This is a genomic window from Primorskyibacter sp. S187A (assembly GCF_049800955.1).
Taxonomy (GTDB): Bacteria; Pseudomonadota; Alphaproteobacteria; order Rhodobacterales; family Rhodobacteraceae; genus JAKVBH01.
This window is the reverse complement of record NZ_JBNAGA010000001.1, coordinates 1405901-1518308: the sequence shown is the minus strand read 5'-3', so window position 1 is coordinate 1518308 and position 112408 is coordinate 1405901. Positions and strand designations below refer to the sequence as shown.

107 protein-coding genes, 1 tRNA gene, 1 other RNA gene and 1 pseudogene (2 of these 110 cut by a window edge) are annotated in these 112408 nt (G+C 59.4%); 63 read left to right on the top strand and 47 right to left on the bottom strand.

What is annotated here, in order from left to right:
- Positions 1-569 carry the 5' end (the start) of an Ig-like domain-containing protein gene (locus tag ACP15S_RS07630; RefSeq protein ID WP_425038972.1) on the bottom strand. Its footprint begins 5335 nt before the window's first position, so 569 of the gene's 5904 nt are visible here — the first part of the coding sequence; the start codon lies at positions 567-569; the stop codon falls past the left edge of the window.
- A 742-nt stretch (positions 570-1311) separates the two neighbouring features.
- A tRNA-Leu gene (locus ACP15S_RS07625) sits at positions 1312-1397 on the bottom strand.
- A 149-nt stretch (positions 1398-1546) separates the two neighbouring features.
- Between ACP15S_RS07625 and ACP15S_RS07620 the strand changes: the two genes are divergently transcribed.
- Positions 1547-2161 (top strand): exopolysaccharide biosynthesis protein, encoded by a 615-nt coding sequence (locus ACP15S_RS07620; protein WP_425038971.1) that lies wholly within the window; start codon positions 1547-1549, stop codon positions 2159-2161.
- Between the two features lie 94 nt (positions 2162-2255).
- The gene (locus tag ACP15S_RS07615; protein WP_425038970.1) at positions 2256-2723 is read left to right on the top strand and encodes a disulfide bond formation protein B; all 468 of its coding nucleotides are present in this window, start codon (positions 2256-2258) and stop codon (positions 2721-2723) included.
- Here ACP15S_RS07615 and ACP15S_RS07610 read toward each other — a convergent pair.
- A complete protein-coding gene (locus ACP15S_RS07610) occupies positions 2720-3079 on the bottom strand; it encodes a Lin0512 family protein (RefSeq protein WP_425038969.1) in 360 nt (119 codons plus the stop codon). The two genes, ACP15S_RS07615 and ACP15S_RS07610, sit on opposite strands and share 4 nt — an antisense overlap.
- Positions 3076-3423, bottom strand: coding sequence for a Lin0512 family protein (locus tag ACP15S_RS07605; protein WP_425038968.1), 348 nt, complete (start codon positions 3421-3423; stop codon positions 3076-3078). Before ACP15S_RS07605 ends, ACP15S_RS07610 begins: the two co-directional genes overlap by 4 nt.
- A 48-nt stretch (positions 3424-3471) precedes the next feature.
- Between ACP15S_RS07605 and guaA the strand changes: the two genes are divergently transcribed.
- From guaA to ACP15S_RS07550, 11 genes are all read left to right on the top strand, one after another.
- The gene (gene guaA / locus ACP15S_RS07600; protein ID WP_425038967.1) at positions 3472-5034 is read left to right on the top strand and encodes a glutamine-hydrolyzing GMP synthase; all 1563 of its coding nucleotides are present in this window, start codon (positions 3472-3474) and stop codon (positions 5032-5034) included.
- 6 nt (positions 5035-5040) lie between these two features.
- The gene (locus ACP15S_RS07595) at positions 5041-5712 is read left to right on the top strand and encodes a YrbL family protein (protein ID WP_425038966.1); all 672 of its coding nucleotides are present in this window, start codon (positions 5041-5043) and stop codon (positions 5710-5712) included.
- Positions 5709-6584, top strand: coding sequence for a DMT family transporter (locus tag ACP15S_RS07590; protein WP_425038965.1), 876 nt, complete (start codon positions 5709-5711; stop codon positions 6582-6584). The genes ACP15S_RS07595 and ACP15S_RS07590 overlap by 4 nt, the downstream gene beginning before the upstream one ends.
- Positions 6585-6687: 103 nt before the next feature.
- Positions 6688-7929, top strand: coding sequence for an OmpP1/FadL family transporter (locus tag ACP15S_RS07585; RefSeq protein WP_425038964.1), 1242 nt, complete (start codon positions 6688-6690; stop codon positions 7927-7929).
- A gap of 120 nt (positions 7930-8049) precedes the next feature.
- A complete protein-coding gene (locus tag ACP15S_RS07580; RefSeq protein ID WP_425038963.1) occupies positions 8050-8955 on the top strand; it encodes a DMT family transporter in 906 nt (301 codons plus the stop codon).
- A gap of 36 nt (positions 8956-8991) precedes the next feature.
- Positions 8992-9864: an ATPase gene (locus ACP15S_RS07575; RefSeq protein ID WP_425038962.1), complete on the top strand. Its 873-nt coding sequence runs from the start codon at positions 8992-8994 to the stop codon at positions 9862-9864.
- A 44-nt stretch (positions 9865-9908) separates the two neighbouring features.
- Positions 9909-10835, top strand: a complete 927-nt coding sequence (metA, locus tag ACP15S_RS07570) for a homoserine O-acetyltransferase MetA (RefSeq protein ID WP_425038961.1) — start codon at positions 9909-9911, stop codon at positions 10833-10835.
- A gap of 66 nt (positions 10836-10901) precedes the next feature.
- On the top strand, positions 10902-11891 hold the full coding sequence (locus tag ACP15S_RS07565; protein ID WP_425038960.1) for an alpha/beta fold hydrolase: 990 nt from the start codon (positions 10902-10904) through the stop codon (positions 11889-11891).
- Positions 11892-11944: 53 nt separating this feature from the next.
- Positions 11945-12829: a polyphosphate kinase 2 gene (gene ppk2, locus ACP15S_RS07560; protein WP_425038959.1), complete on the top strand. Its 885-nt coding sequence runs from the start codon at positions 11945-11947 to the stop codon at positions 12827-12829.
- Positions 12822-13439, top strand: coding sequence for a TetR/AcrR family transcriptional regulator (locus ACP15S_RS07555; protein WP_425038958.1), 618 nt, complete (start codon positions 12822-12824; stop codon positions 13437-13439). The genes ppk2 and ACP15S_RS07555 overlap by 8 nt, the downstream gene beginning before the upstream one ends.
- Complete coding sequence (locus ACP15S_RS07550) at positions 13432-14283, top strand: sulfotransferase family protein (protein WP_425038957.1); 852 nt, start codon at positions 13432-13434, stop codon at positions 14281-14283. The genes ACP15S_RS07555 and ACP15S_RS07550 overlap by 8 nt, the downstream gene beginning before the upstream one ends.
- A 4-nt stretch (positions 14284-14287) precedes the next feature.
- On the opposite strand, the gene ACP15S_RS07545 is transcribed toward ACP15S_RS07550, so the two are convergent.
- The 4 genes from ACP15S_RS07545 to ACP15S_RS07530 all read right to left on the bottom strand — a co-directional run bounded on the left by ACP15S_RS07545 (position 14288) and on the right by ACP15S_RS07530 (position 17985).
- On the bottom strand, positions 14288-15373 hold the full coding sequence (locus ACP15S_RS07545; protein WP_425038956.1) for a glycosyltransferase family 2 protein: 1086 nt from the start codon (positions 15371-15373) through the stop codon (positions 14288-14290).
- An 88-nt stretch (positions 15374-15461) separates the two neighbouring features.
- Positions 15462-15950, bottom strand: coding sequence for a 30S ribosomal protein S9 (rpsI, locus tag ACP15S_RS07540; RefSeq protein WP_425038955.1), 489 nt, complete (start codon positions 15948-15950; stop codon positions 15462-15464).
- Positions 15950-16414, bottom strand: coding sequence for a 50S ribosomal protein L13 (rplM, locus tag ACP15S_RS07535; RefSeq protein WP_425038954.1), 465 nt, complete (start codon positions 16412-16414; stop codon positions 15950-15952). The genes rpsI and rplM overlap by 1 nt, the downstream gene beginning before the upstream one ends.
- A gap of 161 nt (positions 16415-16575) precedes the next feature.
- A complete protein-coding gene (locus tag ACP15S_RS07530; RefSeq protein WP_425038953.1) occupies positions 16576-17985 on the bottom strand; it encodes a PLP-dependent aminotransferase family protein in 1410 nt (469 codons plus the stop codon).
- A 97-nt stretch (positions 17986-18082) separates the two neighbouring features.
- Here ACP15S_RS07530 and ACP15S_RS07525 point away from each other — a divergent pair, with 97 nt between their 5' ends.
- The 5 genes from ACP15S_RS07525 to ACP15S_RS07505 all read left to right on the top strand — a co-directional run bounded on the left by ACP15S_RS07525 (position 18083) and on the right by ACP15S_RS07505 (position 22010).
- Positions 18083-18307 (top strand): DUF1127 domain-containing protein, encoded by a 225-nt coding sequence (locus ACP15S_RS07525; RefSeq protein ID WP_425038952.1) that lies wholly within the window; start codon positions 18083-18085, stop codon positions 18305-18307.
- A 142-nt stretch (positions 18308-18449) separates the two neighbouring features.
- Positions 18450-19799, top strand: a complete 1350-nt coding sequence (aroA, locus tag ACP15S_RS07520) for a 3-phosphoshikimate 1-carboxyvinyltransferase (RefSeq protein ID WP_425038951.1) — start codon at positions 18450-18452, stop codon at positions 19797-19799.
- Entirely contained in the window at positions 19799-20308 is a 510-nt protein-coding gene (locus tag ACP15S_RS07515; RefSeq protein ID WP_425038950.1) for a hypothetical protein, read from the top strand. Before aroA ends, ACP15S_RS07515 begins: the two co-directional genes overlap by 1 nt.
- The gene (cmk, locus tag ACP15S_RS07510; RefSeq protein WP_425038949.1) at positions 20308-20931 is read left to right on the top strand and encodes a (d)CMP kinase; all 624 of its coding nucleotides are present in this window, start codon (positions 20308-20310) and stop codon (positions 20929-20931) included. Before ACP15S_RS07515 ends, cmk begins: the two co-directional genes overlap by 1 nt.
- Positions 20928-22010, top strand: a complete 1083-nt coding sequence (locus tag ACP15S_RS07505; RefSeq protein ID WP_425038948.1) for a hypothetical protein — start codon at positions 20928-20930, stop codon at positions 22008-22010. The genes cmk and ACP15S_RS07505 overlap by 4 nt, the downstream gene beginning before the upstream one ends.
- Here ACP15S_RS07505 and ACP15S_RS07500 read toward each other — a convergent pair.
- Positions 22007-22435, bottom strand: a complete 429-nt coding sequence (locus tag ACP15S_RS07500) for a PaaI family thioesterase (protein WP_425038947.1) — start codon at positions 22433-22435, stop codon at positions 22007-22009. The genes ACP15S_RS07505 and ACP15S_RS07500 overlap by 4 nt on opposite strands.
- A gap of 55 nt (positions 22436-22490) precedes the next feature.
- Here ACP15S_RS07500 and ACP15S_RS07495 point away from each other — a divergent pair, with 55 nt between their 5' ends.
- The 4 genes from ACP15S_RS07495 to gluQRS all read left to right on the top strand — a co-directional run bounded on the left by ACP15S_RS07495 (position 22491) and on the right by gluQRS (position 26245).
- Positions 22491-23276 (top strand): enoyl-CoA hydratase, encoded by a 786-nt coding sequence (locus tag ACP15S_RS07495; protein WP_425038946.1) that lies wholly within the window; start codon positions 22491-22493, stop codon positions 23274-23276.
- Positions 23277-23316: 40 nt separating this feature from the next.
- Entirely contained in the window at positions 23317-24672 is a 1356-nt protein-coding gene (trmFO, locus tag ACP15S_RS07490) for a methylenetetrahydrofolate--tRNA-(uracil(54)-C(5))-methyltransferase (FADH(2)-oxidizing) TrmFO (protein WP_425038945.1), read from the top strand.
- Positions 24673-24788: 116 nt separating this feature from the next.
- Positions 24789-25409 carry a class I SAM-dependent DNA methyltransferase gene (locus ACP15S_RS07485; RefSeq protein WP_425038944.1) on the top strand — a complete coding sequence of 207 codons (621 nt, stop codon included), beginning with the start codon at positions 24789-24791 and terminating at the stop codon, positions 25407-25409.
- On the top strand, positions 25406-26245 hold the full coding sequence (gene gluQRS, locus ACP15S_RS07480) for a tRNA glutamyl-Q(34) synthetase GluQRS (RefSeq protein WP_425038943.1): 840 nt from the start codon (positions 25406-25408) through the stop codon (positions 26243-26245). The genes ACP15S_RS07485 and gluQRS overlap by 4 nt, the downstream gene beginning before the upstream one ends.
- Positions 26246-26298: 53 nt before the next feature.
- Here gluQRS and hisI read toward each other — a convergent pair whose 3' ends face one another.
- A complete protein-coding gene (gene hisI, locus ACP15S_RS07475; RefSeq protein ID WP_425038942.1) occupies positions 26299-26652 on the bottom strand; it encodes a phosphoribosyl-AMP cyclohydrolase in 354 nt (117 codons plus the stop codon).
- A gap of 68 nt (positions 26653-26720) precedes the next feature.
- Between hisI and ACP15S_RS07470 the strand changes: the two genes are divergently transcribed.
- A complete protein-coding gene (locus ACP15S_RS07470; protein WP_425038941.1) occupies positions 26721-27167 on the top strand; it encodes an iron-sulfur cluster assembly scaffold protein in 447 nt (148 codons plus the stop codon).
- Between the two features lie 166 nt (positions 27168-27333).
- Here the strand turns inward: ACP15S_RS07470 and ACP15S_RS07465 are convergent, their stop codons facing one another.
- From ACP15S_RS07465 to ACP15S_RS07445, 5 genes are all read right to left on the bottom strand, one after another.
- Entirely contained in the window at positions 27334-27492 is a 159-nt protein-coding gene (locus ACP15S_RS07465; protein ID WP_425038940.1) for a hypothetical protein, read from the bottom strand.
- A 72-nt stretch (positions 27493-27564) separates the two neighbouring features.
- A complete protein-coding gene (recG, locus tag ACP15S_RS07460; protein WP_425038939.1) occupies positions 27565-29655 on the bottom strand; it encodes an ATP-dependent DNA helicase RecG in 2091 nt (696 codons plus the stop codon).
- On the bottom strand, positions 29652-31778 hold the full coding sequence (gene ligA, locus ACP15S_RS07455; protein ID WP_425038938.1) for an NAD-dependent DNA ligase LigA: 2127 nt from the start codon (positions 31776-31778) through the stop codon (positions 29652-29654). The genes recG and ligA overlap by 4 nt, the downstream gene beginning before the upstream one ends.
- A 58-nt stretch (positions 31779-31836) precedes the next feature.
- A complete protein-coding gene (ctrA, locus tag ACP15S_RS07450) occupies positions 31837-32550 on the bottom strand; it encodes a response regulator transcription factor CtrA (RefSeq protein ID WP_425038937.1) in 714 nt (237 codons plus the stop codon).
- A gap of 103 nt (positions 32551-32653) precedes the next feature.
- On the bottom strand, positions 32654-32932 hold the full coding sequence (locus ACP15S_RS07445; protein WP_425038936.1) for a DUF1153 domain-containing protein: 279 nt from the start codon (positions 32930-32932) through the stop codon (positions 32654-32656).
- Between the two features lie 128 nt (positions 32933-33060).
- Between ACP15S_RS07445 and mnmA the strand changes: the two genes are divergently transcribed.
- A complete protein-coding gene (gene mnmA / locus ACP15S_RS07440; RefSeq protein ID WP_425038935.1) occupies positions 33061-34206 on the top strand; it encodes a tRNA 2-thiouridine(34) synthase MnmA in 1146 nt (381 codons plus the stop codon).
- A 3-nt stretch (positions 34207-34209) separates the two neighbouring features.
- Here the strand turns inward: mnmA and ACP15S_RS07435 are convergent, their stop codons facing one another.
- The gene (locus tag ACP15S_RS07435; protein ID WP_425038934.1) at positions 34210-34950 is read right to left on the bottom strand and encodes a heme-dependent oxidative N-demethylase family protein; all 741 of its coding nucleotides are present in this window, start codon (positions 34948-34950) and stop codon (positions 34210-34212) included.
- Positions 34951-35102: 152 nt separating this feature from the next.
- On the opposite strand from ACP15S_RS07435, the gene dddP reads away from it, so the two are divergent.
- Entirely contained in the window at positions 35103-36443 is a 1341-nt protein-coding gene (gene dddP / locus ACP15S_RS07430) for a dimethylsulfonioproprionate lyase DddP (RefSeq protein ID WP_425038933.1), read from the top strand.
- Between the two features lie 42 nt (positions 36444-36485).
- On the opposite strand, the gene ACP15S_RS07425 is transcribed toward dddP, so the two are convergent.
- Positions 36486-37379: an endonuclease/exonuclease/phosphatase family protein gene (locus ACP15S_RS07425; protein WP_425038932.1), complete on the bottom strand. Its 894-nt coding sequence runs from the start codon at positions 37377-37379 to the stop codon at positions 36486-36488.
- Positions 37380-37548: 169 nt separating this feature from the next.
- Here ACP15S_RS07425 and ACP15S_RS07420 point away from each other — a divergent pair, with 169 nt between their 5' ends.
- On the top strand, positions 37549-38760 hold the full coding sequence (locus tag ACP15S_RS07420; protein ID WP_425038931.1) for an alpha/beta fold hydrolase: 1212 nt from the start codon (positions 37549-37551) through the stop codon (positions 38758-38760).
- Between the two features lie 9 nt (positions 38761-38769).
- Here the strand turns inward: ACP15S_RS07420 and ACP15S_RS07415 are convergent, their stop codons facing one another.
- Positions 38770-39180 (bottom strand): DUF6314 family protein, encoded by a 411-nt coding sequence (locus tag ACP15S_RS07415; RefSeq protein WP_425038930.1) that lies wholly within the window; start codon positions 39178-39180, stop codon positions 38770-38772.
- Complete coding sequence (locus ACP15S_RS07410; protein WP_425038929.1) at positions 39177-39509, bottom strand: hypothetical protein; 333 nt, start codon at positions 39507-39509, stop codon at positions 39177-39179. Before ACP15S_RS07410 ends, ACP15S_RS07415 begins: the two co-directional genes overlap by 4 nt.
- A 73-nt stretch (positions 39510-39582) precedes the next feature.
- On the opposite strand from ACP15S_RS07410, the gene purB reads away from it, so the two are divergent.
- The 5 genes from purB to ACP15S_RS07385 all read left to right on the top strand — a co-directional run bounded on the left by purB (position 39583) and on the right by ACP15S_RS07385 (position 43991).
- Positions 39583-40893 (top strand): adenylosuccinate lyase, encoded by a 1311-nt coding sequence (gene purB / locus ACP15S_RS07405; RefSeq protein WP_425038928.1) that lies wholly within the window; start codon positions 39583-39585, stop codon positions 40891-40893.
- A 166-nt stretch (positions 40894-41059) separates the two neighbouring features.
- On the top strand, positions 41060-41224 hold the full coding sequence (locus tag ACP15S_RS07400) for a hypothetical protein (RefSeq protein WP_425038927.1): 165 nt from the start codon (positions 41060-41062) through the stop codon (positions 41222-41224).
- A gap of 60 nt (positions 41225-41284) precedes the next feature.
- The gene (locus ACP15S_RS07395; RefSeq protein WP_425038926.1) at positions 41285-41815 is read left to right on the top strand and encodes a tetratricopeptide repeat protein; all 531 of its coding nucleotides are present in this window, start codon (positions 41285-41287) and stop codon (positions 41813-41815) included.
- A gap of 61 nt (positions 41816-41876) precedes the next feature.
- On the top strand, positions 41877-42956 hold the full coding sequence (locus tag ACP15S_RS07390) for a flagellar motor switch protein FliG (RefSeq protein ID WP_425038925.1): 1080 nt from the start codon (positions 41877-41879) through the stop codon (positions 42954-42956).
- A gap of 60 nt (positions 42957-43016) precedes the next feature.
- On the top strand, positions 43017-43991 hold the full coding sequence (locus ACP15S_RS07385) for a lysophospholipid acyltransferase family protein (protein ID WP_425038924.1): 975 nt from the start codon (positions 43017-43019) through the stop codon (positions 43989-43991).
- Here ACP15S_RS07385 and ACP15S_RS07380 read toward each other — a convergent pair.
- A complete protein-coding gene (locus ACP15S_RS07380) occupies positions 43955-44659 on the bottom strand; it encodes a DUF1223 domain-containing protein (RefSeq protein WP_425038923.1) in 705 nt (234 codons plus the stop codon). The genes ACP15S_RS07385 and ACP15S_RS07380 overlap by 37 nt on opposite strands.
- A 220-nt stretch (positions 44660-44879) precedes the next feature.
- Between ACP15S_RS07380 and acnA the strand changes: the two genes are divergently transcribed.
- Both acnA and ACP15S_RS07370 read left to right on the top strand, forming a co-directional pair.
- Positions 44880-47582, top strand: a complete 2703-nt coding sequence (gene acnA / locus ACP15S_RS07375) for an aconitate hydratase AcnA (protein WP_425038922.1) — start codon at positions 44880-44882, stop codon at positions 47580-47582.
- 67 nt (positions 47583-47649) lie between these two features.
- Positions 47650-48354: an SDR family NAD(P)-dependent oxidoreductase gene (locus ACP15S_RS07370; protein WP_425038921.1), complete on the top strand. Its 705-nt coding sequence runs from the start codon at positions 47650-47652 to the stop codon at positions 48352-48354.
- A gap of 122 nt (positions 48355-48476) precedes the next feature.
- Here ACP15S_RS07370 and ACP15S_RS07365 read toward each other — a convergent pair whose 3' ends face one another.
- The 6 genes and pseudogenes from ACP15S_RS07365 to purC form a co-directional block, all read right to left on the bottom strand.
- Positions 48477-49814 (bottom strand): sigma-54-dependent transcriptional regulator, encoded by a 1338-nt coding sequence (locus ACP15S_RS07365; protein ID WP_425038920.1) that lies wholly within the window; start codon positions 49812-49814, stop codon positions 48477-48479.
- 16 nt (positions 49815-49830) lie between these two features.
- On the bottom strand, positions 49831-50343 hold the full coding sequence (locus tag ACP15S_RS07360) for a sensor histidine kinase (protein WP_425039671.1): 513 nt from the start codon (positions 50341-50343) through the stop codon (positions 49831-49833).
- Positions 50320-50496 (bottom strand): annotated as a pseudogene (locus ACP15S_RS07355) (histidine kinase dimerization/phospho-acceptor domain-containing protein); the annotation flags it as partial. The pseudogene ACP15S_RS07355 and the gene ACP15S_RS07360, both read right to left, overlap by 24 nt.
- A gap of 1179 nt (positions 50497-51675) precedes the next feature.
- Positions 51676-52350: a phosphoribosylformylglycinamidine synthase subunit PurQ gene (purQ, locus tag ACP15S_RS07350; RefSeq protein WP_425038919.1), complete on the bottom strand. Its 675-nt coding sequence runs from the start codon at positions 52348-52350 to the stop codon at positions 51676-51678.
- 87 nt (positions 52351-52437) lie between these two features.
- The gene (gene purS, locus ACP15S_RS07345; protein WP_425038918.1) at positions 52438-52671 is read right to left on the bottom strand and encodes a phosphoribosylformylglycinamidine synthase subunit PurS; all 234 of its coding nucleotides are present in this window, start codon (positions 52669-52671) and stop codon (positions 52438-52440) included.
- Positions 52672-52735: 64 nt separating this feature from the next.
- The gene (gene purC, locus ACP15S_RS07340) at positions 52736-53497 is read right to left on the bottom strand and encodes a phosphoribosylaminoimidazolesuccinocarboxamide synthase (protein ID WP_425038917.1); all 762 of its coding nucleotides are present in this window, start codon (positions 53495-53497) and stop codon (positions 52736-52738) included.
- 229 nt (positions 53498-53726) lie between these two features.
- Between purC and ACP15S_RS07335 the strand changes: the two genes are divergently transcribed.
- The 3 genes from ACP15S_RS07335 to bmt all read left to right on the top strand — a co-directional run bounded on the left by ACP15S_RS07335 (position 53727) and on the right by bmt (position 57138).
- Positions 53727-54041: a DUF1476 domain-containing protein gene (locus ACP15S_RS07335; protein ID WP_425038916.1), complete on the top strand. Its 315-nt coding sequence runs from the start codon at positions 53727-53729 to the stop codon at positions 54039-54041.
- 151 nt (positions 54042-54192) lie between these two features.
- Positions 54193-56049, top strand: a complete 1857-nt coding sequence (locus tag ACP15S_RS07330; RefSeq protein ID WP_425038915.1) for a phosphatidylglycerol lysyltransferase domain-containing protein — start codon at positions 54193-54195, stop codon at positions 56047-56049.
- 75 nt (positions 56050-56124) lie between these two features.
- Positions 56125-57138: a betaine--homocysteine S-methyltransferase gene (gene bmt, locus ACP15S_RS07325; RefSeq protein ID WP_425038914.1), complete on the top strand. Its 1014-nt coding sequence runs from the start codon at positions 56125-56127 to the stop codon at positions 57136-57138.
- Positions 57139-57165: 27 nt separating this feature from the next.
- Here the strand turns inward: bmt and ACP15S_RS07320 are convergent, their stop codons facing one another.
- Positions 57166-58257: a PA0069 family radical SAM protein gene (locus ACP15S_RS07320; RefSeq protein WP_425038913.1), complete on the bottom strand. Its 1092-nt coding sequence runs from the start codon at positions 58255-58257 to the stop codon at positions 57166-57168.
- A gap of 190 nt (positions 58258-58447) precedes the next feature.
- Between ACP15S_RS07320 and ACP15S_RS07315 the strand changes: the two genes are divergently transcribed.
- Entirely contained in the window at positions 58448-59152 is a 705-nt protein-coding gene (locus tag ACP15S_RS07315; RefSeq protein WP_425038912.1) for a corrinoid protein, read from the top strand.
- Positions 59153-59203: 51 nt separating this feature from the next.
- Here ACP15S_RS07315 and ACP15S_RS07310 read toward each other — a convergent pair whose 3' ends face one another.
- Together ACP15S_RS07310 and ACP15S_RS07305 are read right to left on the bottom strand one after the other, a co-directional pair.
- Complete coding sequence (locus tag ACP15S_RS07310; protein ID WP_425038911.1) at positions 59204-60226, bottom strand: sulfotransferase domain-containing protein; 1023 nt, start codon at positions 60224-60226, stop codon at positions 59204-59206.
- 131 nt (positions 60227-60357) lie between these two features.
- Positions 60358-61461, bottom strand: coding sequence for a hypothetical protein (locus ACP15S_RS07305; RefSeq protein WP_425038910.1), 1104 nt, complete (start codon positions 61459-61461; stop codon positions 60358-60360).
- A 77-nt stretch (positions 61462-61538) separates the two neighbouring features.
- On the opposite strand from ACP15S_RS07305, the gene ACP15S_RS07300 reads away from it, so the two are divergent.
- Positions 61539-62273: a DUF1638 domain-containing protein gene (locus ACP15S_RS07300; protein ID WP_425038909.1), complete on the top strand. Its 735-nt coding sequence runs from the start codon at positions 61539-61541 to the stop codon at positions 62271-62273.
- An 11-nt stretch (positions 62274-62284) separates the two neighbouring features.
- On the opposite strand, the gene ACP15S_RS07295 is transcribed toward ACP15S_RS07300, so the two are convergent.
- Genes ACP15S_RS07295 through ACP15S_RS07285 form a run of 3 tightly spaced genes read right to left on the bottom strand, consistent with a single transcriptional unit; the run spans position 62285 to position 65049 of the window.
- A complete protein-coding gene (locus ACP15S_RS07295) occupies positions 62285-63355 on the bottom strand; it encodes a hypothetical protein (protein ID WP_425038908.1) in 1071 nt (356 codons plus the stop codon).
- A gap of 27 nt (positions 63356-63382) precedes the next feature.
- The gene (gene aroB / locus ACP15S_RS07290) at positions 63383-64498 is read right to left on the bottom strand and encodes a 3-dehydroquinate synthase (protein ID WP_425038907.1); all 1116 of its coding nucleotides are present in this window, start codon (positions 64496-64498) and stop codon (positions 63383-63385) included.
- Positions 64498-65049, bottom strand: coding sequence for a shikimate kinase (locus ACP15S_RS07285; RefSeq protein WP_425038906.1), 552 nt, complete (start codon positions 65047-65049; stop codon positions 64498-64500). The genes aroB and ACP15S_RS07285 overlap by 1 nt, the downstream gene beginning before the upstream one ends.
- Positions 65050-65209: 160 nt before the next feature.
- Here ACP15S_RS07285 and ACP15S_RS07280 point away from each other — a divergent pair, with 160 nt between their 5' ends.
- Genes ACP15S_RS07280 through ACP15S_RS07270 form a run of 3 tightly spaced genes read left to right on the top strand, consistent with a single transcriptional unit; the run spans position 65210 to position 67864 of the window.
- The gene (locus ACP15S_RS07280) at positions 65210-65359 is read left to right on the top strand and encodes a hypothetical protein (RefSeq protein ID WP_425038905.1); all 150 of its coding nucleotides are present in this window, start codon (positions 65210-65212) and stop codon (positions 65357-65359) included.
- 13 nt (positions 65360-65372) lie between these two features.
- A complete protein-coding gene (locus ACP15S_RS07275; protein ID WP_425038904.1) occupies positions 65373-66902 on the top strand; it encodes a hypothetical protein in 1530 nt (509 codons plus the stop codon).
- Complete coding sequence (locus tag ACP15S_RS07270; protein WP_425038903.1) at positions 66899-67864, top strand: site-specific tyrosine recombinase XerD; 966 nt, start codon at positions 66899-66901, stop codon at positions 67862-67864. Before ACP15S_RS07275 ends, ACP15S_RS07270 begins: the two co-directional genes overlap by 4 nt.
- On the opposite strand, the gene ACP15S_RS07265 is transcribed toward ACP15S_RS07270, so the two are convergent.
- On the bottom strand, positions 67807-68613 hold the full coding sequence (locus ACP15S_RS07265) for a metallophosphoesterase family protein (RefSeq protein WP_425038902.1): 807 nt from the start codon (positions 68611-68613) through the stop codon (positions 67807-67809). The genes ACP15S_RS07270 and ACP15S_RS07265 overlap by 58 nt on opposite strands.
- A 79-nt stretch (positions 68614-68692) precedes the next feature.
- Between ACP15S_RS07265 and ACP15S_RS07260 the strand changes: the two genes are divergently transcribed.
- The 10 genes from ACP15S_RS07260 to ACP15S_RS07215 all read left to right on the top strand — a co-directional run bounded on the left by ACP15S_RS07260 (position 68693) and on the right by ACP15S_RS07215 (position 76025).
- Positions 68693-70003: an HlyC/CorC family transporter gene (locus ACP15S_RS07260; protein ID WP_425038901.1), complete on the top strand. Its 1311-nt coding sequence runs from the start codon at positions 68693-68695 to the stop codon at positions 70001-70003.
- Positions 70004-70067: 64 nt separating this feature from the next.
- A complete protein-coding gene (locus ACP15S_RS07255) occupies positions 70068-70511 on the top strand; it encodes a hypothetical protein (protein ID WP_425038900.1) in 444 nt (147 codons plus the stop codon).
- Positions 70508-71005 carry a nuclear transport factor 2 family protein gene (locus ACP15S_RS07250; RefSeq protein WP_425038899.1) on the top strand — a complete coding sequence of 166 codons (498 nt, stop codon included), beginning with the start codon at positions 70508-70510 and terminating at the stop codon, positions 71003-71005. Before ACP15S_RS07255 ends, ACP15S_RS07250 begins: the two co-directional genes overlap by 4 nt.
- Positions 71006-71357: a transfer-messenger RNA gene (gene ssrA / locus ACP15S_RS07245) on the top strand.
- 91 nt (positions 71358-71448) lie between these two features.
- Positions 71449-71850 carry a nuclear transport factor 2 family protein gene (locus ACP15S_RS07240; RefSeq protein ID WP_425038898.1) on the top strand — a complete coding sequence of 134 codons (402 nt, stop codon included), beginning with the start codon at positions 71449-71451 and terminating at the stop codon, positions 71848-71850.
- A gap of 114 nt (positions 71851-71964) precedes the next feature.
- Complete coding sequence (chrA, locus tag ACP15S_RS07235; RefSeq protein WP_425038897.1) at positions 71965-73230, top strand: chromate efflux transporter; 1266 nt, start codon at positions 71965-71967, stop codon at positions 73228-73230.
- 73 nt (positions 73231-73303) lie between these two features.
- Positions 73304-73792, top strand: a complete 489-nt coding sequence (locus ACP15S_RS07230) for an SspB family protein (RefSeq protein ID WP_425038896.1) — start codon at positions 73304-73306, stop codon at positions 73790-73792.
- Between the two features lie 111 nt (positions 73793-73903).
- A complete protein-coding gene (gene fumC / locus ACP15S_RS07225; protein WP_425038895.1) occupies positions 73904-75298 on the top strand; it encodes a class II fumarate hydratase in 1395 nt (464 codons plus the stop codon).
- A 143-nt stretch (positions 75299-75441) separates the two neighbouring features.
- The gene (locus ACP15S_RS07220; RefSeq protein ID WP_425038894.1) at positions 75442-75654 is read left to right on the top strand and encodes a DUF4169 family protein; all 213 of its coding nucleotides are present in this window, start codon (positions 75442-75444) and stop codon (positions 75652-75654) included.
- A gap of 146 nt (positions 75655-75800) precedes the next feature.
- Entirely contained in the window at positions 75801-76025 is a 225-nt protein-coding gene (locus ACP15S_RS07215) for a ribbon-helix-helix domain-containing protein (RefSeq protein WP_425038893.1), read from the top strand.
- 78 nt (positions 76026-76103) lie between these two features.
- Here the strand turns inward: ACP15S_RS07215 and ACP15S_RS07210 are convergent, their stop codons facing one another.
- The 3 genes from ACP15S_RS07210 to ACP15S_RS07200 all read right to left on the bottom strand — a co-directional run bounded on the left by ACP15S_RS07210 (position 76104) and on the right by ACP15S_RS07200 (position 79753).
- Positions 76104-76985 carry a fructose bisphosphate aldolase gene (locus ACP15S_RS07210; RefSeq protein WP_425038892.1) on the bottom strand — a complete coding sequence of 294 codons (882 nt, stop codon included), beginning with the start codon at positions 76983-76985 and terminating at the stop codon, positions 76104-76106.
- An 81-nt stretch (positions 76986-77066) separates the two neighbouring features.
- Positions 77067-78470 carry a cytochrome P450 gene (locus tag ACP15S_RS07205; protein WP_425038891.1) on the bottom strand — a complete coding sequence of 468 codons (1404 nt, stop codon included), beginning with the start codon at positions 78468-78470 and terminating at the stop codon, positions 77067-77069.
- Entirely contained in the window at positions 78467-79753 is a 1287-nt protein-coding gene (locus ACP15S_RS07200; RefSeq protein WP_425039670.1) for a hypothetical protein, read from the bottom strand. Before ACP15S_RS07200 ends, ACP15S_RS07205 begins: the two co-directional genes overlap by 4 nt.
- Positions 79754-79900: 147 nt before the next feature.
- Between ACP15S_RS07200 and ACP15S_RS07195 the strand changes: the two genes are divergently transcribed.
- Positions 79901-80125, top strand: coding sequence for a sulfurtransferase TusA family protein (locus tag ACP15S_RS07195; protein ID WP_425038890.1), 225 nt, complete (start codon positions 79901-79903; stop codon positions 80123-80125).
- Between the two features lie 50 nt (positions 80126-80175).
- Here ACP15S_RS07195 and ACP15S_RS07190 read toward each other — a convergent pair whose 3' ends face one another.
- On the bottom strand, positions 80176-83010 hold the full coding sequence (locus ACP15S_RS07190) for an Rne/Rng family ribonuclease (protein ID WP_425038889.1): 2835 nt from the start codon (positions 83008-83010) through the stop codon (positions 80176-80178).
- A gap of 693 nt (positions 83011-83703) precedes the next feature.
- Here ACP15S_RS07190 and ACP15S_RS07185 point away from each other — a divergent pair.
- From ACP15S_RS07185 to ACP15S_RS07170, 4 genes are all read left to right on the top strand, one after another.
- The gene (locus ACP15S_RS07185; protein ID WP_425039669.1) at positions 83704-85569 is read left to right on the top strand and encodes an extracellular solute-binding protein; all 1866 of its coding nucleotides are present in this window, start codon (positions 83704-83706) and stop codon (positions 85567-85569) included.
- A gap of 6 nt (positions 85570-85575) precedes the next feature.
- Positions 85576-86652 (top strand): microcin C ABC transporter permease YejB, encoded by a 1077-nt coding sequence (locus ACP15S_RS07180; RefSeq protein WP_425038888.1) that lies wholly within the window; start codon positions 85576-85578, stop codon positions 86650-86652.
- 4 nt (positions 86653-86656) lie between these two features.
- Positions 86657-87838: an ABC transporter permease gene (locus ACP15S_RS07175; RefSeq protein WP_425038887.1), complete on the top strand. Its 1182-nt coding sequence runs from the start codon at positions 86657-86659 to the stop codon at positions 87836-87838.
- 85 nt (positions 87839-87923) lie between these two features.
- Positions 87924-89519 carry an ABC transporter ATP-binding protein gene (locus ACP15S_RS07170; protein WP_425038886.1) on the top strand — a complete coding sequence of 532 codons (1596 nt, stop codon included), beginning with the start codon at positions 87924-87926 and terminating at the stop codon, positions 89517-89519.
- Positions 89520-89573: 54 nt separating this feature from the next.
- On the opposite strand, the gene ACP15S_RS07165 is transcribed toward ACP15S_RS07170, so the two are convergent.
- Complete coding sequence (locus ACP15S_RS07165) at positions 89574-90476, bottom strand: NAD(P)-dependent oxidoreductase (protein WP_425038885.1); 903 nt, start codon at positions 90474-90476, stop codon at positions 89574-89576.
- A gap of 76 nt (positions 90477-90552) precedes the next feature.
- Between ACP15S_RS07165 and ACP15S_RS07160 the strand changes: the two genes are divergently transcribed.
- Positions 90553-93033 carry a penicillin acylase family protein gene (locus ACP15S_RS07160; RefSeq protein WP_425038884.1) on the top strand — a complete coding sequence of 827 codons (2481 nt, stop codon included), beginning with the start codon at positions 90553-90555 and terminating at the stop codon, positions 93031-93033.
- A 107-nt stretch (positions 93034-93140) separates the two neighbouring features.
- Here the strand turns inward: ACP15S_RS07160 and hflX are convergent, their stop codons facing one another.
- The 4 genes from hflX to trkA all read right to left on the bottom strand — a co-directional run bounded on the left by hflX (position 93141) and on the right by trkA (position 97699).
- On the bottom strand, positions 93141-94415 hold the full coding sequence (hflX, locus tag ACP15S_RS07155; protein WP_425038883.1) for a GTPase HflX: 1275 nt from the start codon (positions 94413-94415) through the stop codon (positions 93141-93143).
- Positions 94412-94651: an RNA chaperone Hfq gene (hfq, locus tag ACP15S_RS07150; RefSeq protein ID WP_425038882.1), complete on the bottom strand. Its 240-nt coding sequence runs from the start codon at positions 94649-94651 to the stop codon at positions 94412-94414. The genes hflX and hfq overlap by 4 nt, the downstream gene beginning before the upstream one ends.
- Positions 94652-94798: 147 nt before the next feature.
- Positions 94799-96313, bottom strand: a complete 1515-nt coding sequence (locus ACP15S_RS07145) for a TrkH family potassium uptake protein (RefSeq protein WP_425038881.1) — start codon at positions 96311-96313, stop codon at positions 94799-94801.
- Positions 96314-96322: 9 nt separating this feature from the next.
- A complete protein-coding gene (gene trkA / locus ACP15S_RS07140) occupies positions 96323-97699 on the bottom strand; it encodes a Trk system potassium transporter TrkA (protein WP_425038880.1) in 1377 nt (458 codons plus the stop codon).
- Positions 97700-97997: 298 nt separating this feature from the next.
- On the opposite strand from trkA, the gene ACP15S_RS07135 reads away from it, so the two are divergent.
- The 3 genes from ACP15S_RS07135 (at position 97998) to ACP15S_RS07125 (ending at position 103048) form a co-directional block, all read left to right on the top strand.
- Positions 97998-100493: a calcium-binding protein gene (locus ACP15S_RS07135; RefSeq protein ID WP_425038879.1), complete on the top strand. Its 2496-nt coding sequence runs from the start codon at positions 97998-98000 to the stop codon at positions 100491-100493.
- 176 nt (positions 100494-100669) lie between these two features.
- On the top strand, positions 100670-101671 hold the full coding sequence (locus tag ACP15S_RS07130) for a homocysteine S-methyltransferase family protein (RefSeq protein WP_425038878.1): 1002 nt from the start codon (positions 100670-100672) through the stop codon (positions 101669-101671).
- Positions 101672-101947: 276 nt separating this feature from the next.
- Positions 101948-103048, top strand: coding sequence for a hypothetical protein (locus ACP15S_RS07125; RefSeq protein ID WP_425038877.1), 1101 nt, complete (start codon positions 101948-101950; stop codon positions 103046-103048).
- 155 nt (positions 103049-103203) lie between these two features.
- On the opposite strand, the gene ACP15S_RS07120 is transcribed toward ACP15S_RS07125, so the two are convergent.
- The 5 genes from ACP15S_RS07120 to dusB form a co-directional block, all read right to left on the bottom strand.
- Entirely contained in the window at positions 103204-104619 is a 1416-nt protein-coding gene (locus ACP15S_RS07120; RefSeq protein WP_425038876.1) for a sigma-54-dependent transcriptional regulator, read from the bottom strand.
- Positions 104620-104624: 5 nt separating this feature from the next.
- Positions 104625-106883, bottom strand: a complete 2259-nt coding sequence (locus ACP15S_RS07115; RefSeq protein ID WP_425038875.1) for an ATP-binding protein — start codon at positions 106881-106883, stop codon at positions 104625-104627.
- Positions 106884-107033: 150 nt separating this feature from the next.
- Complete coding sequence (locus tag ACP15S_RS07110) at positions 107034-108398, bottom strand: response regulator (protein WP_425038874.1); 1365 nt, start codon at positions 108396-108398, stop codon at positions 107034-107036.
- 18 nt (positions 108399-108416) lie between these two features.
- Positions 108417-109499 carry a two-component system sensor histidine kinase NtrB gene (locus ACP15S_RS07105; protein WP_425038873.1) on the bottom strand — a complete coding sequence of 361 codons (1083 nt, stop codon included), beginning with the start codon at positions 109497-109499 and terminating at the stop codon, positions 108417-108419.
- Positions 109496-110479 (bottom strand): tRNA dihydrouridine synthase DusB, encoded by a 984-nt coding sequence (gene dusB / locus ACP15S_RS07100; protein WP_425038872.1) that lies wholly within the window; start codon positions 110477-110479, stop codon positions 109496-109498. The genes ACP15S_RS07105 and dusB overlap by 4 nt, the downstream gene beginning before the upstream one ends.
- 166 nt (positions 110480-110645) lie before the next feature.
- Here dusB and ACP15S_RS07095 point away from each other — a divergent pair, with 166 nt between their 5' ends.
- The 3 genes in view from ACP15S_RS07095 to ACP15S_RS07085 are tightly spaced (each overlapping or abutting the next) and all read left to right on the top strand, a layout consistent with a single transcriptional unit that may run on beyond the window.
- Complete coding sequence (locus ACP15S_RS07095; RefSeq protein WP_425038871.1) at positions 110646-111785, top strand: bifunctional 2-C-methyl-D-erythritol 4-phosphate cytidylyltransferase/2-C-methyl-D-erythritol 2,4-cyclodiphosphate synthase; 1140 nt, start codon at positions 110646-110648, stop codon at positions 111783-111785.
- Entirely contained in the window at positions 111782-112270 is a 489-nt protein-coding gene (locus tag ACP15S_RS07090; protein WP_425038870.1) for a phosphatidylglycerophosphatase A family protein, read from the top strand. Before ACP15S_RS07095 ends, ACP15S_RS07090 begins: the two co-directional genes overlap by 4 nt.
- A protein-coding gene (locus tag ACP15S_RS07085) for a CinA family protein (protein ID WP_425038869.1) crosses the window boundary here: on the top strand, positions 112267-112408 show its 5' end (the start). The gene runs 332 nt beyond the window's last position; 142 of the gene's 474 nt are visible here — the first part of the coding sequence; its start codon is at positions 112267-112269; the stop codon falls past the right edge of the window. The genes ACP15S_RS07090 and ACP15S_RS07085 overlap by 4 nt, the downstream gene beginning before the upstream one ends.

Here is a 112408-nt window from a genome sequence, read left to right as displayed (position 1 = left end):
CCGTTGTCATAATCGATTTCAATCCGCGCGACGGGGCCTGCAATCTCCACAAGCATGGAATGCGCGGCATCCGTATACGTGCCATCATCCAGCCCGGTCGCTGTATTGCCGACCAGAGAAATATCGTCACCAACGCTCAGCGTCACCGGGATGGGATTGCCGTCGGCATCAAAGGCCCGGATCGACACGATGTCCTGAAACGGGGTCGCCGGGCCACCGTCAAAATCATCGACTGCGGCGCCATCGATATCGCCAATGCGGAAAGACACGTTCTGCACCTGATCGCTGAACGCATCGTCGGAGGCAGAGAAATCAAACGTTGTCGTTGAGACGTTGCCCGCCCCCGAAGGATCGTCGCCATCCCCGAAGAGTTTGAGGTGCGAATTGATGGCGAAGGGTTCGTCTTCATCGACATGGGCCCGGACGTTGCTGATCGTGCCAATGTCGCCCTCGGTTACGCCATCTACCGTCACGCCCACATTGACGCCGCCTGTATCAAACAACGGAGTGCCCGATATGACCGTCCCGTTTGGCGCAAGCGCCGCCCAGTTCAAAAACAAAACAGGCATGTTCAAACCCTCTTACAAACGCGGGGATCTCCCCGGGGCACCACGGTTTGGTGGCGGCCTTTCGGCTTCATCAACGACGTGTCACACTTGTGTCGGGCAAAAAGAGGCAGGTGCCCCCAAAGGGAGGGGGCATGAGCGACACCGCGCCAGACGGCCTGGACCGTCATCCCACACACTTTCTGCACAGCAGAAGCATGACGTTTGGTGGCCGCCCCATGGCCAGCAGACTTTACCCCCCAGTCGGGTGAGTGGAAATTACGAGCAAGGCGGTACGCTTGGAAGCATAAATTTTTCGAAAAACGGTTTTCATTGCGGCAGCCCCGTGGCGGGCCATTAACCTTAACGTTGAATTGTGGCGCGTCGAAATATGGGCTCACCGCAGCAGCGGTTTGGCTGTAAGTAACTGTATATATATCGCTTTTTGCAACTTCAGGCATGTTGGAGTGGTGTCAAAATGGGGCGTTCTGTCATCGGGTTGGTAAATGCGGCCGCCGGATACGCGCCATAGTTGCGTCGCAATTCACAATGAAATGCGGCAATATTGGTCGTCATTCTGGAACCAATCGGCCGCGAAAAATGCCGATTGTCAGCACTCTAGAGCTGAACGCCGCGAATCAACCGCACTCCGGCAGCACAGAAAGCGCCAACAATTAGAGGTAAACCCGCCTCATGTGGCCATCGGCGCTCCGGCTGGCGCACGGGTGCAAACGACCAAAATATCAGGAGGTTTCTTTCGCGTAATTGGTGCCCAAGGCGAGACTCGAACTCGCACGCCCGTGAAGGCGGGGGATTTTGAATCCCCTGCGTCTACCATTCCGCCACTTGGGCACAGCGCTGTCCTACCCGAGCCGCGCGCGGGCCGCAAGCGCTTGACGCACTCGTATTCACATGATCCATCCCTTCGTGATACGCGCGAGCGTCCGCCCCGCCTTCTTCAGCGGTGGCCTGAGCCAAAAATGACCCGTCAGGAGAGCCCAATGACAGCACAACAGCCAGAGGATGTGGCAATCTCGGAGCGGCTTGATCAACTGGCAGCCGATGCCGAAGGCGAGGCCGTTTCTCTCGCCTGGGTTCTGGCCCAACTGCATGAGCGTGCCTTTGGGTTATTCCTTCTGATTCTCGCCCTGCCCTGTTGCATTCCGTTCCTCTATGGGATTCCTCAGGTGGTCGCGTTGCCGCTCATGTTTATCGCGGCGCAAATCCTGATTGGGCGACGCACGCCGTGGCTGCCGCAGAAGCTTGGGACGCGGACCATCGCAACATCCGGCCTGACCTCACTTGCAAACCGCGCGCGCCCTTGGCTGCGCCGGATCGAGGCTGTCAGCCGCCCTCGCCTGAGCGCATTGACCCGTCCGCCCATGGAACGGCTTGTGGGGCTCGCGCTGGTGGCCTTCAGCGCGTCCATTCTCGTGCCCTTGCCCGGGACCAATACAGTGCCCGGCTTTGCCGTGGTCATAGTATCGATGGGCCTGTTGCAGCGCGACGGTGTGTTGGTCATCCTCGGCGCGTTGATCGGCACAACCTGGATCGCCACTCTAATCTTCGCAGGCGCCACTTTAGCCAGCCTGATCAAAGGATGGATCGGCCTGTAGTCAGTTCACGTTTCAGCCAAGGCGCCGCAAGCTGTCTTGCGCTCTCTGCCCTCCCCGCATTAAGCCTGCCGCGACCGATATTTGTGAGGGCATTGTGACGCGTCGGACATACATTCTAGCAGCGGCAGGCGGCTCACTCGCCTTGTTACTGGCCGCTTTCTTCTTTCAAGCCTTGGGTTGGGCGCCCTGCGCGATGTGCCTGTGGCAGCGCTGGCCCCATGCAGCGGCGGTTGCCTTCGGCGCGATCGGGGCTGTTTTGCCGACGCGGCTTATCGCTCTTGGCGGGGCGATCTCCGCCGCCACAACCACAGGTCTGGCGATCTTCCATTCAGGCGTTGAACGCAAGCTCTGGGACGGGCCCGCGTCGTGTTCGTCCGGCGCAGATCAGCTCTCGGGCTTGTCGGGCAATGCTCTGCTGCCCGGCGCGTCCGATGCCCCGGCGCTTGTCTTGTGCGATACGCTGACCCCGTTCCTGTTTGGCTTGACCATGGCCAATTGGAACGCGCTCGCCTCACTGGCGCTGATGGGCGTTTGGATCATGGCTTTGCGCAAAAACGCCTAGGATTTGATCCGCCATCCCGTCTGAATGGGCAAAAAGACCTCGACAGCAGCCGTTGCGGCAATCTGGACCGCGCCCGTCTCCGAATCTTGGACTTTCAATCCGCCCGGAGTAATCCGGATATCCGTCTGCCCCAGTTTGTTGAGCGCCACCAAAGCCTCGGCATCGACTGCCGCAGGCTCCGGCACGCCGAGGTTGATGCATACCCGCACCGCATCGGAAGTAAGGCCAAGTGTCTCGGGCGCGGCGATGTCCGCCTGGCTGAGCGCGCGTTTCACAGCCCGCACCGCCGCGCGCTGCATATCGCCGGTGGCATCTGTGGCTTGTGCCATCTGGATGATCAAACGCTGTTCGCTCATGTCGCGCGCTCCATGTCGAAGTGGACAGATATGGCCACAGCCGCCATCAGTGTCGGGTTGCCTGTTCCTTCCGGCCGGGGCACATCCAGCCCGCCCAGCCGCACTGTGATCTCGGGAGTGCCATAGGGAAAGATCGCCATGAGCGCCTCGATATCAACGGCATCGGGGTTTTGAACGCCCACATCGACCTTAAGGATCATGTCGGTTTTCGCAAACCCCATCAGCTCTGCGGCGTTGATCGAATTGGACCAAAGCGCGGCGCGCAGACCGCGGGCCGCAGCCTCGGTGTAATCAGCACGGCGCAGCGATGTGCCCATGCCAAATTCCGTGAGCATACGTGGCATGTCGCCCCCTTCTCTTGCATCTCGTTGACGCCCTGCCTATCAGGCCTCATGACCGATGCCCACACCCATGACCGCCTCCTTATTATCGACTTCGGCAGCCAGGTGACGCAGCTCATTGCGCGGCGCCTGCGGGAGCTGAATGTCTATTGCGAAATCCACCCCTACCAGAGCGTCACGGCTCAGTTCGTGCGAGAGATGGCGCCCCGCGCGGTGATCTTCTCGGGAGGGCCCGACAGCGTGACCCGCGACGGCAGTCCGCGCGCGCCGCAAGAAATTTTCGAGATGGGCCTGCCGATCCTGGGGATCTGTTACGGTCAGCAGGTGATGATGACGCAGCTTGGCGGCAAGGTTGTCACAGGCGAAGGCACTGCCGAGTTCGGACGGGCCTATGTCGAGCCGGGCGCGCCATTGCCTTTGCTGGAGGGATGGTTTGCCGAGGGCCGTGAACAGGTCTGGATGAGCCACGGTGATCACGTCGCGGAACTGGCACCGGGATTTCAGGTCTACGGCACCTCCCCCGGCGCGCCTTTTGCCATCACGGGAGATCCTGCGCGAAATTTCTATGCGGTGCAGTTTCACCCCGAAGTGCACCATACGCCCAATGGCGCCAAGCTTTACGAGAATTTTGTGCGCCTCGCTGGTTTCTCCGGCGATTGGACGATGGGGGCGTACCGCGAGGAAGCGATCCGCAAGATCCGGCATCAAGTGGGCGACAAACGCGTGATTTGCGGATTGTCCGGTGGGGTCGACAGCTCTGTGGCCGCTGTTTTGATCCACGAGGCGATTGGCGATCAACTGACCTGTGTCTTCGTGGATCACGGTCTGTTGCGGCAAGGCGAAGCCGAAGAAGTCGTTACGATGTTCCGGGACAATTACAACATGTCGCTCATCCATGCCGATGAACAGGAATTGTTCCTCGGCGCGCTGGATGGGCAATCTGATCCGGAAACGAAGCGCAAAATCATTGGCAAGCTGTTCATCGATGTCTTCCAGAAACATGCCAATGAGATTGATGGCGCAGAATTTCTGGCGCAGGGGACGCTCTACCCTGATGTCATCGAGTCCGTGAGTTTTTCCGGCGGACCATCCGTCACCATCAAGTCGCATCACAACGTGGGCGGCCTGCCCGAAAAGATGGGGCTGAAGCTCGTGGAACCGCTGCGGGAGCTCTTCAAGGATGAGGTTCGCGCGCTGGGGCGTGAATTGGGCCTGCCGCAAAGCTTTATCGGACGTCACCCCTTCCCCGGCCCCGGTCTGGCCATCCGCTGCCCCGGGGAGATCACACGGGAAAAGCTCGACATTCTGCGCAAAGCGGATGCCGTCTATATCGATCAGATCCGCAAGCACGGGCTCTATGACGAGATCTGGCAGGCCTTTGTCGCGATTCTCCCGGTGCGGACCGTGGGCGTTATGGGCGATGGGCGGACCTATGATTACGCCTGTGCCCTGCGCGCTGTCACTTCCGTTGATGGGATGACTGCGGATTATTATCCGTTCAGCCATGAGTTCCTCGGCGAGACGGCGACCCGGATCATCAACGAGGTGCGCGGGATCAATCGCGTGACCTATGACATTACATCCAAGCCGCCCGGCACTATTGAATGGGAGTAATCCGGCATGCCGTCGGCGTTGCTGCATCCTGACCCGGCTCGCGAGATCGCGCGCGGCTCGGAACGTCTGGTCTTCACGTTGGAGCAGCATCCCGATTTGCTTTTGAAGATCCTGAAGCCCAAGCATCTCAGACGGTTGCAGGGCGCTCAGGAGCAAAGCTGGCGCGGCTGGTTCAGGATCAGACAAACTTACGGGCTCTATCGACGCGAGCAAAAGGCTTGGACGGACGCCATGATGCGGGCCTCAGTTCGCCGCATACCGCCACCCGTGGCAGGGATCGCGGATTTTGTCTTAACGCCAAACGGCTTGGCCCAGCTCGTGGAGCATATTCGCGCCAAAGACGGCCATACAGCGCCCACGCTGCACGCCTTGCTGGAACAAGGTCCGCTCACGCGTGAGCAAATGGAGGCGCTGAACGCTTTCGTGGCGGCGCTCTATGATTGGCACATCCCGGCTTATGATCTGGGGCCGAAGAACATCGTCTGGCAGGACTCACAGGCGCGTTTTGTGCTGGTGGATGGTTTTGGCGACCGCGCGGCTGTGCCCTTGGTCACGTGGTTCAAAAAGCTTAATGCCTGGAAGCTGGACCAAAGCTTTGCTGTGACCGCCCAAAAATGCCCTCTCATCTGGCAACGCGCCCAACGGCGGTTTGATCCCCTACCCCGGAGCAGCTCATGACTGACACGATACGCGCCTGTTTGTGGATGCTTGGCACTGTGATGTCTTTCATCACCATGGCCGTCTGTGGCCGCTTGCTGGCGGGCACGCTCGATACGTTTGAGATCATGATGTATCGATCCATTGTCGGGGTCATTGTGGTCTGTGCGGTAATCCAGCTGCGCGGGCTTTGGCCCGAGATCACGCGCCGCCATCTGGGCATACATCTGTTGCGCAATATGGGCCACTTCGCGGGGCAAAACCTCTGGTTTGCTGCATTGGCTCTGATCCCCTTGGCGCAGGTCTTTGCTTTGGAATTCACCACACCTTTATGGGTGCTGGTGCTCTCGCCCTTGCTCTTGGGCGAGCGCCTCACACGGATTGGAGCGCTTTCCGCGGCGCTTGGCTTTGTGGGCATCCTGATTGTGACCCGACCGGGCATGATCGAGGTATCAACCGGCGTGTTGCTGGCCTCGGCCTCAGCGATCGGGTTTGCCCTCTCGATCCTCTTGACGCGCAAACTCACCCGGACCGAGACCATTGCCTGCATCCTGTTCTACCTGACGACGATGCAGCTCCTGATGGGCATTGTAACCGTTGTCTGGGATGGCGACATCGCAGTGCCCACGGCGGGCGAGATCCCGTGGGTCATCATGATCGGTTTTGCCGGACTCTTCGCGCATTTTTGCTACACAAAGGCGCTCTCGCTGGCGCCGGCGACGATTGTCAGCCCTGTGGATTTCATTCGCCTGCCCCTGATCATGATCGTGGGGGCAATGTTCTTTTCTGAGGCGATGGATCCCTTCGTGGCCTTGGGCGCCATCCTCATCTTCGGGGCCAATTATCTCAATATCTGGCATTCGTCGCGCCAGCAGGCTGTAGCAGCAAAGTGACGCTACGTGTTTGATATCGCGATGACGTATGGTCAAAGATTGACCCGCACGGCACCTGAGGCCTACCGTCGCACAAGGGATGAGAAACAAGGGATAACACCCAATGAAACAGGTACTTCTGGCCACGACCGCTCTTGGCCTGACGACAAGCATCGCAATGGCGGGCGGTATTGACCGCGCACAGCCGAACTACGGTGTGTTGTTTGAAAGCGGCAATACCGTGCAATTTGGATTTTCCTCGACCGCGCCAAGCGTAAAGGGTGAGCATCCAGCGGCCACGGCAACCGCTCTGAACGCAACGCGCGACAGCGAAAACATGGCCAACAACGAGAGCTTCTACAGCTTCGCGATCAAAACCGATCTGACAGATCAGCTGTCCTTCGGCTTCTTCATGGGGCAGCCTTACGGCGCCAATGTGGATTACACGCAAGGCATCTATTCCGCGGCCAATCCGGCTTTCACCACTGTGGACATCAATGGCGACACTATTCCCGATATCGCGGTATCAGGCAGCCAGAACCTGTCTGCGCGCTGGGAAAGCATCGGTTATGAAGCTGTCCTGCGCTACAAGTTCAACGAGCGGATCTCCGTGCACGGCGGTCTGCGCGCTGTGACGTCGCAAGCCCAGATCAGCCTGCCCGGCCAGCTTGTGGGCGCGGCATCCGGCGGCGCCTTGGGCGCGGATTATCAGGCAAACAGCTCCCGCGAGACGGACTTCGGCTACATCATCGGTGCGGCTTATGAAATTCCGGACATCGCCGCGCGCCTCGCGGTGACGTATCGCTCCGAGATCGAGCACGAGTTCGACGTGGACGAATCCGCGACAAACACGACAACGGTTCTGGCCACTGGTGCGCAAGCGATGAACACGCTGCTGTCGCAAAGCAGCAAGACCAAGATCAAGATGCCCCAATCCTGGACGATTGATTTCCAGACGGGTATCGCCGAGAACACCTTGCTCTTTGGCTCCGCGCGCTGGACAGAATGGACCGCGTGGGAAGTGCGCACCGATGGGTATGAAGACGCAACCAACGGTGAGATCACAGGGTTTGAAAACGACACCTGGAACTACACGCTGGGCCTCGGGCGTCGCATCAACGAGAAATACTCAGTCTTTGGCACTGTCGGCTATGAGGAAGCCAAGGGCGGCGATCTCAACCGGTTGTCCCCAACCGATGGCTCGACCTCCATTGGTCTCGGTGCGAGCTACACGTTCGAGAATGACATGGTTGTGCGCGCAGGCGTGCAGCATGCATGGCTCGGCGGTGGTGAGACCAGTGACGGGACGGAGTTTGAAGGCAGCACGGCAACAAGCTTTGGCATGACGCTCGGCTTCAAGTTCTAAGCCTTATTCCTTGCAGATGACGAAGGCCTCGCCCAACGGCGGGGCCTTTTTCGTCACGTCAGCTCGCGCAGCGCTCAAAAAGCGCAGAAAACAGAATACGCCCTCAGCTAACCTCCCCGCATGACACATCAAACATCCCTTTCAAACCGCGCCTGGGCAGAATTGATCCTGCTGGGCACCATCTGGGGCGGGTCCTTTCTCGCCATCCGCATTGCGCTGGATGAGGTGCCGGTCCTGACGTCGGTCTTTCACCGTGTCTTTTGGGCGGCACTCGCCCTTTGGCTGTTTGTCCTGCTGCGTGGCTTTCCCCTGCCCCGTGGCGCGCGGATCTGGGGCGTATTCCTTGTCATGGGGGCACTCAACAACGTCATTCCCTTTGGGCTCATGGCGTGGGGGCAACTCCACATCGAAACGGGGCTGACCTCCATCTTCAACGCCGCCACGGCCATTTGGGGCGTGCTTGTGGCCGCGATCTTTTTTGCGGATGAAAAGCTGGGGCCGCTCAAGCTCATCGGCGTCTCGCTGGGCTTTCTTGGAGTGGCAACGGCCATCGGCATCAACAATGTCGTCGATTTTGACATCCGGTCCCTCGCCCAGCTTGCTGTGCTCGCCGGAACCTTGTCGTACGCGCTGGCCTCGGTCTGGGCCCGCAAGATGATGTCAGGCCTGGCACCTCCTGTGGCGGCCGCTGGCATGCTGAGCGGCGCGACGTTGTGGATGATCCCGCTGGTGCTCATTGTCGATGGTCCGCCATCGCTCACGCTGCAAACTGACACGATGCTGGCCATTGGCTATTACGCGCTGATCGCAACGGGCTTTGCCTATCTCCTGTGTTACCGTGTTCTGGCCATGGCTGGCGCTGGCAATCTCATGCTCGTGACATTGCTGATCCCACCGGTTTCGATCACGCTCGGCGCTTTGGTGCGCGATGAGGTTCTCTCGCCAAACGCCTTTGCAGGATTTGCACTTTTGGCACTGGGCCTCGCTGTTCTGGATGGGCGCCTTTTCCGCCGCCGTGCAGGATGATAACAGGAGAGAAACAGCGAAGTGAGGCCCGGCCCGATGCTCTACTCTTCCGGCGATGACTGGCGTGCGGCAACGCATAAGCGTGTTCTCTTTTTCGGAATGTCCGGTCTGGGCAAGACCTATCTCTCCAATCTGCTCCGCGCGGGCGGCAATTGGTTTCACTACTCGATCGATTACCGCATTGGGACCCGCTACATGGGCGAGTTCATAACCGACAATGCGAAGGCCGAGGCCATGCGTGTGCCCTTCCTGCGCGACCTGTTGATGACAGATTCGATCTACATTGGCTCCAACATCTCTTTTGAGAACCTCAGCCCGGTGTCGACCTATCTGGGCAAACCGGGCAACACAGCCAAGGGCGGCGTTCCCATCGAGGAATACCGCAGGCGGCAAGGCCAATTCCGGCAGGCAGAGATCTATGCGCTGCTCGACACGGGCTATTTCATCGAACGCGCCGAGCGGCTCTATGGCTATCCCAACTTCATCTGCGATACCGGCGGCTCGATTTGCGAATGGGTCGATCCGGACAATCCCGATGATCCGGTGCTGAAACACTTGTCCGAGCAATGCCTGTTGATCTGGCTTCAGGGAACAGAGGATCACGCCCAAGAGCTTATTCGCCGGTTTGACAAAGATCCCAAACCGATGGCCTATCAGCCTGAGTTTCTCGATGATGTCTGGAGCAGATATCTCAGGGAAAACAATATACAGGAAGACGATGTTGATCCTGACACCTTCGTGCGCTGGACCTATTCACAGGCGCTGGCGCATCGCCAGCCACTCTACGCGCGCATGGCAGAGCAATGGGGCGTGACCCTGCCGATGTCAGCCGCCGCTGACATCTCTGATCCTGCCCGCTTTGACGAGGCGGTGGCCCGTGCCATTGATCTCAAGTCAGCCAAAGCCTAAATACCCCCTCCGATAAAGCGTAACCCCGTTTCAAAAGGCCTCCCATGCCAATCAAGCTGCCCTCTGATCTGCCCGCTTATGATGTTCTCACCCATGAGGGCGTCATGGTAATGGCGGAAGAACAGGCCGCGCGGCAGGATATCCGGCCCTTGCGCATTGGCTTGCTGAACCTGATGCCCAAGAAGATTGATACCGAGACGCAGTTCGCGCGGCTTATTGGCGCCACGCCGCTGCAGATCGAGCTGACCTTGATCCGCATGACGGAGCACGAGACGCGCAACACGGCGCCTGCGCATATGGAGGCCTTCTACCGCCCCTTTCAGGACGTGAAGAACGAATTCTTCGATGGCCTGATCATCACCGGTGCGCCGATTGAGCACTTGCCCTTTCAAGAGGTGACATATTGGGACGAGCTTGTTGAAATCATGGACTGGACCCAGACCCATGTGCATTCGACCTTCGGTGTCTGTTGGGGCGGCATGGCCATGATCCATCACTTCCATGGCGTGCAGAAACATATGCTGGAGGCCAAGGCGTTTGGCTGCTTCCGCCATCAGAACCTGACCCCGGCGTCGCCTTACCTGCGCGGTTTTTCCGACGAATTCGTGATCCCCGTCAGCCGCTGGACAGAAATTCGGCAAGACGAAGTGGATGCGGCGGGATTGACGACGCTCTTGGGGTCTGAGGATGTCGGCCCCTGCCTTATCGAGGATGCCGCGCACAAGGCGCTCTATATCTTCAATCATTTCGAGTATGACAGCGATACGCTCAAAGGCGAGTATGATCGCGATGTCGCCGCAGGGACGCAAATCAATGTGCCGATGAATTACTATCCCGGCGATGATCCCGCACGTCCGCCGCAGAACCGCTGGCGCAGCCATGCGCACCTGCTCTACGGCAATTGGGTCAACCAAATGTATCAAACAACGCCGTTCGACATCACCCAAATCGCGCACGGCACATCACGGTAACGTCATCATGCGCGCCTGTACCCCTTCATCACTGGACAGGCTTGCCTGCGGCATCATCTGTGGGGCATGGGTTTGAAGACAGCAATCACAACTCTGGCTCTCAGCGCGGCGTTTCTGGCGGGATGCGGAGCATTGGTGGACCGGCGTGCGGACCTGCGCGAAGCTGAAGCCGAGGCAACCTATGGGCCCGTGGGGCAGCTTCTCGATGTGAATGGCACAACGATCCACGCGCTTGTTCAAGGCGATGGGCCGGATCTCGTTCTTATACATGGCGCATCGGGAAATCTCCGGGATTTCACCTTCGATCTCGTGGACCGCCTGAAGGACCGCTACCGCGTCATCGCCTTTGACCGCCCCGGGCTGGGTTGGTCCGAGCGCCTGCCCGCCTATCGCAGCTTGCGCAACGTGCAAGGCGAAAGCCCGCGCGAACAGGCCCGCGCCTTGCAAGCAGCCGCGGATCAGCTTGGCGTGCAAAACCCCATTGTGCTGGGGCATTCTTTCGGCGGCGCTGTTGCGCTTGCCTGGGGTCTCGAACGCCCCGCAGACACTTCCGCGATCGTGGCCCTTGCGGCGGTCTCCAACCCCTGGCCGGGTGGGCTTTCTGGCTTTTACCGGCTGACTTCCAGCCGCTTGGGTGGTGCGGTGGCCGTTCCCCTGATCACGGCCTTTGCGCCGCGCAATCGGGTGGATGATACAGTCGCGTCGATCTTCACGCCTGATCCTGTGCCATCGGGTTACAGCCGCCACGTCGGCGCGGCGCTGTCGCTGCGGCGCACATCATTGCGCGCCAATGCCCAGCAAATCTGGACCTTGCGGCCGCATATTGTTGAGATGTCAGAGCAATACGCCGATACATTGACAATGCCCGTTGAAATTCTGCACGGCAGCGCTGACGAAATTGTTCCCGCCACGGTGCATGCCGATGTCTTGGCGACCCAATTGCCCAACGCAGAATATACCCGCATCGATGGGCTTGGGCATATGCCGCAACATGCCGTGCCCGATCAGGTCGAAGCCATTATCGACCGGGCTGCGGCACGCGCGGGTCTGCGTTAACCCCCTTAACATTGCGACCAGAAGCGCTTAGCTATGGGGCAAAGGAAGACCCCATGACCAAACCTTTCGACGCAGCCATCAGCCGCTTCTTCACCGATGATGCCCCCACCGAGATTCGCAATGCGATCCAGCGAGCCGAAAAAGGCGAGATCATTGACACAAGCTATCCCTATTCCGACCGTATGCCGCGCAAGGCCTATGAAAAGGAGCTCGCGCTGTTGCAGATTGAGCTCGTCAAGATGTTGGCCTGGGCCAAAGACAGCGGCGCGCGTATTGCGGTAGTCTTTGAAGGCCGTGATGCGGCGGGCAAAGGCGGGACGATCAAGCGCTTTCGCGAGAACCTGAACCCGCGATCCGCTCGCGTTGTGGCCTTGTCCAAGCCAAGCGAGAAAGAGGCCAGCCAATGGTATTTTCAGCGCTACGTCAAACATATGCCGTCAGGCGGCGAAGTCATTTTCTTTGATCGAAGCTGGTACAACCGCGCCGTGGTCGAGCATGTGTTTGGATTTTGCACAGACGCGCAGCGCGCGCATTTCTTCGATCAGGTTCCCGCCTTCGAGAGCATGCTGGTGGACGAGGGCATCACGCTTGTGAAGCTGTGGCTCAATGTCGGGCGCGCCGAGCAACTGCGCAGGTTTCTGGCCCGCGAAGGCGATCCTTTGAAACAATGGAAGTTGAGCTGGATTGACGTGGAAGGCCTCAAAAAGTGGGACGCTTATACGCAAGCCATCAGCGAAACCTTCGAGCGGACCCATTCCGAGATCGCGCCCTGGACCATCATCAAGACGGATGACAAACGCCGCGCGCGGCTCAATGCCATCCGGCATGTCTTGCGCCAAATTGACTATGCCGGGCGCGACGATAAAGCTCTCGGCACCGTAGATCCGCTTGTCTGCGGTGGACCTTCCTTATGGGAGGCGCGCGTCGCGGATGCCTAAACGCGGCTACCATCACGGAAACCTGCGGCAAGCCCTGGTCGATGCGTCGCTCACGCTGATCGAGGAGCGCGGCCCGACGGGTTTTACGCTGTCTGAGGCTGCCAAGACCGCGGGCGTCACCCCCGCCGCCGTTTATCGGCACTTCGAGGGCCGCGAAGACCTCATCGCGGAGGCCGCGCTGCAAGGCTATGAGATGTTCGCCGATCTGATGGCACATGCCTATGATGACGGGCGTCCCTCAGATCTTGCGGCCTTTGAGGCCACGGGCCGCGCCTACCTCGCTTTTGCCCGCAAGTTTCCCGGCCATTACATTGCCATGTTCGAAAGCGGGATCTCGGTCAATCGGACGCCGGAGCTGGCCGATGCGTCTTCCCGCGCGCGCGCCGTTCTGGAGCGCGCCGCCGAAGCGCTTTCACAACACATTCCCGAAGACAGACGGCCGCCGGCAGCGATGTTTTCCGCCCATATCTGGGCCATGAGCCACGGGGTTGTTGAACTCTTTGCCCGGGGGACGCCCGGGCGCGCCTCTCCCTATCCGCCGGAAGATCTTCTGGAGAGCGGCATCGGGATTTACTTGCGTGGCCTGGGGTTGTTGCCGCCCGATGACTGACAAGACCTTCTTTCTGGGCCTTGGCGGCCAAAAATGCGGCTCCAGTTGGATGCAGGCCTATCTCGCCCGTCAGGACGGGAGCGACTTCGGGCGCCTTGGGGAATACCAGATCTGGGAATCAGACCTGGGCTCCGTCTTTGCCCGATACAAAGTGGCCAAACCCTCTGCGTTTGAGCTGGTGCGCGCGCGTGCGAAGGAAAAGCTGGGCGCGGCCGTTCCGAAAGACTATCTCCGCTGGCAGATGCAAACGGATCGAAGTCTTTATTTTGATTATTTTCAAAAGCTTCTCAAGCAAAGCTCAATTGACCGTACCGGCGATATCACCCCGTCCTACGCGGCCCTTCCCGCGCCCATGTTGGCCGGAATCCGCGATGGCTTTGCTGCGCGGGACATCAAGGTGCGCGCCATGTTTTCCATGCGTGATCCGGTGGCGCGGCTCCGCTCGCATCTCAAAATGGAAATGGCGAAAGGGCGGATTGACGAGACGGATGAGATCTCTGCTCTGGACGCCTTCTTCGCAGGGCCTGAAGCCGCCGCGCGCATGCGCTATGACTTGACCCTCGCGGCCATGGAAGAGGTTTTCGCCCCCCAGGATCGCTTCATCACGCTTTTTGAAACCCTTTTCACACCCGAAGGTGTCTCTGAATTCGCGCAATGGGCCGATGTGCCTTTAGAGCCGGAGGCCGGATCGGTTTCAGTGAATGCGCGTGGGTCCGGCAAAGAGACCTTGCCGGATAGCCTGATGGCAAAGATCGCCCTGCATTACCGCCCGGTGTACGAAGCTGCGGCGCGCCGGAAACCGGAAATCGCACGTCTCTGGCCGTCTGCGGCTTACGTTTTGTGAGCACTCACCACTTCATCAATCCGCAATCGATCAGTTGCTGCGGGTTTTCGTATTTCTGCGATCGCTCGGTCAGGAAGCCATCCTCCACACCATCCATCGCATCGAGCAAACGCCGATAGTAATTGTACTTTGCCGCGCCTTTCACATGGGCTTTCCATTTGCGCGCATTCTCGATCTTCTGCGCAAAATTGGACGTGAAGACGAAATGCGCCAGCGTCAGCAAAATCTCTCCGGACGGCGGAACAATCGCGTCGTGACAGGAAAACATGAAACTCTCATCGGTGCGGCGCAGGATCGGCGTCTTGTGACGCGCGGAGCGGTTAAACCCTTGATCGCGCTTTTCTTTGGAGGACAAGTAGATCTTCTCTCGCAGAGTGTTGCGCTCGATGATCGGATCGATCTTGTAATCCTCGAAGAGCCGCATTGATTTGGACGGTGTGTGAAAGACAGGCTTGCCCTTCTTGTCGAGTGGCGCCATCGGATCGAACAAATCCTCGGCTTCAAACCAGCCGTATTCCTCCATCAAACCCTCAAACGTACTCGGCAGGGGCTTTTTGAAACTCTCGGTCGAGCGCGGGAAGAACTCGACAACTGTTGCATAGAGCCCGGTGCTTTCGAGCGCGTCGATCCTGTCATGAACCTCGCTGATGTGGCTCACGCCCGGCGGCAGCAACAAGAATTCATCGGCGTCATAGTATCCGACGATTTTACCGGGCAGAAAGTGATGCGGGATCGCCATTTTCGAGAAGGTGCCAAACCGCGTCTCGCGCTGGTTTTTATGTGTGGGCCCGGTGTATTCCAGCTCCTCACCAAAAGTCATCGTGGTGTGGATCACGATGCAATCATCCTGCGCGGTCAGGTATTCGAAGGTTCCATCATCAGATTGATCATCAAAAAACAGGAATTGCTCATACCCGATACTGCGGTAGTAGCCCAGGAATGCGGGGATCAGGCCCATCTCATTCTTGACCGGAATGAAGAGCGAGATTTTGTCCGGATCCACGTCGCCATGCACAGCTTTGATCAACTGTCCCACATCCGGGATATCGTATTTCGGAAGCACCGGCGGTTTGGTCTTGAACAGCTTCATCCGTCTCACCCTCATATGGCCCCAGAAAAAAAGGGGCCCGTTGCGGCCCCTTTTAATCTCAGCATGTGCCTTTGAAAAGGCGACAAGATTAACGCTTGGAGAACTGGAAGCTCCGGCGCGCCTTGCGCTTACCGAATTTCTTACGTTCCACGACGCGGCTGTCGCGCGTCAGGAAGCCAGCGGCTTTCAGCGCACCGCGCAAGCTGGGATCATACAGCTGCAGCGCCTTGGAAATGCCGTGCTTAACCGCACCGGCCTGACCGGAAAGACCGCCGCCTTTAACCGTCGCGTTGACGTCGAACTGATCTTCCACACCGGCCACGGTAAACGGCTGGCGCAGGATCATCTGCAGAACGGGACGCGCGAAATAGGCGTTCATTTCCTTGCCATTCACGACAACCTTGCCGGAGCCCGGCTTGATCCAGACGCGGGCAACCGCGTCTTTCCGCTTGCCTGTGGCATAGGCACGGCCCAGCTCGTCACGGACGGGCTCGCGCGCTTCGACGAGGGCTTCGACAGGAGCGGCATCGCCCGCTGCGGCGCCCAGCTCTTCGAGAGAATTGATTTGATCAGCCATTATTTCGCCACCCGCGTGTTCTTCGAGTTCATCGACTTCACGTCGAGCACTTCTGGGTTTTGCGCCTCATGCGGGTGATCACCACCGGCATAAACGCGCAGGTTTGTCATGATCTGACGCGACAGGCGGTTGCCTGGCAGCATCCGCTTGACGGCCAATGTGACCACGCGCTCAGGATGATCGCCTTCAAGGATCTGCTCCTTGGTGCGCGACTTGATGCCACCGGGGTGGCCTGTGTGCCAGTAGTGGTTTTCCTGACGCTTGTTGCCCGTCAGCTGGACTTTTTCAGCGTTCACGATGATCACGTTGTCACCGCAATCCATGTGGGGCGTGAAGGACGGCTTGTGCTTGCCGCGAAGACGCATGGCGACGATCGATGCAAGACGGCCCAGAACAACGCCTTCAGCGTCGATCACGATCCATTTCTTCTCGATGTCTGCTGGCGTTGCAGAGAAGGTTTTCATGGGTTTACCTAGCGATTGAAGGGGCGCGCGCCCCGGACATTCAGATTGCGTGGTTATAGGCATGCCTTTTTTTCGCGTCAACGGCGTGAAGGGCTAATTATCTGTTTGAAAACAACGCTTTGCAATTTAGGTATAATAATACCCCAATAAACTTTAAGAATCTAAACTCCAATGCGTTCAGGTGGTTCATCCAGCAAATCGCGTAGGATCTGCATCGCGTTGCAGAACCGTTCCAAAGGGATTTGTGCATTGACCGCAATGCGTACGGCATGGGGCGCGCGGGCGTCACGACCGGCGAAATCCTCGGACGGCCTGATCTTGACGTCTGCCTCTGCCGCCGCCTGGCAAAACGCGGAGGCGCGCCATCCTTCGGGCAATTGCAACCAAAAGAACGGGACATCCTCTCTCCACCGAAGCTCATACCCGCCCAGATGATTCACCGCCTCGCGGATGTACAGCCCCATATGCGAGACAACGCCCTGTGCCAGCGTCTCGATCTGCGGATGCGCCAGCAGTTTGGCCGTTAAATCCGCCAACGGGGTCGCCAGACCGAAGAAGCCATGTTCAGCGGAACGTCTGAGTCCCGCGCCTTGCCCGTCGGGTGCCACAGCAAAGCCAATGCGGAGCGATGGCGTGATCGTTTTGGAGATGGACGAGACATACCAGCCACGCTCAGACGCAAGCATCCGATAGGTCGGTGCGCGCGCAGACCCCATGCGGTAACAATCGTCTTCGACAATCTGCACGTTCTGCCGCCGTGCGATCTCGACCAGATCGCGTCTGCGCTCCAGTGGTGTGAAAATCCCCGTCGGATTGTGCACTTCAGGAGAGGTACAAAGCACTTGAGCTGTGTGCAAACGCGCGGCGGCTTCAAAAGCCTCCGGTACAATTCCATGCGCGTCCATGGCGACCGGAACAACTTTGGCCCGCAACAAGTCCGCCGCACGGCGAAAACCGGGATAGGCCAACTCCTCTACCAGAATAACCGGGTTGGAACCCTTCAGGAGCGTTTGCAGAACCAGCGAAATACCGTTTTGCCCGCCATGGCTCAAAACAATATCCTCTTGTTCCAGAGGTCCCAGAGGGGTCCCTTGCAGCCATTGCACGACGGCATTCCGCGCCGGTTGAAATGCGCGTCTGTTGGGGTAATGCATGAGGCCAGAGGGGGGATCATGCGCCACCTCTGCCATGAGCTGGCGGATCAGTCCCGCCTGCCCCACATCTGGCAATGCAGGCGACATCAAATTGATATCCGGCGTATTTCCTCCGGACCCATGCGGCACAGCGTCCACTTCGAGAGGACTCATCTCAACGCGAGGCACGGATCTCTCAGCCACGAATGTGCCGCGACCAACGGTTGCCTCAAAGATGCCTGCATCGGTCAGGATGGAATAGGCCCGCGCTACAGTGCCCGGTGTGATCCCAAGGTGGAACGCCAATTCACGCACGGGCGGAAGCTTGGAGCCTGCTGTTAGAGCGCCTTGTGTCACACCGTCTTTCAGGGCGGCGGCCAGCGCTTTGTATTTCGGGCCGGGGAAATGCTCCAGAGTTGGCGTCCAAATTGTATTCATTACAATAAATCTCTAGCTCGGTCACTCTGAGTCAATGTATCAATTATTCATGGCGCATTCGCCATATTGTGTCAATACAATTTGGAAAGGACATCCCATGACACAGCTACAGCCCGCCTCCGCGTTGACGTATCTGCAAAACCGCCCGCTGACACCCGCGGCGTCGGTCGCGCTCTTTGTGGCTGTTGCTCTCGTGTCCTGGGCCGAGCGTCGTCGCACACGCATAGCTCTCAAACATCTCGATGATCATCTTCTCGATGATATCGGCGTCACGCGCGCTCAAGCCTCCAAGGAGGTTGAGCGCCCGTTCTGGCAAGGCTGATTCCCCGGTCTGGCCAGACCTCTTCCCTTGAGGCGCCTTCGGGCGCCTCTTTTTTGTTCGAAACCATCGATTTTCAAGACGTGTGGACGCCCCCGCCCGGCCTTGCTATCAGGGCCGCGCAATTCTGAACAAAGGACGCACAATGTCGGCCCATGGCGCGCCAATCCCCATGACATCCCATCCCTGCACAGCCCTGCAGGGCACGGCCCATGTCCCGGGTGACAAGTCGATTTCCCATCGCTCCCTGATCCTCGGCGCCATGGCCGTTGGGGAAACGGTCATCACGGGTCTGCTTGAGGGCGACGATGTCTTGGACACAGGCAAAGCGATGCGCGCCTTTGGCGCTGATGTGCAGCGTGACGATGACGGGACGTGGCATGTGCGCGGCGTGGGCGTCGGTGGATTTGCCGAGCCTACCAACGTCATTGACTGCGGCAATTCCGGAACGGGTGTGCGCTTGATCATGGGGGCCATGGCCACGACCCCGATCACGGCCACCTTCACCGGAGACGCAAGCCTCAACAAACGCCCAATGGCGCGGGTTACGGATCCCTTGGCTTTGTTTGGAACGCAAACCGTGGGCCGCAGCGGCGGCCGATTGCCCATGACCCTCGTGGGTGCCGCAGAACCCACCCCGGTGCGCTACACAACGCCGGTGCCTTCGGCACAGGTTAAATCCGCTGTTTTGCTGGCAGGGCTCAATGCACCCGGCCAGACCGTCGTGATCGAGAAAGAAGCCACGCGTGACCATACCGAACGCATGCTCGCAGGTTTTGGCGCGGAGATCACAACAGAAGAAACTTCGGACGGCCATGTGATTACGCTGACGGGCCAGCCCGAACTTAAGCCTCAAACCATCGCCGTACCGCGCGATCCGTCCTCTGCGGCTTTTCCGATCTGCGCGGCCCTGATCGTTCCGGGATCTGATGTACTGGTGCCGGGTATCGGGCTTAATCCGACCCGCGCCGGTCTGTTTTATACCCTGCAAGAGATGAACGCGGATCTGACCTTCGAGAACATGCGCGAGGAAGGCGGCGAGCCTGTTGCGGACCTGCGTGCGCGGTATTCACCGGAGATGCGCGGCATCGATGTCCCGCCGGAGCGCGCGGCTTCCATGATCGATGAATATCCGATCCTCTCGGTCGTGGCCGCCAATGCCACGGGCAAGACCATGATGACGGGTGTCAAGGAATTGCGCGTCAAGGAGAGCGACCGGATTGAGGCCATGGCAACCGGGTTGCGCGCCGCAGGCGTTACGGTCGACGACGGGCCGGATTGGTGGTCGGTTGAGGGCTGTGGTGCGGGCCAGGTTACAGGCGGCATGACGGCGGCGAGCCATTTGGATCACCGGATCGCAATGTCCTTTCTCATATTGGGCATGGCCGCAAAAGCGCCTGTCGCAGTGGATGATGGCGGTCCCATCGCCACGTCGTTCCCCATTTTTGAAGGTCTGATGGCAGAGTTGGGCGCAGATCTTCGCCGGGACGCGTGATGACCGCCGCGAGGGTGCGCAGTGTTCTGGCCATTCTGTCAGCGCTTTTGTTTGGCGCGCTGATATGGCTGTCCGCCACCTATCTGACGCCGCAGGGCTATGACACATTTGATGGCAGCCCCCTTGGCTATGACCTCACCTATGCGCGCGAATATCTCAGTGCCTTGCAGGATACCGATGGCGCATTGGCGCTCTATACGGGCCCTGTGCGTTTGCTGGATACTGTCTTTCCGGTGGTGTTCACGGGGCTTCTCGTCATGATGCTGCATCACGCCAGCCGGACATGGAGCCTGGTTCCCCAGCTCTTTTTGTTTCTCATACCGGGCACATATCTCGTGATGGATCTCGCCGAAAACGCGCTGGTGGGGCAGATCCTGAGCACCAATGTGCAAGAGTTACGCGCAGATCTGGTCAATCAGGCCAGCGGCTTTACCGTGTCAAAATATATTGCACTGGGCGCCTCGGTGCTGGCACTGGTAGCTGTAAAGATCGGTGCACGGGGAAAATAATGGCATTTACGATTGCGGTGGATGGACCTGCTGCCTCTGGCAAGGGCACGATCAGTCGGGCATTGGCGGAACAGTTGGGGCTTGCGCATCTCGATACCGGCCTGTTGTACCGGGCCGTGGCTGCGGCCACGTTGCAAGGTGCCACCCCCGTCGCGGCCGCCCGCGCTTTGGCGCCCTCGGATCTTGAGAATGAAGACTTTCTGCGCACCGCCGAGATCGCGCAGGAGGCGTCGAAAGTGGCGGTGATCTCCGAAGTGCGCGCGGCGCTGCTGGATTTCCAACGCGCCTTTGCCCGCAGGCAGGGGGGCGCGGTTCTGGATGGGCGCGATATCGGAACGATCATCTGTCCTGAGGCGGAGGTGAAGCTCTTTGTGACGGCCAGTGCAGAGGTCAGGGCGCGGCGTCGTTATCGTGAGCTTGCCGCGAAGGGCCATGACGTGACGCCAGAAGGCGTCTTGGAAGATGTGCAGGCCCGTGACGCGCGCGACATGAACCGCTCTGATGCACCGCTCAAGGCCGCCGCAGGCGCTGTGTCGATTGATACGTCTGACATGAGCATCACAGATGCCATTGAGGCTGCTCTTGCGCTTGCGCGCCCGGCGTTTGACGCGGCGGCGCGGTGAACTTTTCCAGCCTGACCCTGCCGCCCTCGCTTTGGCGCGAGAGCGCATTGGCCGAAAAATACCGTCCCGAAGGCTATCTCGACGCCTTTGATCACGACACGCTCTGGTATGATGCCATCGCGCGCCCCGATGGGCTTTTTCTCATCTGCCCGAAGTTGAACAACCTGCTGCCCGCCATGCGCAAGGTACGGTTTCGCGCAGACGGTGTGCCGCTCGGGCTGCGGCGCATCCGAAGGTACAAGCGCCACGATGTGGTTGAGCTGAGCCCGCCTGTCCGGCCTGCGCAGGTTCTGACCGTTTATCTGGAAGGCTGGCGCGGCGAAAGCGCTGTCAGTGCAGCGCAGCCCGAGCGCTTCGCAGGCAAGAACACCATGTTTTATGTCAGTCAGAACAATGACCTGTCCTGGCTTGTGGATCATGCGCTGTTTCACAAACGCCTGCACGGGGCGGAGGCGCTCATCGTGATGGACAATGACTCCACCGCCTATGGTGTGGATGACATCGAGGCGGCACTGGCGCCCACAGGGCTTGATTTACTGGTTCTGCCTGCGCCGTTTCGCTATGGGCCCGTGGGCCTGCCGCCGTTTCGGCGGCTCGAGAAGTTCATGCAGACCGCGCTCTTTAACGTGTTGCGGCTGCGCTATTTGAGCCAGGCACGGGCCATTCTCTCGGTGGATGTTGACGAACTGGTTCTGACCGACGGGCCGTCCATCTTTGACGCCGTTCAAGAGAGCCGATTGGGATTTATCCAGATCGCGGGGCAATGGCATCTGCCAACACCCGGCGCCACCGGTCCCTTCACACATGCCGACCACGGACAGACCGCCAATCCACCCAAGCCCTGCCCGCCCAAATGGTGCCTTAGGCCCGATGGGCTGATCGGCAATTGGTCCTGGGACATTCACGGGCTCGAACGCGCGCAGCTGTTGCACCGCCGCACGCATCCGGCATTTCGCTTTGCCCATTGTCGCGGCGTGACAACCGGATGGAAGAACCTCAACCGATTGAAAACGTCAAAAACTGTGATGCAAGATGCCCTCGCGCACCGCTGTTTTGAGCGCGCGGGCCTGTTGGACTAGGCCGATTTACGGGGCGGGATTGCATAGGTCAGCGACGCATGGGCCACTGGCGCATTCGAACCTTCCGAGAAGAGCAACACGTCCGTCACGCTTAAACTGCGCCCGATCTTGAGCACCCGCGCATGGGCAATGACATCCCGCTCCGCTTCGGGCTTACGCATGAAGTCGATCGAGCAATGGGTCGTCACGGTCAATGCCTCGCGCCCGATCCGCGCCATTGTCGCCACATAGGCGGCTACATCCGCCAGGGAAAACATCGCGGGGCCAGAGACCGTCCCGCCGGGGCGCAGATGGCTCTCATTTGCATGCAGACGCATCACCAGCAGGTCTTCGTCCATGGCATCGATGCCGAACATCCCCGCAACCTGGGGGAACACCTCATCAAGATACGCCGCCATCTCGGGAATGGTTAATTTGAGCGTCATTCTTGCCTCCTCACGCATTGCGGCTAAGCTGCACGGCAAATCACGGGAGAACAAGATGGCACTTCTGGAACGTCACGACGCAGGCGGCATCGCGCATCTGCATATGAATGCCCCTGAGCGGCTCAATGCGCTCTCCGATGAAATGCTGGCCGCGTTTCAGGAACAGATTGATGCGCTTGGTGCCGATCGCGACACGCGGGTGGTTGTGATTTCCGGCGCAGGCAAGGCCTTTTGCGCGGGTCATGACCTGAAACAGATGCAGGCAGGCCGACAAGCCGAAGATGGCGGCAGCGCGTATTTTGCCGATCTGTTTGAGCGCTGCGCCTCGGTCATGACAGGGCTCACGCGCCTGCCGCAACCCGTCATCACGCAAGTGCACGGCATTGCTACGGCGGCAGGCTGCCAAATGGTGGCGTCCTCCGATCTGGCCGTTGCGGCGCAGGGGACGCGGTTTGGCGTAAACGGCGTGAATATCGGCCTCTTCTGTTCGACCCCCATGGTGGCCCTGTCGCGCAATATTCCACGCAAGCGCGCCTTTGAGCTGCTGACGACGGGCAGTTTCATGGAGGCGGAGGAAGCCCGTGAGGTGGGGCTGATCAACCGCGTGGTCCCGCCTGAAGATCTTGCCGCGCAGACACAGGATTTGGCTGAGACCATCGCGGCCAAACTCGGCGCGGCCGTGCGCATCGGCAAGGAAGCCTTCTACCGTCAGGCAGAGATGGATCTCGATGCCGCCTATGCCTACACCGGGCAAGTCATGGTTGAAAACATGGCGCTCAGCGACACCGATGAAGGGATAAACGCCTTTTTGGAGAAACGCCCGCCCAACTGGCAAGCGTGAGCCCTTTTCAACGCGGCCCCGCGCCGCTATCTGGCACATCATGACACAGACATTGCATATCATCGGCGGCGGCATGGCCGGGAGCGAAGCAGCCTGGCAAGCGGCCAATATGGGCGTTGACGTTGTCCTGCATGAGATGCGGCCGAAGGTCGAGACCTTTGCCCATCAAACCGGATTGCTGGGCGAAATGGTGTGCTCCAATTCCTTCCGCTCCGACGATGATGAGCAAAACGCGGTTGGTCTGTTGCATTGGGAAATGCGCGCGGCGGGCGGGCTGATCATGTCCATGGGTGACACACACAGGCTGCCCGCAGGTGGCGCGCTTGCGGTGGATCGCGAGGCCTTCGCGCAAGGTGTGACGGACAAGATCATGGCCCATCCTCGCATTAGCGTCGAATATGGCGAGATCTCTGCGCTGCCCTCAGACGGGCATTGGATCATCGCGACGGGCCCCCTCACCTCCGGTGCGCTGGCCCAGGCCATTCAGGCGGAAACAGGATCTGAATCGCTTGCCTTCTTCGATGCCATTGCGCCCATTATCTATGCCGAGAGCATCGACATGTCGAAGGCATGGATGCAATCGCGGTATGACAAGGGCGAGACCGAGGAAGAGCGCACCGCCTATCTCAATTGCCCGATGGATCGCGACCAATACGAGGCCTTCATTGACGCGCTTCTGGCGGCAGACAAGACCGAGTTCAAAGAAGGCGAAACGGCGGGGTATTTCGACGGCTGCCTGCCCATCGAGGTCATGGCGGAGCGTGGCCGCGAGACCCTGCGCCACGGGCCCATGAAACCAGTTGGGCTGACCAACCCGCATCAGCCGGATGTCAAAGCCCATGCCGTCGTCCAGCTGCGCCGCGACAACGCGCTTGGCACATTGTTCAACATTGTGGGCTTTCAGACCAAGATGAAATACGGCGCGCAGACGGAGGTCTTGCGCATGATCCCGGGGCTGGAGGAGGCACGCTTTGCGCGGTTGGGCGGCATTCATCGCAACACGTTTCTCAACTCGCCGACGCTACTGGATGATCAGATGCGCCTGAAATCGAGGCCCCATATTCGCTTCGCAGGCCAGATCACTGGTGTTGAGGGATATGTCGAGAGTGCGGCCATGGGCCTTCTCGCAGGCCGCATGGCGGCGGCGGACATCCTGGGGCAACATCTGCCTGATGTGCCACAGGACAGCGCCATGGGGGCGCTCATCCACCACATTACAGGCGGTGCGGACGCCAAGACGTTTCAGCCCATGAATGTCAATTTCGGCCTCTTCCGACCGGTCGATGGCCTCAAAGGCGGTCGGCGCGGGCGCAAGGATCGCTACAAGGCCTATACAGATCGCGCCAAGGCTGCCTGGACCGCGTGGCTTGGCGCATCGGCACTGGACGCGGCATAAGCCTGAGCGCTAAAGCATGTCGACGGAAACCTGATACAGTGAGCTTCACGAAAAAGCAGTTGCTTGGCCGTGTTTTCTTGATCCATGTTTTTCGCGAAGTGCTATAGGACGGTGATATGACCGAAAAAGATGTGCTCAAACCCCAGCTATGGACAGAACGCCCCGTAGAGGAGACGATCGAGGTCTATACCGATTGGGCGGACAGGTATGACGCGGACGTGACCGCGCGCGGGTATCATACGCCCAAGCGGATCGCAGCCGCGCTAGTGCCTTTTCTGGACGCGCAAGACGCGCGCCCGGTTCTGGATTTCGGATGTGGCACAGGCATTTCGGGCGCCGCCCTGCGCGAGATCGGCATCGAGAATGTGCATGGGACCGACATTACCGCGATGATGCTCGACAAGGCCGCGCCAAAACGCATCTACAAGAAGCTCTGGCTCAGCCCGCCCGGCGCACTCGAGGTGCGTGTCGGTCAATACAAGGCTGTGGTGGCCACCGGTGTTGTCAGTCTGGGCGCAGCCCCGCCGGAGACCATGGATATCCTGATGGCCGCGCTGAACGCGGGCGACTATCTCGCCATGTCATTCAACGATCCCACGCTGGAACACGGCGGCTATGACGCGCGGCTCGCTCAACATATCGAGGAAGGTGCGGTCGAGCAGGTCTTTCGCGAACATGGGCCTCACCTGGACGATACTGATATGCACTCTGACGTTTTGGTGCTGCGCCGGCTGTGATCACGCGGTTCGCGCCCTCGCCCACGGGCCCGCTGCACCTGGGCCATGCCTATTCGGCTCTTCTGGCCCATGATATGGCCCGTGCCGCAGGCGGTCGCTTCCTGCTCCGTATCGATGATCTCGATGCCTCACGCAGCCGCCCCCATTGGGAAACACAAATCTACGATGATCTCGCTTGGCTTGGCCTGACGTGGGACAATCCCCCCATTTGCCAATCCCAGCGTTTTGCGCATTACACATCGATGATCGTGCAACTGCATGGGCAAACGGCTGCGGTCTATCCGTGTTCGTGCAAACGACGGGACATTCAGGCCGCCGCTTCTGCACCGCAGGAAGGTGTTGCACAATTTGGCCCAGACGGGCCGATCTACCCCGGAACCTGCCGGGCCCGTGCCATGCAGAGCCGCCAACCCACCGATGCGCTGCGGCTGAATCTCGACAAGCTGAATGGGATTAATCCCACGACCTTTAAAGAGCTGGGCCCATTGCATGCGGGGAGCCACAGCGTCTCTCTGGCAGCCATGCGCACATTGGTGGGTGATCCGGTTCTTGCGCGGGCCAATATGGCCGCGTCCTACAATCTCGCCATTGTTTTCGATGATGCGATGGACGGTGTGACCCATGTGATCCGGGGTGCGGATCTCTTTGAAGCCACGCATGTGCAGGTTTTCCTGCAATCCTTGCTTGGGTATGAGACGCCGCTCTACCTTCATCACGACCTCATCCGGGATGAGGCGGGCAAACGCCTTGCCAAACGAGATGATGCGCGGGCCATTGCGACGTATCGCGCCGAGGGCAAAACTCCTCAGGATATCCGCGCCATGGTTGGCCTGTGAGCCCTGTCTGTGAGCCCCGTCCGTTCGAGCGCGCGACTGAGACTGGCTAGGGGCTAGACCATCGGCGCCATCAACTCCTCTTCGCCATCCAGAACCGAGGTGTAAAAGCATGACCTGCGATTGGTGTGGCAGGCAGGCCCTTCCTGCTCCACAATCGCGAGCAGGCAATCCCGATCACAATCCACGCGCAGATCAATGAGTCGCTGGCTATGTCCACTGCTCTCGCCCTTGATCCAGAACGCCTGCCGCGACCGACTCCAATAGGTGACCTTGCGTGTCGCAAGCGTTTGCGCCACAGCCTCCGCGTTCATCCATGCCATCATCAAGACCTCACCGGCCTCGGATTGGGCAATCGCGGGGATCAGGCCCGCCTCATTATAGACCAAAGTCGCAGGATCGAAGCGCATCGTGAGTTTTCCTTTGGCAGGACGCGTGACCAGTCCTATCTAGGGGAGAGCACGTTCGAGGAAAAGACATGGCCGAGACCGATCTGATCAAACTTTACTCCGCCCGCATTCTGGCTCTGGCCGCGGATATCCCGCATCAAGGCCAGCTGGAGGCACCCCAGGCCCGCGTCAAAAAACGCTCGCCTCTGTGCGGCTCGGCCGTGACGGTGGATGTCAGCATGCGAGAGGGCCGCATTGCGGAGTTCGCGCAAGACGTCAAAGCCTGCGCGCTTGGCCAATCGGCCGCTGCCGTGCTGGGCGGCGCCGTGATCGGGCGGACACCGGCGGAAATTCATGCGTTGCGGGATGCCCTGCGCGCCATGCTGAAATCCGGGGGTCCCGTACCCGATGCGCCGTTTGACGGCTATGAGGTGTTGGAGCCCGCGCGCGATTACAAAAACCGTCACGCGTCGATTTTGCTCGCGGTTGAGGCAACTGCGGAGGCCTGTGAAGAAGCTCTCGCCAAGGCCGGCTGAGCAGACGCGTTACAAAAGAAAAAAGCCGCGCTCTGGCAGGAGCGCGGCGAGGTATGCAATCAACGGACCGGATAGGGCAAGTGAGGCAGCCCCGGGGAACAGGCAGTGTTCAGACGGTGCACGCGTGGTTGGGAATACGTGCGAGGTCCGATTGCAGGCAGAAACTCTAGAAGATCATCGGCAGGTGCAGACCGGCAACCAGGGTCACAACGAGCGCCGTTGCTCCAAGTGCATCCTCGATCAGCGTCGCGGAGTTGCGTCGGGCAGTGGAGCGGAGTGTGGCGATCATGGTGGCTACCTGTCTGTCGATGTTCTCGTTGCTCATTTGTTCTCATTTTCTTCACGATGTGTAAAGAACTTTTTAAGAACATCTGCGAACAAAATGCACGCCGATTCGCTAACCCACTGAAATCAAACGAATCGATTCGTCTTGTCGCATGAGCCAGAGCAAATGCCGAACGGCTTCGCCGCGGGTTGTGTCCAACGTGGGATCTTTCGAGAGCAGGTTTCGTGCATCGGATTGTGCCAGCGCCATCAAACCGGGCTGACCTTCCAGATCAGCCACGCGGAAGCGCGGCAAGCCGGATTGCGCTGTCCCGATCATGTCGCCCGCGCCGCGCATTTCCAGATCGACCTCCGAGATGCGAAAACCGTCCTCGGTCTCGCGCAGGGTTTCCAATCTCTTTTGCCCGCTCTCGCCCAGGGGTGCCTTGTAAAGCAACATACACGTCGACGCCTGGTCGCCCCGCCCCACGCGGCCGCGCAACTGATGCAATTGAGCAAGGCCGAAGGTCTCTGCCCGCTCAATGATCATGATCGTCGCGTTGGGCACGTTCACACCTACTTCGATCACGGTGGTGGCCACCAGCACCGAAGTCTCGCCCGCTTGAAAGGCCGCCATGGCCGCGTCTTTTTCCGCGGGCGGCATCTGTCCATGAACAAGACCGACCCGCCCTTCACCCAGAACGGCGCGCAGATGTTTGAACCGTTCCTCCGCCGCCGTCAGATCACTGACCTCGCTTTCATCGACGAGGGGGCAAACCCAATAGGCCTGCCGCCCCTCCTCAGCGGAGGCGCGCAACCGAGCAACAAGGTGGTCCATCTTGTCAATTGAGAGCAATGCCGTTTGGATCGGTTTGCGTCCAGGTGGCTTCTCATCAAGGATCGAGACGTCCATATCGCCATATTGCGCGAGCGCAAGTGAGCGTGGGATCGGCGTTGCCGTCATCACCAAGACATCCACCGCCTGCCCTTTCTCGCCCAAAGCCAGACGCTGGCGCACGCCGAACCGATGCTGCTCATCGACAATGGCAAGCCTTAAGTCCGCGAAGATTACATCGTTCTGAAAGACAGCATGGGTGCCGACAAGGATTTGAATGTCGCCCTCCGCCAATGCGCTCAATTTGGCGCGCCGCTCAGCCCCTTTGTCGCGTCCCGTCAAAAGCTCAAGGACAACGCCCGCCTCATCGGCCAGAGGCTTGAGGCTCTCAAGATGTTGCCGTGCGAGGATCTCCGTTGGGGCCATGAGAGCGCCCTGCCCGCCCGCTTCGACCGCCACCAGAAGCGCCATGAATGCGACCAGCGTCTTGCCCGCGCCGACATCGCCTTGCAGCAAGCGGTTCATCCGCTGCGCGCGCGCCATGTCATCGGCAATCTCGTCCATGGCGCGGTCCTGCGCCCCCGTCGGGCGATAGGGCAAACCTGCCAGAACCCGAGAGCGCAGCGCTCCTGATCCTATAGTGGATATCCCGGGTTTTGCCCTTTGAGACTGACGCGCCAAGGCCATCGTGATTTGATGGGCGAAAACCTCATCATAAGCCAGCCTACGCCGCGCGGGTGCGGAGACAGCGGTTTGCTCGGTGCCTTCCGGTCGGTGCGCATTGCGCAACGCCTCCTCCCAGGTCGGCCAGTTCTCTCGCTCCAGCAACGTGGGATCAATCCACTCCGGCACATGCGGCACCCGCGACAGCACGCCTTGTGTTGCCTTGAACATCGCTTTTTGCGTGATCCCGGCTGTTAAAGGGTAAATCGGTTCAAAGGGCGGTATCGCTCCCACGTCATCCAAAGACACCACGAAATCCGGGTGTACCATTTGCAGCACATTGTCGAAGAGCTCGACCTTGCCCGATACAAGACGTTTGCTGCCCTCGGGCAGGAGTTTTTGAAGGTACTCCGAGCGGCCCCGAAACCACACGAGCTGAAACCCGATTTGACGATCTGCGACATTCACGCGGTATGTTCCCCCGCGCCGCGCAGCGGGCCGATGTGCGCCCACGGTGACTTCGACCGTCAGCGTCGCGGGCAAAACGGCCCCGTCAACCGTGTCGCACACCCGCCGGTCGATAACGCCATGGGGCAATGTGTAGAGCAAGTCGACCGGCGCGCGCACATGCAGGTTTTCGAGCGCCCTGGCAGACTTCGGCCCGATCGCTGGCAAGCTCTCCAGATCAGAAAAGAGCGGAAACAGCGCTTCAGGACGCCCCGTCATGCATCACCGATCAAGGCAAGCCATTCATCCTCGTCGAGGGTTTCAATTCCCAACTCGGCGGCTTTCTTCGCTTTTGACCCGGCCCCGGGCCCGGCTACGAGCAATGTGGTCTTGGCGGAGACCGAGCCGGACACTTTCGCGCCAAGCGCTTCAGCACGCGCCTTGGCCTCAGCCCGTGTCATCTTCTCGAGGCTGCCCGTAAATACAATCGTTTTGCCGGCCACGGGGCTATCCGATTGATAAGGCTGCTCTGCGTCGACGATCTCAAGCTCCGCGACCAGCCGGTCGATGGAGGCCCGTTCGGCCGTTTGATGGAATGTCGCGGTCAGAGCATTGGCCATGACCTCGCCCACACCGTCGACGCTCAACAGATCCTCGCGCGCCTCGCTGCCGGGCTCATGGGCTGCGATGGCTGCGGCCTCGAAAGCAGACCAGGATCCGAAATGCCGGGCCAGCAGGTTGGCCGAGGCCTCGCCGACGTGACGAATGCCCAAGGCGAAAATGAACCTGCCCAGTGGGATTTCTCGTTTTTCATCAATTGCCTGCCAAAGCTTCTTGACGCTTTTTTCACCCCAGCCATCGCGGTTTTCCAAACGGGCCAAACCTTCCGCATTCCGGCGTTGCATGGTGAAGATATCAGCGGGCTCACGAACAGGGAGATGCGTGTCGTGATAAAATGCCTCGATCTGCTTTGCGCCGAGACCTTCGATGTCAAAAGCGCCTCGGGAGACGAAATGCTTCAGCTTTTCAACCGCTTGCGCAGGGCAGATCAAGCCACCGGTGCAACGGCGCACCGCGTCTCCGGCTTCCCGCACGGCGTCCGAGCCGCATTCCGGACAGATTTGCGGGAATATGTAGGGTTCGGCAGCAACGTCACGTTTCGACAGATCTACATCCGCGACTTTCGGGATCACATCTCCTGCGCGGTAAACCTGCACCCAATCGCCGATGCGGATGTCTTTGCCGTCGCGAATGGTCTCGCCCTTGCTGTCTCGACCGGCGATGTAGTCCTCATTGTGCAAGGTGGCATTGGAGACAACCACGCCACCAACGGTTACGGGAGTGAGGCGGGCCACAGGGCTCAGCGCCCCGGTTCGCCCCACCTGAATGTCGATGCTTTCCAGCTTCGTCCACGCCAATTCCGCCGGAAATTTATGCGCAATGGCCCACCTCGGCGTCGTTGAGCGGAAGCCAAGACGGGACTGGAGGTCAAGACGGTCCACTTTGTAGACGACACCATCGATGTCATACGGCAGTGTCGCCCTTTGACGTTCGATCTCGCGGTAATGCGCGATCAGGTCTTGGGGCGAGGTGCAGCGTTTGGTGAGAGGATTGGTCGTGAAGCCCCAGATCGCGAGCTGAGAGATGGCCTCGAACTGGGTCTCGGCGAATGGCGACGAGACGTCGCCCCATGCGTAGGCAAAAAACGCGAGTGGCCGCGATCTGGTGATGTTCGCATCCAGTTGACGCAAGGATCCGGCTGCGGCGTTTCGCGGATTGGCAAAGGTCTTCAGACCGCGCGCGGCTTGTGCGCTGTTCAAAGCTTCGAAATCGGCATGCCGCATATAGACCTCGCCACGTACTTCCAGAATATCGGGTGCATTCTCAAGATGTGACGGTATATCCGAAATGGTCAGCGCATTGGCGGTCACGTTTTCGCCTGTGCTGCCGTCGCCTCGGGTGGCCGCATAGAGCAACGCGCCCTGTTCGTACCGCAATGAAAGCGAAAGGCCGTCGATTTTGGGTTCTGCGGTGAATGCGAGGCCAGAGCCATCGCCCAATCCCAGGTAGCGTTCAATTCCCTCAACGAAATCGGCTACATCCTCATCACTGAAGGCATTGCCCAACGACAGCATGCGCACGCGGTGATTGATCTTGGAGAAACCCTCGGAGACAGACGCGCCCACCTGATCGCTCGGGCTGTCTGCACGCTTTAGTGCGGGAAAGCGCGCTTCAATGGAAGCGTTTCGGCGCTTTAAAGCATCGTAATCCGCATCGCTGAGCGTCGGGGCATCCTGCGTGTGGTATTCTGTGTTGGCCTGTCCCAAAATGTCAGAAAGGCGCGCCAATTCGGCGCGCGCTTCATCTTCATTGAGATCTTCGACAGGTTTTTCCAGCGACATGTGATGCTCCCCGATTGCCCCAAGTGATAGGGCTCACTCCGGGGAGCGTCCAGTCCGATCAGGCGCTGGCCGCGATCCGGGTATTGGCTGTTTCAGGCGCCGGGTCGCGCAGAACATAGCCGCGTCCCCAAACCGTCTCGATATAGTTGTCGCCGCCTGTTGCTTTGGACAGCTTCTTGCGCAGTTTGCAGATGAAGACGTCGATGATCTTGAGTTCCGGCTCGTCCATGCCGCCATAGAGATGGTTGAGGAACATCTCTTTGGTCAGCGTCGTTCCCTTGCGAAGGCTCAACAGCTCGAGCATTTGATATTCCTTGCCCGTGAGATGGACCGGCGCGCCTCCGACTTCGACTGTTTTGGCATCCAGATTGACTTTCACCTGACCCGTTTCGATCACGGATTGTGAATGCCCTTTGGACCGTCGAATGATTGCGTGGATACGTGCAACTAGCTCTTCGCGGTGGAACGGCTTGGTCAGATAGTCATCTGCCCCGAAGCCAAACCCCTTGATCTTGCTCTCGGTGTCATCTTCACCTGTCAGGATCAGGATCGGCGTTTCGATGCGGCTCAGCCTCAACTGACGCAAAACTTCCAGACCACCCATATCCGGCAGACCAAGATCGAGCAGGATCAGGTCGTAGTCATAGAGCTTCGCAAGGTCGATGCCCTCTTCGCCAAGGTCCGTGGAATACACGTTGAGGTTGGCATGTGTCAGCATGAGCTCAATGCTCTTTGACGTGGTAGCATCGTCCTCAACCAGAAGTATGCGCATCTGTCATCTCCGCAATAAAATGAAGTCAAAAACAAATTGACCGTAAATGGTTAACGAAGGTTTACCACGTTCAAGCTTGTTTGAACAATAATCGATGCGCAACCTAAGATTGTCTGTAGCGCTGTAATGCGGTGGCTTTGAGCGCTTCTTCGCCGTGTTTGGTCACTGCGATGACCCATTCCCGGAATTCATCCGCCGAAATACTATACATCTCCTCGGCTTCTTTCTGCGAGATAAGCCCATACAACACGCCTCTGACCACTGCCGCCTTACGCGACGCAACCCATCTGCGCGTGTCTGAAGACGGCAGATCTGCACGGGTCATCGTGGATCCATCCGGCAAGGTCACGGCGCGGGGGCCGTCTACTTTCTTGAGAAACATCTGTCACCTCAACCATTACACTTTGCTCGAAAGTGCACTCACGCGACTTAACGCGACATGAAGCCAGCCCTTGAGAATACTTAGGATTTTCCTATATTCCGCGCATTCCTCCTCAAGGCAGACATACGATGGCGCTCGACAGTAAAACCGACCTCAATTCGCTTGGCTTCGCCAAATCCCCGCAGGACACGCGGGTCGTTGTTGCCATGTCGGGCGGTGTGGACAGCTCTGTTGTTGCGGCTGAACTGGCCTCTCAGGGGTATGACGTGGTGGGCATAACCTTGCAGCTCTACGATCACGGCGCGGCATTGGCCAAGAAAGGCGCCTGCTGTGCCGGGCGCGATATTCATGATGCGCGGCGCGTCGCTGAAGAGATGGATTTTCCGCATTATGTGCTTGATTACGAGAATATTTTCAAAGACGCCGTCATGGACGAATTTGCCGAGAGCTATCTCGGCGGGGCAACGCCGGTCCCTTGTATTCGGTGCAATGAGCGCGTGAAATTCAAGGATCTGCTGGAAACCGCGAAGGATCTTGATGCCGATTGCATGGCGACGGGGCATTACATTCAGCGCAAGGCGGGCCCGCACAAAGCAGAACTGCACGCCGCGGCGGACCGCGCCCGCGATCAAAGCTATTTCCTGTTTTCCACAACTCAGGAGCAGCTGGATTTCCTGCGCTTTCCCTTGGGTCACCTCGAAAGCAAAGACGAAACGCGCGCTTTGGCGGCCAAGCACGGGCTGCCTGTGGCTGACAAACCGGACAGCCAGGACATTTGTTTTGTACCGGACGGCAACTATGCCAAGGTCATTGAGAAACTGCGGCCCGGGTCGGCAGAACCCGGGGAGATCGTGCATGCTGATGGACGTGTCCTTGGGCGACATGAGGGTGTGATCCACTACACGATTGGCCAACGGCGCGGCCTGGGCATCGGCGGCCTGTCCGAACCGCTCTATGTGGTGAAGCTCGATGTCGAGACGAAGCGGGTCATTGTGGGTCCCAAGGCGCTTTTGTCGACGCGGACGATCCCGGTGCGCGAAATCAACTGGCTAGGGGATGCGCCGCTGACACCCGGTCAGGAAATCAACCTGGCCGTGAAAGTCAGATCGACCCGTCCGCCGCGCGAAGCGATCCTCAAACCGCTGGACAACGGCTTGGCTGAGGTCGAGCTCCTGGAGGCTGAGGAAGGTGTTTCGCCCGGTCAGGCCTGCGTCTTTTATGACCCCGAGAGCACGCGCGTTCTCGGGGGCGGCTGGATCTGGCGCGGCGCATAGCGGCTAGCTTGCGCAGACAGCCTCGGCCGCCACGACATAAGTGTGAATGCCAAAGACCACCGCGCGTGTGCGCGGCAATCTGAGCAGGGTTTGATGCTCTGAGCGCAAAAACGGTGCTTGAGTGGTGTCATCGATCGGGCGCGGCACATGGGCAGAGCGTGGCTGGTAGAGCGTCGCGTCCTGATACCATAGCACGTTGCGACGCCAGAGCGGCCGGCCCACTTGAACCCCGTCAAACAAGCGCTGCACCCGGGCTGCAACGGAAGTGTATTCCGGCACCGGTTCATGCACCTGCACCAAGGGTTTGCCAATCTTCTCGGACAGGCGCCAGGAGGCCGGAAAACACAAGATGGCACCAGTCAGCACATGTTCGCGCGCGCCTTCGGCCTTGGTGAGGAGACAGAAGTCTTCCTGAACCAGCGAAGCGAGGGTCATCAACGGCGCGTCCCGATCTATCTGGGTTCTGTGTCCATCAGGGCCTGTGATGCAATCGTGCTCCACGGTAAACTCAGGCCTATCCGCGAGATCGAGACGGACAAGCTCCAGCAATTCGCGCGCCGCGTCTTCCGCAGGAGGCAGCATCGCATGCACATCTTCCCATTGCTCCTGACATAATCTGCGTCGCTCACGCATTTGCGCGGCGTAAGCGTCATCGACGCGCAGCCAATCCGACGGATCCAACGGTTGGATACCGGGCAATGGTTTGTCCGCAATGTCGTAAGGGATTTTGTCCTGTAAAATCATGGACCCAGCGTGGCGCAGGCGCGCAGGAGACACAATGCGCAATCACCGCGCATTGAGACCCGGTCACTTCGCGACATCGCATCAGGTCGCAAATAGCCAAGCTTAGAGCAACAGAACGTTCCCAAATCGGGAAAAGACGACGGGAGGGCCAGATGAACACGCATTATCGCGACACGCGCAAGATTGATCCCAGCCGCGGCGCCATGCTCGGGGATAACACGCCCAATGATGCAGATCGCATCGAGATTGGCCCCACCCAGCTTGCCTTTGACGAATGGGCCGCCGCGGGATTGGAACTACCGGACTTGCAAGCCATGCGCCGCTATCGCTGGGACCGGCTGACCCGCCATGTGGTAGACCGTGATCTTGCGGGGCTCTTGGTCTTTGACCCGCTCAACATTCGCTACGCCACCGACAGCACCAACATGCAGCTGTGGAACACGCACAACCCGTTCCGGGCGGTCTTGCTCTGCGCCGATGGCTATATGGTGATCTGGGACTACAAAAACTCGCCGTTTCTATCGACGTTCAACCCGCTGGTGCGCGAACAACGCTCAGGCGCGGATCTGTTCTATTTTGACCGCGGCGACAAGGCTTCCGTGCAGGCGGATGTCTTCTCAAATGAGGTCCGTGTTTTGCTTGAAGAGCATGCCCCGGGCAACAAACGCCTGGCTGTCGACAAGATCATGCTGCATGGGCTCCGCGCCCTTGAGGCGCAGGGCTTTGACATTGTCGAAGGTGAAGAAGTCACTGAGAAGTCCCGTGCCGTCAAAGGCCCCGATGAGATCAAGGCCATGCGCTGTGCGTCGCATTCCTGCGAAACGGCCGTGCGCGCGATGGAGGATTTTGCCCGCGCCCATGTCGGGGATGGCAAAACCACCGAGGATGATATCTGGGCGGTATTGCACGCCGAGAATATCCGGCGCGGCGGCGAATGGATCGAGACGCGGCTCCTGGCCTCCGGCCCACGCACAAACCCCTGGTTTCAGGAATGCGGGCCGCGCAAACCTCAGCTCAATGAGATAATCTCCTTTGATACAGATCTCGTTGGAAGTTACGGCATCTGTGTTGATATCTCGCGCTCCTGGTGGATCGGACCGGAGGCACCGCGGCAGGACATGATTGATGCGATGAACATCAGCGTCGAACATATCCAGACCAATATGGAGATGCTCAAACCCGGCGTGAACATCGAGTGGCTCAGCCGGAATACCCACGTTTTGCCCGAGAAATACCAAAAGCAGAAATATGGCTGCCTGATGCATGGCGTGGGGCTCTGTGATGAATGGCCGCTTGTCGCCTACCCGGACAAAATGGTGCCCGGCGCGTTTGATTATGAGCTGGAGCCCGGCATGACGCTGTGCGTCGAAGCACTTGTCGGCGAAGTGGCCGGTGACTTTTCGATCAAGCTGGAGGATCAGGTGCTGATTACGGAAGACGGTTACGAAAACCTGACCAGCTACCCGTTTGATCCCCGATTATGGCGCCCGTGAGAACTGTGCTGTGCGCATTTGGAGATTGCGCCTGAGTGCCGTTTATTCGCCTCCCCTGACTGTCAGGTGGGCCACAAGCCCCCAATGATCCGAACCTCGTCCCGATACGGACACAACTGAGCCTTCGAACATCGGATCAGCAAGCACGTGGTCAATTGTAACGGGCATGCGGATTTTGGGCAGACGAAATGTCACCGGACGCGGCCCCAGCCGCTTTGTCCCTGTCGCCCGCTCCAGCCGCGTGATCGCGTGAGACCATGGGACTGTGTTGAAATCTCCCGCGAAAAGTATCGGCCCTTCCAGCTCTTCCAGATAGGGCAGGATCAGTTCCAGATGCCGATCCTGCCCGTAGGGCCACGGCCACCTGAGATGCAGCGACACGATCCAGACGGGTCCCCATTCGGTGACCACCTGCATCATCGTGACCCCCTCTTTTTCGATGCAGCGCAATTGGCCGGGGACCAAGGGGTAGCGCGAGAGCACGGCCGTTCCCCCGACAATTGAGAAATCGCAATAATGCTGAAACGGCAGGATATCTGAGAGCGACGCGCGCAGGTGTTGGTTTTGCGGGGAGACCTCCTGAAAGGTCACGACATCGGGATCAACCAATCTGACCTGTTCCAGAAAGTCGTCATTATGTATTCTCGAATGCCGAAGGTTTTGTTGATAAATCGTCAGGTCTGCTTGCACCCGCGCGGGCACCACATGATCCTCAGGCCAGGACGTCACCCAAATGACGCCCATGGCCAAAACGGCCAGCGGCCAGCGCACCCGACGCCGCCAAGGCGTCCAGATCACGAAAAGCGCAAAAAGCACCGCGAGCGGCATGCGGAAAACGGCGATACTGTCGCCCGAAGCATGCAGAGCGCCAAGATAACCCCAAAACAGCAGACACCCAAAGAAAAGGGCTCCCGCGACAGACGCCACGTTCAACATACAGGCTTGGCCTTGTTTTTCTAACTTGTCCCTGCATGCGCGATGGCTTTGTCACAAACAACACCAAACCATCGCATGCCATCACAGGCGCGAGAGGCTGTTGTCACAGTGCTAGGGAGATCGGGCAAGAGCGCTTATCGTCCTGACATCACCAAGACGAGGACCAGACATGGCCACTGAAAGACTGACATTTACCGGCCATGGCGGCGACAAACTGGCCGCGCGGCTGGACCTCCCCCGGGGGCCGCATCTGGCAACAGCGCTCTTCGCGCATTGCTTCACCTGTTCGAAGGACATCCCCGCCGCGCGCCGTATTGCTGCCCGGCTGGCATCCATGGGGATTGCCGTGTTGCGCTTTGATTTCACAGGGCTGGGGCATTCCAGCGGCGAGTTTGCCAACACAACCTTCACCTCCAACGCACAGGATCTGGTCGCCGCCGCGCAAATGCTTGAGGCGCGGGGCATGGCACCGGACTTGCTCATTGGGCACTCCCTCGGCGGTGCTGCTGTTTTGCGGGCCGCCGAAGACATTCCCAGCGCGCGTGGCGTTGTGACCTTGGGTGCTCCGTTCGATCCCGGTCATGTGACTCACAATTTCGCAGATGCCCTGCCGACGATCGCGCGCGAAGGCTCAGGCGAAGTGCAACTGGGCGGCCGCCCTGTGCGCATCGGGAGAGACTTCGTCGAGGATGTTTCCGGTGCATCGCTGACCGACCGTATCAGCGCCTTGAAGAAAGCGCTGCTTGTGTTGCACGCGCCTCTTGATGAGGTCGTTGGCATTGAAAATGCGACAAATATCTTCAGCGCCGCCAAACATCCCAAGAGCTTTGTGACGCTGGATGATGCAGATCACCTCATCTCACGCGCGGCTGATGCCGAATATGCCGCGGATGTCATATCTGCCTGGGCGACGCGCTATCTGGACCTGACCCCGCCTGCCCCGCCCCCCGGCGCACCCGAAGGCATTATCCGCGTCTCGGAGGCTGACCCGTCTGGCTTTCTGCAAGATGTGCAAAACGGCCCGGATCACCATATCCTCGCTGATGAACCCCTTGCCTATGGCGGAACCAACAAAGGCCTGTCGCCTTATGGTCTGGTCTCCTCCGGTCTGGGCGCCTGCACTTCCATGACGATCCGCATGTATGCGCGCCGCAAAGGCTGGCCGCTCGATCATGTGTCGGTCGATGTCTGCCATGACAAGGTCCATGCCCAGGACGCCAGCGGGGGTGGCGGCGACAAGATTGATGTGTTCCGCCGTCGCATCCGCTTGTCCGGCAATCTCAGCGAGGAACAGCGCACGCGCTTGTTGCAGATTGCGGATAAATGCCCTGTGCACCGCACGCTTGAGCGGGCCTCGGAAGTGGTGACAGAGCTTGTCTAGCGCGGTGCGCTATCGCGTATACAGGCTCTTCATCGTGTAATTCTTGCGCGGTCCGCGCACCCGCCAAGTTGTGTCGAATGATGCGGGCCACGCTGAAAAATCATAGATCGCGGTATAGGCATCCGGATCGCAAAAATGATAGCTCTCGCCGCCTTCCGGCGGAACGGCATGAAAGAAACGCCCATCGTCAAAGAAGACATCCAAGGGTGCGCGCCAGAGATAGCGCCGCTCCGATTTCATGGGGGCATGGCCCGGCAAGCAGAGCGTGCCTTGTTCGTGATAGATCAATTCCTGCCCGTGTGACGCCCATTCGGCAACACCATCAAACTGCGCGTCAGGGGCGTCGGCATGCAATATCTGACGCGAGAGTGTCCATCGCCCTGCGAAATCGGACAGAACGCGCACCGATGCTGTGCTCACTTTGCGTATTCGCCTTCGGTTGAGACCCGGTCCGGGCCTGTGAAGCGCAAGCGTATGCCGTCCACCTCCAGATCATAGCAGGTCCAGACATCACTTGGCGGCCAGACACTGCAATACTGTCCGCCGCGCGCCGCCCAACGTCCCTGGGCCACGCGTTCGGTGATATAGAGCGTCTCTCCCGAGGCGCTGAAGCTTTGGGTCGTATAGGCGTCATAGACAAGCGTTCGGTTGGCCAAAGCTTCCTCCACCTCCACATCGGAGGACAAACGCAGCCAATCCGCCGAGGCCATTGCCGGCAAAAGCATCAAAACAAGGACAATCCAGCGCATCTACAAACCCTTCCCTTGCCGCGCACAGGCTCCCAGTCTAAGACCACGGCGCTCAAACTGAAAGGCTGCGCCGATGATCCCCCGCTATTCCCGCCCTGATATGGTTTCCATTTGGTCCCCAGAGACCAAATTCCGGATCTGGTTCGAGATCGAAGCCCATGCCTGTGATGCGATGGCCAATCTGGGTGTGATCCCGCGTGAGAATGCCGAAGCTGTTTGGAAAGCTAAGGATGTCGAGTTTGATGTGGCGCGAATCGATGAGATTGAAGCGGTGACGAAACACGACGTCATCGCCTTTCTGACGCATCTGGCTGAGCATGTGGGCAGCGACGAGGCGCGTTTTGTGCATCAGGGCATGACCTCATCGGACGTGCTCGACACCTGTTTCAACGTGCAACTGACCCGTGCAGCTGACATTCTGATCGCAGACATCGAAGGACTGCTCGCCGCGCTCAAACGCCGTGCGCTGGAACACAAAGATACGCTCCGCGTCGGCCGTTCCCATGGCATCCATGCGGAGCCCACCACGATGGGCCTGACCTTTGCGCGGTTCTATGCGGAAATGGACCGCAACCTCTCCCGCATGCGCGATGCGCGGGCCGAGATTGCCACAGGTGCCATATCCGGCGCCGTCGGGACCTTCGCCAATATCGATCCGGCCGTGGAAGAACATGTCTGCGACCAGTTGGGCCTCGTCCCTGAGCCCATCTCGACGCAGGTTATACCGCGCGATCGTCATGCCGCATTCTTCGCGACCCTTGGCGTCATCGCCTCTTCAATCGAGAACATCGCCACGGAAATCCGCCATATGCAGCGCACGGAAGTGCTTGAAGGCGCGGAGTTTTTCTCCATGGGCCAGAAGGGCTCCTCTGCGATGCCGCATAAGAAAAACCCCGTGTTGACGGAAAATCTGACGGGTCTGGCGCGACTGGTGCGCTCGGCCGTGGTTCCTGCGATGGAAAACGTCACCCTTTGGCATGAGCGTGATATTTCGCATTCTTCCGTTGAACGTATGGTCGGCCCGGACGCGACAATCACGCTTGATTTCGCGCTTGCCCGGCTGACGGGCGTGATCGACAAGATGCTGATCTTCCCCGAGAACATGCTCGAGAATATGAACAAGTTCCCCGGCCTTGTGATGAGCCAGCGTGTTTTGCTGGCCCTGACCCAAGCCGGGGTCAGCCGCGAAGATGCCTATGCCATGGTGCAACGCAATGCGTTGAAAGTCTGGGAAGAGCGTACGGATTTCAAGGCGGAGCTGCTGGCAGACAAGGACGTTGTCGCAGCCCTTGGCGAAGCGCAGATCGAAGAGAAATTTGACATGGGCTATCACACCAAACACGTGGACACGATTTTTGCCCGCGTGTTTGGTGAGGACAACTGATGTTTCGTTTTAATCTGGGTGTTCAGGCGCTCCGATACGCACTGAGAGCAGAGGCATGCTCATAAAATAGACATTTATGATCTCCCTTTTGGACAAATGGCAAAGGCGTGCTACCGTTGCGTCAGGCTCAGGTATCCTCCGGAGCCGTTCGAAAGGGAGAGACCCTATGATCAAGACCTTTCTCACTGCCGCTGCATTGACTGTGTTGCCCGGGCTCGCGCTCGCAATGGGCTGCTCGTCGGGGCACAAGGAAGATATGGCCATGTCCTGCGCAGATGGCATGAGCTATGATTCCCAAACCGGCAAATGTGTTCAGCAAGTCACAGGCTGACAGGTTCCGAGCCCCGCTGAGGGCTCGGATTCATCTAACACCCCACATTGGAGGGATTTTATGCGCCACATCGCATTCGCGCTGTGCCTGATGCCACATGCGCTCTGGGCCGCAGGCTCCGGCGACAGCACACCGCCCACCCCAACGCAGACGACAAAAACCTGCGCCGCCGGGCTCGTTTGGGATGCCAAAACGTCCACCTGTGTGGCGCCGCAAGACAGCCGTCTCGATGACGACACCCGCTATGACGCGGTTCGCGAATTGGCATACGCTGGCAAGATTGACGCCGCGCAGCGTGTGCTGTCGAGCATGAGCGATCAGCAAGAGGTTCGGGTCCTGACCTATTGGGGCTTCACATATGGGCGGAGCGGTCAATATGAGAAAAGCCTCGCAGCTTACGGCGCCGCCCTTCAAAAAGATCCCGACAGTTTGTTAACGCGCTCGTATATGGGACAGGCCTATGTCGCGATGGGCGCAATGGCGCGCGCACAAGAACAACTTCATGAAATCCGCGCCCGAGGCGGTGCGGGCACCTGGCCTGCAACCGCCTTGTCCCATGCCATCCGGTCCGGTAAAGGTTATAGTTACTGACTTAGGCAAGTGTTTACCCTTCTAACGTAGATCACGAAGGGTAAACACTTGGAGTTCAGGGATGACTGATCTGACGCCTATTATGGGGGCATCCGGTGCGCCCGTTGCATCGGGTACTGTCGGGCAATCGAAAGCGCAGAAGCTTACTCGGAAGCAGAAAGCGGCCATCATCGTGCGCCTGTTGGCAAATGAGGGCGCCGACGTGCCGTTGTTGCAACTCGAAGATGATCTGCAGCTGGCCCTCACGCAGCAAATGGGCAAAATGCGCTATGTGGATCGCTCGACATTGGCAGATGTCGTGGCGGAATTTGCCAATGAGCTGGATTCAATCGGATTGGCCTTCCCAGGGGGATTGGCGGGCGCTTTGTCGGCGCTCGATGGTAAAATTTCCCCCCAGACCGCTGCGCGTCTGCGCAAGGAAGCGGGCGTGCGTCAAGCGGGCGATCCGTGGGAGCGGATTCGCAAGCTGCCCCCCGAACGCCTGAAAGAATTTGTTACAAACGAGGCGACGGAAATTTCGGCCGTGCTGCTCTCGAAAATCGACACCGGCAAGGCTGCGGAGCTTTTGTCCATGCTCCCGGGTCCCGAAGCCCGACGTATAACCTATGCCGTTTCACAGACCAAATCTGTCACTCCGGATGCCGTGGATCGCATTGGCGTCAGCCTTGCGTCGCAGCTGGACAAGGATCCCATTCCGGCCTTCGAAGTGGAGCCGACCAAACGGGTCGGAGACATTCTGAATTTCTCTCCCTCGGATACGCGCGAAAGCCTTTTGACTGAGCTGGAAGAGGAAGATCAAGAATTTGCCGCCGAAGTGCGCAAACTCATGTTCACGTTCCCTGACATTCCAGAGCGCGTGGCGCCGCTGGACGCGGGCACCATCCTACGTGAAGCCGATCAGGCTGATGTGATCACCGCTCTGACCTATGCAAACGCGAATGGCATGGAAAATGTCGTTTCCCATCTGCTCGACAATATTTCCAAGCGCTTGGCCGAAGGCATGCGGGACGAAATGAATGGGCGCGGGAAGATCAAAGCCAAAGAAGGCGAAGCAGCCATGAACAGCGTGGTTCAGGTGATCCGCAGGCTGGAAGCTGATGGTGTCCTCGCTCTGGTGTTGGCGGAAGAAGACGCCGAGTAATATCTCGGCCGGATATGCTCCTGTCCGCGCAAGCGCTTGTTTCGCCGCCCGCAGCCCCGTATGTCAGGGGTTCAACGCGATGGTAACGGGCGCACCTTGGGTAAGATCAAACGTGAAGATAAGCCGCGCGGAGGCTGGCAGGATTGGTGTGTAGATCGAGCTCTGCGGATCATTATTGCGGCCATGGCGCTTCTGCCGTTGCGCGCGCGCCTCAATACGATGTCATGGATCATGCGCCGGGTCATTGCGGGGCCCGCAGGATACCGGGAGCGCGCACGCGCCAATCTGTCCCACGTCTGGCCTGACAAGAGCGAAGGCGAGCGCAACCGGATCGCGGAAGCCGCCATTGATACCGCCGCCCGCACGATCATCGAAAATTACGACGTCCTGGGCCTGCGCGACCGCATGCGTAAAATAGCGCCCGAAGGTCCGGGCTTTGAGGCCGCGAAATCTGCTCAAGCTGCGGGCAAACCCGTTCTGTTCGTCACAGGCCATTTCGGAAATCACGAAGCCCCGCGTGCCACTCTCGTGGCCCATGGGTTTGAGGTTGGTGGCCTCTACCGCCCCATGTCGAACCCCTATTTCAATGCGCATTACGAGCAGAACATGCACGCGCTGTCCGGCCCGGTCTTCAGCCAGGGCCGCAAAGGCACCATGGGATTGCTCCGGCACCTCAAAAACGGTGGGCTCGCGGTCCTATTGTATGACGTCTACGACAGTGCTGGCCTGCCGCTGCCCTTCATGGGCCAACCGGCCCCAACGCTCACGTCAGCCGCGGAGATCGCGCGCAAGACGGGTGCGGTGCTCATCCCGTTTTTCGGAATTCGGCAGGACGATGGGGTTTCAATACGCAGCGTCTTTGAAGAGCCAGTGCCCCATGACACGCCAGAGGCCATGATGCGAGAGCTCAACGCGCGTCTCGAAAGGCGGATAGAAGAGCATCCCGGGCAATGGTTCTGGATCCATCGCCGATGGAAGCCCAAACGTCAGGCGCGCCGTCAGCGCAAAGCCGCAGATCCCAAAACCACTCCGTGATCCGCAGATTGCACGAGCACAGCCACAGGCATGTTCCCTGATATCTTCGCAGAAGCACTCAACGCCTTGCGCCCATCCCACGTGCCCACTTTCGTCCAACTGCGCACGATATTTGCGTAGGTCAGGCGCTTGCCGCGATTCTCACCTCGCGTGATTTCTACTGTTTCATTCGGCTGATATTCGACAACATGGATCTCGGCCGTGCCCGAAACTTGCCCCTCCGCACGAATGGTGAGCCTTCCGCCGGAACGCTCCAGAGCAACCTTAACGGCATTGGGCTTGGCCGCATGTGCTGCCAAGGCGTCGGCCACGTCCATGGGCTTGTTGCCCACGACATGTGTTTCACCATCAATCACCATCTGCGGCGTATAGATCATGCTCTTTCCGGCTTTGCGGGCATAGCCGCGCTGGCGGTTGGCAAAGGCAGGCTGGGCAAAGACGTCCTTCCAGCCGATGTAATCCCAATAATCGACATGCAGCGCCAGCGCGATCACGCCCTCTCGCTTTGCCAACTCATGCAGGAGCTTGTCCGCCGGCGGACAGGAAGAGCAGCCTTGCGAGGTATACAATTCCACGACAACGGGCCCACGCTCCTGCGCAGACGCAAAAGTCCCCAGCAGCATCGCTGCAACGAACAGGGCATGCTTGATGTGAGCCAGCCGTCCCATAATGTCTCCTGATCCAGTCTATCCTCAGACCTAGCGGGGGCACAGCACAAACTCCAATCACCCTTTTGCGAGAGTGTTGAAACAGGTTGGAAACCAATTTCCCATTTTTTTGTGCACAATGGTATACAAAGTGCCGCACCCCCCTTGATTGCGCGGGGAAAACGGGCGTATGGCCTGCGGTGAGAAACCCTCGCCACCTCTATCAGAGAAGGGAGCCAATATGCCCATCACCGTTGGTCAAGATACCTCCAAAACCCGCCGCACGCTAGAAGCAGGCGGCGCAACGCTTGCTTATTACTCAATTCCGGCCGCGCAAGACGCCGGTCTTGGTGATTTCTCCAACCTACCCGCAGCACTCAAGGTTGTCCTGGAAAACATGCTACGCTTCGAGGATGGCAAAACCGTCTCGGTTGAAGATATCAAGGCCTTCGCTGAATGGGGCGCCCAGGGCGGCAAGAACCCCCGCGAAATCGCCTATCGTCCCGCGCGCGTCTTGATGCAGGACTTTACCGGAGTTCCCGCAGTGGTCGATCTTGCGGCCATGCGCGATGGCATTGTGGCGCTTGGCGGCGATCCCGAAAAGATCAATCCGCTCAACCCCGTGGATCTTGTGATTGACCACTCGGTCATGATCGATGAATTCGGCAATCCGCGCGCCTTCCAGATGAATGTGGACCGGGAATATGAGCGCAATATGGAGCGCTATACCTTCCTGAAATGGGGCCAAAGCGCCTTTAACAATTTCCGCGTTGTGCCCCCCGGCACCGGCATCTGCCATCAGGTGAACCTCGAATACCTCGCCCAGACCGTCTGGACCGATACCGACCAGGATGGCGTCGAAGTGGCCTATCCCGATACGCTCGTGGGCACCGACAGCCACACCACCATGGTCAATGGCGCCGCCGTTCTGGGTTGGGGTGTGGGTGGCATCGAGGCAGAGGCCGCCATGTTGGGTCAGCCGATCTCCATGCTCATCCCCGAAGTCGTGGGCTTCAAGCTCACCGGCGCGATGATGGAAGGCACCACCGGCACAGACCTCGTCCTCAAGGTCGTCGAGATGCTGCGCGAGAAAGGCGTGGTTGGCAAATTCGTCGAGTTCTACGGCGAAGGGCTTGACCGTCTGCCGCTGGCGGACCGCGCGACCATCGCCAACATGGCACCGGAATATGGCGCGACCTGTGGTTTCTTCCCCATCGATGACGAGACCCTGCGCTACCTGCGCAATACGGGCCGCGACGAGGCGCGCATCGCGCTGGTCGAAGCTTATGCCAAGGAAAACGGCTTCTGGCGCGGCGCAGATTATAGCCCCATCTACACAGACACGCTGGAGCTCGACATGGGAACCATTGTGCCCGCCATCTCCGGCCCCAAACGCCCGCAAGACTACGTCGCCCTCACAGATGCGAAGACAGCCTTCGCCAAGGAAATGGCAGAAACCTTCAAGCGCCCCATGGGCAAGGAAGTTGCTGTCGCGGGCGAAGACTACACGATGGAATCAGGCAAGGTTGTCATTGCTTCCATCACGTCCTGCACCAACACGTCGAACCCCTATGTGATGATCGGCGCGGGTCTCGTCGCGCGTAAAGCCGCCGCTCTGGGGCTCAACCGCAAGCCGTGGGTCAAGACATCGCTCGCTCCGGGCTCGCAAGTTGTCTCCGCCTATCTGGAGGCTGCGGAACTGCAAGACGACCTCGACAAGATCGGCTTCAACCTCGTGGGTTATGGCTGCACGACATGCATCGGCAATTCTGGCCCGATCCAAAAAGAGCTCTCAGATGCCATTGCTGAAGGCGATCTGGTGGCCACGTCAGTACTCTCGGGAAACCGGAACTTCGAAGGCCGCATCTCGCCTGATGTACGCGCCAACTACTTGGCCTCGCCGCCGCTGGTGGTGGCCTATGCGCTGGCCGGTACGATGGATATCAACCTCGCGACCGACCCGATTGCACAAACGCCTGAGGGCAAAGACGTCTACCTCAAGGACATCTGGCCCACGTCGCAGGAAGTGGCCGAGCTTGTCGAGGCAACCGTGACCCGCGAGGCCTTTCAGGAGAAATATGCCGACGTCTTCAAGGGCGACGAGAAGTGGCAAGGCGTGGAGACCACGTCTGAGAAGACCTATGATTGGCCGCCCACCTCGACCTATGTCCAGAACCCACCCTATTTCCAGGGCATCACCATGGACACCAAGAAGATCGAGAATATCGAGGGCGCCAAGGTTCTGGCTCTTCTGGGCGATATGATCACCACCGATCACATCTCGCCTGCAGGCTCATTCAAGGAGACCACGCCGGCCGGTCAATACCTCACCGAGCGTCAGGTCAGCCCACGGGAGTTCAACTCCTATGGCTCGCGCCGTGGCAACCACGAGATCATGATGCGCGGCACCTTTGCCAATATCCGCATCAAGAACGAAATGCTCGATGGCGTCGAGGGCGGCTACACCAAAGGCCCCGATGGTCAGCAGACGTCAATCTTTGACGCCGCAATGGCCTATCAGGAGGCGGGTACCCCGCTGGTGATCTTCGGTGGTGAGCAATATGGCGCAGGCTCTTCGCGCGATTGGGCCGCCAAGGGCACCGCGCTTCTGGGCGTCAAAGCAGTGATCGCCGAGAGCTTTGAGCGCATTCACCGCTCCAACCTCGTGGGCATGGGCGTGATCCCCTTCGAGTTTACTGGAGGCGTGACCCGCAAAACACTCGGGCTCACAGGCGAGGAAACCGTCGCAATCTCCGGTCTCGACACAATCGAGCCGCTGCAAGAGGTGCCCTGCACGATCACCTACGCTGATGGTCGCACCGAGGAAATCACGCTGATATGCCGGATCGATACGGCTGTGGAGATCGAATACATCGAAAACGGCGGCGTACTGCATTACGTTCTCCGCAATCTTGCCTCCGAAAGCGCAATCGCGGCGGAATAATTCTGGCGCCACGCTAATCTAAGAGAGGACCGTCCATATCGGGCGGTCCTTTTTTGTTGGGGGCACAATGCAGAAAACCGTTTTGATCACAGGCGCCGCACGGGGCATTGGCAGCGCCATCGCGCAGGATCTGGCCCGCGATCATCAGGTCGCCATCACCTATCTCACAACACCGCCAGACGCATTGCTGGCCGCCTGCCCCAGTATCCTCGCGCTTCAGGTAGATCTGACAGACGATGCCGTGCTAGCGGCCCTGCCCGGGCAAGTGGCTGCGCAGTTTGGCCCCCTCACGGCGCTGATCAACAATGCTGGCGCTGTGCTGGCAGACACAGCAGACTGCTGCGACCCCCAAACTGCCTTGCACAACTTCCATCTCAATGCGGTCGTGCCCCAAGCCCTCACCGCCGCCGCGCTTCCCTATATGTCAAAGGGCGGCTCAATCGTGAACATCAGCTCGACCAATGCTCGCCTGCCCGCCATGGGCGCGCAGAGCTATTCCGCATCCAAAGCCGCGCTTGAGACCCTGACCCGTATCGCCGCCAAGACCCTCGGGCCCAAAGGCATCCGCGTCAACGCTCTCGCACCCGGCGCCATCAGCCCGCCCGACGCGCCCCGCGCGCAAGAGATGATTGACCTCTTCGCAGGCATGAACGCCATGGAAAAACTGGCCGACGTGGACGACCTCGCCGCCGCCTGCCGCTTCCTGATCTCGGACGCAGCCAAATCCATCACCGGCCACATCCTGGATGTGAACGCAGGCTACAGGCTCTAGCCTCTTCCTCTTGCGGCAAATGTCCCGAGGGAGCGCCACAGGCGCGGGGGCAGAGCCCCAACCGCCCGCCGCAAGGCGGGCTCATACAGCGAGGCGCGCCAGCGCCTCACCGTGCGAAAGCGCTAGCCCAGATAGTCGGAGCGTTGCAGCCCGTATTTTGCCATCTTCTCATTGAGCGTTCGACGCGGCAGGCGTAGCTCATCCATCACCGAGGCAATCGAGCCCTTGTGGCGCCGCATCGTATTGTCGATCAGCATCCGCTCGAAGGCTTCCACATATTCCTTGAGCGGCTTGCCTTCTGTCGTCATCACAGGCTGCATTTCCTCATTATCGGTCATAAGAAGCGATGCGATGGTTCCAGAGCCTCGGCGTGATTGAAGCACGGCGCGTTCGGCGACGTTGATCAGCTGGCGCACATTCCCGGGCCACGGCGCCTGCAGGAGCTGTGCGGCTTCCTGTGCGGTCACTTCCGGCGCGTCGCAGCCATATTCCTCGGCAAATTGTTCTGAAAGCTGCGTAAACAGCATCAGAATATCTTCACCACGCTGGCGCAAAGGCGGCACCGTAATCCGCAAGGCGGCCAATCGGTAGAAAAGATCAGGGCGTAGCGCGTCTTCGCAGGTTCTGTCCTGCTCCTGAAGGTTGCAGATCGCGACGATCCGCGTTTCCGGCGGGTTGCCCTGTTCATTGATCAAATTCAGCAATTTGGCTTGGGCCTGATCGCTGAGCGCCTCGACATCTTCGAGCACCAGCGTCCCGCCGCGCGCCTCTTCGACGGCGGGCAGTTGCACATCGTCAGGCTGCACCGGCCCAAAGACCCGCTGCATCAAGGCCTGTTCTTCGAAAGCCGCGCAGGAGATCAGCACAAACTTCTTGCCCGCCCGAGAGCCCACGGCATGAAGCGCATGGGCGACAAGCGTCTTGCCCGTCCCGGTTTCGCCTTCGATCAGAACATGCCCGTCCGCCTGCCCCAGATCGAGGATATCCTCGCGCAGACGCTCCATGGTGGGGCTTGCCCCGATCAGCTTTTTCATAAGCTGGCCACCGTCCGAAAGCTCTCGCCGCAGCGCGCGGTTGTCCAAGGTCAGGCGGCGCGCATTCACGGCCTTCTTGGCCAACTGGCTCATGGCATCGGGATTGAAGGGCTTTTCCAGAAAATCAAATGCGCCCACGCGCATCGCTTCCACAGCCATCGGCACATCACCGTGTCCTGTGATCATGATCACCGGCAGCGTGGAATCCGCGCCCATCAACCTTTTGAGAAAAGACATCCCATCCATGCCCGGCATGCGAATGTCAGAGATCACGATACCCGGATAGTCGGGCGTAATCGCGCGCAGCGCATCCTCCGCACTGGCAAAGGTCTCGGTATCATATCCGGAGAGGGCCAGCCATTGTCCGATGCTCTGGCGCATGTCCTGTTCGTCATCCACGATGGCAATCTTCATTACCTTGGCCATGGTCTTCACTCCATTTTCATTCCGCAGCATCCACCGCATCCGCCAGAACAGGCAGCTGCATCTCGAAGACTGCGCCGCCGCCTTCCGCATTATGCGCGGTGAGCCTGCCGCCCAAGTCGTTGACGATGCCGGAGGAGATGGCAAGCCCCAGCCCAACGCCCTCGCCGGGCTGTTTGGTCGTGTAGAAGGGCTCAAACAGGGCATCGAGATCGTCAATCCCATGCCCGTTGTCGCGCACGCTGAGCACCACGGTTTCACCTACTGAGAGCAGGATCTCGACCTGCGCATCCCGTTGTCCTTTGGTCGCGTCGAGCGCATTGCGCAGCAGGTTGACGAGGACCTGCTCAATCCGCACGCGATCCCCCATCACCAGAACCGGTGTATCGGGGAGAATACGGCTCAGCCGGACTTGCCGTTGTTTGAGTTGCGGCTCCATCATCGCCAGCGCTGAGGCCAGCGCATCACCCATATCTACAGGCGATAACGCATCTGCGCCCTTGCGCGCGTAGGATTTGAGCTGGCGCGTGATGGCGCCCATGCGGTCAAGCAAATCATCCACCCGCCGGAACGAAGCCAGCGCCTCATCTGGCCGGTTGCGATTGATCAGCAAGCGGGCGCCGGCCAGATACGTTTTCATTGCCGCGAGCGGCTGGTTGAGCTCGTGGCTGACTGCGGCGGACATCTCCCCCAAAGCCGCCAGTTTTGAGCTCTGCGCGAGCGTTTGTTCGGCCACCGCCAAGGTCTCCTGCACGCGCTCACGTTCGGCAATTTCCCGCTGTAGCCTCACATTCAACTGGCGAAGCTCTGCCGACTCGCGCTGGAACAGTGCCATACGCACCGCCGTTTTGCGGCTGAGAAAATAAAACGCGAGCGCGAGGAGAATCGCAAATGCCATGATTTCGATCGCCAGAACCCCATTCACCCGCTCGCGCACCGAGGTGTAGGGCGTGAAACTGACGATCCGCCAGCCGCGAAAGGCGATCTTGCCCTCCATCCTGAGCACCGCTTCGCCATCCACACGGACCGCCTCAGGATCGACCGCCGTCCAATCCGTCGTGGCGCGGATCGCGCGCTGAATGGCCGATTGCGCGGGTTGGGCCGAGAGCGCCTGCCCTTCGGTCTGCCCCCGCCAGCGAGGCTCTGTCGCCAGAATGACCGTTCCCGCGCTATCGAGCACCAGAACAGCATCCGAAATGCCCGCCCAAGCGCGCTCAAACTTGGCGAGATCCACTTCGACCATGATCACGCCGATGGGATCGTTGCCATTCTCGATCCGCCGCGAATAGGTAAACCGAAAGCCACCAGCCTCGCGCTCCATGGACGAAAACACCGTGGCATTGGCGCGCAGCGCATCAATAAAATAGGGTTCATTGCGGTGGCTCGAGCCCAGGATATTGCGGTCCGTGGCCGCAACCGCACGGCCGTCATTGTCCAGCAGCATGAGCGAGGCCGCGCCAATCTCTTCCACGAAGGAGATCAAACGCTGTGTAGATTGCGAATAATCATTTGAATTGAGCGCCGCGATAAGCGCGGGATCCCGGGCCAGCAATTGCGGCACGATGGCATTGCGGCGCAACTCGGATAGAACGTTGCCCGCATAAAGCGCGAGACGCAGTTCCGCGCGGTTGGCTGTCGCAGCCGTGAAGCGCTCCGTCAGAAGGCGGCTCGTCAGTGTCACAGTGACGACACCAATGCAGACCAACAGGAGCAATGCGAGGCGCACGCGCCATGACAAGGCGCCCTTCGATTGCGCATGCGTTTGCGCGCGAAGGCCCCCTATGGTGCGGTTGGGTTCTGGTCGGTCTGCCATGGGCCAAGTCTACGCCCCCGCGCGACGCGCAACAAGCGCCCCGCCATCACATCAAGCCGGTGCATGCTCCAGAGCGCTTGCAAGGCCCGCAAACATCGCTGCCCCATCGGTATTGCCATGGGCGGGATCAGCGGCGCGTTCGGGATGAGGCATCATGCCCAGCACGCGCCCATTTTCAGATACCAGCCCCGCAATATCGCGCTGTGAGCCATTGGGGTTGTCCGTGTATCGGAAGGCGACGCGCCCTTCGCCTTCCAACCGGTCTAACGTCGCGGCATCAGCGAAATAATTGCCGTCGTGATGCGCAATCGGGATCTGTATCACCTGCCCGGCGGCGTAGTGCGATGTAAACGCGGTCTCTTCCGCTACGACCGAGAGCCCGACCGTCCGGCAAATATACTTCAGCCCCGCATTACGCAGCAAAGCCCCCGGAAGAAGCCCGGTCTCCGTCAGTACCTGAAATCCATTGCACACACCCAGAACATAGCCGCCGCGCTCTGCATGGGACTTGAGCTCCGCACAAATCGGGGAATTGGCCGCAATCGCACCACACCGCAGATAATCGCCGTAGGAGAACCCGCCAGGAACACCGACGATATCCACCCCTTGGGGCAGCGATTGGTCCTTGTGCCACACCATGTCGACATCAAAACCCGCGCGCGCAAATCCCTGGGCCAGATCGCGGTCACAATTGGACCCTGGAAAAACAATGACTGCCGCTTTCATCTCAGGGCTCCTTTTGCCTACCTTGGTCAGCGATCACGCTTTTCGCACACTCGCCCCCGGTGGAGAGCGCAACTGGCCTGCGTGAGATCACGCCATCATTTCGATTGCGTAGCTTTCGATAACCGTGTTCGCGAGCAGCTTCTCGCACATATCTGTCACCTGCGCCTCGGTCGTGCCGGCTGCCAAATCCAACTCAATCACCTTGCCCTGACGCACCCCGGAAACACCGTCAAATCCAAGGCTGCCCAACGCATGTCGCACGGCCTCTCCCTGCGGATCCAGGACCCCTGTTTTCAGCATTACCGTGACTCGTGCTTTCATCTCAAAGCCCTCTGCTTCTTCTGGCCCTAAATACGCATCCGCCCTGCGACACAGGCACCGCCGCTCAATTGATCAGCGTCGGTTTGCTCATGGGCGTGGCGTTCTTGGGCATCACGCCCAATCGTGTGGCAACTTCCGTATAGGCGTCTGTCAAAGATCCCAGATCGCGGCGGAACACGTCCTTGTCGAGCTTTTGGCCCGTCTCGATGTCCCATAGACGGCAGCTATCGGGGCTGATCTCATCGGCCACGATCAAGCGCTGGAAATCACCGTCATACACGCGCCCGATCTCGATCTTGAAATCGATGAGGCGAATGCCGACCCCGTACATCAAGCCAGACAGGTAGTCGTTGACCCGCAGCGCGATGCTCAGGATGTCATCCATGTCCTGCTGGCTGGCCCAGCCGAAGGCCGCGATGTGCTCCTCCGTCACCAGCGGATCGCCGAGGCTGTCGTCCTTGTAGCAATATTCGACAATCGGCCGGGGCAGCGCTGTGCCCTCCTCGATGCCCAGACGCTTCGACATCGTGCCGGCCGCGACATTGCGCACGATGATCTCCAGCGGCACGATCTCACAGGACCGGACCAGCTGCTCGCGCATGTTCAGGCGCCGAATGAAATGCGTGGGCACGCCAATATGGTTCAGGCCGGTCATGAAGAACTCGCTCAAGCGATTGTTCAACACGCCCTTGCCGTCGATCACGTCTTTCTTCTCAGCGTTGAACGCGGTGGCATCATCTTTGAAATACTGCACGATCGTTCCGGGCTCGGGGCCTTCATACAGAATCTTGGCCTTGCCTTCGTATATTTTCTTGCGACGCGCCATGCGAGCCACCCTTTCCAAAAGCCGTTCCGCTGCATTGCGCGGAACATCTGCGGCTGTCTTAGGCCAAGGGCGCATTGGGCACAAGCGCCCCACCGGACACAAATCCGCTTTCAAACCGCGCTGTCTTACTCTGCCGCGCCTGCAACAAAGCCCGCGCTGCGCTCAGGGCTTGCACCCGCGCCGTCACAATCGCATATCAGTACCATAGACTTCAGATGGGGACACCACCATGAGCACCTTTGATGACCGCGAGAGCGCCTTCGAGAACAAATTCGCCCATGACGCGGAGATGCAATTCAAGGCCGAAGCGCGGCGCAACAAACTCCTTGGCCTTTGGGCCGCAGACCTGATGGGCAAATCCGGCGATGAGGCGGAGGCTTACGCCAAAGAGGTCATCAAGGCAGATTTCGAGGAAGCCGGTCACGAAGACGTCGTGCGCAAGGTCGCCGGAGATTTGGGTGATAAAGCGTCAGACGCGCAGATCCGCGACAAGATGGCAGAGCTTCTGGCCGTGGCAAAAGGTCAATTGGTCGACGAAGCCTGAAGCGCGCAACGCGCATTGTTCCGAAAACTTCTTGTTTTCCGCAGCGGCCCTCCCAATGGGGGTCGCTTTTTTTATTGCGCATTTGAAGCGTTAAGGGGCGCGCAATACTCCCGAACGCATTCTGAGCCCCGGTGAGAATTGGGGGACCAACATGTCAAACATCGCGACGTCGCATGCCGTGCGCGGCACGAAAAAGCACGCTTTGCGTCCATTGCAATTCGTGTTTCCGCTGTTAATTGCAGGGCTGTGTCTTTGGACGCTGCAAGATCAATTGGAGACGCTGGATCTCAATGGTTTGCTGGGATCGCTTTCAGATGTCGGCCCCATGCAGTGGATGGTCGCCGCGCTGGCTACGATCGTGAGTTTCTGGGCATTGGCCCGCTATGACGTTCATGTCCATGCAATTTGCCGCACGCAAATCGATGATCGTCGCGCCACGCAAGCGGGCGCAACCGCCATCGGACTGTCCCAAATAACCGGGTTCGGCCTGTTCGTGGGCACCTATGCACGCTGGAAGCTGCTGCCCGAGCTCAGCATGGTTCAGGCCGCCAAGGTGACGGGCGCTGTCTCGGTGGTATTCCTCATCGGCTGGTCTTTGCTCCTGGGCCTCATGGCTTTTCTGCCCGGCGGACCGCTGCCGTTTTGGTTGGGGCCCGTGATGGGCGTTGCCGCACTTTGCCTGTTGATGCTGTCGATTTTGCGCGTGCCCCTGCCCGGTCGTGCGCAAAGCTTGCCTTTGCCAAGCGTGCTTCAAAACGCAAAGCTCTTCGGATTGACGACGCTTGATCTCGTAGCAGCAGCCGCAGCCCTTTACGTGCTTTTGCCCGACACTGCTCAGGTCAGCTTTCTGACGTTTGTGCCGGTGTTTGTCATGGCTTTTGGCATTGGGCTCTATTCAGGCTCGCCCGGCGGCATAGGCCCGTTCGAATTGGCCATGGTGACCCTTCTCAAGGACATACCTGCGCAAGACGTCCTAAGCGCCATTCTCGCGTTTCGCCTGATTTATTTTGCGCTGCCGGGCTTCGTCGCCATTTTGTGGCTCTTGCGGGATCATCTGCGCGAGACGCCGCCTGTGCGTCCACACCGCAAAATACATGTTCCCCTGATGAACGCACCGCGGGCTGAATCGGCCCTGGTCCGCCAAAACGGGGGCTTCGTGCACAATATGGCAGGGTCCAGCTGGGCTATCGTCGACACAGGGCAAACCTTCGCCGCGCTATTTGATCCCGTGCGTGGCTGTGCTCAAAGCGCGGTGCCTTTGCTCAAGAAACACGCCCGAAAAGCCTCACGATTGGCCCTACTCTACAAGGTCTGTGCGCGTACCGCTTGTGTCGCGCGCGAGGCTGGATGGGCCGTCACTCATATTGCCGATGAGGCGATCCTCCCCACCAAATCCTACGATCTCAATGCAAGCACGCGCAGACAGCTCCGCCGAAAGCTGCGCCAGGCCGAACGCGCCGGACTGGAGATCAGAATTATTGAACCAAAAACGTATGAACAGGAATTGAGCGCTGTGTCACAGGTTTGGACAGATGCGCATGGTCGCGAACGCGGTGTGAGCATGGGTCGGTTTGACCTCGCGGCGCTTGCGGATCAAATTGTGGTTGCGGGCTTTGAAGACGGAGATCTTGTGGCCTTCGCCAGTTTCCACAAAAATGCTCGCGAAATGTGTCTCGATCTCGTCAGATATACAGACGACGCACCCGCAGGCAGCATGCACGCCATTGTGCATCATGCCGTGGGTCTTGCGCAAAAAGAGGGCATTCCGCGTGTATCTCTGGCAGCCGTGCCTGTGGCACGGGATCCGGAGGGGGCTGGCTTCATCGGCAAGATCAATCGACACATCGCAAAGCGCGCTGGCGCCGATGGATTGCGTCGCTTCAAGCAAAGCTTCGGCCCCCAGTGGCATGCCCGATATGCCGCTGCGCCCGGCAGACTGGCCTTGATTCTTGCTCTGGTCGACATGGCGCGCGTTGTACATTGGCCCGATCGGATCGTGCGTTCATAATCTTGTTGAGAATTATGAATTTGCCTCACAATCCCCGCCGTGCGAAGGGCGGAGGAAACAGAAGGCCAAGATATCATGGATGCACTCTCTCAACTGCTCTCCGAGCGCGAATGGCTTTTGGCCGATGGCGCAACGGGGACAACACTCTTTGACATGGGGCTGCAATCCGGCGATGCGCCAGAACTGTGGAACAGCACCGCTCCTGACAAGATCAAGAAGCTGTATTCCGGCGCAGTAAATGCGGGCAGTGATATCTTTCTGACGAACTCCTTTGGCGGCAACGCGTCTCGTCTGAAGTTGCATGCCGCCGAAAGCCGGGTTCACGAATTGAACCGCCTGGCCGCAGAGATTGGACGCGACGTGGCGGATGCCGCGGGGCGCAAGGTTGTCGTCGCAGGCTCGGTTGGTCCGACCGGTGAGATCATGGCACCGCTGGGCGCGCTGACCCACGAAGGCGCGGTCGAGATGTTCCATGAACAAGCAGAAGGCCTCAAAGACGGCGGAGCGGATGTGCTTTGGCTGGAGACGATCAGTGCACCGGAGGAATACCGCGCCGCCGCCCAAGCCTTTGCGCTGGCGGACATGCCATGGTGTGGAACCATGAGCTTTGACACAGCCGGTCGGACGATGATGGGGGTAACGTCTCCTGATTTTGCAGCCCTTGTCGAGAGCTTGCCCAATCCTCCCCTGGGATTTGGCGCGAACTGCGGAACGGGTGCGTCGGACCTTTTGCGCACAGTCCTGGGTTTTTCCGCCACGGGAACAGACATTCCGATCATCGCGAAAGGCAATGCCGGTATCCCGAAATACGTGGAGGGGCATATCCACTACGACGGAACGCCTGATTTGATGGCTGAATACGCGGTGCTCGCGCGAGACAGTGGCGCGCGCATCATCGGCGGGTGTTGCGGGACAAAGCCTGAGCACCTTGAGAAAATGCGCGCCGCACTCGAGAACAGACCGGCTGATAGCGCGCCCTCTTTGGACGCGATCGTCGCCGCCTTGGGGCCGTTTTCTTCGTCCGACGACGGAAGCTCCGGAAAAGCCGCAGCACCAGAGCGCCGCAAACGGCGCCGCGCGCGCGCCTGAGCCCCGCCCAGTCAGATGATTTGGAGTTTACCCATCTTCAAACAGGGACAATTGCGCGCTCCGTGCAGTGGGCGGGCGGAACAAATGACAGGGCAAACGCGGGGCGTGGGTTTCCAATCCAACCGCGCGTACGGCGCGGTCAAACCGTTGCGCGATCATCTCTGCGTAAGGCCCCTGCCCGCGCATGCGATGCCCCCAGCGCGCATCGTAGTCCTTGCCGCCATGCATTCCGCGCAAATGGCCCATGATCCGCTCGGTCCGATCTGGAAAATGCGTTTGCAGCCACTCCTGCCAAAGTTGGGACACCTCGCGCGGCAGACGCAACATGATCCAGCTGGCGGTCGACGCGCCGGCAATGGCACCCGCTTCGAGGATCGCTTCAAGCTCATGATCTGTCAGCGCCGGCACCATGGGCGAAGCCATGACCCGGACCGGGATGCAAGCCGCAGCCAATCTCCGGATCGTCTCGAGTCTGCGCGCAGGCGCGGGACAGCGCGGCTCCATTTTGCGCGCCAGAACCGGATCGAGCGTCGTGATCGAAATTCCGACACGCACCAAGCCCTGCTTTGCCATCCGCGCCAGAATATCAATGTCGCGCTCGATCAAACTGCCTTTGGTCACAATAGCCACCGGGTGACGGGCGCGCGCCAGAACATCGAGACACTCCCGCGCAAGACCCATTTTCTTTTCAATCGGCTGATAGGGATCTGTGTTGGTCCCAATAGCAATGGGCGCGACCTTGTAGCCGGGTTTGGCAAGCTCCGCCGCCAGCACTTCGGCTGCATTGGGGCGCGCAATCAATTTGGTTTCGAAATCCAGCCCCGGCGACAGACCAAGATAGGCATGGCTGGGGCGCGCAAAACAATAGATACACCCGTGTTCGCAGCCACGGTACGGGTTGATCGAACGATCAAACGGCAAATCAGGCGAGCGATTGTAGGTGATCATGCTGCGCGCGTGTTCACAGGAGACATCCGTGCGCTGCACCTCAGGCGCGTCAGCGGTCCAGCCATCGTCAATGCGGGTTTGCGTCAAGGTCTCGAAGCGACCCGCACGATTGGATGCGGCGCCCCGGCCACGCGTCATGCCTTCTGGCAGGGTCTCTGGTAATTCAGTCATGCGCGACAGAATAGAACAAAGTAAGAACTTATGCAATATTTGCCCGTAAAATCAGCGCCGCAACGCAGCAAATCGACCCGATGGTCGCGCGCGGCTTTCCGTTTGTCGCAAATTGCCAAGTGCGACTTTCGGGATGCGACACAAGCTGAATCAATCGCACGTGCGTGCCCCAGTTTAAGGAATGACGGTCATGTCGGATGAAGAAGACGATATCATCCTCGCGGAGCTCGATGACGAAGAGCTTGTCCAGCAGATGCATGATGACCTCTATGATGGTCTGAAGGAAGAAATCGAAGAGGGCGTGAACATCCTGCTCGGCCGCGATTGGGAGCCGTACCGTATTCTGACGGAAGCGCTTGTTGGCGGCATGACAATTGTCGGTCAGGACTTCCGCGATGGTATCCTCTTCGTGCCCGAGGTTTTGCTGGCCGCAAATGCCATGAAGGGCGGAATGGCGATCCTGAAGCCTCTGCTCGCAGAGACCGGCGCACCGCGTGTGGGCAAAATGGTGATTGGCACGGTCAAAGGCGATATTCACGACATCGGTAAGAACCTTGTCTCCATGATGATGGAAGGCGCGGGTTTTGAAGTTGTTGATCTGGGCATCAACAACCCGGTTGAGAGCTATATGGAAGCGCTTGAGAAAGAGCAGCCCGACATCCTTGGCATGTCAGCGCTTCTCACGACGACCATGCCTTACATGAAGGTCGTTATTGATACGCTCGTCGAACAGGGCAAACGCGATGATTATATCGTGCTGGTCGGCGGCGCTCCTCTGAATGAGGAATTCGGCAAAGCCATTGGCGCGGACGCCTATTGCCGCGATGCCGCTGTCGCGGTCGAGACGGCCAAGGAATTCGTCGCGCGGAAGCACAATCAAATGGCCGCTGGCTGAGCCTGTATTGCTGATCAAATGAATTGGGGGCTGCCTTCGGGCGGCCCTTTTTCAATCCAAAGGATAGTCGTAGGCGCGCAGCAGATCGCCCCACTCCGCGACAAAGGCGGCGTTTCGCTCAGGCGAGAAATGGGCGCGCCATTGGCCCGGCGCCTTGTTGCGCACATGGCCTGTTTTAACCGTTGCTTTGTTTTGAGCAAACTCTGTGGCCATGCGGAGAGCGCAGTCGCGCGCTTGATTGCTCCATTCGAAATGATCGGCAATCTTGTGAAAACTCGCCGCTTCCGCGCCAATGAAGTCCTCATAGCGGATCGTCAAAACGCGCGGATCGTCCGGGGCCCAGGCGCACATGGACAGGAAATGCGGCGCGCGAAAACACATCTCGGCATCAAGTCCGACGTCCATATCCACGCGCTGTAGATAGTTGAAGAACCGCTCATCATCGGCAATTCCCTCTGGCACGCCTGCGTTTAACTCAGCAAAATCCCCGGGCTTGGGCCCGTAGATCTTGTTGATGTTCTCGGCGCCACGCCGGTGGAAATAATAGCCGGAGATCAGCAGATCCCGGGGATCGCGGATAAACCGCACGGCGCGGATATCATCGAACTGATCCAAATCCACGGCCTGACCGCTCAGCGAGGCGATCCCTACGCGAGGCGCAATCTTGTAGAAGCGTCGCACCGCATGGAAGCAATGTTTGTAGCCAATGTGACGCCCGCGCATACGCCTTACAAACGCACCTGCGCCATGCGGAGAGTGCGTCAACGCGCCAATGGCCGTGTAGACCCGCTTTTGAAACATCGTCAGGCATTTGTGCAGCCCCGCCTGCAAGCGGACGGGTCGTGTGATGCGGGCGGCGGGTTGCAGCACCGGCACGAGCCTTTGCCCCAGCCCCTGCACGACCCGATAGGAGCAAGGGCCAACGGAGAAAACGTCATTTGCGCCAAGCGTATCCTGCATCTGTGCGGATGTGCCGTTGATATGCAAAGCGCCATTGGGATCAAGCGGCCGTTGATCGCCGGTTGCAAGCAAGGTCAACGCATCTGTTATCGCAAGCGGCGGCATCTTTGTCATACTGATCAATCTTTACTCAAGACGCGCAGGAGCCCCCGAACCTACCATCGACGTCCCAACAAAAACGCGCGCAGGACGTCATTCACCCATGCAAGTCTTGTAGCCAGTCAGCGACGGGAAAAACAGCGCGTTCACGAGGCGTTACGCGTTTTCTGGCCACCCCAACGGATCTTCTGGTCTGCAAACATGACGTCCTTAAGCTCGGAGGGCGCACTGGAAGGCACATGGCGCACAAGCTCAGCGTAGAACAACAGGCTCAGCAATGTTTCGGTGGCCGCATCATCATGCACGCCCAACCCGCGCCGCGCGACCAGCTTTTTCAAGGCCTTGCGTTCCTCTTCCGTGACCTGCGTGAACTCCTGCGTCCAGCTTTCCAGATCATGGGTGGTCTCCGCGCCGCTCTGTGGCAAGCCCGCCTGAAAATTGCTTCCACTATGGGCATCAACCCAGGCGACGTCGTCGCGATCCACGAGGTCTCCCGTGAACAAGCTCTTGGGAAACCGGAACTTCTCGCCATCAAACTTCTCTTGCAGAAGCGACACCAGACTGCGCCGCGCGGCCATGAGCCAGGCATTGCCCTGGCTGACACAGCCGGATCTGTTGAAGATGAAGAGCAGCTTCGTCGCGGTGTAGCTTAACCCTTCATTGATCCGCAGTTCTTCAGGCGCAGGCCCGCGGGCGCCCGCGAAGTGCAAGACATCCCGAACAATCGATTGCTCATGCATTTGCGAGATATCAAACGGGCGAAGCGTTACGGCGTCGCGCCCGAAAACATCCATGAAGCGTTCGAAATGCGCGCGGTAATGCGGTTGTGGGACAACCAGCTCATCCCGCCCGTGCTTCACCACCTGTTGAAAATATGATCCGGCATAGCCAACGGGATCACGGACATAGGCGAGCAGTTTGACCTCGTCACAATGCTGTTCCAGAAAGTTCTTCAGGTTGCGTACCGCGGGAAGGCCCATGCGAGGGATATCTTCCCCCGAAATGATCAGGACCTCGTGGCCAAGAGATGTCTCTTTTGCCAGCATCTCACGGTAGTCTTTTCGCAACGCCGCAACTTCGCGCTGCGATACACCGCGATGTCGGTAAAATCGCTTGCGATACGCGTTTTTCATAACAGCGGTCTGGATTTGAACGGAATGGTTTTTGCGTCCCAGACGGGCGTAGCGCACAACGCCATCGTCGTATTTGGCCAGTGAGTTCTGAATGGAACTGCTGCCAGCTTTTTCCATTCCAATGTGCATGACAATCGTTTTCAATGAACCCACCATTCGCTCGCAATATGTCGCGTGTTCTAGAGAGGGCTTTGATGAAAAACAACCGCTCCCCCAGGCGGCGAAACACCGCGCGCGCGAAGACCTCGGCGTCCCCTTCCTCTCGCGATGGCGAGGTCCTGATCGATGACCCCACCTCTGACGGCGAGGCCACACATCTGGTCTCGCATCGAAACGCGCGCACTCTTCTTCTGGCCTGTGGCGCCTTGGCCCGCGAGATACGCGCGCTCATGACCCAAAACGCCTGGACGCATCTCGATCTGATCTGCCTTCCCGCAATCCTGCACAATCATCCCGCTCGTATCGCGCCTGCTGTGCGACAAGCGCTCACCACACACCAAGAGGCCTATGATGAGGTCTTTGTCGTCTATGCCGATTGTGGCACGGGGGGCGATCTCGCGAAGGTCTGTGCGGAATTTGGCGTTGAGATGGTTCCGGGGCCCCATTGCTACAGTTTTTACGAAGGCACGGAGGCTTTTGATGCGCTGGAGGAAACCACAGCCTTTTATCTGACGGATTTTCTGGCGCGGCAATTTGATGCCTTTGTCTGGAAGCCATTGGGCCTCGAAGAGCATCCCGAACTGCGCGATATGTATTTCGGCAACTACACCAAGCTCGTATACCAGGCGCAAACCGATGACCCTGCCCTCACGCAGAAAGCGCAGGAAAGCGCGGACCGTCTGGGATTGGCCTTTGAGCGCAGGTTCACAGGGTATGGCGATCTGGCGAAAGCCCTTGCGGGTATTGCGCCGCCCCGGGATGCGTCATAAGCGAGCGCGCCCTACGCCTTGGATTTGCGACGCTTTTTGGGCGACCAGGCTCTGGCCAGCTCATCATAGAACAAAAGTGTCAGCAGATCGGTCGGTGTGGCGGCATCGCCGTGTTTGATCTTGCGCCGCGCCATCATTGTTGTCAGCAGCGCGACCTCATCGTCGCGCAAGCGCTCCAAGTCCGCTTCCAACTCAAGATCAGGGAGCTCCGTTTCTGTCAGAGCGGGAAGTGACTGGGTAAAATCAACGCCCGTCGCTTTTGCGAGCCATGTGACGTCACTGACATCGACCGTCCGTGCTGTGAAAGCAGCGTCCGGCAATCGAAAGCTCGCGCCCTTGAATTTCCGCGACACCAGATCGACGAAGCGCTTTCTGATTTCAATGATCCGCTTGCTGCCCGTTGAAAGGGGGCCGTTTCGATTAAAGTGAAACAGGACCCGCATGGCCGGATCGCTCAGGCTTTCGTTAATCACAGTTTCCGGCCAATCCACATCACCAATGCCCGCCGCCTCCATCACGTCGCGCACAACGGAGTTGCGATAGAGAAGATCGCGCCGAAACTCCTTGATCACAACATTGTCTTTGCCAAAGACATCGAGGAACTTCTTGAACCGCCGACGGTAATCCGGCTGGGGCACCATGACCTCTTTGCAATCGAATTTGACGAGTTGCTGAAAGGATGAGCTGGCAAAAGAAATCGGATCGCGCGCATAGCCAAGGATCAACACCCTGTCGCATTCCGGCGCCAGCATGTCATGCATGTCCTGCACGCCAGCGAGGGGAATGCGGGAAATGTCTTCGCCAGACAGGATCAGGACATCGCGATCCAGTTTGATTTCTTTTGCAAGCCTTTTGCGAAAACGCGCTGCCATTTCATCAACCTGCGCGCGTGTGATGCCACGCTGGCGGAAATAGCGTTTCTCGTAGCGGTTCTCGGCGAAGATCGTATTCACGGGCACGGAATGGTTTTCGTTGCTCAGATCGGCATAGCGCACACGCCCGTCATCATAACCCACAAGGGAGCGTTGCACGGAGCTGGACCCGGTCTTGTGCATGCCGATATGCACCAAAATCGTCTTCAACGCTCTCTCACTCCATCTCGAGCGCGCTCAGCGCTCCTTCAAACCGTCCTGCAACAGCTGGACCACTGCCTCTTTGGGGACATCTGACGTCACGAAGGCCTCACCAATCCCGCGCGCCATGATGAAGCGCAATCGCCCATCGATGACCTTTTTATCCTGCCCCATGAGGTCCACCAAGGCCTCCGCCCCGGGCAGCGCCCCCGGAATATCGCCGAGATCGCAACACATGCCCATGCGCCGCAGATGCGCGCGCACACGGCTCGGCTCTTCTTGCGAACATAGCCCCAGGCGCGACGACAACTCAAACGCGAGAGCGCACCCGATGGCAACGCCCTCCCCATGCAGCAAACGATCAGAATAGCCTGTTGCCGCTTCCAGCGCGTGGCAGAACGTGTGCCCCAGATTGAGAAGCGCCCGGTCGCCCAGCTCGGTCTCATCGCGTGCAACAATGTCCGCTTTCATCTCGACAGAGCGGCGCACGGCATAAATCCGTTTATCAACGTCGCCAGCCACCATGGCGGGCGCGTTTTCCTCCAACCATGCGAAGAATGCGGCATCGCCCAGCATGCCATATTTCACAACCTCGCCGTAGCCCGCCAGAAAATCGCGAGGCTGCAGCGTGTCCAGCACGTCTGTATCGGCCAGCACCAGCGCGGGCTGGTGAAACGCGCCAATCAGGTTTTTCCCGGCATGTGGTGAGTTGATGGCCGTCTTGCCGCCGACCGAACTGTCGACCTGCGCCAAGAGAGATGTCGGCACCTGCACAAAGCGCACACCTCGCCGCATAATCGCAGCCGCAAACCCAACCAGATCGCCAATGACGCCACCGCCAAGGGCCACGACGACGTCATTGCGCTCCACCTTCTCAGCGAGCAGCCATTCAACGACCTCTTGCAGATGCGCCCAACTCTTGGTGGTCTCGCCTTCCGGCAGCACAAGTGAGGTCATCCCAACACCGCCCGCACGCAATCCCGCTTCGAGAGCTGCCAAATGCTGTGCGCCAACCCGCGTGTCGGTGACCACCGCCACACGAGGCCGCGTCAGCAGCGGCGCGATCTCATCACCCGCGCTCGCCAGGAGACCCGTGCCGATCCGCACGTCATAAGCCCGCTCGCCCAATGGTACGTGAACCGTTTCCACCATCACTTTGCCTTCTCCAACACATCGGGCCGGGTCAGCAGCGCCTCGAGGACGCGCTCAGCCATGTCTTCAATCGCGTAATCCGCATTGGCCTTTACGCGTAAATCAGCCTTGGCATAAAGCGGAACCCGGGCATTGAAAATCTCTTCCAACGTCGCACGCGGATCCTCTGTGCGCAGCAAGGGGCGTGTGTCTTTGCTTTTAACGCGCGACCACAGCAATTCGAGATCACCATCGAGCCAGACCGAGACGCCCCGTTCCGAGATCGCCGCACGGTTCTCACGAGCAAGAAAGGCCCCGCCCCCGGTCGAGAGCACACAGCGCTCCGTCGTGAGCAACCGTTCGATCACTTCGCGCTCCCGCGCTCTGAAAAACGCCTCGCCATCGCGCTCGAAGATTTCGGGAATCGTCATATTCGCGGCCTCGACGATCTCCGCATCGGAATCGAGGAACGCCACACCCAGCTTGCCCGCAAGAGCCCGCCCGACGGCCGTTTTGCCCGCGCCCATCATTCCCACCATGACTATGGTCTTTTTGACGATGTACTGCGTCATGCCCGCAAATTTCTGCTTATTGCCCGGTGGTGAATTGCATTTCCTGACTGAATGACGTGAACTTGCTCAAAAGGCTAGGTATAAGAGCGAAAAAAGGCCAGTGTTGCCTTCACAGAGGCAAGCTAGGGCCAAACAGGCAGGAAAGGCACAAGGCCACACCATGGGGCGCTTGATCAAATATTTGTTTTATCTCGCCATTCTTGGCGGCATTGGCCTTGTGGGCTATGCGTATATCGGTCCGTTTTTTGGTGTCGATTTCTCCCCACCCGCTGAAGAGATTCGTCAGCCATTGGTGCTGGATGCGAAGTAGGGCATTTCTTTGTGTGGCCCTGATCGGCGCCACACCGGCTCTGGCAGAAGGGCCTTTGTCGGCAATCGATTGGCTGGACGCGGCGCCCATTCAGACCCCTGCCCCGATTTCCATAGCGCCGGGCGCATCCTTTGATGAGCCCAAGGCCACGCAGGACGCGAGCGTCGGTGACGTCACCGTCACGGCGTTGGACGCGCCAAGCGTGGGCGGTGTCGGGTTGCTACCAGCGCGCGTCACAGGCTTTCCGACAGACCTTTGGCGCGGCCTCGATGCGGATCGTTTGCAGCGCTTGTTGGCGGATCTGCCAACTCAACAGGCTTTGCCTGCCGCCCAATCGCTGGTGCTGACGTTGTTGCTTGCAGAGGCCCAGCCCCCCCAAACGGGCTCCGCTGACGACTTCCTCGCGGTCCGGATCGATGCATTGACCGATCGCGGCGCCGTTGGACCCGCGCAAGAGATGCTCCGGCTGATCCCCAATTTGGAGTCTGCCGTTCTGATGCAGCGCGCAATGCGGCTGGCCTTGCTTTTCGGAGAGACAACTGAGCTTTGCGCACGTGTCGCAGGAGAGCCGCGGCTCGCGCCTGATCTGGCGCAGCAAGTATATTGTCAGGCGCAAACCGGGGCCTGGTCCGAAGCGGTCACGACGCTTCAGGCGGGACGCGCCTTGGGAGATATTAAACCTGGCCGATACGAACGGCTCTTGCGATTCCTCGATCCAGATTTGGCCGAAACGCTGCCTCCTCTGCCGCCACCCGCCCTGAACCGCCTCGATGCTTTTGACTATCGCCTCATGGCGGCCAGTGGCGAGCCTGTGGCGACATCCGCGCTACCGGTAAAATTCGCCTTTTCCGATCTGAGTGGCGATGCCGGCTGGAAGGCCAAGTTGGAGGCCGCTGAGCGCCTTGTGCGCGCCGGTGCTCTGAGCGAAACGCAGCTATTTGCGGCCTACACCGAACGCAAACCCTCTGCCTCAGGCGGCGTTTGGGATCGCGCACGTGCGGTTCAGACGCTGGAGCAGGCATTGGAGGGCAATGACGCCGACACCATCGAAAAGGCGCTGGAGGCGGCCTGGCCTTTGATGCGCCAACATGGTCTGGCCGTGCCGTTTGCCCGCAGCTATGCAGACAGCCTGACCCGCAGTACGGCCTATGACGCGCCTTCAGAAACGCTCATCGCCATTGGTTTGCTATCGCCCGATTATGAGCGTTTGGCACGCGATTTGGGACCGTCTGAGACGACATTGCGTTTCGCCCAGAGCCTCGCGCTGGGATCGCCTGCCGCCCCGACTTCCGCCCGCGACCGCGCCATTGCCGCTGCCTGGGATGACACCGCAGCGACTATGCCCCAACAGGTGTCGCGAGATTTGGACAGCGGGCATGTCGGCGCCGTTGCCCTGCAAGCACTGGGCCGCTTGTCCAGCGGTGCCGATGGCAATTTGCAACATTTGACGCAAGGGTTGCGCACGCTCCGGGCGTTGGGTCTCGAAGACGTCGCACGCAGGGCCGCCTTGCAGGCCATCCTTGCGCTGGAGACGCGACCGTGAGTTCTGACGGGCACTTCATTCAGTCCTTTCTAGAAGCGCAAGCCGCAGAACTCGGCGCGGCCCATAATACGTTGCTCAGCTACGGCCGCGATCTGCGCATTTTCGGCGATTGGCTCAGAGAGCGGGGCCAGCAATTGGAGACAGCGCAACGCGCGGATGTCGAAGCCTTTCTCGTGGCCTCCGAGACCGAGGGTCTTGCGCGCGCGACGCGCGCACGGAGGCTCTCCTCCATCAAGCAATTCTATCGCTTTGCCTTTGAGGAAGGCTGGCGCAGCGACAATCCGGCAATCCAGATCACCGGGCCAGGAAGGGAGAAACGCTTGCCCAAGATCCTTTCGGTGGATGAAGTTGATGCCCTGCTCGACGCAGCGGCGCATCTTGGCCGCACGCCTGAGGAAAAACTGCGCACAACCTGTTTGATGCAATTGCTCTACGCAACCGGCATGCGCGTGAGCGAGTTGGTGACACTACCTGTGGCGGCTGTCCGCGGCGACCCCCGAATGATCCTGATCCGGGGCAAAGGCGGCAAGGAGCGAATGGTGCCACTCTCGCAACCCGCCCGCGAGGCGCTGGAGCACTGGCTGGCTTTTCGCGATAGCGCCGAAGAAAAACGCGTGGCTGACGGTCATGGACCGTCTCTGTTTCTCTTCCCCTCCCGCGCCAAGGCAGGCCACCTGACTAGGCAGAGCTTTTTCAATACAATCAAATTACTGGCGCGCGAAGCTCATGTGGATGATGGTAAGGTAACACCCCATACCCTGCGCCATGCTTTCGCCACGCACCTGCTCCAGAACGGCGCAGACCTGCGGGCGATCCAGACGCTGCTGGGACACGCGGATGTCGCGACAACGGAGATTTACACGCATGTTCTGGAGGAGCGCCTGAGGGATCTGGTTCTCGAGCATCATCCGCTCGCCACGACCCGCAAGTCTGGCGGCAAGACATCCTCAGACGGCCAATAGCCGCTTTCCAGCGCGTGATCATATCCTTGTGTCAATCCCGCCGCACGCATCGCCTGTTGCGCTGCGCGCCAATCATACGGCAAGGGCCTGAATTCAAATCCGTTTTCACTCATGATTGTGTAGAATGTATCGGATGATCCGTTGTTCGCAGGCATCCCGATCGCCCCTGCATTGACCCATGTCACCCCGTCAATTTCGCGCTGAAACGGGATCCCGCTATGGCCACTCAAGACAACGTCAACACCTGAATTTGGATAAAGAATTGAGTTCAGAATATTGATTTCATGCGTGAATTCCTCCTCAGGAGTAGTGCTCCACATGAAGCGCGACACATCTGATGTCGCGCCATGCAGCACCGCGACGCGTCGTCCATGTGCTTCGAACAGAATACAATCCGGCAAACCGTTCATCCATGCCCGGCTGGCCTGACTGACATCGCGACGCGCGTGGGCATACCAGGCCATCGACAGACGATCGCATGTTGTCCCTTCTTGAAAGCCACACCCGCAGTCTTCCGCATCTGCCGCCAGCTGCAACTCACAATTCCCGGCGATGGACGGGATGCCGGATTGCCGCATCGCTTGAACGCAATCTTCTGCATCCGCGCCATAGGCCACTATATCTCCAGTACAGATCGCCGTGCGCTCTCCCTTGGCGGCGAGCAAGGCCGTCAGCGCTTGTGCGTTTGAATAGACGCCCCCAAAAACTACGATCTCACCTGACAATGCGCCGATTTCTTTGATCCGCATATCCTTAACCGGCCTCTCTGCCCTTGATGCGCCCCGCTCGCATCCCCATAACCTTGCCAACGCAGGAGAACACCAATTCATGGAACCGTCCACCACCGTCTTTGACACAGCTTTCTGGAGCACGGCCGCAGCCATTTTGGGCCTGCTGGTCTTGTCGGGCTTCTTTTCTGGCTCCGAAACAGCGCTGACGGCGGCCTCCCGCGGCAAACTGCGCAGTCAGGCAGACAAGGGCTCCAAGGGCGCGGCGCGGGCATTGGCGATCACGGAAGACAATGAGCGCCTGATCGGATCGGTCCTTCTGGGCAATAACCTGGTGAATATTCTGGCCGCATCCCTCGCGACGGCGCTCTTTACCCGCGCCTTTGGCGAAAGCGGTGTCGCCTTGGCCACTTTGGTCATGACGTTGCTGGTGCTGATTTTTGCCGAGGTGCTGCCCAAAACCTATGCGATCACAAATTCGGAACGGGCCGCAGCATTGGTATCACCGGTCATTGCTGTGGTTGTGCGCGTCTTCTCGCCCATTGTTTCAACAGTGCGGTTGCTGGTGCGCGGCGTTTTGAGCGTCTTTGGCGTCAAGACCGATCCCGACAGTAACATTCTGGCCGTGCGCGAGGAAATTCAGGGCGCGTTGACCCTTGGCCACGCAGAAGGCGTTGTCGAAAAAGAGGATCGTGACCGGATCCTTGGCGCGCTGGACCTGGCGGACAGGACTGTCGAAGAGATCATGTTGCACCGCTCCGGTATCGAGATGATTGATGCCGACAGCCAGCCGCGCGATATTCTCCTTCAATGTCTCGAAAGTCGCCACACCCGCCTGCCTGTGTTCAGGGATGACCCTGAGAACATCATCGGGATGGTTCATGCCAAAGATCTGCTGCGCGCCATGTACAAGCTGATCGATGGCGCTGAAAATGCCAACGCGGCATTGGACGGGTTCGACATTCGTGAAGTCGCCATGAAGCCCTATTTCATCCCGGACACAACCTCTCTGGACGATCAGATGCGCCAGTTCTTGAAGCGGCAGACGCACTTTGCCCTCGTTGTGGATGAATATGGCTCGCTAGAAGGTTTGATCACCTTGGAGGACATTCTTGAAGAGATTGTCGGCGAGATCACGGACGAATTTGATGAGGGCGAAGACAACGCTTTGCTGCAAACAGAGGATGGTCACTATCTGATCGATGGGGCCATGACTATTCGGGATCTGAACCGCGCGACCGATTGGAACTTGCCCGACGATGAGGCCAATACGGTTGCAGGTCTGGTCATCCACGAAGCGCAACTGATACCAACCGTCGGCCAGGTGTTTTCGTTTCACGGATTTCGATTCGAGGTGCTGGCGCGCGCCGACAACCGGATCACAAGGCTTCGCATTCGTCCATTGAGCTGAAAAACCGCGCAACAATCGACGCGATTTACCCGGTGTTTACGCAACACACGCTATCGCTCTGCGCATGAGCGAGATGCAAACACAAGCGCGCGAAGCGTTAACCCAGATCCTGGAACAGGCATGGAAACGGAAAGACACCTCCGTTTTGCATGACATCTACCATCCTGAGTCCAGGATTGAGGGGATTTTGCCCGAAGCAACCGTGAGCGTGCAGGAACTGTGCGATCTGGTCGATCAATTCAACATGATGGTCGACGTACTGGATTGGGAATTCGTGCACGATTTTTGCGACGGCACCGAAAACCACTACGCACGGCTGAACGTCAAGGTGCGGCTCAATGCATCAGGTCGGACCGCGTGGTTCAACATGGTCAATTGCACGACCATGCGCGATGGCCGTATGTCGGGGGCTTATATCCAGATTGACGCGCTGACCTTCCTCGAAAAGATCGGGCTCATGCCTCAGGGTTCGCTCTATATCGCATTCGCAGGGGGAAGCTTCTCATGAAGGCACATCTCCGGAATACGTTCGAGCCAGCGCGCGCCCCTTTTGAACTGCCGTCGCCACAGACGGCAGAGATGCTGCATGTGATGAAACGCATCTTTCAGGAGATCTGGATCGACGAACATGATGAATGCTTTGACGAGCTATATCATCCCGATGTCGAAGTGCAGGGTATCGACCATGGGAGCTCTGTCGGACTGGAAGATTTCAAGGATCTAGTTCGGGAATTCCGCAGACATCAGATCATGCGCGACTTCAAGATCATCGATGTAATTTCCGACGATCATAGCCGCTGCGCCATCTGGATTGACTACAAGGTCCATGTCAAAGCCGCAGAAGCGGACGCGACGCTATCGGTTGCCTGCAATTACACGATCACGGACGGCAAGGTGAAACACGTTCGGGTCTTGATGGAGCGCCTGGCAGTGCTGGAAGAAATTCATGCCATCCCCGATGGCGCCTATTTTATCGGACTTTCAGGTGGCCGTTTCGCCTGATCTCTTCACAAACCAATCCATCCAACTTATATGTTGGGTGTCCTTTCGGGGACTATGGACATAAACGCGCTCGTAATAAGCGGATCGGACCCGGGGGCGGTACCCGGCGGCTCCACCAAACATCCTTCGTTTGAGGATCATGGGGCCGAACTAGGATCGACGGACGTCTAAAGGGGTTAGCTTTGTCTCGGCTGTCTGCCACCGTTACCGGCGAAAAAAGTACAATTGCAAACGACAATCGTGCTCCGGTTGCTCTTGCTGCGTAAGCAGTTCGAGGAATCGAAATCTTAAGTCCTAGCGCCTAGCCGTGTTAGGCGGGGTCCGCAGGCACCTGGCAACAGAAGCCTGCACCTTCACCGACATACACTGTTTGTTAGGGGTCACGCCCTACACACTTTGTCATGATGTATTCCGCTTCTTTTGCCCAAGAACTCGTGTCCTCAATGCTCCATGCTGTTTGGGTCGAGCAAGACTATGCAAAGATGGCACGCTACTTTTCTCCTGATGCGGCCATTCATGGCGTAATCCCTGGCATGCAAATGACCTTGGCGGACTATGCCGAAGCCGCCGCCCAAGTCGCCAGACTGGCCCAGGTCCATCGAATCGACATCCGCGATTTCGCAGGGCAAGCGCCCGGGCCGTTGGCGGCGCGGGTCATGTTGGACATGACGGCATTGGCCACAAAAGCCTCCGCCCCCATGGAAGCCGCCGTCTTTTGCAAAATCGAGGACGAGCTCATCGTTGAATACCATGTGGTTCTCGATCTCATGACATTTCTGGAGCAATCCGGGCTCGTCGCGGAAGATGCGCGTATGCTCTTTTTGACCGGCTCACCTCTGGCTTGACCAAAGCAGGACTTGAGCGGACCATAAACGTCTCGCTTGCACAGACGCGCGCCCCGGGGCACTTAAGAGTGAACAGCAGAACCTGATCTGTCTGATCCCTTCGGAGCCCCTCACGTGCAACGCACTCCCCCCGCTACTCTTCGCGAGCTTATCGGTGTGTTTGGCAAAATCGGTCTGCTCTCCTTTGGAGGCCCCGCGGCACAAATCGCCCTATTGCAGCGCGAGATTGTGCACGAACGCAAATGGCTGGAGGATGATCAATTTCTCAAAGGTCTCGGATTTTGCATGATGCTTCCCGGACCGGAAGCGATGCAATTGGCCACCTACGCTGGTTGGACCCAGCGCGGCATCATCGGGGGTGGTATTGCAGGAGGTTTGTTTCTGCTGCCCGGTGCTTGTGTCATCGCAGGCTTATGCGCGCTCTACATTGTCTATGGTACGAACCCCGAGGTGCAAGGGGCTTTTCTTGGCATCAAGGCGGCTGTACTTGCCATTGTGTTGCAGGCGGTTTGGAGGCTGTCCCGGCGCGCTTTGTCGCGCCGCAGTGACATCGTCTTGGCCGTATTGGCATTTCTGATGCTCACGAGTTTGGACGTGCCTTTCCCGCTTGTCATCGCGTCTGCCGCGGTTTGGGGCCTGTTGCACCGGGCATCGAGCACGCCAAGCAATCCTGTCAAAGCTGACCTATCAAATGCCCTCAAAACGCTCGCAATTTGGGGCGGGCTGAGCCTATTGCCGCTTGTCGTATTCTGGCTCGCAGGCCACGACATGCTCTTCGAGTTGGCTCGTTTCTTCGGCCAATTGGCACTGACCTCCTTTGGCGGCGCATATGCTGCGCTCGCCTACATGACACAAACCGTGGTCACGACCCAAGGCTGGCTCAGCGCAGATCAGATGATTGATGCATTGGGTCTCGCCGAGACCACGCCCGGCCCGTTGATATTGGTGACACAATTTGTGGGGCATTTGGCCGGCTATGGCGCAGGCGGGTGGATGCTCTGGGCCACCGCAGGGATCACAGCGCTGTGGATGACGTTTATGCCATGCTTCCTCTGGATCTTTCTGGGCGCGCCATACCTCGACGTGCTGATGTCGCGGCCTCGCCTCGCAAGCGCACTCAGAAGCATCACCGCCGCCGTCGTCGGGGTGATGGCATCGCTGGCCCTGTGGTTCGGCCTCAATGTCCTCTTCGACACACTCATCCGCACAGGCATCGGTCCTGCGACGCTGCTTTGGCCCCAGCTCTCATCAATCTCTCTTCCGGCGCTGGCCTGTTTGGGCATTTCTAGCGCTCTTTTGTGGCTACGCGGCTGGCCCGTCCCCATGGTCCTTCTCTTGTCCGCGCTTCTGGCCACAGCCTTGGGCTGGCGTCTCGCATGAGGGCCGACAGCTGCCCTTTTGTTTCCCATCGAATCCCCTATGATTGATGTATCGTTAAAGGAGCATGCCGCCGATGCCGCGCACGATCGACTATGGCAATCTGATGCACCGCGCCATGCGTGGCCTGATCCAGGACGTGTTGCGCGATGTGGCCGAGAATGGCCTGCCCGGCGAGCACCATTTCTTCATTACATTCGATACGGAGCATCCCGATGTCGAATTAGCCGATTGGCTGTCGGATCGTTATCCCGAGGACATGACCGTTGTCATGCAGCATTGGTATGACAATCTGAATGTTACCGATGAAGGATTTTCGGTGACTTTGAATTTCGGTGACAGCCCGGAACCCCTCTACATCCCCTACGACGCGATCAAGACCTTTGTGGACCCTTCCGTTGAATTTGGACTGCGGTTTGAAACACAAGATGAGGGCGAGGAAGAAGGTCTGCACGAGGTTGTTGCGGAAGAACCGGACGAAGAGGCGCCCGCTGCGCTTGATGTTGAGCCGGAGCCTGCGAAGCCCGCCGAAGTCGTCAGCCTCGACAGTTTCCGCAAGACCTGAGCCACCGCCACCATTTTCTAAAAACACAACCGATCTGCGCCCTTCTGGCAAGTTGCGCACAGGGGCTTGGCATTGTATGCGGCATACAAACGTATACCGATGGAGAGCGCCATGACCGCCACCCGCACAGAAACCGACAGTTTCGGCCCCCTCGAAGTTCCCGCAGACAAGTATTGGGGCGCACAGACACAACGTTCGATCATGAATTTCCCGATTGGATGGGAAAAGCAGCCGGTGGCCATCGTGCGCGCGCTGGGCGTGATCAAACATGCCTGCGCCAAGGCCAATATGGAGCTCGGCAATCTCGACGCGTCATTGGCTGACGCGATGATGCAGGCGGCCAGCGAGGTGCATCAGGGCAAGCTTGACGATCATTTTCCGCTCGTCGTCTGGCAGACAGGTTCGGGCACGCAATCCAACATGAACTCCAATGAGGTCATCTCAAACCGGGCCATTGAAATCCTTGGCGGCGAGATGGGCTCCAAGAGCCCCGTTCACCCGAATGACCATTGCAATATGGGCCAGAGCTCCAACGACACGTTCCCGACGGCCATGCATATTGCAACCGCCATGACAGCCCATGACGTGCTGATCCCCGGGCTGGAGAAACTACACGCCGCGATGCAGGCAAAGGTCGAGGAGTTTGACGGGATCATCAAGATCGGGCGCACGCATACGCAAGATGCCACGCCGCTCACGCTCAGCCAGGAATTCGGCGGCTACACACATCAGATCGCCATGGGCATTCAGCGCGTGAAAGATGCGTTGGGCCGCATCTATGAGCTGGCCCAGGGCGGCACTGCTGTTGGCACAGGTTTGAACACCAAACAGGGCTGGGGCGAGATGGTTGCCGCCAACATGGCGGAGATCACGGGCCTGCCCTTCGTGACAGCCCCCAACAAGTTTGAAGCGCTGGCGGCTCATGACGCGATGGTTGAGATCTCGGGCGCGCTTAAGACTGTGGCTGCGAGCCTGTTCAAGATCGCCAATGATATCCGGCTCTTGGGATCGGGCCCTCGCTGCGGTCTGGGAGAGCTGATCTTGCCGGAGAACGAGCCCGGCTCGTCCATCATGCCGGGCAAGGTCAATCCCACCCAATGCGAAGCCCTCACGCAGGTCTGCGCCCATGTCATGGGCAATGACGCGGCCGTGGGATTTGCGGGCTCACAAGGACATTTCGAGCTGAACGTCTACAAGCCGATGATGGCCTACAACGTCTTGCAGAGCATGCAGCTGTTGGGAGATGCGGCGGACTGCTTTACGGACAATCTCGTTGTTGGCCTGCAGGCTGATCGCGACCGGATCGAAAAGCTGATGCGCGAAAGCCTGATGCTTGTAACAGCCCTCGCGCCCGAAATCGGCTACGACAATGCCACAACAGTCGCCAAGACGGCCCACAAGAACAAAACCACGCTCAAAGAAGAAGCGATCAAGCTTGGCTTCGTTGACGAAGAGACCTTTGAGCGCGTCGTCCGGCCCGAAAACATGGTTGGCCCCAAGGCCTGAAGCCGCGATGGCGCGCGGCGCTTCAGCCGTGCGCCACATACCTTTGCACCTTCTGACCGCGGAAATCCGCTTGCAGTGTTGACGCGCCCCCGCGTCAGCCTTGTAATATGGCGTAACGCCGTGGGTCGGAGGCCGTTGCAAGCATGAGCAAGATCATCAATCTCAATCAGGCACGAAAGTCACGCGCGCGCGCCGCAAAACGCGCGCGTGGTGATGAGAATGCGCGGCGCCATGGCATGAGCAAGGCAGAGCGCGAGGCCACGGCAAAAACGCAGGAAAAATCCAATCGGCATCTGGATGGGCATGCCCTGCAAAAGCCCAATTCCGGCTCAATTGACTCCAAAGAGACGCCGTAAACGTCGCGTACACCATTAAATTGTAAAGACTGCTCAATGGATCGCTTAACAATGGATTTAGTGCTGCCCACATATCCGTCGCGCCCCCTGACATGGGGTCACCCTTTGCAAGACGGGCGTTGTGAGGCGTTTGAGCAGGTGACGTCATGAATACACGCCCGAAGAAACGCTCCCTGACGTTGAGAGGCCACCGGACCTCGGTTTCGCTTGAAGATGATTTCTGGCAGGCCTTCCGGGATATTGCCGAGCGGCGCGGCGAGCCTGTAAACGCGCTTGCAGCGCGGATTGACGAAGAGCGCGGCAGCGAATGCGGTTTGGCCTCCGCCATACGGCTCTTTGTGCTGGAGCATTACCGCAAGAAGGCCAGCTGACCTCTCCGTCACAGCCCAAACAAAAAAAGCCGCGGCCCACAAAGGACGCGGCTTTGTAATGTCTGGTGGTTACGGCGATCAGCTGGATGCCGCGAAAATCTTGTCGATATTGGCGCCGAGTGCTGCGTCGAACGCCTCATCGGATTGCTGCGCCGACAGACCTTCGGTCAACGCGCGTGAGAAACTTGCAATCATCTTGCTGTTCTTGGCCAGACGTTCGCAGGCTTCCGCCGTGCTGTAGCCGCCAGACAGGGCAACAACACGCTGCACACGCTGATGATCCGCACAGGCATCATAGAGCCCCGGCTTGGACGGAATGGTGAGCTTAAGCATCACGTCGCTCGAGATCTTGTCGAGATGGCGCAGAATTTCGTCGCGGACCATGTCTTCTGCTTCGGCCTTGGTCTCGGAATGGATATTCACTTCCGGCTCAAGGATCGGAACCAGCCCTGCCCCACAGACGGCCTCTGCCAGCTCGAACTGCTGCGCGACGATGTCAGCAATGCCCTTGGCATTGGCGTCATGCACCACAGAGCGTTCTTTCGTGCCGTAGATGCCGAAGCTCTTGGCTGTCTTGAGCGTCTCGTCAAGCCCCGCAATCGGTTTCATCAGCTGAACGCCATTGGCCGTCTCTTCCAGGCCCTTGTCGATCTTGAGAAAGGGAACAACGCCCTTTTGCGACCAGAGGAACTCCGCCACCGGCATGCCATTGATCGTCTCATGCATCGTGCGCTCAAACAGGATCGCACCGAGGATCTTGTCCGAGGAAAACCCGGGGGCCAGGATGATCCGCGCGCGCATCTCCTGCATGAGAGCGAACATCTCCGTATCATTGGCGTAGGCATCCTCTTCGATCCCATACAGCTTGAGAGCCTTGGGCGTTGACCCGCCAGATTGATCCAGCGCGGCGATAAAGCCGGGGGCCTTGGTGATGCGGGCAAGCTGGTCAGAATGGCTCATGTGCGTTCCTCGAAAAAAATGTCTTGATGACGTCTACGCCATGGCGCGCAGGCTGGGTAGGGCCGGAGGCGGCTTTTAACGCTAACACCGGTCACGCTGCCGCACGCGGAGGTATATACCGGCGCGCGACCGGACGGTCAGATGCGCCACTGGCACCGGAGGCGGCCTGTCTGTGAGGTCAAATTGCAGATCGCGCAGGAGTTTGGAGAGAATCAAAACACCCTCAGCCATGGCAAAACCCGCCCCCGTACACACACGCGGCCCAGCAGAGAAAGGCATATAGACCTCCCGCAGGCAGCGCTTGCCGTTCTCTGTGCTGAAGCGCTCGGGATCGAACCCATCGGGGTTGTCCCACATCCGCGTGTGTCGGTGCACATGCCAGGGAGACAAAACCATCTGGCTTCCCGGTTTTTGCTTCCGGTCTCGAAAGGCCTCCGGGCAGGTGTTTTCGCGCACCATCATCGGCACGGGCGGATAGAGCCTGAGGCTTTCGCGGAACACATCGCGCGAGAGACGCAGTTTGCTCAAGATACTAAAATCCGGCGCGCTGTGGGCGGAGCGGCCCTTCGGGGAGAGTTTTTCAGGCAAGATGAAGCTGCGAGCTTCTTGCGCCACTTTCTCCTGCCACTCGGGGTAAAGTGCCATGAGATAAAGCGTCCATGCCAGTGCGGAGGCGGAGGTCTCGTGACCGGCGAGAAAGAAGATGGCGACCTGATCGACCATCTCTTCCGCCGTGAACGTCTCGCCCGTTTGCGGATCACGCGTGGTCATGATTTTCGTTGCAAGATCATCAGGCGCCCCGCCTTTTTCGATCTCCTGTTGGCGCGCTTCGGTCAGTTCGGTGATCAAGCCGCGGATGATCTGCGCAGACTGGCGGGTGCGGCGCGAGAACCCTCGAGGCATCCAACGCGGGAGCGGCAGAAAAGCCGCGATATTCAACAGGGGTTGCTCGCGCTGGTAGGTGCGAAATTCATCAAAAACCTGAGCGGCAATCTCATGATCGATTGGGATGGAGAACAAGGTTCGGAAAATGACATCCGCAGCGGCATGGGAGGTCTCGGGCTCGACATCGATCTCCTCGCCCGCACGCGCGGCAAAGCGCGCGGTTGCGGCCTCTGCCGCAGCCCACATGGCGGGAAATGTGTCACGCAATCGACCGCCTTCGAACGCGGGATCAATGATCCGCCTTTGTCGCTTCCATGTCTCGCCATTGGTCAGAAAGACAGACTGGCCAAGGAGCGGGCGCAGGCCTTCCGAAATCCGGTCAGATTTCGGAAAATCGTCTGGACGGTCTTTCAACACGACCTTGATCAGATCGGGCTGGTTGAGAAGATAGGAGCGGAAAAACGGGGTTCGAAACTCCGCCATCCAGGCCCGGTAGAGCCGCGCAGGCTGCGCCGAGAGAATGTCCTGTTTGAAGAGCTTTGCATATTGACGCAAGGACACGCGCTCGGCCCGTGCAGGCGGTTTGGGCGGCAGCGTCATGGAGCCATCTCCCGGTAGCCGCTCACCGCGCGCTCGATCCGTGATTTCGACGCGGGGCGGTTGGCATATCGTGTGCCAAGCGTTTGGGGGCCCGCTGTGATCTGAAAGTAATCATAATCCTTGGGCGCATCAAATGCGCAGATGTACTGAAAATGCAGCCGGAAAAAGCGCCAGCGCAATTCTTTCCACCGTGCGGGGCTCAGTGATTGCGTGAAGGCCGCCGAAAAGACCAGCGGCCAACGCTTGCCCGTCTCAGGCGCGACACCGGACACCAACACCGGATCACAGAGCGCAAACGCGCATCCATCCCCAGGTGCTGTCACATCGATCCACGCCAAAGCCTCGCTTTGGCACAGGTCATGCAGGTCACGGCGCAACCGACGCGCTTCGGGCAGAAACGACACCATGGGCACCACCTGGCCTAGGCTCAAAAACCCAAGCGCAGGCCCGTTTGCGGGCACCCTGCCCGCGCGGACCAGATCGGCCAGGAGAGAAACGCCAAGATGCGCACCGGAGGAATGCCCGACCACAAGCACTTCGTCGACATCGCTTCGCAAACCCGCCGCGACTACATCGCTGAATTCTGCCAAACGCGCTTCCAACTCGGGCGGGTTGGCGCCGCGGCGACGCGCGGAATAGCTGTAGTCATGCATGAGGTAGTAGACGAAGAACTTGTTGTCGAAGCGTCTGAAGAGATCCAACAGCCACCAGGCTATGCCTAGCAGGCTGACCCAATAGATGCCGTTTGCAAGCATGTCTCGCGCGGCAGAACGCGTACTCTCGGGGCCAAGCGGCGCATAGCTTGCCAAAGCGGCCAGCCCCTGCCCTGCAAAATGACCGATCGCGAGAGCCAGCCCCAGCTGCGCAAGCAGCATGAGCACCGGATAGAGCGCGGCGATAACAGGCCCTTTGCGCAGGCGCATCAGCCGAAAGAGCGCGCCTGACCCGATATAGGCCCAAGCCGTTCGCAGCATGGCGCCGTAGGTCGCGAGGATCGAATGGCCCATGGAATTTTTGACGATGTCGGACCAGACCAGCACTTCCACCGCGCTGTCGATCTCCTGATCCCCGATTTGTGCCTGGACATGCCAACCATAGGGACCGGGCGTTGTCTTGGGCTTTATCTCAAGCTCATAGCCCGAAAGCGCCGCCTGCGCCGCGCCCTCTTTTCGATAGAGTTCCCGGTAGCGACGCGGATGAAACGGATCATATCCCGGAATATAGAAGACCCGGCGTCTGCGCACAGGACGCGCATCAGCCCGGGGTGCGGGCCCGGTCGCCATCGCTTGTTCAACACCGTCGTCCGACCTGCTCATGGGGTTGATCCTTACCTCCCCTTTAAGGCGAGTTTAAGGCTTCCAGCCCCATGCGCAACGCGAATACGCCGCCCCCACTGGACAGGCACGGCGCGCTGACCTAGATCGCCAGACATGCGTGACACACTCGATGCTCTTGGGCTCCTTTGCCCCCTGCCCGTACTTAAGGCCCGCAAACGGCTCAAGTCGCTCTCCCTGGGCGATGAACTGGAAATGTGGGCGGATGATCCGGCAGCGATTGTCGATGTTCCACATTTCTGTGCAGAGGCCGGTCATACGCTTGTCGAGGCCCGCGACGGCGATGGGCATCAGATCTACGTGATCCGCAAAGACGCATAAAAAAAAGGCGACACAAAAGCGCCGCCCTTTGTCTGTTTATCTCACGAGGTTTAGCGGGACCACCATCCCGTACGCTTTGGCTTGGCCGGCGCAGACTCGGCCTCGGCAGCGACAGGCTCGGGTTCCGGCTCAGGCTCAGGCTCAGGCTCAGGCTGTGGCACGGGCTCACTGGAGGATGCTTCGGGCGCATCCGTGGCGTCCTCCGGTTTGGCTTCTGGCTCGGGCGCAGGTTGAGGCTCCGCTTCGGTGGCTGTTTCTGCCCCGGTCTCTGTAGATGGCGCATCATTGGATTCAGCCGCAGCTTCCGCAGGGGCTTCAGCGTCCGCCGAGGTGCTGGCCTCCTCAGGTGCAGCTGGTTCCTGCGCCTCCGCCTCTGCGGGCGTGTCGGTCGCTTCTTCTTGAGCGTCATCTGTCTTGGCGGGCTCTGCCTTCTTGCGGGACCGCGTTCGTGTCCGGGACCGGCTACGGGGCTTCTTGGGCTCACCGTCTTTGTCAGCGTCTTTATCCGTGACTTCAACTGCATCTTCAGCTTTGGATGCCTCGGCAGTATTCTCCGCCGGTGCTTCCGCTTCAGAGGCCGCCCCAGTGTCCCCAGCCTCGGCCTTCGTCTCAGATGCCTCAGATGTTTCCCCATCCTGCTGCGTTTGCGCCTCATCCCCATCGGAGGATTTCCGACGGCGCCGACGACGACGGCGCTTTTTGCGCGGCTGTTCGTCGTCCTCGGCCCCATCTATGGGCGCCGCAGGTGCTTCCGCCTCGTCGGGCGTGCTGACGTCTTCGTCGACCTCTGCCATCAACTGCGTATCCACAGAGACCACCGCGGCCGACACTTCCGCGACGCGGCGTGTGGCTGTTTTGAACTTCTCCAGTGTGAAGTCGGGGCTCACTAGGCCCGGATCGCCTTCAATCCGCACGGCCATGCCATAGCGCGCTTCAATCATCGCGATATGTTCGCGCTTGGAATTCATCAGGTAATTGGCCACGGCCACCGGGCATTTGATGAGTACCTCGCGGGAGCGCCGCCGTGTGCCCTCTTCCTCAATCGCACGCAGAACCTGCAAAGCCATGCTGTCATCGGAGCGTACGAGACCTGTCCCATGACAATGGGTGCAGGGCGCGGTCGTGGCCTCGATCATGCCGGGGCGCAGACGCTGACGGCTCATTTCCATAAGGCCAAAGCCCGAAATGCGGCCCACCTGTATGCGGGCACGGTCTGTCTTGAGCTTGTCCTTGATGCGCTTCTCGACGGCGGCATTGTTCTTGCGCTCGTCCATGTCGATGAAATCGATCACGATGAGGCCCGCAAGATCGCGCAGGCGCAGCTGCCGGGCAACCTCCTCGGCCGCCTCAAGATTGGTCTTGAGCGCGGTCTCCTCGATGGAACCTTCCTTGGTGGCCTTACCGGAGTTTACATCGATGGCAACTAGCGCCTCTGTCACGCCGATGACGATATAGCCGCCGGATTTGAGCTGCACCGTGGGGTTGAACATCGCGCCGAGATAGCTCTCGACCTGGTGCCGCGCAAAAAGCGGCAGGCCTTCGGAGTAGTGTTTCACGTTCTTGGCATGGGACGGCATGATCATTTTCATGAAGTCCTTGGCGTTGCGGTAGCCGCGCTCGCCTTCGACCAGCACCTCGTCAATCTCACGATTATACAGATCGCGGATCGAGCGTTTGATGAGGTCGCCCTCTTCATAGATCTTCGCGGGCGCAATCGACTTGAGCGTCAGATCGCGGATCTGCTCCCATAGGCGTTGCAGGTATTCGTAGTCGCGCTTGATCTCTGTCTTGGTCCGCTTGGCACCTGCGGTGCGCACGATGAGGCCCGCGCCCTGAGGCACGTCGATCTCATTGGCGATGGTCTTGAGCTTCTTGCGGTCCACGGCGTTGGTGATCTTGCGGGAGATGCCACCGCCGCGCGCGGTATTGGGCATGAGCACGCAATAGCGGCCCGCGAGGCTGAGATAGGTGGTCAGAGCTGCGCCCTTGTTGCCGCGCTCTTCCTTGACGACCTGCACCAGCAGGATCTGGCGGACCTTGATGACTTCCTGAATTTTGTAGCGGCGTGCGCGCGGTTTGCGCGGAGGACGGATGTCTTCGTGATCATCGTCATCAGCCACGGATTCAATGGCCTCGTCCTTGTCCGCCGCCTTGGTTTTGGCAACCGTAGGCTCGTCTTCGCCCTCGTCGCCCTCGGTGGCCTCAGACGTCTCTGCGTCGTTGTCAGCCTTGGCGCCGGAACCATCATCCTCGGAAGGAGCGTCCTCTTGCGAGGTGTCGTCGGACGCCTCTGAGGAATCCTCCGCTTTCCCGGCATCCGCTTCTGCGGCGTCCTCGTCCGACGTGGCACCCACCGCATCGTCCGTGGGCTCTTCCACCGGTGTCTCTTCCACCGTCTCCATGGGAGACAGGCCCTCGCCATCATCAACGGCCAAAGAATCCTCGAGGTCGATGGTTTCCATCCCCTCGATATCCTTGGTCTCGATCACGTCATCCGACGTAACCTCTTCCGCCTTCGTCTTGGAGCGCGAACGCGACCGACGTTGACGCTTGGGCTTTTCCTCTTCTTCCTCGTCGCGCTTGCGCATCGCTTCGGCATAAGCGCGCTCTTCCTCGAGCAGGGCCTCACGGTCTGCCACAGGGATCTGATAGTAATCCGGATGAATTTCAGAAAACGCGAGGAAGCCGTGCCGGTTTCCGCCGTAATCGACAAAAGCCGCCTGAAGCGAAGGCTCTACGCGTGTAACTTTAGCAAGGTAGATGTTGCCAGCGAGTTGCCGCTTGGCCTCGGACTCAAAATCAAATTCCTCGACCTTGTGTCCGTCCACCACCACGACGCGGGTCTCTTCCGCGTGGGTGGCGTCGATGAGCATTTTCTTAGCCATTGTAACCTTTTGCACCGGGCAAGCGCATCATGCGCCGCCAGCCGAGTTGGGCCGGGGGGCGCTGTGCATCTTGTGAGGTGTCTGTGTTTGGCGATGGCGCGCGGCGTGATCGGGCCCGAAAGAGCCTCCGAGTCATGCCTGTTCATGTACGCGCGTTGCATCGCGGTTCTTCTCCGACAGCTGCGTTTGGTGCGCTGCCCATTAAGGTCCCCACGGACATGTCTGCGGGGCATTATCTGATTTCTGGTGCGCGAAAGCCGTGCCGCCTGAAATCCAATCAGCCTGTACCGATCCAGCTTTTTGAGGACCGACACAGCGAAACTCTCGCCCGACACCGCATAACTGATACGGCACCTGATGGGCATGTGGACAACATAGGGCTGCACGGTATGCAATTACAATCCGAAAAACGCAATCAGCCTGACTTTATTTAGCGTCAGGTGTCGCCAAGATATTGAGAGCGTGACATTCTTCGCGGTCTTGCCAAGCATAGCAGTGCGCAGCGCCGCCGCGTAGCCCGCTTAAATCGGAAAGAGGAAAATCACCTTTGATCACGCGAAATCAACTTGAATGTGGGCAAGCTGGCAAACTAGCTTAAATCAACAATATCAAGGTGAGACACACCCCTCGGAGGTTTCGATGCAAAAGATCCAACCCACCCGCCGTGATCCGAACCATGCGCGCGCTGCTGTCATGGCGCGCCCGAACGAGATTTGGCGATGGGGACTTGGTGCTGCGCTGGGTCTGGGCCTGCTGGCCGCTGCGGGGTTGGCGCAGGCCGCAGAAACCATCAGATCTCACGGCGTTTCGACATTCGGCGAATTGAAATACGACGCCGACTTCGCGCATTGGGACTACGTCAACCCCGAGGCGCCCAAAGGCGGCACCTTCACGACATGGGCCTTTGGCACCTTTGACAGCCTCACGCCCTATATCCTCAAAGGCAATGCCGCATCCGGTGCCACTGTCTTTTATGACACGCTCATGACGGGCAACCTGGAAGAGCCCGACGCAATGTATGGGCTTGTGGCCCATTCGATGGAATATCCGCCCAACCGCGAATGGGTCATTTTCTATCTGCGCCCCGAGGCGAAGTTCCGCGACGGCTCGCCGCTCACCGCCCATGATGTCGTCTTCTCCTACGAGGTGCTCGTGGAAAAGGGCCGCCCCGTTTACAAAACGACCTTTGCGGATTTTCAGAGCGTGGAAGCGCTCGACGATCACACGGTCAAATTCACCTTTGATCCCGAAGGCCCTCTACGCGAGCTGCTCATGACAGCCGCAGGCATCCCGATCTTTTCCAAGGCATACTACGAGGATCGCGACTTTGCCGACAGCAGCCTTGAGCCGCCCATGGGATCGGGCCCTTACACGCTGGATGAAGTCGATCCGGGCCGGTCTGTCAGCTACAAGCGCCGCGATGATTATTGGGCCAAGGATTTGCCCGTCAATGTGGGCCAGAACAACTTTGATCGCCTCGCTTTCGAGTACTTCTCTGACTACACCTCCGCCTTTGAGGCCTTCAAGGGCGGCGCCTATCTCTATCGTGAGGAGTTTTCCTCCAAGGTCTGGGCAACCGGATATGATTTCCCCGCTCTTGAGGCGGGCCACGTAAAGACAGAGATCCTGCCCGATGGGCGCCCCGCAGGGACGCAAGGTTTCTGGTTCAACTTGCGCCGGGACAAGTTCTCTGACCCTCGTGTCCGTGAAGCGATTGGCATGGCCTTCAACTTCGAATGGTCCAACGAGTCGCTCTTCTACGGCATCTATGGCCGCACAGACAGTTTCTGGGAAAACTCCGATACATTGCAGGCAGAGGGTATGCCGTCTGAGGCGGAGCTCGCCTTGCTGGAGCCGCTGCGCGAGTTCCTTCCCGAGACCGTGTTCTCTGAGCCCGCCTTCACACCTGCCATCTCCAGCGGGGAAGACCTGGGCGACCGTCGCACGTTGCGCCGTGCCGGACGCTTGCTGAGCGAGGCCGGTTGGGAGGTTGGAGATGATGGGTTCCGCTACAAGGATGGAGAGAAGCTCGTTCTCGAAATCCTCAATGATTCCGCTTCCTTCGACCGCGTTATTAATCCATATGTCGAAAACTTGAAGCGCTTGGGCGTCGATGCCAAGATGAATCGCGTGGACGCCGCAGAAGCGCAGGAGCGCGAGAAGAACTTCGACTTCGACATGGTCACCCAGCGCTTCGCCATGAGCCAGACACCGGGCAATGAACTGCTGCAGATCTTCGGCTCCGACACGGCCAACACCCCCGGCGCGGTGAACCTTGCGGGCGTCTCTAACGAAGGGGTGGATCGGCTGATCCGCATCATCGCCGACGCCAAATCGCGCGAAGATCTGACAACTGCCGTGCGCGCTTTGGATCGCACGCTACGTGCGATGCACATCTGGGTGCCGCAATGGTACAAGGGCACGCATCAGATCGCCTATCGCGATGTTTTCGGGCGGCCCTATACCGACAATCCCCCGCCCTTGTCGCTGGGCACCAGCAGCATCTGGTGGTGGGATGAAGACAAAGCCGAGGCGCTGCGCGCCGCTGGAGCTCTGTAAACCGCCATGGGCGCCTATATCCTCCGACGCCTGCTCCTCGTGATCCCGACGCTGATCGGGATCATGGTGATCAACTTCACACTGGTGCAATTCGTCCCCGGTGGCCCGATTGAGCAGATCCTGGCCCAGATCGAGGGCGAGGGCGATGTGTTTGAAGGCATTGCCGGTGGCGGCGGTGAGGTCGAGGCTGCCAGCGACAGCGATTATGCTGGCGCCCGTGGTCTGCCACCCGAATTCATTGCAGAGCTGGAGCGCGAGTTTGGCTTTGACAAGCCGCCACTGGAGCGCTTCCTGAACATGATGTGGAACTACATGACCCTCGACTTCGGCGAGAGTTACTTCCGCTCCATCTCCGTGATCGATCTTGTTATAGAGAAGATGCCTGTGTCGATCTCGCTCGGGCTGTGGTCGACCCTGATCGCTTACCTCGTTTCCATCCCGCTGGGCATTCGGAAAGCCGTGCGGGATGGCTCCTCCTTCGATACCTGGACCTCTGGCCTCATCATCGTGGCCTACGCGATCCCAGGCTTCCTTTTTGCAATCCTCCTACTCGTCCTCTTCGCCGGCGGCTCTTACGTGCAGATTTTCCCGCTCCGTGGCCTCACTTCGGACAATTGGGAAGACCTGAGCATGCTAGGCAAGGTGGCCGATTACTTCTGGCATATCACCCTGCCCGTCTTGGCCTCAACCATCTCCGCCTTCGCGACGCTGACATTGCTGACGAAGAACTCCTTCCTTGACGAGATCAAGAAGCAATACGTGATGACGGCACGCGCCAAGGGCTTGAGCGAGAGCCGGGTTCTCTACGGGCACATCTTCCGCAACGCCATGCTGATCGTGATTGCGGGCTTCCCGGCTGTCTTTATCGGCGTTTTCTTCTCCGGCTCGCTGATTATCGAGACGATCTTTTCGTTGGATGGGCTTGGCCGCTTGGGATTTGAAGCGGCTGTCGCGCGGGATTATCCGGTGATCTTCGGCACACTATTCATCTTCGGTCTGATTGGTCTCGTGGTCGGTATCCTGTCGGATCTGATGTATGTCTTCGTCGATCCCCGGATCGACTTTGAACGGCGGGAGGGCTGAGATCATGGCCGCACAGCCCGAACCCCACACGCCTCAAGAGACCGCAGCACCCCACGTGCCCGCCCCCAAGCGCAAGTTCTTCTCGCTCTCGCCCATCAACCAACGGCGCTGGCGCAATTTCAAACGCAACCGGCGGGCCTACTGGTCACTGTGGATTTTTGCGATCTTCTTTGGCCTCTCGCTCTTCGCCGAGTTCATCGCCAATGATAAACCCATCGTTGTGAGCTACCGGGGCGAGATCTACACGCCGATCTTCTCCTTCTATCCCGAAACAGCTTTCGGCGGCGACTTCCGCACAGAGGCGGCCTATCGCGATCCGGAAGTGAAATGCCTGATCCGCACTGGCGGTAATATCGATTGCTTCGATGAACCAGATGCGCTGATTGAGGCTGTCGAGCGCGGCGAAGAGGTGGGCGATGATTTCTACAAGGGCTGGATGCTTTGGCCGCTTATCCCTTACAGCTACACCACGCCTGTGGACCGCCCTGGCGCGGCACCTCTGCCCCCCAATGAGCAAAACTGGCTGGGCACAGACGACACGAAACGCGACGTCATGGCGCGCGTGATCTACGGCTTTCGCCTCTCAATCCTGTTCACGCTGATTGTGACAACCGCCGCGTCCCTCATCGGGATCATCGCCGGTGCCCTCCAGGGCTATTTCGGTGGCTGGTTGGATCTCATCTTCCAGCGCGTGATCGAGATCTGGGGGGCCACGCCATCGCTCTATATCATCATCATCATGTTCGCGATCCTGGGGCGAAGTTTCTGGCTCCTTGTGCTGCTCACGATCCTGTTCAGTTGGACGGCCCTCGTGGGCGTGGTCCGCGCCGAATTCCTGCGCGCGCGCAATCTCGAATATGTCCGCGCCGCGAAAGCTTTGGGTGTGTCGAACTGGACCATCATGTTCCGCCACATGTTGCCCAACGCCATGGTGGCCACAGTCACCATGCTGCCCTTCATCGTCACAGGCACAATCGCCACGCTGGCAGGCCTCGATTTCCTGGGCTTCGGCCTGCCCTCCTCCGCCCCTTCGCTGGGTGAGTTGACCTTGCAAGCCAAGCAAAACTTGCAAGCCCCGTGGCTGGGCTTCACCGCCTTCTTCGTCTTCGCCGTCATGCTCTCGCTACTGGTCTTCATCTTTGAAGGTGTTCGCGACGCGTTCGACCCAAGAAAGACCTTCTCATGACGCAGCGCCCCCTGTCTTCTTCTGGCCCCAAATACGCATATCCCACAGCGCACCAAACGCGCGGCGCAGGCAAAAGGCGCACAGCATGAGCCACATCCTCGAAGTTAAAGACCTGCGCGTGGGCTTCCGTCAGGACGGTCAGCTCTCCCAAGCCGTGAAAGGCGTCTCCTTCGGCATCGCGCGTGGCGAAACCGTGGCGCTGGTGGGTGAGAGCGGCTCGGGCAAATCGGTGACAGCGCTGTCCACAGTTGGTCTGCTCGGCGAAAGCGCTGAGGTTTCAGGGTCGGTGACCTATGATGGCCAGCAAATGGTGGGCGCGTCAGAGGCCACGCTGCGCAAGGTGCGGGGCAATGACATCTCTTTCATCTTCCAGGAACCTATGACCTCTCTCAACCCGCTGCATACGCTGGAGAAACAGCTGCGCGAGAGCATCGAGTTGCATCAGGGCCTTACGGGTGACGCTGTGCGCGCGCGCATCATCGAGCTTCTGACCGAAGTGGGCATTCGCGATGCCGAGACCCGGTTGGGTTCTTACCCGCACCAGCTCTCCGGCGGCCAACGCCAGCGCGTCATGATTGCCATGGCGCTGGCCAATGGCCCTGAACTTTTGATCGCCGATGAGCCCACCACGGCGCTGGACGTCACCATTCAGGCCCAGATCCTTGATCTGCTCGCTGAGTTGAAAACTTCTGGCAATATGAGCTTGCTTTTCATCACCCATGATCTCGGCGTTGTCCGCAAGATTGCTGATCGGGTTTGCGTGATGCAGCACGGCGAAATCGTCGAGACAGGACCCACAGCTGAGATATTCGCCAATCCGCAACATCCCTATACCAAGGTGTTGTTGGACGCCGAGAGCTCTGGTGTGCCTGATCCGGTTGAGGAGCGTGCGCCCGTTGTGGCGGATGCCACCAATCTGCGCATCTGGTTTCCGATCCAGCAGGGCCTGCTCAAACGCACGGTTGGCCATGTCAAAGCGGTCAATGACGCGACGCTCGCGGTCCGCGCGGGGGAGACCATCGGGATCGTCGGCGAAAGCGGGTCAGGCAAAACGACACTCGCGCTGGCCATCATGCGACTCATCGCATCAGAAGGCCACATCTCCTTTGAGGGCAGTGATCTGCGAGCACTATCGACGCGCGAATTGCGGCGCTTGCGCTCCGAGATGCAGATCGTTTTTCAGGATCCCTATGGATCACTGAGCCCACGGATGTCCTGCGCCCAGATCATCGCGGAAGGCCTCGGCGTGCATGGTCGTCAGGGCGATGACAGGCCGGAGCGTGAGCTTGTGGCTGACGTCATGCGCGAAGTGGGTCTCGATCCAATGACGATGGATCGCTACCCCCATGAATTCTCGGGCGGTCAGCGGCAGCGCATTGCCATTGCCCGCGCCATGGTTCTGCGCCCGAAGCTTGTTGTGCTGGACGAACCAACATCCGCGCTGGATATGACCGTGCAGGTCCAGATCGTTGATCTCCTGCGCAAACTGCAAAAGAAATACGGGCTGGCGTATCTCTTCATCAGCCATGATCTCAAAGTGGTGCGGGCCATGTCACACCATGTCATCGTGATGAAACAGGGCGACGTGGTGGAGCAAGGCCCCGCCGATCAGATCTTCAACACTCCCAGCACGGATTATGCCCGAAAACTTCTGTCAGCGGCCTTTGATCTGGCCTCGTGAGGCAGCTGGAATATCTGATGCGCCGCGGCGCATCAGATAGCCGTGAAGGTGGCCTTACGCGTCATCCGCCTCCGGCTCAGGTGCTGGATTAAAGGCATTAAGACGCTTGATCAGGCTGGACGTATCCCAGCGGTTACCACCCATCTTCTGAATGTCCTTGTAGAACTGATCAACCAGGGCCGTCACAGGAAGAGACGCGCCCACATCGTCAGCCGCGGATAGACAAATCCCGAGATCCTTGCGCATCCAGTCGACCGCGAATCCATGTTCGAATTCGTCAGCGAGCATTGTTTCGAACCGGTTCAGCATTTGCCACGAACCAGCCGCACCGCCCCCGATCACATCGACCACGGCGGCCCCATCAAGCCCCGCCTTTTGGGCAAAGTGCAGACCCTCGGAAAGCCCCTGTACGAGCCCCGCGATACAGATCTGATTGACCATCTTGGTCAATTGCCCCGAACCGCTCTCTCCAAGACGGCGACAGGCCTTGGCATAAGCGTCGATCACTGGTTCGGCCTTGGTATAGGGCTCTTCATCGCCGCCGCACATGACCACCAGTTGACCATTTTCGGCACCGGCCTGACCGCCAGAGACAGGCGCATCCACAAAGGCAATGCCCAGCTCCTGCGCCGTCGTGTAAAGTTCGCCCGTGACCTGGGCCGACACGGTCGTGTGATCCACGAAAGTCGCGCCGTTCCACATGCCCGCAAATGCCCCATCTTCGCCCAGACAGACCGCGCGCAGATCATCATCATTGCCCACGCAAGCCATCACAAACTCCGCGCCCTCAGCCGCTTGGCGCGGGGTGCGCGCGTAGGTCCCGCTATGGGTCAGCGCCCAGGCCTCGGCCTTGGTTGTGGTCCGGTTGTAGACGCACACGTCATGGCCTGCCGCCGCCAGATGCCCTGCCATGGGGTACCCCATAACCCCAAGCCCCAAAAACGCTACCTTCGCCATAAATGCCTCCCGCTATTTGCTTTCATCGTCTTGCCAGAGTAGCTACCTGTTCAAGGCGCAAAGGCAAGGGGCGTTCATGGCAATTGTGTTTCGGTGGCTGGTACGGATTACGTCAGCACTGATCATTCTGGGCGTTCTGGCGGTTGCGCTGATCTACTACCTCGGGTCGCGCTCGCTGCCCGATTACGACAAGACGCTGCGCGTGCAAGGCGTGAGCGCGGATGTCGAGATTGTGCGCTCCAATTCCAACGTTCCGCATATTTTCGGCGCCAATGATCCGGATGTCTTTTTCGGGCTGGGTTATACCCATGCGCAGGACAGGCTGTGGCAGATGTTCATGCTGCGCCGCACTGCGCAGGGACGCCTGTCAGAGGTGTTCGGGCGCCGCACGCTCACGATCGACACGGTGATGCGCAGGCTTGATCTCTACAACCTCGCCGTTCAGTCCGTACCCGATCAGGACGCCTACACCCAGGCCGCGCTTCGGGCCTATGCGGCGGGGGTGAATGCCCGCCTGGAGGAGATCAACCGCGATGCCCTTGGGCGCGGCGCACCGGAGTTTTTCATCTTCAACGCCCCGATTTCGCCCTGGCAACCAGCGGATTCGCTGGCGTTGCTCAAGTTGCTCTCGGTGCAGCTCTCCGGTCATATGTCAGCGGAGGTCGTGCGAGCACGGGCCTCTCTGCTCCTGCCGGATGAAGCCCGTCTGAGCGACATTCTGCCCGACGCGCCCGGCGCAGGGATAGCCGCCCTGCCCGATTATGCGCAACTGATCCCCGGCGTGGCTCCAGGGCTGGCGCCGACCCAATTGGCCCGCGGCCCGACCGATCCGATCTCGCCCTTCCCGAAACTGGCGTTTGCAGGGGCCTCCAACGGCTGGGCAGCAGCACCTTCACGGTCTGCCTCCGGCGGCACCTTGCTCGCCAATGATCCGCATCTGGGCTTCACGGCGCCCAGTATCTGGTATCTGGCGCGTATCGAACTGCGCGCGGGCGGCGTCATGGGGGGCACGATCCCGGGCATTCCTGTCGTCATGTCGGGACGCTCCGATGCACTGGGCTGGGGGATCACATCTGCCTATCTCGATGATCAGGATGTCTATGTCGAGGAGCTCAACCCCGACAACCCCGAAGAATACCGCACGCCGGGCGGCTACAAGACCTTTGAGACCCGGCGCTCGATCATCGAAATTGCGGATGAAACGCCCGTCACACTGACGCTGCGCTGGACAGACAATGGCCCGGTCCTGCCGCCGTCGTTCCGAGATGTAGGCACAGTCACACCGCCCGGCCATGTGGCAGCGGTCAATTGGACCATGCTCACGCCTGATGACACGACGATGACAGCTGCCATGGGGCTGATGCAGGCCAAGTCCGTGGACGAGGCGTTGGCGCTGTCGGAGAGTTATGTCGCCCCCGCGCAGGTGCTCACGCTGGTGGATCGTGAACGCATCGCGCTGCAATTGATCGGACATATGCCGCGCCGTTCCGAGCTGCACCAGAGCAAGGGCCGTCTGCCCACGCAGGGCTGGCGCGTCGAGAACCGCTGGCAAGGTGTCCTGCCCTTTCAGGACAATCCCCGCTTTCTGGATCCCGAAGGCGGCATTGTTGGCAACACCAATAACAAAATCATCGACCGCCCCTTCCCCCGGCACGTGAGCTATCACTGGGGGGATACGCAGCGCATCCGGCGTTGGGAGCGCCTTATGCAATCGCGGCAAGTCCACACCCGCGACAGCTTCATTGAAACCCAGCTTGATACCGTGAGCTTTTCAGCGCAGACATTGCTGCCCCTCATTGGCCGGGAATTGTGGTTTACGGGCGATGCGGCGCCGGAGGGGACCATTGCGCGGGAACGCCAGATCGCGCTGGAGCTTCTGGCGGGCTGGAACGGTGAGATGAACGAACATCTGCCAGAACCGCTGATCTACGCCACATGGTTGCGCTTTTTGCAGGAGCGCCTGATCCGTGACGATCTGGGGCCGCTTGCGGAAGATTTCACCCATGTGCAGCCGCTCTTCATCGAGCGTGTGTTCCGCAATGTCGACGGGGCCAGCGCATGGTGTGACATTATCCAGAGCTCGCCCGAGGAAAGTTGCACCGATGTCGCGCGGCAAGCGCTGGATGATGCGATTGTGTGGCTTGATGAGACCTATGGCACGGCGCTGGAATCGCTGCGCTGGGGAGATGCGCATCAGGCGACCCATGATCATCCCGTTCTGGGTGACGTGCCGATTCTGCGCGCCTTTGTGAACATCCGACAATCCACCTCGGGCGGCGACAACACATTGCTTCGCGGTAAAACCTCCGGCGATGATCCCGCCGCGCCTTTCAAAAATGTGCACGGGGCGGGCTACCGGGGAGTTTATGATTTTGCCGATCCAGACAGTTCGGTCTTCATCATCTCCACCGGTCAGAGCGGGCATCTCTTTTCGCGGCACTACGATGATCTGGGCACGCTGTGGCGGCGAGGAGAGTATATCCCGATGTCACTGGATGCACAGCTGGCGCGGGCCGCGGCGCGCGGTGTGACCATTTTGCAGCCGGGTGCCAATTAGGGGGCGCTGCCCCCTCGCCGCTCGCGCGGCTCACCCCCGGAGTTTATCTGGCAAGATGAAGATGGGCGATTGCGTCTGCCCCTCGCAAGAAACATGCGCCACAGGCGTCAAAGCTGTGCAAAAAGGCCCGCCTGTTTGCGTGTCCAGCGGATTGCGAGCGTGAAGCCGGATTCCGTCTGGCGCTCCTCTTCGACCACACCCTGATCGAAAAGCCAGGCGCGCTTGCGACCTTCGTCAAACCGCAGGGTGACATGGGTTTGTATCTTGCCTTCATCCAGCGCCTCTTCAATGGCCGCGAGGAAGGCATCCATACCATCGCCCGTGACCGCAGAGAGCGGGACAACCGCGTCCTCACGGCTGGCGCGCGCCAGCGTGGCGGCGCGCTCGTCCGTGTCCAACTGGTCGATCTTGTTCCAGACCTCGATCTGGGGCGTGGTCTCTGGCAGACCCAGTGTTTCGAGAATGCTGCGTACGTTGCTGGCCTGCGCATCGGTTTCCTCGGCCGAGATATCGCGGACATGCACGACCACATTGGCCGCAAGCACCTCCTCCAGCGTCGCCCGAAAGGCCGCGACAAGCTCTGTCGGTAGATCCGAGATGAACCCCACCGTATCCGACAGAATGACATCCAGCCCGTTTTCCAGTTTAACCGCGCGCATCGTGGGATCCAGCGTTGCAAAGAGCATGTCCTTGGCCATGACATCCGCACCGGTGAGCCGGTTGAACAGGGTCGATTTGCCGGCGTTCGTGTAGCCCACAAGCGCCACGATTGGATAGGGCACCTTGGCGCGGGCCGCCCGATGGAGCGCGCGCGTTTTGACCACACGGTCCAGTTGGCCCCGCAAGCGCACGAGCTGGTCATCAATTGCCCGGCGGTCCGCCTCGATCTGCGTCTCACCCGGTCCGCCCACAAAGCCCAGACCGCCGCGCTGGCGCTCAAGGTGGGTCCAGGCGCGCACAAGACGGGTGCGCTGATAGCTGAGCGCAGCCATCTCAACTTGCAAAACCCCTTCGCGCGTCGCGGCGCGGTCAGAGAAGATCTCGAGAATGAGCCCTGTTCGGTCGAGCAGTTTGACTTTCCAGGCCTTCTCGAGATTGCGCTGTTGGACCGGGGTGACCGGCCCATCGATCAGCACGAGCTCGATCTCCCGCGCCTTGAGCTCCGCGCCCAATTCCTCGATCTTGCCAGAGCCAAACAACATGCCGGGATGCGGACGCGGCAAGGGCACGATTGTGCGCCCCACGACCTCCATATTGGGCATGGCCGCAGCCAAAGCCACAGCTTCATCCAATGCCGGTTGCGCGGCGCGCCGATCCGGATTGCTTTTGATATCGGGATGCAGGACCCAGGCGCGGGTCAGCGGCACATCATGTTCGTTCAAGAGGCCTCTTCACCATCGTAGAGGTTGATGGGTTGCGCGGGCATGATCGTCGAGATCGCGTGTTTGTAAACGAGTTGGGACTGGCCATCGCGACGCAACAGCACGCAGAAGTTGTCAAACCACGTGATGACGCCCTGCAGCTTCACACCGTTGATCAAGAACACAGTCACTGGAACCTTGGTCTTGCGAACGTGATTCAAAAACGCGTCCTGCAAGTTCTGTCTGTCTGAAGCCATTTTTTTAAGCCTTTATTCTTGCTGTCACATCAAGGCGCGATCCCCTCGCCTTGCGAAATATGTATTCTATTTCAGATACTTTCCACCACAAAATTGGCAGGTCGCTGCAAGTGCATCATGGCGCGCGCGCAGTGTCAACTTGGATTGTCAGTCGCGCCACAACTCCGGCGAAAAGAGTGCCACAATAGCCAGTGTCTCCAGGCGACCGAGGACCATGGCCGCTGCAGCAACGATTTTTGCGCCATCTGACAATGCCGTAAGGTCAATTGGCAGTGACAACGCATGCGCCATCAAGGGGCCCGTGGTCGACAAGGTTGACACTGCAATCACCAAAGCTGCGTCAAATTCAACACCCAGCCCGGCCAGCAAAACGGTTGTCGAAGCCAGGGAGAGTGCAAACAACATGAAAAACACCCAGGCCACAACGGCGCCCTGCCGCCGCAAGCGGCGTGCCATAGGCGTGGCATTGCCGACGGATGAGGGGTGCATCAGGCGCTGCATTTCGCGCACGCCGTTGAGATAGAGCGCAAAGACGCGCAGCAGTTTCACGCCGCCCGCGGTCGTGGCCACGCCTCCGCCGACCATGGCAAGGCCCAGCAATATCAGCCCGGGCGTGCCCAATCCGGACCAGTTTTGCGCATCCTCCCAACCGCCGCTGACAAATCCTGTGGTCGAAACAAAGGAGAGGACGGTGAATACAGAGCCCCAAAGCGCGCGCAGTCCGGCCAGCGCCTCGGCCTCCTCATTCACATCATAAGCGCCCAGCCAGTGGCGCAAAAACAGCATCAGCGGCACCACAAGAACAAGCAGCAGGCCAATCCGAAACTCCGGGTCATCGCGCAGATCCGTGCCGGCGCCCGTGACCGTATCATTCGAAAAGGTCAGTCGCGACAGCGCAAAGAGCAGAAAGAGGAACACCAGAACTTCACCCGCAAACCCGGAGCTGTGATTGGCGTAGTCTGCGAGCGGTGTAATTCCGGAGGTAGACATGGTCGAGAGCGCATGGCAGAGCGCGACGATCACGGGATCGCCTGCGACCAGCAGACAAACCCAGAGCACAGCCGTCAGGCCCGCATAGATCGGCAAGAGCAGCGCCACAACGCGCACCATGCGTGTCGCCGGTTCCGCCCCATCCATTTGCAACAAGCGCCCCTCCCCGCGGCCGGGCTCGGCGCTTGCGGTCAGCTCAAATCCGCCAAGGTTGAGCGGCGCGAGAATGGCCGCCGCGGCCACCCAGATCAGCAAGCCGCCTGACCAGCCGACCAGCGCGCGCCACAGATGCAAGGTGTCCGACAGACGGTCGGCGGCAAAGAGCGTGGCCCCCGTTGTGGTGAAAGACGACACCATCTCGAAATAGGCATTCAGAAAGGTTGTTGTCTGCAAGGCCTCGGCAAAGGGGATTGCCATGATGATGGGCAAAACGGTGAAGGCCGCCAGCAAGGCCATGAGCTGGCGCAGCGCCGTTCTGTTTGATCGCCGCCCCATGAGCGAAATGGCCACGAAGCCCGAGACGATCAGGGTCAGCAGCCCCCCGTAGAAGAAACTGCGCGCTTCGTGAAAATCCTGCCGCGTCAGCGCATGCACGGCGGGGACAACCATCATCGCCCCTGTCAGGATGCACAGCTGCAAAAACAGCGGCATCTGGGCAAATCGCAGCCGCATCACGACGCCTCAGAAAAAGTCGATAGAGACCTGCAGAAGCCGTTCGACTTCGGGCACGTCTTTGGCGAGGGCAAAAATCGCGATCACATCGCCTGCATCAATGCGCAATCCACCCGTCGGGCGTTTGATCTTGCCCTCTTGCTTCACGGCCCCGATGAGCACGCCTTCGGGAAAATCGATATCGCGCACGCGCTGGCCTGCAATTGGCGAGGTTGAGAGCACCTCCGCCTCAATCAATTCGCCCTCCGCGTCCCCAACCGAATAAACGGCGCGGACGCGGCCATGGCGGATATGGCGCAGGATCGAGCTCACGGTAGTGGCGCGGGGATTGATATAGGCATCGATCCCCAGCGGCGTCATGAGCGGTGCGAGGGTGGGATCGTTGATCAGGGCAATCGCGAAGGGACAGCCTTCGCTTTTGGCGCGGACAGCGGCCAGCATGTTGGTCTTGTCATCATCGGTCACAGTGAGAACAGCGTCCGCCTTGCGGATATTGGCTTCCTGCAAGAGCCCGGCATCCAGCCCATCGCCGTTGAGAACAATGGTCCGCTCGAGCGCGTCAGCCGCACGCTCGGCGCATTTCCGGCTCTTCTCGATCATCTTGACGCGCAGCCTGTCGGCCTGTGCCTCCAGCGCCTGAGCCACGGAGAGGCCGACATTCCCGCCACCGACAAGGACAACGCGTTCCTGCTTGGCCTGTTTCTTGCCGAAGATCTCCATCATCCTGGAGACATCCTCGACGTGACACATCACGTAGATATCGTCCTGAGCAAACATCTGATCGCCGGGCTCAGGGGCAAAAAGCGTCCCCTCCCGGCGGATGGCCACCACGATAGCCCGCAAGGTGGAGAAAAGATCCGAGAGCTGCCGTAAGGGCGTATTGAGGACATTGCAATCCTCATCTAGATTGAGCCCCAGAAGACGCGCCTCGCCGTCAAAGAAAGTCTCGATGTCAAACGCAGCCGGTGCGGTCAGACGTTGCAGCGCCGCCTCGGCCACCTCGCGTTCGGGCGAAATCACCACATCGATGGGCAAGTGATCCCGCCGATAGAGGTCGGAATAGATCGCATCCAGATAACTTTGAGAGCGCAAACGCGCGATCTTGCGCGGCACGGCAAAGACCGAATGCGCCACCTGACAGGTCACCATATTGACCTCGTCAGAATGGGTCGCGGCGATGATCATGTCGCAATCCTCCGCGCCCGCGCGCTTGAGGATGTCGGGATAGCTGGCAAAGCCCGCGATGCCCTGCACATCAAGAGAATCCGTGGCCCGGCGCACCAGATCGGCGTTATTGTCGACCACGGTCACATCGTTGCGTTCCCCCGAGAGGTGGCGCGCGATTTGCCAGCCGACCTGACCCGCCCCGCAAATGATGACTTTCATTGCTGCTCCCTCGGCTGCCACGTCGCGCTGTGCAGACGCGTTTTGCGCGCGCTTTGCGTGCCTTCAACCTTGTGCCAGTGTGTTGATGCCAGAGTGTGGCTGGCCGGTCAACGTATGCGGGCGCCGCCGCGCCTCACATCCCGGAATGGAAGCCAGGGCCCGGGGCGCAACCAGAGGCAAAGCTCCCCCACTGCGATGCTCAAATAATCAGCAACATCAGACAATTGGCTTGATTAGAGGGCGGTGCAAAAACTAGACACGAGAGATTAAATATCATGACTATTGGAAGGATAGGCGTATGCCCATCACAGTTGGCTCCACAGATCTCGACATCGGGTTCCGGAATATCATTCAGGTCGGCGACGACCGTTTCCTCGAGATTGAAAGCGGCGCTTTCGCACAACCAGATCTTACCATCCGCGATTCAGAAGGCACGATTATCTCAGATCGCACGGCTCTGATCCCGGACACAGAACCACGCCTGCCCTATTCCGTCTGGCATGCCCGCGATGATGGCGATGGCGCCTTCACCTTGTTTGTTCAAGGGCGTCAAGACAGCAATAACCAAACCAACCTGTTGACCCTAAGCTTCGATGCCGAGGGCAACCAGATCGCGCAAGGCACGTATGAGCAGCCCTATTTCGCGGAATGGTCCGCCGATGTGGCGATTGATCTCGATGATGGCGCGATCATGGGTGTCTTTCAGGTGCCCGGGTTCTCCGAGCTGCGCATCTGGGATGCAGATGGTGATATCACCTTCTCGTCGCGCTGGTCCGATACGTCCACGGGTGCGTCCTCATCCCAGGGGCGCAACCTTGAATATGCCCTGACCCGCTCGGGCGACACGGTCTTCATTTTCTACAACAATGACGATTTCACCAATATCGGCGGCGACCCGGGCGAGACCTTCCTCGTGCGCGTCAACACGGATGGCTCGTTCGTGACCCCCGCTTCGGTGGAGGAGAAAGTCTCCACGGGCGATCACTACACACTGGGCGCTGGCACAGCCCGCAGCATTCCCATCGACGCCACCACGCTGGAGGATGGCAAGGTCGTCGTGATCTGGGCCTCGGAACAACGCGCCACGGATGACGGACAGTTCCCCACCACGGGCAATGACGTCTGGATGCGCATCTACAATCCCGATGGCAGCACGTTCCTCGGCGAGACGCAAATCAACGATCCGCTTGATGGCTATCAGGGCGAGGTCAAGGTGTTTGCCCTCAACACCGGCGGCTTTGTCGTGCTTTACCACGAGTTCGGGGACAACTCGCGCAACACTGCTGAAGCGATTTTCCAGGTCTTTGACGCCAATGGCAACGTCACCACCCAGGTCACCCAGCCCCTGCCCGATGATACGCCCGGCGAGAGCACTGTGATCTTCCCCGATGGAACAGGCGTCGTGATCGATTTCACCGGAGCCTTCGCCATTTCGATCACCCCCGATGTGACCCTGCCCTCTGACGGGGACGACACGATCACGGGCGATGGGAGCAACGAAGTGATTGACGGTCTCGCAGGCGATGACAGCCTTGCTGGAGGCGCCGGTGACGACACGCTCATCGGTGGGCTCGGCAATGACAGGCTGGCCGGAGAAGACGGTGCGGACTCCCTTGAAGGGGGGGATGGCGACGACACGGCCCTGGGCGGCGATGGCAATGACACGATCCGCGCAGGCGCTGGAGATGATCGCGCGAGTGGCGGCAATGACGATGACCGGATGTTTGGCGGCGCGGGAGAGGATGATCTCTTCGGCAATGCAGGGGACGATTCCCTTTTTGGACAGGACGGCGACGATTCCCTCTCGGGCAGTTCGGGCGCGGATTCCCTGCGCGGCGGTGCGGGCGAGGACACGCTGAACGGTGGCTCTGGAAATGACAGGCTCTTTGGCGAGGATGGGGACGACAGCGGCCGCGGCGGTTCGGGCGATGATCTCATGGTCGGCGGCGACGGCAACGACACGCTGGACGGCGACGGGGACAATGATCGTCTCATCGGCAATGACGGCAATGATTCTCTGCGCGCAGGCTCCGGCGATGATACCTTGTCGGGCGGCGCCGGTGACGACACGTTGCGCGGCGAGGCAGGCAGCAATGAGCTTGACGGCGGATCCGGCAACGACAAGCTCTATGGCGGCACTGGCGCCGAGACGATCACGGGCGGATCAGGTGATGATACCCTTGTCGGCAATGGCGCTGCGGACCGGCTCAATGGCGAGACCGGGGACGATGTCCTCTACGGCAGCGACGGCAACGATACGCTGGACGGTCGCGACGGGGCGGATTGGCTCTCGGGCGGCAATCAGGCTGACCTTGTGCTGGGCCGCGAGGGCAACGACACGATGCGCGGCGGAAACGCAGATGACCGTCTTTACGGCGGCAATGACAATGACCTCATCGCAGGCAACAACGGCGCCGACCAACTCTTCGGCGGCAGTGGAAATGACCGATTGTTCGGCGGTGGCGGCAACGATCAGATCACCGGCGGCACCGGCCGCGACACGATGGGCGGCGGCGATGGTGTGGATGTCTTTATCTTCAACACCGTTTCTGAGAGCCCCCACACCTCCGCACGCGACCGGATCGTCGATTTCACAGCCGGGGTCGACAAGATCGACCTGAGCGGCCTTGCCGATGATCTGACCTTCGTTGAGAGCTACTCCGGCACAGGTGGCGAGGTGCTCTACAGCGAAACCGTTGGGCGGCTCTACGTGGATATTGATGGAGACGGATGGGACCTCTCCATCAATCTATCGGGGGACCCTGCCCTGACAGAAACGGACTTGCTCCTCTAGCGCCCTGCGGCGGAGATCTGAGAACACGGCCGTGCATATGCATGACATCCATGCGCCCGGCCGTGTGTCTCACAACGGGCATGTCTTCAAAAGGTCCGACACCGAACACAGGCGTTTGGCGGCTGCACGCGTGACCGCATCCTGAAAGCTGCTTTCGATGACACACGACGCTCTGCGTGTTACGCTCGACAGGCACCTTAAGGAGCACGCCCGCCAAGATGACACGCAATCGAGCCTCGTTTCCACCAAGCACGGCCGACCTTTTCCTGGCCTATGCCGGGATGGAAACAGATCTGATCTTCAACAAGGGTGTTGAGCTGCCGGGCTTCGCCTCATACCCGCTCTTGAAAACCGCAGAGGGCCGAGAGCTCCTCAAAGGGTATATCAAAGACAGTATCGCTTTAGGCAAAGAAGCGGATGTGGGCGTCATTCTCGAAAGTCCGACATGGGTCGCAAATCGAGACCGCGGGGCGGCGATTGGCTACGGTGTAGACGCACTCAAACAGCTTAATCGAGAGGCCATCGCCCTGATGGCGGACGTTCGCTCGGATTGCGGTCATGCCCCGACGGTTATCAGCGCCAATATCGGACCGCGCGGCGATGCCTATGCCCCTGCCGCGCAAATGACCCCGGATGAGGCCGAACACTACCATGCAGAACAAATATCCTTTTTGGCTGAAACAGAGGTCGACGTGATCAGCGGATACACGCTTGCATATCCTTCTGAGGCAATTGGCATCGTCAAAGCGGCCCGCCGGTTCGGTCTTCCGGCGGTCATCGCATTCACCGTGGAAACTGATGGACGGTTGCCCACCGGACAGTCACTTCACAAGGCGATATCACAGGTTGATGCCGACACTGAGAGCTACGCAGCTTACTTCATGATCAACTGCGCCCATCCCGATCACTTCTCTATGGTTCTTGAAGACGCGCCGTGGATGCAGCGCATAAAGGGCATCATCGCCAATGCCTCGCGTTGTAGTCATGCCGAACTGGATGAAGCCGAAGCGTTGGACGAAGGCAATCCGACTGATTTGGACGCACAATTGTCCGACATCAGGCAAAGATTTCCGCACATTCAAGTCTTGGGGGGGGTGCTGCGGCACCGACATGCGCCATTTGCGGCAGATCGCAATGGCCACCCGCTCGCCCTGAGCCGACACGCGCAGCAGCGTTGATTTCTAAAAGTGCGGGCTCGTTCTGTGCTCTATTGTCAGCGTTGGGCGTGCCGGAACTCAAGCGTGTTTGCCAATGGCGGCTAGGACGGTTTCTGGCGTATATTCTTGGTGAGGGATTTATCTCAGCCGTGCGGGACAAAGCGACCTTTCGCTGCGACTGCACCGATGGCCGCTTCAGTTGATTTGGACTGATGTTCCAAAAGATTGGTTTGGCGACTTCAACTACACGGCAGGACTGCTTACTTTTGACTATGAGTAAGCTGAGGAAACATCGAATTGCCAGACAAAACTTCTAAGGAAGAACGGCTAAGCAATTTAGATCAACTCGCTCTGTTGATCGAAAATCGGTCCTTAGTTGACTATGACTTCAAGCGAGCGACCGGATCGTTAGCCGAAGACCTAAAGTTCACATCTGATGCGCTCTGCCGCGACGATGAAGTATGGCGCATGAACCGAGCATTTCATGCGGTTCACGTTCCAAGCTTGCTGGCAATTATGTCGATGTTGGACGACATCGACGACATGAAGTCGATCAGTGAAGACGAGCAGCATCAGCTTTATTGCTCAATCCATCGTGCGGCACAGCTTGCCTCATCTGCGCGGGAGCGGATCGAACAATCCGCACTTATGGAGGCCAAGGTCGAACTAAGCGTGCTCGCCAATTATGCACCACCCGCCCCTCAAGCATTTAGGAAGGCATCACTTCTTGAACGAACCCGCGATGGCGTTCTGTCGGTCTCCAATACGACCCTGCAAAGGGCCAAGAACAGCGTTGAAACTGCACCAAAAATAATTGATGCGCTGAAGGGCGGTGTTTCGACATCGCTTGATCGCGCACAAGCCGTCCCAACGCTAGCCGCCAACTTGCATCAGACACTGGCTGGACTGGTGTCAGACAATGTGACCAAGCCAATTGAGATGCGTCTTCAAGCCAGCGGCAAGGCGCTCACTCATGGGACCGGTGCCGGAGTTGGGTTGGGCGTAGTGGCTGCGGTTTTATTTCCTCCATTAGTTCCGGTCAGTGCCGGAGCCGGAATTCTTGTGGCAATGCGGTCTTGGCGAACGGAAATGCAAAAAGCACGGGCACTTCATGGGCAAGAGCGTGAAGAACGCATTGCTGAGCTACGGGCAGAAAGGTCAGCGGCCCTTCTTCAACTGACCAATGGCGCGTCTTCGGTTCAAATGGAAACGGAAGAGCTGAGTCTCACAATAGATGCCGGAACGGGAGAAGCGGACGCACTTATTTTGAAAGGAGAGCATGCGGGACGCACATGGTCTGATCTGTCACCGCTTGAAAAGGCCGAAACCGTTTCATCGTTTGCTCAAGGAGCGGACGCACTCCTGAAGATTCTCGAATTTGGGAACGAAAGTCTCTAGTTTTTGCAATGAGCCGACATTGAAACGAGGCACAGCATCCGACAATTTGGGCTCAAAGCGGTCATGTGCTCTGAGCCCTTTTCGATGTTGGCGCGCGTAGGTTCCCTTAAGAGACGAGGGCTCCGTCCCTTCAGATCAGGGTCAAACCAAAGCGCTTATCCCGCTTCGGCTTGCACCTCTTCGTCCACCCGTGCGACGCGGGCTCCGGCTTTGGAGGACGTCACGACACCCAGTGACTTGAGTTTGCGGTGCAACGCGGAGCGCTCCATGCCCACAAAAGCCGCCGTCCGGGAGATGTTGCCGCCAAAGCGATTGATCTGCGTCAGAAGGTATTCGCGCTCAAAGGCTTCGCGCGCCTCCCGCAAGGGCATCGTGGCCAAAGTGCCTGAAATCACCACGCGGCTTTCGTCACTGACGGCTTCTGTCTCCTGCGGCAGTTCCCGGGCCTCGATGGGCCCCGTGCCCTCGCCCAGAATCAAGACCCGCTCAATAAGGTTCTTCAGCTGGCGCACATTGCCGGGCCAGATCATCGTCTGCATGAGCGCAATCGCATCGTCAGAGAGCGGCCGCAACGGCAGGCCCTGCGCCTCGTGACATGCAGCAATGAAATGCTCGGCCAGAACCGGGATATCCTCGCGGCGTTCCTCCAGGCTCGGGACCGGGATTGGCACGACGTTCAGACGGTGGTAAAGCTCCTGACGGAAGCGCCCTTCGGCAATCTCTTCCTCCAGATCGCGGTTTGTCGAGGAAATGACGCGCAGATCCACGCGGACCTTATCGGCGCCGCCGACGCGGGTGAACTGCTGGTCAACCAGTACACGCAAAATCTTGGATTGCGTACCGGGCGGCATATCCGCCACCTCGTCAAAATAGATCACGCCGCCATGGGCCTGCTCCAGCAGCCCCGGCTCAAGCCCACGATCTCCCCCTTCCCGGCCAAAGAGGATTTCCTCCATCTTGTCCGGTTCGATTCCGGCGCAATTGACCGTCACAAAAGGCGCAGAGTCCCGGTTTGAATGGGCGTGGATATAGCGCGCGGCGACTTCTTTGCCGGAGCCGGCAGGCCCGCGCAGCATCACCCGGCCGTTGGACTTCGTGACCTTGTCAAGCTGGCTGATCAATGTGCGGAACATCGCGCTCTGGCCGATCATTTCGACATCGCCGCCGTCCTGGCGCTTGAGACGCGTGTTCTCATGGCGCAGACGCGAGGTTTCCATCGCGCGCCGGATGACCACGAGCAATTGGTCAATATTGAAGGGCTTTTCGATGAAATCATATGCGCCCTGCTTGATGGCGGCGACGGCGATTTCGATGTTGCCGTGGCCCGAGATGATCACGCAGGGCACCTGCGGGTAATCGCGCTTCACGATTTTAAGGATATCAATCCCGTCCATGGAGCTGTCCTTGAGCCAGATGTCGAGGATCAACAAGGCCGGCGGCGCGGCTTCGAGCTCTTTCATGCACGCCTCCGACGTACCCGCAAGACGCGTGGTGAAGCCCTCGTCTTCCAGAATGTCGCCAATCAACTCACGGATATCGCGCTCGTCATCTACAATGAGAATATCGCTCATGTCATTTACCCTTCACTCTGCTCGGTCTTGTCGTTGTTCGTTGATGAGGTTGCCGTGATCGGCAAGGTGATGATGGCCTCTGCGCCCCTGTTGGGCTGGCCATCGAATTGGGGCGCCGTCTCAAGGACGAGGTTGCCGCCATGTTCTTCGATGATCTTTTTGACGATCGGCAAGCCCAGCCCGGTGCCTTTGTCGCGTGTCGTCACGTAGGGTTCGAACAGTTTGGCGCGGTCTTCGGGCAGGCCGATGCCGTTGTCCGCGATGCGGATCGTCGCGGCGCTCCTGGACGTCGTCATGGCGATCCGGATCATCGGTTGATGCCCGTCTGCTGCGCCCTTTTCCTGCAAACTTTCAATGGCTTCTCCGGCGTTCTTGATGAGATTTGTCAACGCCTGCGAGATCATCGTCGCGTCCAGTTCCGCCATAACCGGAGGCTCCGGCAGCTGCACATCGAACGCCACAGTCGGTTGGCCGGCCTCTTGGAGCAGCGCCGCATCGCGCACGAGCTCCACCAGATCTTCATCGCGGCGCTGCGGCTCTGGCATGCGGGCGAATTTCGAGAACTCATCCACAATCCGGCGGAGATCATCGGTCTGGCGCACAATCACGCCGGTCAATTGTTCGAGAACCTCCGTCTCCTCGACCTGACGGCGGAATTTACGCTGAATCCGCTCTGCTGAGAGCGAAATAGGCGTCAAAGGGTTCTTGATTTCATGGGCAATCCGGCGCGCCACGTCGCCCCAGGCGGCCATGCGCTGCGCCGCAACAAGGTCTGAAACATCATCAAAGGCTACCACATAGCCCTCCAGCGAGCCATTGGCCCGGCGCCTCGTCGAGACCCGGACCAAAAGGTTCTCAAGCTGACCATCGCGGCTGACTTTGACTTCCTGCCGCGCGACCTCGGTCTCACCGCTGGCGACCCTGTCAAACAGGGCCCCAAACTCGGGAACGGCGACGCTGATCGGTGTGGCTGCGCGGTCCTCGTCCCACCCCAGCAAACGTTGCGCCGAGGGATTCACGAAGGACACCTTCCCATCGTCGCTCAGCCCCACGACACCGGATGTGACAGAGTTCAGCACTGAATCGAAGAGCCTCTGGCGGCGCTCGATCTGGCGGGTGTTCTCCAGAAGCCGCTCGCGCTGGCCTTTGAGCTGGCGTGTCATCTGGTTGAAATAACGTCCGAGCATGGCGATCTCGTCATCGCCACTTTCCTCAGACACCTGAACGTCCAGATCACCGGCGCCCACGCGCTGCGCCGCCCCTGTCAACCGCCCCACAGGGCGTGAAAGGCGCTCGGCAAACCAAAGGCCCAGCCACACTGCCGCGAGGACCAGCAGCAGCGCAAAGCCCAGATAAATCAGTGCGAAGTCAAAGAGCCTGCGCCCGCGTTCGGCTTCCTGTTGTTGATAAAAGCGTGCCGTGGCCTGTGTGTCATCCAGAAGCGACAGGATCTCCCCGTCGACCTCACGGCTGACATAGAGCAGCCTATCATTGAACGCGCGCAGCGGGATCAGGGCGCGAAACTCGTTATTGGTCCAGTCTTCGATCAGAACGATCCCGGCTTCCCGCGCCTGGGCGATCTGTTGGGCACTGGGGCGTTCAAAATCAAACAGGTAGGACCGCTCGCCGCGGGCACGGATCTCCCCTGTGCCGTCAATCAGGAAGGCCTCGCGCAAGCCGCGTTGGACCAGAGCCTGGCCCTCGGTCAGGACAGTGCGCAAGCTCCGCGTCGGATCAAGGCGCACAGTGCGCGCTTGGCCGTCAATGAAACGTGCAAGGGCCGCGACATCCTCCTGGAGATCCGCCCGGTTGTCCGCCTCATAGGCTTCCGCAGCCGCAAGCGACGCGCCCACGACCTGCTTCACACGGTCAGAAAACCATGTCTCCAGCCCGATATTGATCGTCAGGACCGCGAAGACAGCGACCGTCACCGCAGGCAGGAGCGCCATGACAGCAAAGACACCGGTCAATCTCAAATGCAGACGGGAGCCCGCAGAACGCGCGCGCCGCGCCGCAACCAGCCGCATGACGCGCGCCAGAACCAGCGCCGCAATCAACAGCACGTAGACGAAATCCGCCAGCAGGATCAGGCGCAGCGGCGTTGAACTTGCGCCCATGTTCCACGGGCCAAGCGCAAGAAAGGTGAGCCCTGCCAGAACGGGGCCCAACAACACCAATCCGATGCTGAAAATCGTTTGAAACCGTCGCTGCCTGCGCAAGCGCGAGAGCTGGTCCCACGACCAGCCGGACGAGCGCCGCGCCATGCGCGTCGAGTCCTTAGCAGACTGTGTCCCAGCAGACACGGAGCGCCACCACCTCAATTATGTGCCGCAGAAACGGCAACCGCCACATTTTGTGATCCTCACCAGGCGCAATCAATTGACTGCGTCTTCGGGGCCACGCTTGTGGCTCTTTTACATCAACTTGCGCCGACGTGTCACGGAAATATCGAGGTCAGTGATCTTCTTGCGCAAAGTATTGCGGTTTATTCCAAGCAAATCGGCGCATTTCGCCTGATTTCCGCCCGTCGCTTCAAGCGCGATCTCGATCAATGGCATCTCAACCTCCCGCAGAATCCTCTGATAGAGGCCCGGCGGCGGCAGCATGGCCCCGTGCAGATCGAAGTAGCGCCGCAGATGCCGCGCCACGGATCCGCCGAGCTTTTCATTGGCATTGCCCGTGAGCATAGGTTCCATATCCGGCTGATTGCCCAAAACAAGCTCGACCTCCGCCCGCGTGATTTCATCGGAGCGAGAGGTCAGGCTCAAACGACGAATGGCGTTTTCCAGCTGGCGCACATTGCCAGGCCACGAATAGGCGCGGAACAATTCGGCCGCATCCGCCGAGAGCCAACGCGTCGGGGCGCCTTCGCGCTCGGCCCGGGCGAGGAAATGATCCGCCAGAAGCGAAATGTCATCCACGCGCTCGCGCAAGGACGGCACGTGCAACGTCGCGCCCGACAGCCGGTAGTACAAATCCTGACGCAAGCCGCCGGTCTCCAGCGCATGGGCAAGATCGCTTTGCGACGTGGCCATGAACCGCGGCATGTGTTCGCCTGGCCCATCAATCATCCGCACGATCCGGGCCTGCACGTCCTCATCGATATCCGTGATCTCATCAATCAGAAGCGTACCCCCGCGCACCTTGGCCAGAACCCGCGCCGGCCCTTCGATATCTGACAGATCTGCTGCGGTGACGGAGACAAACGGCAGCGTACGACGGTCGGAGAAGTCGTGGATGGCGCGAGCAATCAGGGATTTGCCCGTCCCGCTTTCCCCCGACAGCATCACGGGCAGATCGGTATTCATCACACGGGCCACAAGACGATAGAGCGATTGCATCGCGGCTGTCTTGCCGACGAGAGGCAGCTCATCGGATGCGGGCTCTTCATGCTCCACCGTGCGGCGCATGCTTGTGCGGCTCTCCAGCGCGCGTGCCGTGCGTTTCATCAGATCAGGCAGATCGAAGGGCTTGGGCAGATAGTCAAACGCCTCTGCCTCGGCGGCCTGAATGGCGGTCATGATAGTGTTTTGCGCAGAGATTACGATGACAGGCAAATCGGGGCGATCCTCGGCAATTTTGGGCAGCATCTCGAGGCCATTCCCGTCTGGCATCACCACATCCGAGATCACCACATCCCCTTTGCCTTCCGAGACCCAGCGCATCAGCGTGGTCAAAGACGAGGTGGCATGGACCTTGCACCCCGCCCGCGTCAGCGCTTGCGTCAAAACGGTCCGGATCGTGCGATCATCATCCGCAACAAGAATTGTGCCGTCCATGTCATTGATCTCCTGTATCTAGTCCGCAGCGCTTTTGGGCACCATCGGGAGAGAAATTCGAAACACCGTGCGACCGGGCACGGATGTCACCGCGATCCAGCCGTCATGGTCGGATATGATTTTGCTGACGAGCGCGAGGCCAAGCCCTGTCCCGTTCTCGCGGCCCGAGACAAACGGATCAAACACATCGCCGCGCAGATCCTCCGGAAGCCCCGGCCCATCGTCGATCACCTCGATCTGCAACGGCAGCGTCTGGCCTGACCCGTCAGAGCGCCGCAGACGGAAGGCGCGCTCGTAATAGGTGTGCAAGGTGATTTTGCCTCCCCCCTCGCCCGCAGCCTCAGACGCATTGCGGATCAGATTGGCAAAGACCTGCTGCAGCTGATCGGGATCGCCCCAGGCTGGCGGAAGGGAGGGATCATATTGCTCGACAATTGTCATTTGCGCGGCAGGCCCAAGGAGAGCCGAGCGGCGCGCCCGATCGAGCACGTCATGCAGATTGATCGGCTGGCGCGCGGGCAGCGTGAGGTTCCCGAATTGCTCGACCTGTTCCAGAAGCTTCACGATCCGCCGCGTTTCCTCCACGATCAGATCGGTCAGCTCATTGTCCTCGGCCGACAGGTTCATGCTCAAAAGCTGGGCGGCACCGGTAATGCCCGCGAGGGGGTTTTTGATTTCATGGGCCAGCATTTCCGCCATACCGATGGCGGATTTCGCCGCTGATTTGACCGATTGGCTCTGCGTCAAACGCCCGGCAAGCTCACGCGGTGAAATAAGCAGCAGCATCTGCTCATCGCGGCCCTGCATGGGGCTGACTTGCAGGTTGCATTGCAAGGGCGGTCTGTCGCCCGTGCCCACGTCGACGTCATTGACAAACAGCGGTGTCCCATAGCGGCGCGCGCGCTCGAAGCTTTCTTCCAGCGGTGCGTCAATGGCCAGCTTGTCCCAGACAGGTGTGCCGATGAGATGCTTGGTCGAGGCATTCAGGAACCCTTCGGCCGCCGGGTTTACATCGACAATCACGTCGTTTGCATCAACGATGACCGCAGGCACAGGCAAGGACGCCCAGAGATCATTGTCAGCAAAATCCTGCGCGCTCATGCGACACTCTCCGTGCGCTGCGCCAGCGCGTCAGACAACAGGCGCATGACGTTGTCCGGTGCGCGCTCTGTCAGGACGGCGCGCCGCAAACCGGCATCGGTTCCCACGACATCCATGTACCAGCCCAGATGTTTCCGCGCGACCTTGAGGCCCAGCGTCTGGCCATAAAAGCTCAGCATGTCCTCGTAATGGGCGGCAACCATCTCGTAAAAGCGCTGGCCCTGAGGAATGTCTGGCTTGGGGCTGTTGAAAATCTCCGAGGCGATCTGCGCGAGGATCCAGGGGCGCCCCTGCGCACCGCGCCCCACCATAACGCCATCCGCGCCCGAGGCCTCCAGAGCGCTGCGCGCGGTTGCGGGATCAACAATATCGCCATTGGCAATGAGCGGCACGGAAATGGCCTCGCGCACCCGGCGAATCGCAGCCCAATCGGCCCGCCCTTTGTAGAACTGACACCGCGTGCGCCCATGGATCGTGACCATCTGCACGCCCGCATCTTCGGCGCGCCGCGCAACATCATGGGCATTCAAACTGTCGTCATCCCATCCCAGCCGGGTCTTCAGCGTAACTGGAACGGACACTGCCCCCACCACGGCCTCAATCAACGACAACGCCCGATTGGGCGTACGCAACAAGGCTGAGCCGGAATAGCCATTGGTGACCTTCTTGGCGGGACAGCCCATATTGATATCGATGACCCGCGCGCCGTTGGCCTCTGCCATGCGTGCGGCTTCCGCCATCCAGTAGGCTTCGCGCCCGGCCAGTTGCACGGCGGAATTCTCAACGCCAAGCCCCAGCTCAGCCCGCTCCCGCGTGGCCCATTTGCCTTGGACCATCTCCTGGCTGGCCACCATTTCGGACACGACAAGACCCGCGCCAAAGAGCTGGACCAAACGGCGAAACGGCAAATCCGTGATGCCCGCCATGGGCGCCAGCAAAAGTGCGGGAGATACGGTCAATGTATTGAGGTTGAAGGTCAAAGGTGTGGTGTCGCTTTCCTGAAGTTGTCCTCTGCTAGCGTGCCCACCGGTGTTAATCCATGAAATCCCGGGTGGGTTGTGACGCTAAAATGACCTTATGCCTAATTTTTGAGCACACCTCCATGTGGAATTGCGCTGCGGGGCGGCAAAGCCTACACCAGTTTGCATGACGCACACCCCCAAAACCGCCGCTCTGATCGTCGCCGCAGGTCGTGGCACGCGGGCAGGCCCGGGCGCCCCAAAGCAATGGCGGGCGCTTGCCGGCGCGCGCGTGATTGACTGGACATTGAGAGCCTTCGACCTGCCCCAGATCGACGAACGGATTGTCGTCTTGCACGCGGAGGATATGGATCAGGCCGCCACCCTGCCCGCTCCCTGCGTCACCGGAGGGGCCACGCGGGCGGCATCGGTTCTGGCAGGGCTTGAAGCCTTGGCCGGTCGGGGGGTGGCGCAAGTCCTGATCCATGATGTGGCGCGGCCCTGCGTGAGCCGGGCGGTCATCACATCCGTTCTGGACGCCTTGCAGCATGCGTCAGGCGCAGCACCGGCTTTGGCCGTGACGGATGCGCTCTGGACCGGTGCCGAGGGTCGTGTCACGGGCACACAAGACCGCTCCGGGCTGTTTCGCGCGCAGACGCCACAAGGGTTTCGATTTGAGGCGATCCTCGCCGCACACCGCGCCAGAACGGGCGACGCGGCCGATGATGTAGAGGTCGCCCGCGCGGCAGGTCTTGACGTGGCCATCGTTGCAGGCGAGGACGCCAACCTGAAAATCACCCATCCCGGCGATTTCGCACGTGCCGCGCAACATCTACAGGAGGCCACACCCATGCGCATGGGAACAGGCTACGACGTCCATGCCTTCGCCCCAGGCGATCATGTGATGCTCTGCGGGGTGAAAATCCCGCATACCAAAGGGTTTCGGGCCCATTCCGATGGCGATGTCGCCATGCATGCCTTGACCGATGCGATCTACGGCGCCCTGGCGGATGGGGATATCGGGCAGCATTTTCCGCCCTCGGATCCGCAGTGGAAGGGCGCAGCATCAGACATTTTTCTGCGCCATGCCGTGGAGCGCGCCCGCGCGCGCGGCCTCGCGGTCGGCAATGTCGATGTGACGATCATTTGCGAACGCCCCAAGATCGGGCCTCATGCCAGCGCCATGCGCGCGCAATTGGCGGGCATTATGGGCTGTGACACCGATCGGGTCTCGGTCAAGGCCACAACCTCGGAAGAGCTGGGTTTCACCGGGCGCGAGGAAGGCATCGCAGCCCAAGCAGCAGCGCTATTGGTCCCAGCCTCATGAGCGCCCTCATCGCCACCTGGTTTTACGTGGGCCATCTGCGCCCCGCGCCGGGCACGTGGGGATCGCTGGCGGCCCTGCCCTGCGCCTGGGCGTTGCATGTGGCCTTTGGGCCCTACGGCCTGATCCTCGCCATAGGCGCGGCCTTTGCTCTTGGACACTGGGCGACGGAGCGCGAAACAGCAGGCAAGGATGATCATGATCCGTCGGAGATTGTTATCGACGAGGTCGTTGGCCAATGGATCGCGCTTTTGCCTGTTTCTGCGGGGGCCATGGCTGTCAATGCGGACGTGCTGCGGCTGTGGCCGGGGATCCTCGCGGCGTTTGTGCTGTTTCGCCTGTTTGACATCTGGAAGCCCGGGCCCATTGGATGGGCGGACCGTCGCGGTGATGCGCTGGGGGTCATGTTGGACGATATCATTGCCGGTATCTTCGCGGCTCTGGGCGTTGTTCTGCTCGCGGCTCTGGCCCATGGGTTGATACGATGAGTGACGCGGACGCCCTGGTGCAGAATGCGTTGGCCGCCGGACTGACCGTCACGGTGGCGGAAAGCTGCACCGGCGGCATGGTGGCTGCAGCGATCACGGATATTGCGGGCGCGTCTGCTGTCTTTGAGCGCGGATTTC

What these genes read in the sequence shown, in the direction of transcription:
- ACP15S_RS07620 (WP_425038971.1), top strand. Translation starts at nt 1,547, where the DNA reads ATGACAGCACAACAGCCAGAGGATGTGGCAATCTCGGAGCGGCTTGAT.
- ACP15S_RS07610 (WP_425038969.1), bottom strand. Translation starts at nt 3,079, where the DNA reads ATGAGCGAACAGCGTTTGATCATCCAGATGGCACAAGCCACAGATGCC.
- ACP15S_RS07605 (WP_425038968.1), bottom strand. Translation starts at nt 3,423, where the DNA reads ATGCCACGTATGCTCACGGAATTTGGCATGGGCACATCGCTGCGCCGT.
- guaA (WP_425038967.1), top strand. Translation starts at nt 3,472, where the DNA reads ATGACCGATGCCCACACCCATGACCGCCTCCTTATTATCGACTTCGGC.
- ACP15S_RS07595 (WP_425038966.1), top strand. Translation starts at nt 5,041, where the DNA reads ATGCCGTCGGCGTTGCTGCATCCTGACCCGGCTCGCGAGATCGCGCGC.
- ACP15S_RS07590 (WP_425038965.1), top strand. Translation starts at nt 5,709, where the DNA reads ATGACTGACACGATACGCGCCTGTTTGTGGATGCTTGGCACTGTGATG.
- ACP15S_RS07585 (WP_425038964.1), top strand. Translation starts at nt 6,688, where the DNA reads ATGAAACAGGTACTTCTGGCCACGACCGCTCTTGGCCTGACGACAAGC.
- ACP15S_RS07580 (WP_425038963.1), top strand. Translation starts at nt 8,050, where the DNA reads ATGACACATCAAACATCCCTTTCAAACCGCGCCTGGGCAGAATTGATC.
- ACP15S_RS07575 (WP_425038962.1), top strand. Translation starts at nt 8,992, where the DNA reads ATGCTCTACTCTTCCGGCGATGACTGGCGTGCGGCAACGCATAAGCGT.
- metA (WP_425038961.1), top strand. Translation starts at nt 9,909, where the DNA reads ATGCCAATCAAGCTGCCCTCTGATCTGCCCGCTTATGATGTTCTCACC.
- ACP15S_RS07565 (WP_425038960.1), top strand. Translation starts at nt 10,902, where the DNA reads ATGGGTTTGAAGACAGCAATCACAACTCTGGCTCTCAGCGCGGCGTTT.
- ppk2 (WP_425038959.1), top strand. Translation starts at nt 11,945, where the DNA reads ATGACCAAACCTTTCGACGCAGCCATCAGCCGCTTCTTCACCGATGAT.
- ACP15S_RS07555 (WP_425038958.1), top strand. Translation starts at nt 12,822, where the DNA reads ATGCCTAAACGCGGCTACCATCACGGAAACCTGCGGCAAGCCCTGGTC.
- ACP15S_RS07550 (WP_425038957.1), top strand. Translation starts at nt 13,432, where the DNA reads ATGACTGACAAGACCTTCTTTCTGGGCCTTGGCGGCCAAAAATGCGGC.
- ACP15S_RS07545 (WP_425038956.1), bottom strand. Translation starts at nt 15,373, where the DNA reads ATGAAGCTGTTCAAGACCAAACCGCCGGTGCTTCCGAAATACGATATC.
- rpsI (WP_425038955.1), bottom strand. Translation starts at nt 15,950, where the DNA reads ATGGCTGATCAAATCAATTCTCTCGAAGAGCTGGGCGCCGCAGCGGGC.
- rplM (WP_425038954.1), bottom strand. Translation starts at nt 16,414, where the DNA reads ATGAAAACCTTCTCTGCAACGCCAGCAGACATCGAGAAGAAATGGATC.
- ACP15S_RS07530 (WP_425038953.1), bottom strand. Translation starts at nt 17,985, where the DNA reads ATGAATACAATTTGGACGCCAACTCTGGAGCATTTCCCCGGCCCGAAA.
- ACP15S_RS07525 (WP_425038952.1), top strand. Translation starts at nt 18,083, where the DNA reads ATGACACAGCTACAGCCCGCCTCCGCGTTGACGTATCTGCAAAACCGC.
- aroA (WP_425038951.1), top strand. Translation starts at nt 18,450, where the DNA reads ATGTCGGCCCATGGCGCGCCAATCCCCATGACATCCCATCCCTGCACA.
- ACP15S_RS07515 (WP_425038950.1), top strand. Translation starts at nt 19,799, where the DNA reads ATGACCGCCGCGAGGGTGCGCAGTGTTCTGGCCATTCTGTCAGCGCTT.
- cmk (WP_425038949.1), top strand. Translation starts at nt 20,308, where the DNA reads ATGGCATTTACGATTGCGGTGGATGGACCTGCTGCCTCTGGCAAGGGC.
- ACP15S_RS07500 (WP_425038947.1), bottom strand. Translation starts at nt 22,435, where the DNA reads ATGACGCTCAAATTAACCATTCCCGAGATGGCGGCGTATCTTGATGAG.
- ACP15S_RS07495 (WP_425038946.1), top strand. Translation starts at nt 22,491, where the DNA reads ATGGCACTTCTGGAACGTCACGACGCAGGCGGCATCGCGCATCTGCAT.
- trmFO (WP_425038945.1), top strand. Translation starts at nt 23,317, where the DNA reads ATGACACAGACATTGCATATCATCGGCGGCGGCATGGCCGGGAGCGAA.
- ACP15S_RS07485 (WP_425038944.1), top strand. Translation starts at nt 24,789, where the DNA reads ATGACCGAAAAAGATGTGCTCAAACCCCAGCTATGGACAGAACGCCCC.
- hisI (WP_425038942.1), bottom strand. Translation starts at nt 26,652, where the DNA reads ATGCGCTTCGATCCTGCGACTTTGGTCTATAATGAGGCGGGCCTGATC.
- ACP15S_RS07470 (WP_425038941.1), top strand. Translation starts at nt 26,721, where the DNA reads ATGGCCGAGACCGATCTGATCAAACTTTACTCCGCCCGCATTCTGGCT.
- ACP15S_RS07465 (WP_425038940.1), bottom strand. Translation starts at nt 27,492, where the DNA reads ATGAGCAACGAGAACATCGACAGACAGGTAGCCACCATGATCGCCACA.
- recG (WP_425038939.1), bottom strand. Translation starts at nt 29,655, where the DNA reads ATGACGGGGCGTCCTGAAGCGCTGTTTCCGCTCTTTTCTGATCTGGAG.
- ligA (WP_425038938.1), bottom strand. Translation starts at nt 31,778, where the DNA reads ATGTCGCTGGAAAAACCTGTCGAAGATCTCAATGAAGATGAAGCGCGC.
- ctrA (WP_425038937.1), bottom strand. Translation starts at nt 32,550, where the DNA reads ATGCGCATACTTCTGGTTGAGGACGATGCTACCACGTCAAAGAGCATT.
- ACP15S_RS07445 (WP_425038936.1), bottom strand. Translation starts at nt 32,932, where the DNA reads ATGTTTCTCAAGAAAGTAGACGGCCCCCGCGCCGTGACCTTGCCGGAT.
- mnmA (WP_425038935.1), top strand. Translation starts at nt 33,061, where the DNA reads ATGGCGCTCGACAGTAAAACCGACCTCAATTCGCTTGGCTTCGCCAAA.
- ACP15S_RS07435 (WP_425038934.1), bottom strand. Translation starts at nt 34,950, where the DNA reads ATGATTTTACAGGACAAAATCCCTTACGACATTGCGGACAAACCATTG.
- dddP (WP_425038933.1), top strand. Translation starts at nt 35,103, where the DNA reads ATGAACACGCATTATCGCGACACGCGCAAGATTGATCCCAGCCGCGGC.
- ACP15S_RS07425 (WP_425038932.1), bottom strand. Translation starts at nt 37,379, where the DNA reads ATGTTGAACGTGGCGTCTGTCGCGGGAGCCCTTTTCTTTGGGTGTCTG.
- ACP15S_RS07420 (WP_425038931.1), top strand. Translation starts at nt 37,549, where the DNA reads ATGGCCACTGAAAGACTGACATTTACCGGCCATGGCGGCGACAAACTG.
- ACP15S_RS07410 (WP_425038929.1), bottom strand. Translation starts at nt 39,509, where the DNA reads ATGCGCTGGATTGTCCTTGTTTTGATGCTTTTGCCGGCAATGGCCTCG.
- purB (WP_425038928.1), top strand. Translation starts at nt 39,583, where the DNA reads ATGATCCCCCGCTATTCCCGCCCTGATATGGTTTCCATTTGGTCCCCA.
- ACP15S_RS07400 (WP_425038927.1), top strand. Translation starts at nt 41,060, where the DNA reads ATGATCAAGACCTTTCTCACTGCCGCTGCATTGACTGTGTTGCCCGGG.
- ACP15S_RS07395 (WP_425038926.1), top strand. Translation starts at nt 41,285, where the DNA reads ATGCGCCACATCGCATTCGCGCTGTGCCTGATGCCACATGCGCTCTGG.
- ACP15S_RS07390 (WP_425038925.1), top strand. Translation starts at nt 41,877, where the DNA reads ATGACTGATCTGACGCCTATTATGGGGGCATCCGGTGCGCCCGTTGCA.
- ACP15S_RS07385 (WP_425038924.1), top strand. Translation starts at nt 43,017, where the DNA reads ATGTCAGGGGTTCAACGCGATGGTAACGGGCGCACCTTGGGTAAGATC.
- ACP15S_RS07380 (WP_425038923.1), bottom strand. Translation starts at nt 44,659, where the DNA reads ATGGGACGGCTGGCTCACATCAAGCATGCCCTGTTCGTTGCAGCGATG.
- acnA (WP_425038922.1), top strand. Translation starts at nt 44,880, where the DNA reads ATGCCCATCACCGTTGGTCAAGATACCTCCAAAACCCGCCGCACGCTA.
- ACP15S_RS07370 (WP_425038921.1), top strand. Translation starts at nt 47,650, where the DNA reads ATGCAGAAAACCGTTTTGATCACAGGCGCCGCACGGGGCATTGGCAGC.
- ACP15S_RS07365 (WP_425038920.1), bottom strand. Translation starts at nt 49,814, where the DNA reads ATGGCCAAGGTAATGAAGATTGCCATCGTGGATGACGAACAGGACATG.
- purQ (WP_425038919.1), bottom strand. Translation starts at nt 52,350, where the DNA reads ATGAAAGCGGCAGTCATTGTTTTTCCAGGGTCCAATTGTGACCGCGAT.
- purS (WP_425038918.1), bottom strand. Translation starts at nt 52,671, where the DNA reads ATGAAAGCACGAGTCACGGTAATGCTGAAAACAGGGGTCCTGGATCCG.
- purC (WP_425038917.1), bottom strand. Translation starts at nt 53,497, where the DNA reads ATGGCGCGTCGCAAGAAAATATACGAAGGCAAGGCCAAGATTCTGTAT.
- ACP15S_RS07335 (WP_425038916.1), top strand. Translation starts at nt 53,727, where the DNA reads ATGAGCACCTTTGATGACCGCGAGAGCGCCTTCGAGAACAAATTCGCC.
- ACP15S_RS07330 (WP_425038915.1), top strand. Translation starts at nt 54,193, where the DNA reads ATGTCAAACATCGCGACGTCGCATGCCGTGCGCGGCACGAAAAAGCAC.
- bmt (WP_425038914.1), top strand. Translation starts at nt 56,125, where the DNA reads ATGGATGCACTCTCTCAACTGCTCTCCGAGCGCGAATGGCTTTTGGCC.
- ACP15S_RS07320 (WP_425038913.1), bottom strand. Translation starts at nt 58,257, where the DNA reads ATGACTGAATTACCAGAGACCCTGCCAGAAGGCATGACGCGTGGCCGG.
- ACP15S_RS07315 (WP_425038912.1), top strand. Translation starts at nt 58,448, where the DNA reads ATGTCGGATGAAGAAGACGATATCATCCTCGCGGAGCTCGATGACGAA.
- ACP15S_RS07310 (WP_425038911.1), bottom strand. Translation starts at nt 60,226, where the DNA reads ATGACAAAGATGCCGCCGCTTGCGATAACAGATGCGTTGACCTTGCTT.
- ACP15S_RS07305 (WP_425038910.1), bottom strand. Translation starts at nt 61,461, where the DNA reads ATGGAAAAAGCTGGCAGCAGTTCCATTCAGAACTCACTGGCCAAATAC.
- ACP15S_RS07300 (WP_425038909.1), top strand. Translation starts at nt 61,539, where the DNA reads ATGAAAAACAACCGCTCCCCCAGGCGGCGAAACACCGCGCGCGCGAAG.
- aroB (WP_425038907.1), bottom strand. Translation starts at nt 64,498, where the DNA reads ATGGTGGAAACGGTTCACGTACCATTGGGCGAGCGGGCTTATGACGTG.
- ACP15S_RS07285 (WP_425038906.1), bottom strand. Translation starts at nt 65,049, where the DNA reads ATGACGCAGTACATCGTCAAAAAGACCATAGTCATGGTGGGAATGATG.
- ACP15S_RS07280 (WP_425038905.1), top strand. Translation starts at nt 65,210, where the DNA reads ATGGGGCGCTTGATCAAATATTTGTTTTATCTCGCCATTCTTGGCGGC.
- ACP15S_RS07265 (WP_425038902.1), bottom strand. Translation starts at nt 68,613, where the DNA reads ATGCGGATCAAAGAAATCGGCGCATTGTCAGGTGAGATCGTAGTTTTT.
- ACP15S_RS07260 (WP_425038901.1), top strand. Translation starts at nt 68,693, where the DNA reads ATGGAACCGTCCACCACCGTCTTTGACACAGCTTTCTGGAGCACGGCC.
- ACP15S_RS07255 (WP_425038900.1), top strand. Translation starts at nt 70,068, where the DNA reads ATGAGCGAGATGCAAACACAAGCGCGCGAAGCGTTAACCCAGATCCTG.
- ACP15S_RS07250 (WP_425038899.1), top strand. Translation starts at nt 70,508, where the DNA reads ATGAAGGCACATCTCCGGAATACGTTCGAGCCAGCGCGCGCCCCTTTT.
- ACP15S_RS07240 (WP_425038898.1), top strand. Translation starts at nt 71,449, where the DNA reads ATGCTCCATGCTGTTTGGGTCGAGCAAGACTATGCAAAGATGGCACGC.
- ACP15S_RS07230 (WP_425038896.1), top strand. Translation starts at nt 73,304, where the DNA reads ATGCCGCGCACGATCGACTATGGCAATCTGATGCACCGCGCCATGCGT.
- fumC (WP_425038895.1), top strand. Translation starts at nt 73,904, where the DNA reads ATGACCGCCACCCGCACAGAAACCGACAGTTTCGGCCCCCTCGAAGTT.
- ACP15S_RS07220 (WP_425038894.1), top strand. Translation starts at nt 75,442, where the DNA reads ATGAGCAAGATCATCAATCTCAATCAGGCACGAAAGTCACGCGCGCGC.
- ACP15S_RS07215 (WP_425038893.1), top strand. Translation starts at nt 75,801, where the DNA reads ATGAATACACGCCCGAAGAAACGCTCCCTGACGTTGAGAGGCCACCGG.
- ACP15S_RS07210 (WP_425038892.1), bottom strand. Translation starts at nt 76,985, where the DNA reads ATGAGCCATTCTGACCAGCTTGCCCGCATCACCAAGGCCCCCGGCTTT.
- ACP15S_RS07205 (WP_425038891.1), bottom strand. Translation starts at nt 78,470, where the DNA reads ATGACGCTGCCGCCCAAACCGCCTGCACGGGCCGAGCGCGTGTCCTTG.
- ACP15S_RS07200 (WP_425039670.1), bottom strand. Translation starts at nt 79,753, where the DNA reads ATGGCGACCGGGCCCGCACCCCGGGCTGATGCGCGTCCTGTGCGCAGA.
- ACP15S_RS07195 (WP_425038890.1), top strand. Translation starts at nt 79,901, where the DNA reads ATGCGTGACACACTCGATGCTCTTGGGCTCCTTTGCCCCCTGCCCGTA.
- ACP15S_RS07190 (WP_425038889.1), bottom strand. Translation starts at nt 83,010, where the DNA reads ATGGCTAAGAAAATGCTCATCGACGCCACCCACGCGGAAGAGACCCGC.
- ACP15S_RS07185 (WP_425039669.1), top strand. Translation starts at nt 83,704, where the DNA reads ATGGCGCGCCCGAACGAGATTTGGCGATGGGGACTTGGTGCTGCGCTG.
- ACP15S_RS07180 (WP_425038888.1), top strand. Translation starts at nt 85,576, where the DNA reads ATGGGCGCCTATATCCTCCGACGCCTGCTCCTCGTGATCCCGACGCTG.
- ACP15S_RS07175 (WP_425038887.1), top strand. Translation starts at nt 86,657, where the DNA reads ATGGCCGCACAGCCCGAACCCCACACGCCTCAAGAGACCGCAGCACCC.
- ACP15S_RS07170 (WP_425038886.1), top strand. Translation starts at nt 87,924, where the DNA reads ATGAGCCACATCCTCGAAGTTAAAGACCTGCGCGTGGGCTTCCGTCAG.
- ACP15S_RS07165 (WP_425038885.1), bottom strand. Translation starts at nt 90,476, where the DNA reads ATGGCGAAGGTAGCGTTTTTGGGGCTTGGGGTTATGGGGTACCCCATG.
- ACP15S_RS07160 (WP_425038884.1), top strand. Translation starts at nt 90,553, where the DNA reads ATGGCAATTGTGTTTCGGTGGCTGGTACGGATTACGTCAGCACTGATC.
- hfq (WP_425038882.1), bottom strand. Translation starts at nt 94,651, where the DNA reads ATGGCTTCAGACAGACAGAACTTGCAGGACGCGTTTTTGAATCACGTT.
- ACP15S_RS07145 (WP_425038881.1), bottom strand. Translation starts at nt 96,313, where the DNA reads ATGCGGCTGCGATTTGCCCAGATGCCGCTGTTTTTGCAGCTGTGCATC.
- trkA (WP_425038880.1), bottom strand. Translation starts at nt 97,699, where the DNA reads ATGAAAGTCATCATTTGCGGGGCGGGTCAGGTCGGCTGGCAAATCGCG.
- ACP15S_RS07135 (WP_425038879.1), top strand. Translation starts at nt 97,998, where the DNA reads ATGCCCATCACAGTTGGCTCCACAGATCTCGACATCGGGTTCCGGAAT.
- ACP15S_RS07120 (WP_425038876.1), bottom strand. Translation starts at nt 104,619, where the DNA reads ATGAGCGATATTCTCATTGTAGATGACGAGCGCGATATCCGTGAGTTG.
- ACP15S_RS07115 (WP_425038875.1), bottom strand. Translation starts at nt 106,883, where the DNA reads ATGGCGCGGCGCTCGTCCGGCTGGTCGTGGGACCAGCTCTCGCGCTTG.
- ACP15S_RS07110 (WP_425038874.1), bottom strand. Translation starts at nt 108,398, where the DNA reads ATGGACGGCACAATTCTTGTTGCGGATGATGATCGCACGATCCGGACC.
- ACP15S_RS07105 (WP_425038873.1), bottom strand. Translation starts at nt 109,499, where the DNA reads ATGAGCGCGCAGGATTTTGCTGACAATGATCTCTGGGCGTCCTTGCCT.
- ACP15S_RS07095 (WP_425038871.1), top strand. Translation starts at nt 110,646, where the DNA reads ATGACGCACACCCCCAAAACCGCCGCTCTGATCGTCGCCGCAGGTCGT.
- ACP15S_RS07090 (WP_425038870.1), top strand. Translation starts at nt 111,782, where the DNA reads ATGAGCGCCCTCATCGCCACCTGGTTTTACGTGGGCCATCTGCGCCCC.